Consider the following 113118-nt stretch of genomic DNA (forward strand, 5'->3'; position numbering starts at 1 on the left):
GCGATCGCCGTCCCCCGGCGGCAGTGGCTGCGGCCCGGTCTGCTCGCCCTGCTCTTCCTCGTGTCCGGGCTGACCTTCGTGCTCACCACGACGGAGCTGAGCGTCGTGGCGATGCTCAAGGCCGGCGGCGCGACCGCCTGGACGGGGCTGGTCATCGCGCTGTGGTGCGGCTTCTCGCTCGTGGGCGGGTTCGTGTACGGCGCGCTGCCCCGGGGGCTGTCGCCCGCGCTGCTCGCGGGCGGCCTGTGCGCGCTGACCGCGCCGGTGGGCCTGGTCGGCGGAGGCTGGGGCTGGCTGTGCCTGGCGCTGGTGCCGGGCGGGTTGCTGTGCGCGCCGGCGCTGTCGTCCACCGTGGACGCCGTCAACCGGCGCGTCCCGGCGGCGGCGCGGGGGGAGGCGATGGGCCTGCACGGCACCTCGCTGACGATCGGAGGCGCCCTGGCCGGGCCCCTCGCCGGCGGGCTCCTGGACTCCCACGGCCCCGCCTGGGCCTTCGCCGTGGCCGGGGCCGTCGGCCTCGCGCTGGCCCTGCTCGCCGGGCTCGTATGGCGCAAGGCTCCCGCCGCCGCCGGGACGGCGGCGGCCGCCCCCGTGCCCGCGACCCCTGCCGTGCCCGCGACCTCTGCTGTGCCCACACCCGCGGGGGAGTAGAACCGGCTCTCTGCCGCCGGGTCTCCCCAAGGGCGCCGTACGCACCGGGATGGGGCGCGCCCCGAACCGGGAATAGAACCGGCTCCCGCGCGGATGTACAGGGGGTGCGCGCCGCCGCGCCACCCCGCGATGTCCTGCCTGCGGCATGTGTAGCCCTGAGCGGCCTTGTGCGGCGCTGTGAGGTCCTGCGCGGAAGGGCCCGGCCGGAGCCGTCTTATGTCCAGTTGACCAGCGGGTACGGCGGCCGTGCGGAGATTATGAAACGAACCCGTTGCGTATCGGAATACCCGGCGCTACGCTTGCGTTGCGAAACTCGATCGTATCGAAATCATGGGGGATCCGTGGAAGCGAATACCGGTCACCCACGCCGATGGCACATCCTCGGCGTGATGGTGTTCAGCCTGCTGGCAGTCGTCCTCGACAACACCATCCTCAACGTGGCGATCAAGACGATCGCCGATCCCATCCACGGCTTGGGCGCGACGCAGAGCGAGCTCGAATGGGCGATGAACTCCTACACCCTGGTGTTCGCCGGCCTGCTGTTCACCTTCGGGGTGCTGGGCGACCGCTACGGGCGTAAGCGGATGCTCATGACCGGCATGGTCCTGTTCGGGCTGGCCTCCCTCGCCAGCGCCTACGCCCAGGACCCGATGCAGCTCATCGCGGCGAGGGCGCTGATGGGCCTCGGGGGCGCCGCCATCATGCCGGCGACGCTGGCGGTCATCTCGAACGTCTTCCCGATCCACGAGCGGGGCAAGGCCATCGGCATCTGGGCCGGCGGTGTCGGCATCGCCGTGGCGATCGGCCCGATCACGGGGGGTGTGCTGCTCGAGCACTTCTGGTGGGGCTCGGTCTTCCTTGTCAACGTGCCCATCGTGCTCGTCGGCCTCGTGCTGATCGCCACGATCGTGCCCGACTCCAAGGACCCGAACAAGACCGGTCTAGACCCGGTCGGCGTGTTGCTGTCCATCCTCGGCCTGATCAGCCTCGTCTACGGCATCGTCCGGATCAGCGACCTCGGCACCGTCGCCGACGTCTCGGTCATCGTGCCGTCGCTGCTGGGCCTGGCGATCCTCGCCGCGTTCGTCTGGTACGAGAGCCGGATCGACCACCCCGCCTTCGACGTGCGCAACTTCCGCAACGCCGGCTTCTCCACCGCGATCGCCGCCGTCGGCCTCGTGTTCTTCGCGGCCATGGGTGTGATGTTCTTCATGGCCTTCTACTGGCAGATCGTCCGGGGCTACTCGCCGCTGCAGTCGGGTGCGCTCGTGCTGCCGTTCGCGGCCGCTCAGCTGATCTTCGCGCCGCAGAGCGCGCGCATGGTGCAGAAGTACGGCGCGCGGGCCGTCGGCACGGTCGCGATGGTCGTCATCACGCTGGCCCTCGCGGCGTACGCCCTGGTGGAGGTGGACACGCCGATCTGGATCCTGCTGGCCCTCGCCTTCGTCCAGGGCGCGGCGATGGCCAACATCATGCCCCCGGCGACCACGGCCATCATGAACGCGCTGCCGCGTGAGAAGGCCGGTGTGGGCTCCTCGATGAGCAACGTCGTCCGGCAGGTCGGCGGCACGCTGGGCATCGCCATCCTCGGCGCGGTCCTGTCCGCCAGCTACCGCAGCGACATGGAGGGCAAGGTCACCGCCCTGCCGGAGGAGCTCCGCCACGTCGTGACCGAGTCCATCTCCGGCGCGGCCGGCGTCGCCGGCAACCTGGGCGCGCGGGGCGCGAGCCTGCTCGACGCCGCGAACGCCGCGTTCGTCACCGGCGTCCACTGGGCGGCCCTCGGATCGGCCTTCGTCGCCCTCGTCGGCACTCTCGTGGTGGCCCGCTGGATGCCGGGCAAGGCTTCGGTCGACGCCGCGGTCCCCACGGCTGAGACCGAAAAAGAAGCGGCGGTAGTGTGAACTCGCCATGAAGACGCAGCAGACGGCTGAGGGGGTGGCCCGCCCGGCGGGCCGCCCGCGCAGCGAGAAGGCGGATCGGTCGATCATCGAGGCGACTCTCGAACTGCTCGGTGAGGGCATCGGGGTTTCGGAGCTGTCCATCGAGTCGATCGCCGGCCGCGCCGGTGTCGGGAAGACCACGATCTACCGCCGGTGGTCCAACAAGGAGGACCTGGTGGTGGACGCCCTGGCGACGCTCAAGCCGCCGATCCCGCTGCCGCAGGGCGGAACCGTGCGAGACGACCTGGTGACCTACCTCCGGGTGATCCAGGAGGAGTCCCGCCACCACCGCACCCGCTGCATCATGAACATCGCCATGAGCGACTCCGAGCGGCATCCCCGGCTGGCGGAGCGGTTCCGCGAGCTGACCATGGAGCCGCGCAGGGCGGTCGTGGCGGCCGTCCTGCGCCGTGGCATGGAGACCGGGGAACTGCGCGCGGACCTCGACGTCGACATGGCGCTGGCGCTGCTCAGCGGGGCCATGATCTGGTACACGAAGTGGTCCCACTCCGGCGACCCCCAGGCCGACATCCCCGAGCGGATCGTCGACGAGGCGCTCAAGGGCTTCCGCCCCCGCACCTCCACCCCCGAGCCGTAACCGCGTCCCTCACCCTTCGGCGGGCATCCGCCGACGACGCCTGGACATCGGGTTGTGACCGGTACCGGACGCCTGCCCGGCACCGGTCACAGCGTTCTCCGGTCCGGGCCCGGCGTCGCGGACACCCGCACTAGAGCCGCTCGCGCCAGCGGGTCGTGATGGGCAGGCGGCGGTCGCGGCCGAAGTTCTTCGGCGTGATCTTGGGGCCCGGCGGGTACTGGCGGCGCTTGTACTCGGCGAGGTCCACCAGGCGGATGATCTTGGTGACCAGCTCGGGGTCGTGGCCGGCGGCGACCAGCTCGTCCCGGCCCATGTCCCGCTCGACGTAGTCGCGCAGCAGCCGGTCGAGCACGTCGTACGGCGGGAGGGAGTCGGTGTCGCGCTGGTCGGGCCGCAGCTCCGCGCTCGGCTCCTTGGTGATGGAGTTCTCCGGGATCGGGGGCTGCCCGGGCTGGGCGTTGCGCCACTCCGCGAGCTTCCAGACCACGCTCTTGAGCACGTCCTTGATGGGGGCGAACCCGCCCGCCGAGTCGCCGTACAACGTGGAGTAGCCGGTCGCCAGCTCGCTCTTGTTGCCGGTGGTCAGCACCAGGTGGCCGTGCTCGTTCGACAGGCTCATCAGCAGCATGCCGCGCACGCGGGCCTGCAGGTTCTCGGCCGCCAGGCCGTGCAGCTCGATCTCCTTCTCGAACGCCGAGACGATGTCGGCGATCGGGACGACCTGCGAGTCGACCCTCTGGCGGCGCACCAGCTCCTCCGCGTCGGTGATGGAGTGGTCCGAGGAGTAGCGCGAGGGCATGAGCACCACATGGACCCGCTCGGGCCCGACGGCGTCGGCGGCGATCGTGGCGACGAGGGCGGAGTCGATGCCGCCGGACAGGCCGAGGATGACCGACCGGAAGCCGTTCTTACGCACGTAGTCGCGCACGCCGAGCACGAGAGCGCGGTAGATCTCCGCCAGGTCGTCCAGCCGCTCGGCGACGACCGGCGCCTCAGGCTCGTACGGCTCGACGGGCGCGGCCGACAGCAGCACCCGCTCGACCGTGATGACCGTGCCGTCGTGCGCGTCGTGGCGGGACTCGCCGAGCTCGCCCGTGCCCTCCGGGAGCTCCAGGTCGGTGACGAACAGGTCCTCCTCGAACTGCGGCGCGCGGGCGACCAGTTCCCCGGAGGCGTCCACGACGAGAGAGTCGCCGTCGAAGACCAGCTCGTCCTGGCCGCCGACCATGTTCACGTACGCGAGCGCGCAGCCCGCCTCGCGGGCCCGCCGCGCGCACAGCTCCAGCCGCACGTCGTCCTTGTTCGTCTCGTACGGCGAGCCGTTGGGGACGACGAGCAGGCCGGCGCCGGCCTCGGCGACCACGGAGACGGGACCGCCGTCCTGCCACAGGTCCTCGCACACGGCCACGGCCACGTCCACGCCGTGCAGGCGGAAGATCGGCAGGCGGTCGCCGCGCACGAAGTAGCGGTACTCGTCGAACACCCCGTAGTTCGGCAGGTGGTGCTTGGCCGACTTCGTCACCACCCGGCCCTCGTGAAGCAGGGCGACCGCGTCGAGCGGGGCGCCCTTGGGCTGGCCGACGCGTGGGGCGAGGTCGGCGCGGTCGAGGTAGCCCACCACGACGGGGATGTCCCCGAGACCCTCGCCGGCCAGGCGCGCGGCCGCCTTCGACAGCGCCGTGATCGACGCCTCCACGAACGAGGACCGGAGCACCAGGTCCTCGGCCGGGTAGCCGGTCAGGAACATCTCGGGGAAGACCACGAGGTGCGCGCCGCGGCCGGCGGCCCTGCGGGTCCACTCGACGAGCATGTCGGCGTTGCCGGAGATGTCACCGACGACCGGATTGGTCTGGGCGAGAGCGATACGCAGTTGAGCCACGGTCCCACCCTAAGGTCTCCGATTGCTTGTCGTCAAAGCGACGATAAGGCTCAGGCGCCCGGTGACCCCGGGCTGACCAGCCCTCTTTCGTAGGCCAGGACCACGAGCTGGGCGCGGTCGACCAGGCCCAGGCCGCGCAGCAGCGCCGTGACCTCGTCGGCGACCTCCTGTTCCGGCACGGCCAGCGTCATCGCGATCTGCCGGTTGGTGAAGCCCCGGGCGACGAGCTTGATCAGGTCGATGTCGGAGTCCGACAGGCCCTCAGGCGCCGCCGGGTCGCGCCGCCCGGCGAAGGCCGCGATGAGGTGCGTGGTGACCGCCGGGTCGAGCAGCGCGTCGCCCTCGACGGCGGCCCGGATCGCCGCGATGAGCTGCTCGGGGGCGGAGGTCTTCAGCACGAAGCCGCTCACGCCGGCCCGCAGCGCCGCGTAGAGGTTCTCGTCGGTGCCGAACGTGGTCATCATGATCACCTTCGGCGGGGCCTCCGCCGCGAGGATCCGCCGGGCCGCCGCCAGCCCGTCCAGGCGCGGCATCTGGATGTCCATGAGCACCACGTCGGGCCGTGCCGACTGGACGAGCGAGATCGCCTGCTCGCCGTTCTCCGCCTCTCCGACGAGGTCGAGCCCCGACTCGCTGTCGAGGATGACCTTGAGACCGGTGCGCACCAGCGCCTGGTCGTCGGCGATCAGCACGCGCAGGGCCGCCGGGCCGGACGGCGCGGGCGCGGAGACCTCCACGACCTGCCCGCCGACGGCCGGGGCCGGCGCGTCCAGATGCTCGGCCTGGACGAGGATGTCCTGCTCCAGCCGCTGCAGGGTGGGGCCGAGGTCGAGCCCGAGTTCGTCGCGCAGCGCCTCCCTGGCCCGCCGCAGCGCGCCGAGCGCGTCGCCCTGCCGCCCCGCGCGGTAGAGAGCGAGCGCGAGAAGCCGCCAGGCCTCCTCCCGCAACGGGTACGCCGAGGCGTGCGCCTCCAGGTCGGGGATCATCGGGCCGGTGCGGCCCAGCCGCAGCGCCGCGTCCGCGCGGCGCTCCACGGCGAGCAGGCGAAGCTCGTCCAGCCGCGTGGCCTCGGTCTGCGCCCAGGTGAGCTCCTGGAACCCGGCCAGCGCCGGCCCGCGCCACAGGGAGAGGGCCGTCTCCATCCGCTCCAGCGTCGCGGCCGGGCCGTCGTGGTCGCTCTTGACCAGGTGCTCGAAGCGCCAGGAGTCCACGTCCTCGACCTTCGCCCGCAGCGCGTAACCGGGCGGAGCCGACACCAGGACGCCGGCCTCCTCGCGCGGCGCGCGGTGGGGTTCGAGGGCCCGCCGCAGGCGGGAGACGTACCCCTGGATCGTGGACAGCGCCTGGGCGGGCGGCCCGCCCGGCCACAGCTCGTCGATCAGCACGCTCACCGGCACGGCGCGCCCTCCGGCCACGAGCAACCGGGCGAGCACGGCCTGTTGCCGCTGCCCGCCGAGGTCGAGCGTCTCGCCATCGGCAATCGCCTCGAACGGCCCAAGAGCACGAAAAGTCACCATCGCACGGTAAGCGTAAGGGCACTGACCGCCTCGGGCGTGCCGCCCGCCTCTCGGTTGGGTCACGAGGCGGGACGGCCGGGTCATGACCGCCCGTCGCGGAGCCGGCGCCGGTCGCGGCTCGCGGCGCCCGCGGGCCGGTCGTGACGCGGCCCGCGGCCTCGCCGGGGACGGTCCGCCGCGTGCTCCTGTGGACGATGCTCCGATGGATGTCAGGCGACGAGGGGGAACCGGGCCTCGACGACGGTGCCGCCGGTCTCCGGCGCGGTGACCACGCAGCTTCCGCCCAGTTCGGCCGCGCGCTCGCGCATCGAGGACATGCCCACCCCCGCGCGCAGCCGGGCGGGCGGGCCGATGCCGTCGTCGGCGACCCTCACCCGCAGCTCGCCGCCGCCGTCCCCGGCAGGGGTGCGGGTGACGCCCACTCTGACCCGGGAGGCCCGGGCATGGCGGCGCACGTTGTTCAGCGCCTCCTGCACGATGCGGTACGCCGCGACCTCCACGGCGGCCGGCAGCCCGCTGAGGTCGCCCTCCACCCGCACCGAGACGTCCTCGACGCCGTCCGTCCCCTCGGGCAGGGTCTCCTCCGCCAGCGCCCGTACGGCTCCCGCCAGCCCCAGGTCGTCGAGGGCCGGGGGCCGCAGGCCGTACACGAGCTCGCGGATGTCGCCGGCCACCGCGTCCATGCCGGTCCGCAGGTCCCGCAGCAGGTCGTCGGCCGTGGCCGGGGACTTGGCCAGGCTGATCCTGGCCAAGTTGATCGTCATCGCCATCGCCCCGAGCGTCTGGCCGAGCCCGTCGTGCAGGTCGCGGCGCAGCCGCCGGCGCTCCTCCTCGCGGGCGGCGAGGATGCGCTCGCGCGAGCGCTGGAGGTCGGCGGCCATCCGTACGGCGTGGGCGACGTCGGCCACGTAGGGCAGCAGCGTGCCGAGCACCCGCTCGTCGTGGGCGGCGGCGAACCGCCGGGCCCCCGGCGGGCCGAGGAGCAGCCGGCCCACCGGCTCGCCGTGCCAGACCAGCGGCGCCTCGCGCGGCGACGGCCCCACGTGGCCGCTCTCCACGTAGCGGGGCCTGCCGTCGGCGATCTCGACGGCGACCCCGTCGACGGCCAGGCCCTCGCGCACGACCGTCACCACCGACGCCAGCGCGTCGGCGGGGTCGGCCCGCCGCACCTCCTGCGTCAGCCGCTCGGCGAGCAACGCGGGGTCGCCCACCCTGCCGTACAGCGCGCGGTCGGCCACGCGCAGCAGGGCGCGGCGCAGCGGCTGGAAGAACCCGCCCGCGAACAGCGCCGCCGCGAGCCCGGCCACCTGGTGGTACCCGGAGACGACCAGGCTGGAGACCGCCCCCGCGCCGAAGTAGACGGCGCTGATCACGCCCAGGAGCCCGGCGGTGACGAACGTCCGGCTGATCACCGTGTCGATGCCGTACAGCCGGTAGCGCAGCGCCGCGAACAGGATCGAGAACGGGATGAGCGCCGTCCACAGCGTCGCGGGCACCCACCACGACTCGCCCATCAGGTACATCGCGACGTACCCGGCGAAGGCGGTGAGGGGCCAGGCGATCTGCCGCCGCGTCACGGGGTCGGCGCGCCGCAGCCGCAGCACGAGCGAGGCGAACGCGGCGACCACGCAGATCTGGACCGTGTGGCCGAGGACCGTCCACGCCGCCGTGTAGTAGGGGACGAGGGCCTTGACCTCCAGCGGGTTGTGGATCACCGCGGGCCAGGCGTACGCCGCGCGGGAGGGGTCGGGCCGCAGCAGGGCCAGGACGATCTCGGTGACCGTGGCGGCGGTGCCCAGCACGACCACCCAGAGCCAGCGGCGGGAGGGGAGCCGGCCCGTGGGCGAGCAGAGCGGGAGCAGGATCGCCAGCATGAGCCCCGCCGCCGCCCAGCACACGACGGCGATCACGCGGCCCGCGTTGGCCGCCCCCATCTCGCCCTGCCAGGCCCAGTGGAAGGAGAGCGCGGTGAAGGCGACGTTTCCCGAGCCGAGCAGTCCGCCCGCGCAGATCAGCCACGCGAGGCTGAGCCGGGGCCGCTGGGACACCAGGAACGCCCCCGTGACGGGGAACGTGAGCGCGACGCCGAAGTCCGGCGTGAGCGGGGGCTTCGGCTGCCACTGCGCGGGGAGCCCGACCTGGACCAGCACTCCCAGGAGGGTCAGGAGCAGTGCCGTGGCCGCCATCGCCCAGGCCACCGCCCGCGCGGGAAAGGCTGGGGGGTTCTCGTCCATCCTGAAAGGGATTATGTCTCGTCCCCTTCTCCCCCCGCCAGGGAACGGACCTACGCCGCCGGTGCGGAGCGGCGGCGGACGGCGCGGCCGATGAGGAGCTGGCCCGCGGCCGCGAGCAGGCCGAGGCCGCCGAGCAGGGGCCACACCAGCCCGGGGGCGGCGGCCAGCAGCCGGGTGCCCACCAGGGGCGCGAGCAGGGCTCCGGCCGACCAGGACAGGCCGTACAGGCCCGAGTAGCGTCCCCGCAGGTGGGGTGGTGCGAGCGTCGCGACGATCGCCCCCGGGATCCCGGCCGTGAGCACCTCGCCGAGCGTCCAGACGGCCACGGTCGCCGCGTGCCCGGCCGCCGACGACACCAGGGAGGTCAGCGCGAACCCCAGCCCGACGAGCGCGAACCCGGCCGCGAGCACCCTGGACGGGTCGAACCGGGCCAGCCACGCGTTCGTGAGCGGCTGGACGACCACGATCAGCAGGCCGTTGACCGCCATCGCCATGCCGTACGCGCTCGTGGGCAGCCCCTGCCCGGTCATGGCGAGCGGCAGCGTGCTGTACGCCTGCAGGTAGACCAGCGCGTACGCCAGGTTGCCCAGCACGAAGACCAGCATGAGCCGGTCGCGCAGCACGTCGGCGAACCGGCCGGGCCGCGCGTCCTCGCGGACCGGGCGGGTCTCCGGGATCGCCCGCCACACGAGGAGGCCGAAGACCAGGCAGGTGACGGCGTCCACCCAGAACAGCACCGTGAAGCCCGAGCGGGCGAGCCAGCCGCCCGCCACCATGGCGACGGAGAAGCCGAGGTTGATGGCCCAGAACAGCAGCCCGAACGCCCGGGGCCGGTCCTCAGGAGGCACCAGGTCGGCGACGATCGCCTGCGAGGCCGGGCGGTAGGCGTCCACCACGATGCCCAGCACGAGCATGCCCACGACGAGCCCGGGCACGCTGGTGGTGTAGCCGAGCGCGATCATGGTGACGGCCGTGGCGACCATGCCGCCCGTCAGCGTGGCCCGGCGCCCGAGGCGGTCGGCCAGCCACCCGGCGACCGGCTGCGAGAGCAGGGACCCCACGCCGAACATGGTCATGACCAGGCCCGCGTTGGCGAGGGAGACGCCGCGCGCCTGGGTGAGGTAGATGCCGATGAACGGCTCCACCATCGTGCCGAGCCGGTTGACGAACGATCCGCCGAACAGCACCCAGAACGGCCGGGGCAGGCCGCCGACCTTCGACTGGATGAAGCCGGTCCTGCTGATCACAGTGGTCACGGGCGTCCACCCTTGGACACCAGGGCCGGGCCGTGCCAATCTTTTAGCCCTGGCTGAAACATAGGGGGAGCGGCCGTGCCGGTGGAGTGGCGTTTCACGCCGGACGACGTGGCGCGGCTGCGCTTCGCGTTCTCCCCGATGTGGGAGCTGGTGGCCAGCCTCCGGGTGCTGCGCGCGCCCGGCCGCCACTCGCTGCACCTGCCGTGGCTGCGGGCCGTACGGCCGCGCCTGCGCGAGGTGGATCTGACCGACCTGTTCGCGCTGGTCCCGGTGAGCGGCTACATGCCCGACTTCCTCACCCCGCCGCCCGACACGCCGTTGCCGGACTTCGCCGCCGAACTGGAGCGGGTGCGCGGCACGCCGCCCGGCACGGCGTACGAGGAGGCGGCCTGGGTGCAGACGCCCGACCCCGCGGCGCTGCGGCGGTTCACCGACGACCCGGCGGAGGGCGTGCGGCGGGCGGCCGACCGGTTGCGGGAGTACTGGACGGTCGCGTTCGAGGAGTTCTGGCCCAGGATCCGCGCGCTGCTCGAGGCCGACGTCATGTGGCGGGCCCGCACACTGGCGGCCGGGGGAGTGCGGGAGCTGTTCGCCGACCTGCACCCGGCCGTCGCCTGGCACGGCGACCGGCTCGTCACGGCCAAGAGCTGCGCCTACGACGGCGACCTCGGCGGGCACGGTCTCGTCCTCGTGCCGAGCGCCTTCGCCTGGCCGGACGTCTCGGTGATGTACGAGCCGTACCGGCCGATGCTGTGCTACCCGGCGCGCGGTGTCGGGACGCTGTGGTCGGACGGCACGCCCTGCACCCCCGAGGCGCTGGCCGCGCTCATCGGCCGCACCCGGGCGCAGGTGCTCACCGCGCTGGCCGAGCCCGGCTCGACCACCGGGCTCGCCCGGCGGCTCGGCCTCACGCCGGGCGCGGTCAGCCAGCACCTCACCGTGCTGTCCGACGCGGGCCTGGTGGTGCGGCGGCGGCTCGGCCGCGAGGTGCTCTACCGGCGGACCCCGGCCGGCGAGTCGCTCGCCGCGGTCTGCTGATCACCGCAGGTCCGGCAGGGCCGGTACGGCGGGCAGCCGGGCCGTGACCGTCGTCCCGAGGCCGGGTGCCGAGGTGACGGCGCAGGTGCCGCCCAGCTCGGCCGCCCGCTCGGTCATCGAGCTCATCCCCACGCCCGACCTGCGGCCCGGCGGGAGCCCCACGCCGTCGTCGGCCACGGTCACCCGCAGCTCGCCGTTCCTGTGCAGGACCACCCGCACGCGCCGGGCCCGCGCGTGCTTGCGCACGTTCGTCAGCGCCTCCTGCACGATCCGGTAGGCCGCCACCTCCACGGCGGCGGGCAGTCCCGACATGTCCCCGGTCACCTCGACCTCGGCCACCGACTCCTCGCCGGCCGCGAGCCCGGGACGCGCCTCCTCCGCCAGGGCCCGTACGGCTCCCGCCAGCCCGAGGTCGTCGAGGGCGGGGGGACGCAGGCCGTACACGAGCTGGCGGACGTCGGCCGTGACGCCGTTCATGCCTTCCCGCAGGTCCCGCAGCAGGGCGTCGGCCGTATCCGGGGACCGTTCCAGGGTGTGGCGCGCCATGTTGATCGCCATCGCCATCGAGGCCAGCGTCTGCCCGAGCCCGTCGTGCAGGTCGCGGCGCAGCCGCCGCCGCTCCTCCTCCCGCGCCGTCAGGATGCGCTCGCGGGAGCGCTGCAGCGCGGTGGTGAGCGACATCGTGTGGGCGGCGTCGGCGACGTACGGCGCGAGCACCGCGATCACGCGCTCGTCGTGGGCGGCGGGGAAGCGGCGCCCGCCCGGCGGGCCGATCAGCAGGCGGCCGACCGGCTCGCCGTGCCAGACCAGGGGCATCTCCCGTGCCACCGGCCCGGGCCGGCCGCTCGTCGTGACGCTCCCGTCGATCTCCACCGCGATGCCCGTGACCGACAGGCCTTCGCGCAGCACCTCCAGGGCGGCCAGCAGGGCGTGCGCGGGGTCGGCGTGCTGCAGCCGCCGCCGCAGCCCGGCGGCGAGCGCGAGCGGGTCGCCGCCCGTGCCGTACAGCGCGCGGTCGACGAGGCGCTGCAGCACGTTGCGGATGGGGTGGAAGAACGCCCCCGCGAACAGGGCCGCGGCCAGGCCGGCGAACCGGTCGACGCCGGACAGGATCAGGCTGGAGCCCGCCCCGACGAGCACGTAGACGGCGGCCACGACGCCGACCAGGCCCGCGCCGACCAGGGTCCTGCTGATCAGCGTGTCGATGCCGTACAGCCGGTAGCGCAGCACGGCGACCGCGATCGCGGCCGGCACCAGGGGGAGGGTGAGCGAGGCCGTCCACCAGACCGGATAGCCGATCACCCAGGGGACCACCACTCCGGCGATGGCCACGAGCGGCCACAGGATCTGGCGGCGCTCGATCCCGTCCGCCCGGTTGAAGCGGACGACGAGCGAGGAGAACGCCAGCGCCATGCCCACCGCGACGACCGTGTGCAGCACCTGCCGGGTGCCCTGGTAGTACGGCGCGAAGGCCGCCACCTCCAGCGCGTTGTACCCGGTGCGCACGCTCGACGGGGCGAACAGCGAGCACAGCCAGTCGAGGGCGAGGGCGGTGGCGGTCAGGCCCCCCGGCACGCACCACCGCTTGGACAGGATGCGCCCGGTGGGATACAGCAGCGGCAGCAGCACCCCGAGCGCGTACGTCGTGAGGTTCCACACGCCGTCGGCGAAGACCCAGAGCGGGTGGACCAGCGGATGGCCGCCGTGGTGGACGAGCAGGGTCGCCAGGTTGGCGGCGAGGATGTTGGCGGCCGCGCCCAGGCCGCCCAGGCACAGCAGCCAGCCCAGCAGCAGCCGGGGCCGCGAGATCACCAGCAGTGCCCCGAAGATCGGGAACGTGGTGCCCGCCACGTCCTCGGGCGCGAACGGCAGCGGGGTGTAGGGAGAGTCCGGCAACTGGGCGGTCACCCAGATGTCGGCCAGTTCCAGGCAGATCGCCACGCCGGCGATCGCCGACGCGACGGTGGGCCCGAGCGTCCGCACCCGGCCCGGCCAGTCGAGCGCGCGCAGCCGCCGCAGCCGCTCGACGGCGTGCGGGTGCGGGGCGCCGCCCTCGGCACCCGCCTCCGGCGCCCGGCCGGGCGCGGCACCGCCCCGGGGGCCGGTCACGGTGCCGGGGGATGCGGGCGCCGCCTCGTCCGAGGGGCCCCGCCGGTGTTCCGCGGTGTCGAGCAGCGGTCGTGCCACGGACGGGGGCTCCTTCGGGTTCTGCACCGGCATGCCGGGACGGTAAGGCGCGCGGGTCGACGCCCGATCAACGCCGGATCAACAGCAACGACGACCCGGCCGCGGGTTTGGTTCGGTGTGATCTTCATCACGTCTCTCCCGCGCCCGTCCTCGGCGTCGCCGCGGCGCCGCACGGCCCCCCGCCGTGGTGATCGGCAGGACGGCCGGCTCACACCTCCTCGTAACCCCTGTGAAACACTCACAAGGCAGACTGGTAGGCGACCAGACCTGTAACTCCGTGAGGTACGCCTTGGACCGCCAGCAGGAATTCGTCCTCCGCACGCTCGAAGAGCGAGACATCCGGTTCATCCGGCTGTGGTTCACCGACGTGCTCGGCTTCCTGAAGTCGGTGGCCATAGCGCCGGCCGAACTGGAGGGCGCCTTCGCCGAGGGCATCGGCTTCGACGGCTCGGCGATCGAGGGCTTCTCGCGGGTCTACGAGTCGGACATGCTGGCCAAGCCCGACCCGTCGACGTTCCAGATACTGCCGTGGCGCAGCGAGTCGCCGGGCGCCGCCCGCATGTTCTGCGACATCCTGATGCCGGACGGCTCGCCGTCGCACGCCGACCCGCGCTTCGTGCTCAAGCGGACGCTCGCGAAGGCGGCCGACATGGGCTTCACGTTCTACACCCACCCCGAGGTGGAGTTCTTCCTGCTGCGCAACCGGCCGGAGAAGGGCGAGCGGCCCGAGCCCATAGACGAGGGCGGCTACTTCGACCACACGCCGCACAGCGCGGGCCACGACTTCCGCCGCAACGCGATCATGATGCTGGAGTCGATGGGCATCTCGGTGGAGTACAGCCACCACGAGGGCGCGCCGGGCCAGCAGGAGATCGACCTGCGCTACGCCGACGCGCTGACCACGGCCGACAACATCATGACGTTCCGGCTGGTGATGAAGGAGGTGGCGCTGGAGCAGGGCGTGTGGGCCTCGTTCATGCCCAAGCCGTTCACCGACTTCCCCGGGTCCGGCATGCACACCCACATGTCGCTGTTCGAGGGCGACCGCAACGCCTTCTACGAGCCCGGCGCCGACTACCAGCTCTCCAAGATCGGCCGGTCGTTCATCGGCGGCCTGCTCAGGCACGCCGCGGAGATCACCGCGGTCTGCAACCAGTGGGTCAACTCCTACAAGCGGCTGTGGGGCGGCGCGGAGGCCATCGCCGGCGCCGGCGGCGAGGCCCCCTCGTACATCTGCTGGGGGCACAACAACCGCTCCGCGCTCGTGCGCGTGCCCATGTACAAGCCGCACAAGGGCGGTTCCACCCGCATCGAGTTCCGGTCGGTCGACTCCTCCTGCAACCCGTACCTCGCCTTCGCCGTCATCCTGGCCGCCGGGCTCAAGGGCATCGAGGAGGGGTACGAGATGCCGCCGGGCGCCGAGGACGACGTGTGGGCGCTGACCAGCGCCGAGCGGCGGGCGCTCGGCATCCAGCCGCTGCCCCAGTCGCTGGACGAGGCGATCTCGGCCATGGAGCGCAGCGAGCTGGTCGCCGAGACGCTGGGCGAGCACGTCTTCGACTACTTCCTGCGCAACAAGCGCGCGGAGTGGCAGGACTACCGCCGCCAGGTGACCGAGTACGAGCTCGGCCGCTACCTGCCCGTGCTGTGACGGAGGTCATCCGTCACCGCGGCGTTACAGGCCGCAAATCTTCCTGACACTCGCGCCTGTTTAGCTGGTCCCTCTACCGGAACAGTAAAATCGGCTCACTTGTTGCGACTGTTACGGTGAGCCGTACCAAGCGTGACTCAGGGAGGGCGTGGCCATATGACGGCGGCTGCGGGGCTGCAGACCGGTCTGACCGTACCGAAGCGTTTCCGGGGACCCGAGGGCACCGCCAACGGCGGATGGATCGCGGGCACCCTCGCCGGCACGCTGACCGGGGGCGGTCACGACTGTCCGGTGGAGGTCACCCTCCGCAGACCGGTCCCGCTGGAGACCGCCCTGCCGGTCGAACACGTCGGCAACGCCGTCGTCCTCAGCGAGGACGGCGGCCATCTCGTCGAGGCGATCCCCGTCGCCGAGACGCTGGCGCCGCCGCCGTTCGTGCGGTTCACCGACGCGGCCCGCGCGGAGGCGGGTTTCCCGGGCAGGAACGGCCACGCCATCGCGGGCTGCTTCGCCTGCGGGCTGCGCGAGCCGGGCGACGGGCTGCGGATCTTCCCCGGCCCGGTGCAGGACCCGGTCGAGGGCGTGGTTGAGGGCGCGGTGGAGGACCCGGCGGAGGGCGCCGAGCTCGTGGCCGCCGGCTGGCGGGTGCCGTTCAACGTGACCGACGAGCAGGGCGTGGTGCCCGACTCGATCGTCTGGGCGGCGCTCGACTGCGCCACCGGCTGGGCCCACTACCGCAGCTTCCCGGACCGGACGCCGATCCAGCCCCCGCTGCTCGGGCGGCTGACCGGGCAGGTCTTCCGCCGGGTGTACCCGATGGGCAGGTATTCGGTCGTGGCCCGGGCCGAGGGCCGCGACGGCCGCAAGCTGTTCGGCACAAGCGCGGTCTACGAGGTGGACGGCACGCTCGTCGCCGCGGCCAGGGCCATCTGGATCCTGCCCCGCCAGTGATCCCGCTCAGTGAGCCCGCGGACAGGGCGGTCGCGGGTGACCCGCGGCCGCCCGGCCGGCGGAGGCCTCATCCGGTGAGGCGGGCGGCCACGACCGCGGCGCAGCGGGGGTCGAACAGGATCGTGTAGTGGTTGCAGTCCGGCACGACCTCGTCGCGCAGACCGGGCAGTTCCGCCGCCCACCGCGCGGTCAGGTCGTCCGGGAGCATGCCGACGTCCTGATTCAGCAGCCCCCTCGGCGCGCGGAGCAGGAGCGGCGCCGGCTCGACGGCCTTCAGGGCCGTCACGATCGCCTCGTGCTCGGTGAGCAGCCAGCGGCCGTCCTGTCGTACGGCGTCCTCGCGGGCGCGTGAGCGGACGGCGCCGTCCGGCCCGGTGGCGTCGTAGCGGACGTACTCCTCGACGAGCGGGGACCAGTCCCGGGCGAGCGCGGGATGGGCGCGGAAGAAGTCGAGGTAGGCCTCCACGCTCGGATAGGTCTGCGAGAGCCGGGCGATGGCCGGGCCGAGCGTGGCCTGCAGCACCTCGTCGGGGTCGGCGCCGTCCGGCAGCGGCAGCGGCAGGCCGCCGTCCACGAGCACCACCCGGGCGTAGCGCCGCCGCGCGCCGTGCAGGGCCGCGACGTAGGCGCCCATCGAGTGGCCGGTGAGGACGCTCGTGCCGTCCGCGCCGACGTGTTCCGCCACCCGCTCCAGGTCCTCGGCGTGCCGGTCCAGGCCGTACGGGCCGGGCAGGCCGGCGCTGTGGCCGCGCCCGCGCAGGTCCACGGCGACCAGCGACCAGCCGGGCGGCAGCGCCTCGGCCACACCCCGCCACGACATGAGGGAGGCGGTGATGCCGTGCGCCGCGATGATCAGGCGGGGACCGCCGCCGAACCGGGCGATCCGCAGCCGTCCGCCGGGGACGGCGACCTCGTCGATGTTCATGGTGGGGACTGTACGGTACGACCCCCTCAGGTATCGCCTGTCCCGATATGTGTCTTTAAGCTCTGCCCCATGGGTGAACGTCTGATCGTCATCGAGCACGAGGCCGACGCCGGTCTGGGCTTTTTCGCCGGATGGCTGGAGGCCGCGGGGGTCGAGGCCGAGGTCGTCCGGCCCTACAAGGGAGAGCCGGTGCCCGGCCGTGCCCCCGCCGGGCTGCTGGTTCTCGGCGGCGCCGCGGCGGCCTGGGACGACGAGGGGTACGGCTGGCTGCCGGCCACCAGGGACCTGCTCGCGCGCGCCGTCGACGAGGAGGTGCCGACGCTCGGCGTCTGCCTCGGCGCCCAGCTCATGACGATGGCCTGCGGCGGCACGGTCGAGCGCGGCGCCGCGGGCGTGGAGATCGGGCTGGGGGAGATCGAGCCGCTGCCCGGGGCCGCCGCCGACCCGCTGCTGTCCGCGCTGCCCGCGCCTCCGGACGGCCGGGTCAGGGCCGTCCAGTACCACTACGACGCCATGACCGCCCTGCCCGAGGGCGCCGTACGGCTGGCCACCGGCACGATGTACGCCAACCAGGCGTACCGGCTCGGCGACCGCGCCTGGGCCGTGCAGTTCCATCCCGAGGCCACGCCCGAGATCTTCGCCTCCTGGACCGTCGGCGGCGACCTGCCGCCGGAGCGGGCCGTAGAGCTGAACGCGCAGGTCGAGGCGGCCGAGGAAGAGCTGAGGCGCACCTGGAGGCCGCTCGCCGAGGCGTTCGCGGCCCTGCTCGCCCGGTCCTGACCCTCCCTGCCGTCGCCGCACGGGTGCGCGGCCAAAACGCGTGATGGGCCGATTACGCAGAGAAACCGCTAAGGACGCGCACAACCCTGAGGGTTAGCGTGTGCGCTGAGCCCGGCAGGCGCCGGGCCACGACAGCCAAGGTCGGCTCCCCGGAGGGACCGATCTCTGCGAGGAGGCTTCCATCCCATGTGTACCGTTACTGGGAAGGTTTGTCTCGGGGGGCCGACGTGATCGACGTCGGGGTGGAGGAAGGAACGGTGAACGCCGCGCCTCGGATACAGACGACGGCAGGGCGCCTGGCCGCGCTCGGATTCGCCGACGGCGCGCGGGCCGAGAGGCTGCTCGACGAGCTCGGCCCCGAGGCGGTCGGCGACTTCGCGCTGCTCGACGACCTCGTCCGGGCCGCCGACCCGGATCTGGCGCTCACCACGCTGAGCCGCCTGGTCGAGCGGGACCCGAGCGTGCTCGGGGCGTTCCGCGCGGACCCGGACCTGCGCCGCAGGCTGCTCGGCGTGTTCGGGCTCAGCGCGGCGCTCGGCGAGCACGTCGTACGGCACCCGGAGTGCCTGCCCGCGACGCGGTGGACCCAGTGGCCCGCGACCGGCGAGCTGCGTGAGGAGATGCTGCTCGCGGTCGGCGCGGACCCGGACGACGCCGAGCCGGTGGCCGCGGGCGTGACCGGGGGGACCACGGCCACCGAGCCGGGCCCGGCGATGGACGCGCTGCGCGTCGCCTACCGCGGCCGCCTGCTGCACCTGGCCACGCGGGACGTGACCGGCGAGTGCACGCTCGCCGAGGTCGCCGCCGCGCTGGCCGACCTGGCCTCGGCCGCGCTGGAGGCCGCGCTCGCCGTCGCCAGGGCCGAGGTGGCCGACGCGGGCGACGTACGCCTGGCCGTCATCGGCATGGGCAAGTGCGGCGCCCGCGAGCTGAACTACATCTCCGACGTCGACGTCGTCTTCGTGGCCGAGCCCAAGGAGGGCGTGGACGAGACCAAGGCGCTGCAGACCGCCACGCGCCTGGCGCAGGGCATGATGCGGGCCTGCTCGGCGAGCACCCCCGAGGGCGCGCTGTGGGAGGTGGACGCCAACCTGCGCCCCGAGGGCAAGATGGGCCCGCTCGTACGCAGCATGGAGAGCCACCTGACCTACTACCGGCGGTGGGCCAAGACGTGGGAGTTCCAGGCGCTGCTCAAGGCGCGCCCCGTCGCCGGCGACCTGGAGCTCGGCCAGCAGTACGTCGCCGCGGTCAACGAGCTGGTGTGGCAGGCCGCGGCCCGGCCCAAGTTCGTCGAGGACGTGCAGTCCATGCGCCGCCGCGTGGAGGCGCACGTGCCCGCGGGCGAGGCCGACCGGCAGATCAAGCTCGGGCCGGGCGGGCTGCGGGACATCGAGTTCGCCGTCCAGCTCCTCCAGCTCGTGCACGGCCGGTCCGACCCGCTGCTGCGCCGCCGGGCCACGCTGTCGGCCCTCGCCGCGCTCTCCAGAGGCGGCTACGTCGGCCGCGACGACGCCAAGTCGCTCGCCGAGGCCTACACCTTCCTGCGCCAGGTCGAGCACATGCTCCAGCTCCACCGGCTGCGCCGCACCCACGTGGTGCCGTCGGACACCGCCGACCTGCGGCGGCTCGGCCGGGGGCTGGGCATGACGACCGACCCGGTGGGGGAGTTCACCACCACCTGGCGGCGGCACGCGCTGGAGGTGCGGCGGCTCCACGAGAAGCTGTTCTACCGGCCGCTGCTGCAGGCCGTCGCCCGGCTGCCGGAGACCGAGGCCCGCCTGTCCACGGCCGCGGCCACCGCGCGGCTGGAGGCGCTCGGATACGCCGACCCCGAGGGCGCGCTGCGCCACATCGCCGCGCTCACCAGCGGCGTCTCCCGCCGGGCGGCCATCCAGCGGACGCTGCTGCCGGTCATGCTCGGCTGGTTCGCCGACGCCCCCGACCCCGACGCCGGCCTGCTGGGCTTCCGTCAGGTGAGCGAGAAACTCGGCACCACGCCGTGGTACCTGCGCCTGCTGCGCGACGAGACCGCCGTGGCCGAGCGGCTCGCCCACCTGCTCGGCACCAGCCGCTACGTCACCGGGCTGCTGCTGCACGCGCCCGAGGCCGTCGCGATGCTGGGCTCGCCCGCCGAGCTGGCCGTACGGCCTGCCGCGACGCTCGCCGCGGAGGCCGCCGCCGCGGTGGGCCGCCACGCGGGGAGCGCCGAGAACGCCGTCGCCGCCGTCCGGGCCCTGCGCCGCAGGGAACTGCTCCGCACGGCCTGCGCCGACCTGTCCGGGCTCATCGACATCGAGGAGGTCGGCCAGGCGCTCTCGTCGCTCAACGACGTCACGATCCAGGCGGCGCTGGACACGGCGATCAACAAGGTCACGCTGGAGCGGCGGGCCGCGTTCCCGACCCGGATCGCGGTGATCGCCATGGGCCGCCTGGGCGGCCTGGAGAGCTCCTACGCCAGCGACGCCGACGTCATGTTCGTGCACGCGCCGCTGCCGGGGGTGGCCGAGCGGGACGCGACCGACGCCGCGCACGCGGTCGCCGAGGAGACGCGCAGACTGCTCGCGCTGCCCGCCCCCGACCCGCCGCTGCAGATCGACGCGAGCCTGCGGCCGGAGGGACGGCAGGGGCCGCTCGTGCGGACGATCGCCTCCTACCGGGCCTACTACGACCGCTGGGCCTCGCACTGGGAGGCCCAGGCGCTGCTGCGGGCCCGGTTCTGCGCGGGCGACGCCGAGCTCGGCCACGAGTTCGTCGTGCTCGTCGATCCGCTGCGCTACCCGGCCGAGGGCATCTCCGCCGACGCCGTACGCGAGATCCGCAAGCTCAAGGCGCGGATGGAGGCCGAGCGGCTGCCGCGCGGGGCCGATCCGGCCCTGCACACCAAGCTCGGCAGGGGCGGGCTGAGCGACGTGGAGTGGGTGGCCCAGCTGATCCAGCTGCGGCACGCGGGAGCCGTACCGGCGCTGCGCACCACCCGCACCCTGGACGCGCTGCGCGCGGCGGCGGGCGAGGGCCTGCTCGACCCGGCTGACGAGGCGGTGCTGGCGGAGGCCTGGCTGTTCGCCTCGCGCATCCGCGACGCCCTCATGCTGGTGCGCGGCCGGGCGGCCGACAGCATCCCCACCCCGGTCAAGGAGCGCGTGCTGCTCGCGCGGGCCCTCGGCTATCCCCCGGAGGGCACCGAGGACTTCATCGAGGACTACCGGCGCGCCACCCGGCGGGCCAGGACCGTGGTCGAGCGCGTCTTCTACGAGGACTGAGCGGGGCCCTGGGCCGGGTCAGAGCTTCCGGCCCACGGCCCCGTACCCGCCGTGTACGCGGTCGGCAAGCAAGGGGACCTCGTCCGGCTCCGCGGGAGTGGGCGTCTCGTCGGCCATTGCCGTACTCCAGAGGGACGTGGTTGTACCTGATCTTATCCATCTGCGTGATCACGCCTGGGCCGTTCGATCGAGACCGAGGGTCGCGGAAAGCATTGCCCGTGCAGAGGGCGACGCTGTATCAACGGTACGGGTGATCTCTTTGATCTCGTATTACGCCGATTTGGCCATCGGACTGGTCCTGGCCTTCCTGTTGCTGTCGCTTCTCGTCAGCGGCATCAACGAGGGCATCGTCAGGCTGCTCGGAATCCGCAGCAAGTTCCTGTGGGCGTACCTGCGCGACACCCTCGACGGCGCGGAGACGGCGGACGGGACCTCCCGGCTCGACCGCGTCCTCGACGTCCTGAAGAGGTTCGGGCGCAGGGCGAGGCCGCCGCTGACGCAGGCGGCCTCGCCGGAGGAGGGCCGCTCGCGCCTGCCCGCCAGTGTGATGGGGGTGTTCGCGCGGCTGCCGTTCGGCCGGGACCCGCGGCCCGCCTTCAGCCGCCAGCCGCCGCCCGTGGAGAGCCCGCCGCTGGCCGCCGCCGCCGGCTCCGTGGCCGCCGAGCAGATGGCGGCGGCCGGGACGGCGGCGGACCCGGCTCCGGCGGACGCGCGGGTGGACCCCGCGCACCCGGCGGAACAGGCCGACCCGGTGGAGACCGCCGTCCTCGCCGCGGACGCCTCGGCCGTGCTGCCGCCCGCTCAGGGCAAGTCGATGGCCGAGTTGCTCCACGAGCGCCTGCAGGAGATCGACCACGCCAAGCGCGGCCGGACGAGCATCGCCGACATCCCGCCCGCGCGCTTCGCCGTCGCCGTCCTGGAGATCGCCACCGAACACGGCGGCGTGGAGACCCTCATGCGGGACCTCGACGCGCTCAAGAGCCCCTTCTCCCGGCCGCTCAAGGCCGTGTGGGACAGGGCGAGCCACGACCTGGAGGCGTTCCGGCGGGGCGTGGAGGACTGGTTCGACGGCGAGATGGAGCGGCTCAGCCTGCTCTACCGGCGCTACGTCCGCTGGGTCCTCGTCGCGCTCGGCCTCGTCGTGACGCTGGTGTTCAGCATGGACTCGCTGGAGTACGGCAAGAGCCTGCTGCGCGACAACGCCTACCGCAGCGCGGTGACCGCGTTCGGCCAGTCCGGCCCCCAGGCGCTGGAACCCCTGCGCGAGCAGTGCGAGCCGGGCCGGGACCCCTACGCGTGCGTCACCGACGTGCTGAGCACCCCGGCGTTCGTGAAGATCTTCACGCACGCCCCGGTGAGCGTCACCATGGACGCCTCCGGCGGCCCGGCCTGGGCCTGGCGCGGCGGGGACTGGTGGGGGCGTCTGACGTCGCCGGGCCACTGGCCGGGATTCCTCGTCACCCTGCTGGCCCTGCTGTTCGGCGCGCCGTTCTGGTGGGACATCCTGCGCCGCGTGAGCGGCCTTCGCGCCAGGACCTCCGGCTCGACCCCCTCCTGACGCGCGGCGGCACGGCACCTGGTCCGTCTCGGGCCGCCGTCATGTATACGCCGTAGATCTAATGCGTATACAGTGTTAACCATGATCGAGGGGGACACGGCCGCACGCATCGCGGCGACCGCGCGGGAGATCCTCGTCGCGGAGGGAGCCGAGGCGGTCACCATGCGGCGGGTGGCGGAGGCGGTCGGCGTGACGCCGATGGCCATCTACCGGCACTTTCCCGGCAGGGACGCCCTGCTGGGGGCCGTCGCGGAGGCCTCGTTCCGCGAAATGGCGGGGTACTGGGGCAGGCGCGGCGCCGACGGGGGCTGGGAGGCCCGGATGAACGGCCTGCTCGACGACTTCCTCGACTTCGCGCTGAGCAGGCCCCATCTGTACACGTTCCTGATAACCGACCGGAGGGAGGAGGCGCGCCGATTCCCCGAGGACTTCCGCGGCGGCGGCGCGGTGCCGTTCAGCCACGTGGTCGAGGGGATCGAGCAGGGCATGCGGGAGGGACGCCTGCGGCCCGACGACCCCCTCGAGGTCGCCATGGGCGTGATCGCGCTGGTCCAGGGCCTCGTCCAGCTCTACCTGGGCAACCGGATCGGCATGCCGGAGCAGGAGTTCCGTTCGCTGTGCGAGCGGTCCGCGTGGAGGATGATCAATGGGCTTACCCGCTGAACCACGTACGGCGGCCTCGCGGGCCGCAGGGGGCACGGATCGCGCGCGGCGCGCGGTGGCCGTGGCCGCCGTCCTCGTGTGCTCGGCCTCGTCGTTCTCGATCGGCACGGGGCTGTCCCCGGTGCCCGCCGTGGCCTGGCTCGCCCCGTTGGCGGTTCTCCTGCTGGCCCCGCGGGTCACCGCCGGGTGGAGCGCCGCCGTCGCCTTCGCGGCGTACCTCGCCGGGACGGCCGGCAGCTGGGACTACCTCCTGCGGCCCCGCCCGTCCCTCGCGATCCCGCTGCCGGCCGCGCTGTCGATCATCGTCGGCGGGTCGGCGCTCTTCGCCCTGACCACGCTCCTGTTCCGCGCGCTCGTCGTCCGCGGCCTCGTGACGCTCGCCGCGTTCGCCGCCCCCGCGGCCTGGGTGAGCGGCCTCTACCTGGCCTCGCTCGCCAGTCCCTCCGGTGTCCTGGGGCCGCTCGCGACCTCCCAGGCCGACGTCACCACGGTGGTCCAGATCGCCTCCGTCACGGGTGCCTGGGGGGTGGAGTACCTCGTCCTGTTCGCGTCCTCGGCGCTCGCGGCGCTGTTCGCGCCCGGCTGGACGCCCTCCGCCGTGGCGCTGTACGCGCCTCGTGTCCCGTGGGCCGTACGGCTGCGCGCCGGGGCCGCCGCGGCCGGGGTGCTCGCGCTCGCCCTCGGGTACGGCGTGCTCCGGCTGCAGGGCGCGCCCGGCACGGGAAGCCCGCAGGACGTCGCCGTGGTCGCCAGGGCCGGGGGCCACTGGGGCGTCGACGTCTCGACCCGCGAGGGTGAGTCGCTGCTCAGGGCATACGCGGACCGGATCGCCGCGCTGCCTGCCGGGGTGCGGCTCGTGGTGCTGCCCGAGGCCGCGTTCGCCGCGGACGACGCCTCCCTGGCGTCGCTCGTGGGCCCGATGGCGCGCGTCGCCCGTTCGAAAGGCACGGCCATCGTGGCCGGGCTGCTCCACACCACGGCCGAGGGGAGGTACAACTCGGCCCTGGCGATCCCGGCGGACGGCGGCGCGCCGGTGGAGTACCACAAGTGGAACGCCGGGCCGGGCGAGGCCCTGCGGCCCGGCCACGACCTGGTCTTCCTCCCCGGCGGCTCCCGCGTCGCCCTGGAGGTCTGCGCGGACGTGAACGTCCCCGCGCCCACCCGTGACTACGCGGCGGCGGGGGCCGCCCTGCTGGCGGTGCCGGCGTCGGACGAGGACGTCGACGGGTGGCAGCACAGCCGCACCGCCTTGCTGCGCGGGGTGGAGCACGGGCTGGCCACGGCGTGGTCGGGGCAGCGCGGCACGCTGATGATCGCCGACGGCCGTGGGCGGGTGCTGGCCGAGGACGTGACCGCCCGCCGTCGCGACTTCGCCGTCGCGTCCGCCCGGGTGGCGCCGGGGCCGGGCGCCACGCTCTACACCCGGCTCGGGGACGCGTTCGCCTGGCTCTGCCTCGTCATCGTGCTGACCGGCCTGGTCCTTGTCCGCCGTACCCGGGCGCCGCGGCCCGGCCGTGCGGCGGCGGCGGTCGGGATGCCCGGGCGCCGGGAGGCGGCCCGGCCCGCGCCGAACAGCGCGATGGAGTAGCCGCCGGACCGGGAGGAGACGGCCCGCTCGGTGGGCAGACTCCGGCTCCGGTGACGCCGCGGTCGGCACGAACCGAGGCGTCACCGGCGGCACCGCCCGCGTCAGGGCTCGAGGTCGGTCACTCCCCGGCCGCTCGCCATGTCGAGCGGCACGGAAACCTGGTCGTGCGCGATCAACCAGTCGCCGCCGGTCTTCCGGAAGCAGAAAGTGCCCCGGACCCACATGCCGCTCGTCGCCGTCCCGTTCCTCATCGTGCCGCTGAGCCGGCCGAAGCAGTGACCGAACGCCACGTCATCGCCCACGGTGAGGGTCAGGTCGCGAACCTCGTAATCCACCTCCCGGAAGAACGCGAACACGTTCGCCCAGTTCTTCAGCTTCGCGTCTATCCCCACGTGCTGCAGTGGCGGCTCGACGTCGAAGGACACGACGTCCGTCGCGTAGAGCCGCCTCAGGCCTTCGAGGTCCCCGGCCCGGATTCCTTCGACGATCCTGCCGATCTGCCGCCTGATCGTGGCTTCGTCTTCCTCGCGTCGCGTGGGCATCGCCACCCGTCCCTTCGATTCGGTGTGCGATCTCGGCTTCTCACAGGTACGACCGGACAGCACCGCGAAATGTCAGGTCCCGGCGACGGTGACCGGGGAAGCGGCGCGCGGCGGCGCGAGGGCGCACGACGCCGATGTGGACGTACGACGGGATCTCCGGGGCCGACGTGAGCGTGGGCGGCCGGCCGCGCCGGCCGGGCCGCCCACGCCGACGCGGTCAGCCGGTGCCGGAGACCACGTCACGCCACCTTGGAGGACGGGGCGGCCCACGTGTTGCAGGAGCCGGGGTCGCCGGACTTGAACCCGGCGTTGGCCCAGTAGGTGATCGACTTCCTGCTGCCGCCGTCCTTGCCCGCCCAGCCGCGCACGTAGTAGAGCAGGTCGTCCCAGTCCTCGGGGTCGCGGTGGAGGGACTTCCAGACGCTGCGGATGAAGGCTCCGCCGAAGCAGTGGCCCTGCAGGTTGTAGCGCCGGTTCTGCTCGGCGAGCTCGGCCTTGTTCCGGGAGTCGAGGTTTATCCAGGCCCGGTAGATGCCGGCGGCGTTCTGCACGTGCTCGCCGTAGAACGTCGCCACCAGGTTGAACAGATAGAGATCTCCCGGATCCTCCAGGAGGTCCTTCGAGAGCACGATCAGAAGCGTACGGCTCTCGTCACAGTAGTAGGCGTCCCAATCGTCCTTGCGCCACTTCACGCCGCAGAACTTCGCCGGCACTTTGTCGGCGTAGGTGAGCTTCATCCGGGACTGCTTCAGGCCCGCCTTGCGCAATTGGGCGGTCCACGAGCGGTCGACACATCTGAGCACACCGGCCAGATAGCTCTTGGCCGACGCCGCGTTGTTCTTCTTCACCGGTCTTTCCCGGCAGGAGGTGGTCGGCAAAGGTCCCGCGCTGTACAGGCGGTTGCCGGTGAGGGTCGTGTTCTTGATCGGGTGGGCGGCGGCCGGGGAGGAGACGGCCGGGACGAGCCCCAGCGTCACCGAACCGGCGAGCGCGATCATGGCGAGTTTCACGAACGACGAGGTTAGGCCAGAACAAAGCACGCGCAAAGCCGATTACGAATAATGATTCGCCTTTACGTACGAACCTGCCCATTATGGAGCCGCCGCTCGTCCCCGCGAGAGGATAACCGGGCGCCGGAATCGGCGGCCGAAAGCGGATACGGAGTGTGCATGGTCATCAGACGCGCCGAACCGGCGGACGCCGGGGCGATCGCCGCCGTCCACGTCCGGTCGTGGCAGGCCGCCTACCCGGGGCTCATGCCCCAGGCCCATCTCGACGGTCTCACCCCGGCCATGCGTCTGCCCGTGTGGGAGCGGCTGCTGGGGGAGTCCCCGCGGCGTACGGAGGTCCTCGTGGCGGAGGTGGACGGCTCCGTCGCCGGATTCGCCGCGTTCGGCCCCGGCCGGGACGACGACGTCGATCCCGCCTCGGTGGCGGAGGTCTCGGCGATCTACCTGATGCCCGAGGTATGGGGCGCCGGGGTCGGCGGGCGGCTCATGTCCGCCGCACTGGACAACCTCGCCGCCGCGGGGTACGAGCAGGCCACCCTCTGGGTCGTCGAGGGGAACGCCCGAGCCCGGCGGTTCTACGAGCGCGGCGGCTGGCGCCCCGACGGGGCCGTGCAGCGGGACGAGTCGGACGGCTTCCCGCTGACCGAGGTCCGCTACCGCCGGTCCCCGCACCGTTGACGCATCGGCCGGCGTGGTGATAGATCCTCTGCCAGCGTCGCGGTGCACCCGGCAAGGAGACCGCCGAGGGCATGGAGGCGCCGGTACAAGGGACGACCTTGACGACATCGCATGGACGCCTGAGGGCGTTCGGCAACCAGCTGATCGACGTGCACATCTGGCTCCGCGAGGAGCTCGCGGCGCTGCGCGAGGACATCGACGCCCACCTCGCCGGAGGCGCCCGCCCCCGCGAACTGCGGGCCCACTGCCTCGCCTTCTGCTCCGCGCTGAACCGCCACCACACGGGTGAGGACGACGGGGCGTTCCCGGAACTCGCCCGGCGGTTCCCCGAGCTGCGCCCGGTGCTGGAGGAACTACGCCGCGACCACCGCCTGGTGGAGGATTGTCTGCGGCGGCTCCAGGACCTCGCCGGCCGTCTGGACCAGGCGGCGGACCCGGTGGAGGTCCGCCGCGAGCTGGACAGCCTGGCCGCGCTCATGGAGACGCACTTCGTCTACGAGGAGAAGCGGATCGTCTCGGCGCTCAACGCGCTGGACGTGCCGGGCTGGGACCGCTCCCGGCCGGAGTTCCTGCGCACGGGCGAGGAGCACTAGGGCTTCGTCCAGGTGAGGGAGTACCGGCGGAGCACGTGCCGGCGGTAGCGCACGCCGGGCAGGGATCGGCGTGCCGCCGCCCGCACCTGCCCATAGCTCATCCGCGGGCCGGTCACCGGCATCCCCTCGGGCTCCCGCGCGCGGCGCAGCACTTTGACGATCCGTACGACCGGGGCGGCCGCGATCGTGGCCGCCCAATCGGCCGCAGACGCCTCGCGGGCCAGACCGACCACCACTAGCGTGCCGCCGGGCCGCAGCAGTTCGCGCATCCGGGTGAGGGCGGGGTCGAAGTCCATGTGATGGATCGCGGACACCGAGCAGACGAAGTCGTACCCCTCGACGGGCAGGGCGGCGGTGAGGAAGTCGCCCTCGACGAAGGTGAGCTCCGGCCGTCCGGCGGACAGCTCGCGGGCGCGCGCGATCATCGCCGGTGACCTGTCGAGGCCGGTGACGCGCTTCGCCCGGCCGGTCAGCTTCCGCGCGAGCAGGCCGTCGCCGCAGCCGACGTCCAGCGCGTCGCCGCACCACTCGGGCACCGCGCGGAGGATGCCCGCGTGCCGGGCGACGTTGGTGTTCCAGTACGGCTTCGGGCCGGTCCGGCGCATCAGGTCATCGTAGTTTCACGCATCGGGCGTCACGACGAAGTCCCGGAATCGGACGGCAGGGGCGGCCAGGGCGTGGTCCGTACGCCACGTGAGGCCGATGGTGCGGCGGGCGGCCTCCGCCGCGATGCGGACGCCGACGGTGCCGGACTGGCCGGCGAAGGGTTCCGGGACGACGGCCACGCCGAGCCCGGCCGCGACCAGGCCCTCGATGGTCGCGAGGTCCTGGCTCTCGAAGGAGACCGCGGGGGACACCCCGGCGTCGCGCAGCAGCGCGTCGACCAGGGCCCGGTAGCCGAAGCCGACCGGCGTGGTGACGAGCTCCTCGTCCGCCAGCTCCCGCAGCTCCACCTCCTTGCGGTCGCGTAGCCGGTGGCTCGGCGGCACGACGAGCACGAGCCGCTCCTCCTGCAGGGGGTGCCAGCCGAAGTCTCCGGACGGGCGTGGGGACACGATCGCGAGATCGGCCGCCCCCGTGCGCAGGTCCCGCACGATCTCGTGCGCCGGCTCCTGGCGCAACAGGATCCGCATCCGGGGCGCGTACTCGTGGAAGGAGCGCAGCAACCGGGGGACGAGGGAGGTGGCGATGGAGTCGAGGAAGGCCAGGCGCACCACGCCGGTGTCCGGGTCGAGCAGGCTCCGGAGGTCGGCGAGGAGCTGTTCGTAGCGCGCGGTGAGGTCGCGCGCGGCCGCCACCACGACTGTCCCGTTGGGCGTCAGGTGCACGCCGTCCGGCGCGCGTTCGAACACCCGGGTGCCGAGCTCGGCCTCCACCCGGGCGAGGGCGCGGGAGAGCGTCGGCTGGCTGGTGCGGAGGACGGCGGCGGTGTCGGTCACGTGCTGGTGGTCGGCGAGGGCGACCAGCCAGGACAGGTCCCGGAGCAGCATGCCCGCCATCATACGCATGACGCATCGAAACTGGCTCTTCATCGCATTGGACGCATATGCCCAGGAAGTGCACAGTCGTGGGGGTGACCGCTGTTCTTGAGACCTCCGCCGTGGAAGGACACCTGCCGGGAACCACCGGCTACCGGCGCGTCGTCGTCGCGCTGTTCGCCGCCGGGGTGGCGACCTTCGCGCTGCTGTACAGCACGCAGGCGATCCTGCCCGAGCTCGCCGCGCGGTTCGGGGTGTCCACCGCGGAGAGCACGCTGAGCGTGTCGCTCACCACGCTCGGGCTCGGCGTCGCGCTGCTGGTGGCCGGCCCCCTGTCCGACGTCGTCGGACGCACCCGGCTGATCCACCTGTCGCTGACGGCGTCCGCCGTCGTCGCGGCGGCGTGCGCGCTTGCGCCCGGCTGGCCGGCGCTCATGGTCCTGCGGCTGCTCCAGGGCGTCGCGCTGGCCGGGCTCCCCGCCGTCGCCACCGCCTACCTGCGCGAGGAGCTGCACCCGTCCACGCACGCCCGCGCCGCCGGTCTGTACGTCGGCGGCACGGCGCTCGGCGGGATGGCCGGCCGCCTCCTGACCGGCGGGGTCGCCCAGGCCGTCGGCTGGCGCTGGGCCCTGGCCGCGGCCGCCGCCCTCGGCCTCCTGTGCGCCCTGACCGTACGTGTGCTGCTTCCGGCCTCCCGGCGCTTCGTCGCGGCCCCGGCGGGCGTCCGCGCACTCCTGCGGGGGAGCCTGCGCGCGCTGTCGGACCGCGGACTGCTGGCGTTGTACGGCATCGGCGGCTGCTCGATGGGGGCCCTGGTCGCGGTGTTCAACACCCTGGGCTTCCGGCTCGCGGACGCGCCGTTCCACCTCGGTCTCGGCGCCGCCGGCCTGATGTTCCTCGTCTATCCCGTCGGCTCCGTCAGCTCCGCGGTCTTCGGCCGGCTGGCCGACGCCCGCGGACGCCGGACCGTGACGCCGCTGGGCTGCCTTCTGGCCGTCGCCGGCGCCCTGGTCACGCTGTCGTCCTCGCTGCCGGTGGTGGTCGTCGGCCTCGCGCTCCTGACCGCGGGCTTCTTCGCCGTCCATGGAGTGGCCAGCGGATGGGTCCCGGCCCGGGCGTACGCGGGCGGGGTGTCCACGGGACAGGCCGCGTCGCTCTACCTGTTCACCTACTACCTGGGGTCCTCCGTCTTCGGCAGCCTCGCGGGCCGCGCCTGGACGGACGCCGGGTGGCCGGGCGTCGTCGCCCTCGCCGTGCTCCTGCTCACCGCCACCGGCGCTCTCACGCTCCTGCTGCGCAGGACCCCCGCCCTCCCGCCGTATGGCACAGCACGGTGAACGTACGCGTACGGCTGCGGTAGACATCCCAGGCACGACGGCGTGAATTCAGCCGCCGATCGTCTCTGTGAGAGATTTCCGCTCATGAGCATGAGGGTGCGGCCGCATGTCGCCCGGGTCCTGGCACGGACCCACACCGTTCTGATCCCGCTCGACGGGACGCTTTGTGATTTCTTCCGCGGTGTGGACACGGCGGCGATCGCGAACGGGATCTACGAGATGCTCTTCTCGGCAGGGCACAGGATGTCGGTCCTGACTGCCATCGAGCCCGACCCTCTCGCCAAGATGGGCTATGCCTACAGCGTCGGCCCTAACTACGGCGCGCAGGCTGAGGAGATGGTGAGGGAGGCCGAGCTGGCGGCGGCCACGACGGCCGTGCCCGCATCGGGAGCGCAGGAGGTGTTGCAGGCCTGCCGGGCCAGTGGCAGGCGCGTCGTCGTGGTCGGCGACACCTGCTCCGCCGCTATAGAGGCATACCTCGACCTGCACGGCCTACGCCACCTGGCGGAGGCGGTCGTCGGGCGTGAACAACGGCCGGCGTTGTCGGAATGGCCGGGGGTCGACCTCGTGCGGCAGGCGGTGAAGGCGCTGGGAGCGGAACCGTCCGGCTGCACCCTGGTCAGCATGTCCGTCCTGGGAATGTGGGTGGCGGCAGAAGTCGGCATCCGGGCGATCGGTGTGGTGAGCAGGAACGGCAGCCGCAAACATCTCGCCGGCATCGGCGGTTCGGTCGTCGTCTCCACGCTTCCCGAACTCGCTGGTGCTCTCACCACCGTCCCGGTGATGGGCTCCCACGCGTCCCGCAGTGGGTGAACAGGGCCGCGGTGACCGCGGTCAGACGCAGGCCCTCCAGGGCGGACAGATCATCACCTCACCGCCCAGGGCCGAGGCTCGCACTTCAACCGGGTCACCACTCCACGATCGATCTTGTCGGTGGCGGTGTCTACGCTCTGCGCCCATGAGTGACGATCAGCAGCGGACCGTACGCCTGCAGGTGGAAGTGGAGGACTGCGGTGTCGCCTACCTGGCGGACGATGAATTCAGCGAAGATGTGGAAACGCCGGCCCAGTCCGCTCGGATCATCGAGGTCGAGAAGGGCTTTGCCACCCTGCACATCACCCACCAGTGGGGACCGGCCAATTTCACGGTGACGGTCGCCGACCGGGATCCGGGGGCAGACCGGGAGGGTTATGAGGACATCGTGGAAGTCAGCTACGTGTCCGGGTCGGGCCGATTGGAGATGACGGGGTTCAGCTTCGGCGAGAGTGTCATGTGCCCCCTGCCCGCTCTCCCGGCAGGGCCGGGGGCCTATCGCATCCGGTACCACGTCAAGGGCATGGACACCGAGGGCACAGAGGACGCCGTCGACGACCACTACCTCCAGATCTGGCCCGCGCCCATCGGGGATCCCGTCGTCGTCAAGGCCACGACCCAAGCATTTGAGTACTTTCTCGATCCGGAGAAGTACGAGCGGAGCCACGGGGAAAACGCCCGCTGAATCATCGACCCGCAGATGGGCGGTCGGAGGAAATCCGGGCTCTGCGAGAAACGACTCGTGCTCGCCTCCGCAAATGCTACGCTGCCGCACCATTGAAGATCGTTATATCCGATTTCCGGCTCTTATCGAAGGCATGTATTGATGCGCCGATTACCAGTTCTCTTATCCGCCGTACTTGTCGGTCCGGCGGTGACGCTCTCCGTCCCGGCCGTGGCCGAAGCCGCCGTTCCCGATGTGGTCCGAGCCGTGCAGAACCAGCTCGCCAAGGGCGCGAGCGTCAGGTTCACCCAGTACGGAGGCGCTTTTCTCGGGGCCAGGAGCAAATATGACGGTCACCAGTCCAATCCGTACCGCTTCAATGTGCTGCAGAACGGAACGCTGCTTCTCGGCAGGCGTGGCGTCGCCGCGGCGGGCATCACGCGCCAGGTGCAGTTCGGCCGCTATGATCTCCCGCTGGCCAAGGAACGTGCCGCCGAAGGCGATCTGGTCTCGCAGAGCCTGATCGCGCAGACTCAGTCGCATCGCTGGGTCAATACGGATGGCCGGTTCTACAGCACCGGGCGCCTGTGGACCGCGGGCCTGCCCAAGGGAAAGACCTGGGCGGCGCGCGGCAAGCGCAGCGCCGGAGCCACGGCCTTCGGCGACCAGGTCGTCAACATCTTCGAGATCGCGACGCTCAAGGCACTGATCGCCCACGCGGACAGGCGCAAGTTCAACCTGCCGAATCCCGCCGGCAAAACCCCGGACCTCAAGGTGACCGGCTTCTACGACGGCACCATCACGTTCGCCGAGCTCTACCGGCTCTCACCCACGTTCCGCGAGGTGGCGGGGAAAGGACCCGACCCTGCTTACGCGAATCTGGTCCTGAGGTGGAGCGTCGCCTTCGACAGGCGGGGTCTCCCCTTCATGGTCACCTCAAGCTGGACCACCCAGGGACAGAGAAAGCCCTTCAGCAGGAGCGGCGTCAGAACCGATATCCAGTCCTGGGGCGCGGCCGCGACCATAACGGCACCCAGACCGTCTCAAGCCGGTGTCGTCCGCGCTCCCGCCGGCGGCCTTCCCGAATTCGACGACATGGTGGAAATCATCAGAGAGGACGCTCGGCCGACCTTCAAACAGTGAGACAGGGGAGCAGACCAGGCCGTCCTGAAGCGCTCGCGAACGGCGACGGCGGCACGCCGGCCGGTCCCGCGGCCACCGTCCGGCTCGAACCGGCGCCGTGGGCGCCCGCGCCGAGCATGCCGGCTACCGCTTCTGAACACGGTACCGCCGCAGCAGTGCCGTGATCTTCTCGCCGTTCGTATGACGTCGGGGGAGGAACGCATGCGAAAGGCCATCGACCGTGCCTTCGGTGCGGCGCCGGTCGATGGCCATCCTGCGGACGTGAGTGCCCTGGATGTGCCCTGAGCGGGGTCCGTACGGTCTCCCGCCCAGGTCAACAGGTCAGCGGATCACACGTCGTAGTAGAGCTCGAACTCGTGCGGGTGCGGGCGGAGACGGATCGGGTCGACCTCGTTCTCGCGCTTGTAGGCGATCCAGGTCTCGATGAGGTCCGGCGTGAACACGCCGCCCTCGAGCAGGTAGTCGTGGTCGGCCTCGAGGGCGTCGAGCACCTTCTCCAGCGAGCCCGGCACCTGCGGGATGTTGCGGGCCTCCTCCGGCGGCAGCTCGTACAGGTCCTTGTCGACCGGCTCCGGCGGCTCGATCTTGTTGCGGATGCCGTCGATGCCGGCCATGAGCATGGCGGCGAAGGCGAAGTACGGGTTGCAGGACGGGTCCGGCACGCGGAACTCGATGCGCTTGGCCTTCGGGTTCGAGCCCGTGATCGGGATGCGGACGCAGGCCGAGCGGTTGCGCTGGGAGTAGACCAGGTTGACCGGGGCCTCGTAGCCGGGCACCAGGCGGTGGTAGGAGTTCACCGTCGGGTTGGTGAAGGCCAGCAGCGACGGGGCGTGCTTGAGCAGGCCGCCGATGTAGTAGCGGGCGATGTCCGACAGACCGGCGTAGCCGACCTCGTCGTAGAACAGCGGCTCGCCGTCCTTCCAGAGCGACTGGTGGCAGTGCATGCCGGAGCCGTTGTCACCGAAGATCGGCTTGGGCATGAACGTGACCGTACGGCCCGCCTGGATGGCCGTGCTCTTGATGATGTACTTGTACAGCATCAGCTTGTCGGCCGTCTGGAGCAGCGTGCCGAACCGGAAGTCGATCTCGGCCTGGCCGGCGGTGCCCACCTCGTGGTGCTGCATCTCGGTCTCGATGCCGGCCTCGATGAGGTTGCGGACCATCTGCGAGCGCAGGTCGGTGAAGTGGTCCATCGGCGGGACCGGGAAGTAGCCGCCCTTGTAACGGGGCTTGTATCCCAGGTTGCCGCCCTCGGAGGCCTTGCCGGTGTTCCAGGCGCCCTCGATGGAGTCGATGTAGTAGTAGCCGGCGTTGGCGCGCGTCTCGAAGCGGACGTCGTCGAAGATGTAGAACTCGGCCTCGGGGCCGAAGAACACGGTGTCCGCGATGCCGGTGCCCTTGAGGTACTCCTCGGCCTTGCGGGCGACGTTGCGCGGGTCGCGGCTGTAGGCTTCGCCGGTCAGCGGGTCGTGCACGAAGAAGTTGATGTTCAGCGTCTTGTGCTGGCGGAACGGGTCGAGCACGGCCGTCGTCGGGTCGGGCAGCAGGAGCATGTCCGACTCGTGGATGGCCTGGAACCCGCGGATCGACGAGCCGTCGAACATGAGGCCGTCGGTGAAGACGTTCGGGCCGAAGTTCTCGGACGGGAAGGTGAAGTGGTGCGTCGTCCCCGGCAGGTCCGTGAACCTGACGTCGACGAACTGCACACCCTCGTCCCGGATGAACTTGAGGACGTCATCGGCGGAGTTGAACACTCTCGAACCTCCCAGGGGCATGGGCTAGCAACCCGAAAGTAGGCCGGTGCCGTTTCCGCCCCGTGTCTCGACTGTTTCGCGCGTGTTAAGGGAAAGCGCTACCCGGGCGGTCGCGGCGATAACGTCGGCCCGCCGTTCCCCGGTCTCCATCGTACGGCTTTCTCGCAGGTCAGGTGCCCAACGCGGCCGGACAGCGCGGCCCCCCGGAAACGCCGGAGACGCCGGAGGCCCGGTCGTAGGGATCGACGGGCTCGCCGGACGGCCGCGCTTTCTGGGGATCCCCGGGAAATCGCGGATGAACGAAACCGTCGTCCGCGTCGCAATTGGCGCCGAAGAGGGCCGAATCGTCCTTGGCCAGCCAGACGACCAGCCTGCCGTCCTCCCGGTACGCGGAGAACTCGCTCCTGTGGTGCTCGACGACCCTCGCCACGACCAGGGGCGTGCCGGGCCGGCTGACCGGGTGGACGAACAGGTAGTCCGCCGTGATCGTGACGCCTCCGCCGGCCCTCTTGGCGATCGTCGTCTCGCCGGAGACCTTCACGACGTCTCCCACCGGCTCGGCCGTGCCCGGGGCGAGGCTGAACAGCCAGGACCGGGTGCCGGTGGGGCCGCCGTCGTCGAGGCGGCGCAGGAACGCCTCGCGCTGCCGGTGATGCAGCAGGCCGGCGAACGCCACCGGGAGCTCGCCCCGCACCGTGGCCGGGTCGAGGTGCGCGGCCGACAGCAGCCGCCGTACGCGCAGCAGGGCCTGGCCGACCTCCTCCTCGGTGAGCCCGCCGAGCGCCCGCGCGGCGGGCATGACCAGTCCCTGCTCGCCGTCGGCGTACCCGGTGGCGGGGGTGCCGGCGAAGGGACCGGCGGACGGCGCCGGGACGGGCCCGTGGTCGAACAGGCCCTCCTCGCCGTCCGGGATGGGCGTGAGCACGGGCCCGGGCCGGGCGACCACCGGGCCGGAGACGACCACGTCCTCGCCGCCGGCGGCGGACGGGCGGACGACGCCGAACTTCTCCAGGACGTCGGGCCGCAGGACGACGACGAGTCCCAGAAGCACGACCAGGCCCGCGATCGCCGCCAGTGCGGCCGGGCGACGCCGCCGTGCCGGCGAGAACGAGGCCGTCCCGGCCGCGGCGGTCATCCGCCGGATCTCGTCCTGGTCGAACTGCGAGACCAGCGCCTCGAAGCGCGCGTCGATGTCATCGGGGTCCGCCGGCCGCACGGTTCCCTCCAAAACGCTCAGGTCGGAAGCGACTCACCATACCGGGATTTCATGCGATGGCCTGCCCATGATCTCCGGCTTCGTGGCCGGACGCCAGACCGGTGACCCTCCCCGATACGCTGGGAAACCATGAGTGACCGGCAGCCGCGTTGGACGCAGACCTGGATCGGGGGCCCGCGGGCCGCCGGGGCGGACCTGGGCTACCCGGGGGAGCGCCTCGGCCTGCCGGAGCAGGGTCCCGGGGCGGTCGCCGGGTGGGGACGCAGGATCGGCGCGGTCCTCGTCGACTGGCTGGTGTGCACCTGGGCCATCGCCGGTGGCCTGCTGCGCGTCCAGGGCAACGACATCGGCGCGGTCGGCCTCGGGGTCTTCGCCGCGGAGTACGTCCTTCTCGTCGGCACGGTCGGCATGACGCTGGGGATGCGCCTGTTCGGCATCCGCGTGGCCGGGCTCGACGGCGGGCGGCCGCGCTTCCTCGGCGTGCTGGTCCGCACGCTGCTGCTGTGCCTCGCCGTGCCCGCCCTCATCTGGGACCGTGACCGGCGCGGCCTGCACGACCGCGCGGCCGGAACGGTCGTGGTCAACCTCTGACGTCGTGGTCAACCTCTGACACCGCGGGGAACCTCGGTCAGGGTTCGACGAGGCCGGCGCGGATGGCGTAACGGGTCAGTTCGAGCCGGTCGCGCATGCCGAGCTTCTGCAGGATGTTCGCGCGGTGCCTGTCCACGGTCTTCACGCTGATGAAGAGCGTCTCCGCGATCTCCTTGGCCGAGTTGCCCTCGGCGATGAGCTTGACGATCTCCTCCTCCCGGGGCGTCAGGATGCTGTCCGGCATGCGGTCGCCCTGCCGGGCGCGCTGGAGGTAGTCGCGGATGAGGGCGGTGACCGCACCCGGGTAGAGGAAGGGCTCCCCGCGCATCGCCGCCCGGCAGGCCTCCAGGAGGTCCTGGTCGGCGACCGACTTGAGCACGTAGCCCGAGGCGCCGGCCTTGAGCGCCTCGAAGAAGTACTGCTCGTTGTCGTACATCGACAGGATCAGTATCCGGATGTGGGGCGCGAGTCGTGAGATCTCGCGCGCCGCCTGGATTCCGGTCATCCGGGGCATCGCGATGTCGAGGATGGCGAGGTCGATCTCCTCCGATCGGGCGGCCTCGACCGCCTCGGCGCCGTCGGCGGCCTCGGCGACCACCGTGAGATCGGGCTCCGCGTCGAGGATCAGCCGCAGTCCACGCCGGACCAGCGCGTGGTCGTCGGCCAGCAGGATGCGGGTTCTGGGGCTTCCCACGGATCAGCTCTCCTTCACCGCGTGTGGGGGTACGACCAGACGCACGTCCGTGCCGCCGCCGGGCGGGGAGTCGACGGTCAGCCGGGCGCCGATGAGAAGGGCGCGCTCGCGCATGCCGCGGATCCCGGCGCCCTCCTTGTGGACGCCCCCGCGCCCGTCGTCGGCGATGCGCAGCGTGAGCTGTCCATTCTCCTGCGTGAGCGACAGCTCCACATGGCGGGCCTTCGAGTGCCTGGCCACGTTCGTCAACCCCTCCTGCGCGATCCGGTAGAGGACGAGTTCGACCTCTTCGCTGAGAGCCGGCAGGGCGGGGTCGACCTCACGCGTGACCGCGATCCCGCTCGCCTGCGAGAAATCGCTGCTCAGCGCGCTCAGCGCGCTGTGCAGGCCGAGGTCCTCCAGGACTCCGGGCCGCAGCCGTCTGGCGACCTGCCGCACCTCGTCCAGGCTGGCGCGGACCGTCTCCTGGGCCGAGCACAGCTCCTCCCGGAGCTCCTCGGGCGCCCGGTCGACGACGCGCTTGAGCGACAGCAGGGCCACCGTGAGGCTCTGGCCGATCTCGTCGTGCAGCTCGCGCGCGATCCTCCGCCGTTCCCCCTCCTGCGCGGCCAGCGCGTACGCGCTGCTGGCGCTGCGCTCGGCTTCGAGACGTTCGAGCATCTCGTTGAACGTGCCGATCAGCTGGGCGAGATCGCCGTTGCCGCTGTCGGTGAGCCGGTCGCCCGCCCTCAGCAGGTCGACCCGCCGCATGAGCGTGGTGAGCGCGTCCAGCGGGGCCAGGCTCTTGCGGATCAGCAGCGCGTTGGCGGCGATGATCAGGGCCAGTCCCACGGTCAGGACCGGCACCTCGGCGAGCAGGACCGGTGAGGACACCGTGGCGGGGGAGAGCGCGAGCACGAACGTCCCGACGGTGAAGACCAGCCCGTTGATCGCGAACAGCCGCCAGAACAGGGCGCGGGCCGGGTGCCGCGTCCGTGCCGCGGCTCGGCCGCTCTGCGGGTCGGTGCGCTCGTTCACGGTTCACAGCCTGCTCGTCCTCGTACGCCGGTGTCCATGCGGGCTGCCCCCCATCGTGCGGCCTCCCTACATGTCATACCTCTCCCGATATGGGTGCCGCACCCGATGGTGGTGGCCCGCGCCGTCTCGAAGACTGGAACCCAGGAGACGACGGACGGAAAAGGGGGGACGCGATGACGCCGGCAGGACTCGCTTCCCAGACGCCGCTCGCCGCGTGGGCGGTCGCGGCCGGAGTGCTGCTGGTCGTGTCGGCCGTCGCCGTGCTCCGCGTCGTCAAGGAGGGAGAACGACTGGTGGTGTTCCGATTCGGCCGCCTCGCCGCGGTCAAGGAGCCCGGCCTCGCCGCCGTGCTGCCGGGTGCCGACCGCGCCGTCCGCGTCCCGCTGGGCCCGGCCTTTCTCGACCTGCTGTGGCTCGACGCCGTGACCGCGGACGGCGTCGCGGTGACCGTGAACGGCACCGGGCTGGCGTCCGTGCGGGATCCGGCCGCGTACGCCCTGGACCCCGGCCGGTCGGAGTCGGCCACCCTCGCGGCCACGGAGGCGGAGATCCGCGCCCACGTCGCGGAACGCGGCCTGGTGGAGCTGGCCCGGCCGACCGGGGAGAGCCTGCGCGACCTGTCGGCGAGGATCAGCCGCCGCACCCGCGAGTGGGGCGTCGAGGTGACCGTCATCGACCTGCACCGCGTCGAGGTGCGGCTCAAGGCCGACCTCGTCCGCTGGGCCGAGGGCTACGCGGCCCGTGCGGAAGAGGCGCGGAACGGGTCCTGATCCCGGCCCTGTCACCGATCGGAGGGAGCTGAGATGGACGTGACCCGCGCCACCCTGCCCGGCGTCGCGACCGTGGTGCACCAGTGCGTCACCCGCGACGGACAGCGCTTCGGCGTGCTCGTGGAGAAGTCCGGCCGTCGCCGGCTTGTCGTCTACGACTCCGCGGAGCCCGACACGCCGCTGCAGGCGATCAACCTGGACCAGCGCGAGGCCGACCAGCTCGCCGACATCCTGCACAGCAGGCCCGTCCTCGACCGGCTCGCCCATCTGGAACGCCGCTTCGCCGAGTTCGTGGAGGCGGCCCGATGACCATACCCGGAACCGTCCGCCTTCCCGATCGATGTGATGACCTGATGCAAGCGCGCGATGTCGTTGTGAACCTGCCGACGGTGACCGTCCACGACTCCGTCGCCCGGGCCGTACGGATCATGGTGCTGAACCGGATGCCCGGATTGATCGTGGTGGACGACAGGGGACGGCCGGGATGGGTGCTTCCCGGCACGCAGGTGCTGCGTCTCGCGGTTCCCGGCGCCTACCAGGAGGACCCGGCGCTCGCCCGGGCGATCGACGAGGCCCACGCCGACAGCTTCTGGCGGGAACTGGCCGGCATAACGGTGGGAGACTGCCTGCCGGCCCAGCCGCCCAGACCGGTGACGGTGCCCCTCGACGCGACCCTGCTCGAAGTGGCCGCCCTCATGACGCGGCTCCGCAGCCCCATCGCCGCGGTCGTCGGCCCCGACGGCACCCTGGCCGGGGCGATCACACTGGAGCGGCTGCTCACCAGCCTGGCTCTCGTCCCACCTGGTGAGTGACCGCCACAGGTGAGTCGCGGGGCCGCCCCGCACCCTCTTCGGCCGCAGACCCCGTCGCGTCCGTTCGCGTCGCGTCGCGTCATGCGGCATTTCCATGATCTGGAGGTTCGATCATTCACCGCTTCACCATGCCGTCGTCGCGGCGCCGCCCCATCCGGACGCCGTGCCTGAACTCCGCCAGCCGTACGCTCATCGCCGGACCCCCGGGGCGCCGCACGTGAGCGCGGTCGTCTCCTTCTCGATCTTCCTGGTGGCCTTCGTCTTCATCGCGTCGGAGAAGGTCCACAAGGTCAAGGTGGTTCTCATCGCCGCCGGCGCGATGGCCGTTCTGGGGCTGATCCCCGGCGACGAGGTGTTCTTCTCCGAGACCGCAGGCATCGACTGGAACGTCATCTTCCTGCTGCTCGGCATGATGATCATCGTTGGGGTCGTCAAGCAGACAGGGGTCTTCGACTACGTCGCCATCTGGGCGGCGAAGAAATCCAAGGGCCGGCCGTACCGGCTGATGGTCATGCTGATGGTGATCACCGCGGTCGCCTCGCCGTTCCTCGACAACGTCACCACGATCATGCTCGTCGCGCCGGTCACCGTGGTGGTCTGCGACCGGCTCCGCGTCCCGGCCCAGCCGTACCTGATCGCCGAGGTCCTCGCGTCCAACATCGGCGGGGCGGCGACACTCATCGGCGACCCGCCCAACATCATCATCGGCAGCCGTGCCGGGTTGACGTTCAACGACTTCCTGGCCCACATGGCGCCGATCGTGGTCGTCATCTTCGTGGTGTTCGTGCTGCTCACCCGGGTGCTGTTCCGCAAGTCGTTCCGCTACGAACCCGAGCGGGTCGCGGCGGTGATGGCGCTGCAGGAACGGCGGGCCATCACCGACCCACGCCTGCTCGTGCGGTGCATGATCGTGCTCGGCGGGGTCGTCGCCGGGTTCTGCCTGCACGCCGTCGTGCACGTGGAGCCGTCGATCGTCGCCCTGGTGGGCGCCGGGGTGATGCTCCTGGTGTCCCGCGCCGACATGTCCGATGTCCTGCGCGAGGTCGAGTGGAGCACCCTGGTCTTCTTCATGGGCCTGTTCGTGATGGTCGCCGGGCTGGTGAACACCGGTGTCATCGCGACGATCGGCGGCTGGGCCGTCGGCGCGCTCGGTGACGACTACTTCCTCGCGGCCACGGCGCTGCTGTTCGGCTCCGGCGTGCTCGGCGCGTTCTTCGACAACATCCCCTACGTCGCCACGATGGTGCCCGTCGTCGAGGAGATGGTCGCCCAGGCCCCCGACGCGCAGACCGGGCAGGCGCTGTGGTGGTCCTTCGCCCTGGGGGCCGACTTCAGCGGCAACGGCACCGCGGTGGCGGCCAGCGCCAACGTCGTCGCCCTCGGCATCGCCGCCCGCACCGGCCACCGCATCGGCTTCTGGCAGTTCACCAGGTACGGCATCCTCGTCACCGCGCTGAGCATCACGATGGCCTGGGGGTACGTCTGGCTGCGTTACTTCGCCTGATCTACGACGCGGCCCTGACGCACTGGAAGATCGCTGTGCCGGGCAGCAGGCGCCCGCGCAGCGGACTCCAGCCGCCCCACGTGCGGTCGTGGCCCGGCGGCCACTCCGGCTCGGTCAGCCCGGTCAGCACGAGGCCGGAGGCGGCGATCAGGCCCACCCAGTCGCCCATCGTCCGGTGGTGCTCCACGTACGACGGCTCGCCGTCCTCGCCGAACTCGACGTACGGCGAGCGGTCGAAGTAGGGGCGGTCGGCGGTCAGGCCGCGCGGGCCCGGATCGTCGGGGAAGGCCCACCGGACGGGGTGGCTGACGGAGAACACGAACCGGCCGCCCGGCCGCAGCACACGCCGCACCTCGGCCAGCACCGCCCCTGCGTCGGCCACGAACGGCAGCGCGCCGTAGGCCGAGCACGCGAGGTCGAACGACCGGTCCGCGAACGGCAGCGTCTCGGCGTCGGCCTGGACGACGGGCAGGGTCACCCCGGCGGACATGTCGATCCGCCGGGAGTGCTGCAGCTGGCGGTGGGAGAGGTCGACGCCGGTGACCGTGGCGCCGCGCCCCAGCAGCCACCGGCCGCACTGCCCGGCGCCGCAGCCGATCTCCAGGACCCGGCGCCCCGTCACGTCGCCCAGCAGCCGGGCGTCGGCCTCGTCCAGCCCCTCGGGGCACCACACGAAGCCGTCGTCGCGCAGGAAACCGCCGTGCTCGGCCTGGTACTCGTCGGCCGCGCCGTCCCACCAGCCCCGGTTGGCCCGGGAGGTCTGCGACCGGGAGACCGGCCGCCTCCCCACGAGGTCCAACGTCGTCAGCGCATCTTCGGGCCGCGCGGCATCCGGGCGCCCTTGGGAATGGGGCCCTTCGGCAGCGGCATGGCCGGGGTGAGCGCGCGCATCCGGTTGTTGACCTCGGACACCGCGCCCTTCTTCAGGTTGCGGGGCAGCTTCATCACGTGCCGCTGCAGCTTGGCCAGGGGGACCTGACCCTCCGCGTCACCGCACTGGATGTCGTACACGGGCACGTCGACCGCGACCCGCTGCACGCGCTTCTTCTCCGCGAGGAGCATGCGCTGCACCCGGTTGGCCGGGCCCTCGGAGACGAGGATGACCCCCGGATATCCGACGACCCGGAAGACGAGGTCCTGGTCGCGGTTGACCGCGACCGGCTTCTCCTCGACATACCAGGTGCCGCGCAGGCTCTGCAGGATCGCGTACGTCGCCCCCGGCTGGCCGTGGAGCAACGAGTACTGCGACCTCTGCGCGAAGCGGCTGAAGACGATCATCCCGACCAGTACGGCGGCGAAGACGCCGAACACGATCCACGTCCAGCCGAAGATCACGCCAAGGACGACGAACAGGACGAGCGTGCCCAGAGCCGACGCGTAGACGATCGGCATACCCTTGGGGTTCGCCTGCTGAATGATCTGTGCGACCATCCGGAGCTGCTTGAGGCGCCCCGGAGACGCTGCGTCTTTCGCCATGGTCTGAAGGATACAAACGTCGAGCTGACTTAATGAAAACGAGACTCGCCAACGCGGGCGGCGACGGCCTGCTGATAGAGGCGGCCAGCCCGGTAGGACGAGCGCACCAGCGGGCCGGACATGACGCCGGCGAAGCCGATCTCCTCGGCCTCCTGCTGGAGCTCCACGAACTCCTCGGGCTTGACCCAGCGGTCCACGGGGTGGTGACGCTGGGTCGGACGCAGGTACTGCGTGATCGTCACCAGGTCGCAGCCGGCCTCGTGGAGGTCGCGCAGCGCCTGGGTGATCTCCTCGCGCTCCTCGCCCATGCCGAGGATGAGGTTCGACTTGGTGACGAGCCCCGCCTCGCGGGCCATGCCGATGACCGCCAGCGAGCGCTCGTAGCGGAACGCCGGCCGGATCCGCTTGAAGATCCGGGGCACGGTCTCGATGTTGTGCGCGAAGACCTCGGGCCTGCTGGAGAAGACCTCCTCGAGCTGACCGCGGTCGCCGTTGAAGTCCGGCACCAGCAGCTCGACGCCGCACCCGGGGACCGCCTCGTGGATCCGCCGGGCGGTCTCCGCGTACAGCCAGGAGCCGCCGTCGGGCAGGTCGTCACGGGCGACGCCGGTCACCGTCGCGTAGCGCAGGCCCATCTGGCGCACCGACTCGGCGACGCGGCGCGGCTCGTCCCTGTCGTACTCGGCGGGCTTGCCGGTGTCGATCTGGCAGAAGTCGCAGCGCCGCGTGCACTGGTCGCCGCCGATGAGGAAGGTCGCCTCACGGTCCTCCCAGCACTCGGAGATGTTGGGACAGCCGGCCTCCTGGCACACGGTGTGCAGCCCCGCGCCCTTCACCAACGACTTGATCTCGTTGAAGTTGGGGCCGTTGCGCAGCCGTGTCTTGATCCACGGCGGCTTCTTCTCGATGGGGGTCTGGCTGTTGCGCACCTCCAGGCGGAGGAGCTTTCGGCCTTCAGGAGCGACGGTCATGCGACTTCCTTCGCAGCACTCCGCGGCAGCGGTCCGCGGGCCCGGGGTCCGAGCGGAGGCACGGGGCCCGGCGCCGTACGCGGGCCTGCGTGCCTGTCGGAACGCTCGTTCACGAACCCAGCTTATTACCTGCCCTCAGGTGATCCGGGACAGCTCCCGGACCGTGCGGGCGAGGTGACGGGACAGCTCGGCGTCGATCCGGTCCGACTCGCCCGGGCCGAGGCCCACCGTGCCGTCGTCGACGCCGGCCGATTCGAGGAGGACGGCCCGCAGCGCCGTGGGCGGCTCCGCCTGCCAGCCGTCCTGTTCCGCGAGAGAGTCCTGCCTGCGCGCGACCACGAGATCGGGGGTGGCGTCCCTGGAGAGCACGGCCCGGCGGATCTCCTCGGCGGTCTCCCCGCGCCTGGCCGCCGCCATGACGGGGGTGAGACGGCTTTCCGCCGTGGTGAGGGCGTCGACGTACTCGGCGACGGCCCGCGACGAGACGGCGCGGGCCGCGACCTGGTCGGCGTAGTAGACGGCGTGCTGCGACTGGGCGGAGACGAGCCGGCGCAGCGCGAGCTCGGCGAGGAACAGCGGCCACGCCAGCACCCAGCCGGTGACCTTGCCGATCGCCTGTGACGCCATCCTGCCCCCCTGGACGGCGCTGTTCGCATCGAGCAGGGGGTCGCCGAAGTCGCGGTAGCGGTCCACCCGCACGCCCGTCAGCGCGTGCCGCCATTCCCCCGTGGTGGCGAGCGCCGACGGGACGAGCAGGCCGCGGCCGGGGTCGCCGCTGACGTCGCGCGCGAGCTCCGCGCCGAGCATGCCGGCCCGCTCCCGCGGGGTCAGGGTGAGCAGCAGCGGGAGGCCGACGAGCAACACGGGCCGCCGTCGCAGCCCGGGCCGCAGGTGGGCGCATCGGAAGAGGCGGTCGTGCACGTAGATCGCGGCGGGCGGCGCCGCCCCGACCGCGCCGGCGATCCGGCCGGCCGCCTCGAACAGGGCGGGCGCCTCGGCCCTGGTGACCTCTTCGGCGCCGTCCGGGAGCCGGACCGTCCGGGGCCTGGTCCAGATCGCGATGGCGATGGGCACGCTGCCGCACAGCCAGCCGATCACGTTGCCCTTCCAGCCGGCGACGATGAGGACGCCCCCGGCCAGGATGGCGGCCGTCACCGCGTGGACGACGGCCGACACGGCGGTGGTGAGCAGCCGGGCGGCCGGGCCGGGCCGGTCCAGCCGCCGGCCCCGGAGCCGGAGGAACCGTCTCCTGGCGTCACGGGGAAGCGGGTCGGTGCGGATCTCGCCGGGGGGTGCGGACGGGTTCATCCCGCGAGTATCTCCGAGGCCGCCGCCTTCGGCGAGAGCCTTGAAAGTGCAATCCATTGCAATTTTGCAGTAGGGTTCAGAAATGGCCGAGGGGCTACGGGAGCGCAAGAAGCGGCGGACGCGGCAGCACATCGCCGAGGTGGCGGTCGGGCTGTTCGTGGAGCGCGGATTCGGCAACGTCACGATGGCCGAGGTCGCGCAGGCCGCCGAGGTGTCGGTGAACACCGTCTACAACTACTTCCAGGCCAAGGAGGACCTCGTGCTCCCGCCCGAGGAGGCGTCGCCCCGGAGGCTGGCCGACATCGTGCGGGAGCGGCCGCCGGGCCAGTCGGCGGCCGTCGCGGTGCTGGAGCGCCTGCGCCGGGAGATACACGGGCGCGAACGCACGGTCGGGCTGAGTCCGGGATTCGGACGTGTGCTGGAGATGATGCGGGCCGCCCCCACGCTGACCGCCCGGCTGGAGGACCTCGGCCGCCGGATGACCGACGCGCTGGCGGCCGAACTGGCCGAGGAGACCGGTGCGGACGCCGGCGATCCGCTGCCGCGTGTGGTCGCCTGGCACATCGGCTGCCTCCACTCGCTGGTGTACGCCGAGATCGGGCGGCGTACGACGGCGGGGGAGAGCCCGGACGTCATCGCGGCCGCCGTGCTGGATCTGCTCGACGTCGCCGAGAGCCTCCTGGGCGAGCGGGTCCGCGACTACGCCGTACGAGAGGGACGACCGTGTTCAGAGTGACGATCAGAGGAAAGTTCAAGGGCCTCGACGACGCCGGCCGGGCCGCCGTGACGGCGGCCGGCGGCGCGGCCTATACCGAGGGCGGCGCGTTCACCCACGACGCGAGCGTCTCCACCTTCACCTTCCGCTGCCAGGTGCCCGCGGGGCCGGACGACGGCGAGGACGAGGCCGCGCTGGGAGCGATGGCCGCGCTGGACGCGCACGGGCACCCGTACGAGATCCTGCAGGTCGCGGTGACCGACATGCGCCAGATCAAGATCCGCCGGAAGAGCCGCGGCGCGTAGCCGTCAGGCGATGTCCTCCTCGTACAGGTCGTACGGCTCCTGGCCGAGGGCCTCGGCGAGACGCTTGCCGGCGAACGGGATGACCTCGTCGACCGTGATCCGCCGGCCGGTCTCGGCCGACAGCGACGTGACCCCGGCGTCGTCGCCCGTGATGCGGGTGTACCAGCTCAGGTCGTTGACGCAGTTGAGCGCGAAGCCGTGCATGGTGACCCCGCCGGAGACCCGGATGCCGATCGTGCCGAGCCTGCGGTCGGGCAGCCCGTGCGCGGGGTCGCCGGGCACCCACACCCCGCCGGCGCCCTCCACCCGGCGCGCCGTCAGCCCGAAGTCGGCGCAGACCTGGATCAGGACCTCCTCCAGCGACCGGACGTAGGAGACCACGTCGCCGATGCGGATGATGGGGTAGCAGACGAGCTGCCCGGGACCATGCCAGGTGATCTTCCCGCCCCGGTCCACGTCGATGACCGGCGTGCCGTCGACCGGCCGCTCGTGCGGCAGCGTCCGCTTGCCCGCCGTGTAGACGGGGGCGTGCTCCAGCATGAGGCACAGGTCGGAGATCTCGTCGGCCGCCCGCCGGGCGTGCAGCCGCCGCTGCAGGGTCCATGCCTGCTCGTACGGTACGTCGACACCCAGGCGGACGATGGCCACGCCCTTCACGTTCCCATCGCCCTTCACGTTCACAGCGTAGAGGTGAGCAGCCGGGGCTCGATACGCAGCTCCTTGACGGCGGGACCGTCCCGCTCGACCCGGTAGGCGTACCCCTCGGGGTCGATGGTCACGGCCTGGATGAACTCCGTGCCCACGTAGTGCAGCGCCACGCCCTCGTCGGCGGCGTACCCCTCGGGCAGCTCGCCCGACGCGACCGACTCGTGCAGCAGCGTCCGACGCTGGGGGTCGGAGTTGTAGTGGACGCCGCACGAGTAGGGGAGCAGGCCGAGGCCTTCGGCCCAGGGCCGCAGCGCCGGCCCGAACGAGTCGGTGTTGCCCCCGACGTGCCAGCACAGCGCGCCGGCGCTCTGCCCGGACAGCACGATCCCGGCCCGCCACGCCTCGGCGAACGCCTCGTCCAGGCCGTGCAGCCGCCACAGCGCGGCGAGGTTGGCGACGCTGCCGCCGCTCACGTAGATCGCGTCCTGCTCCAGGATCCACTCGCGCGGATCCTCGACGTTCGGCATCGGAAAGACCGTCAGGTGGCTCACCTCGACGTCCCAGCGGGCGAACGCGCCGTACATCTTGAGCAGCCAGTCGGCGTCGTCGCCGGTGGCGGTGGCGAGCAGGCCGAGCTTGGGCCGGTCCTGCCCGGTCAGGTCGAGGACGTAGCGCAGCAGCGCGGTCGGCTCGATGAAGCCGTACCGCTCGGTCTGCCGGAACGACCCGCCCCCGATGGCGACGATGTGCGACTGCCCGATGCGGCTCATGCCCACCACTCCCGTTCCCGGATCGAATGACTCTTTAGAGTACGGCGGCCAGCGCCTCGCCGACGGTGGGATGGGCGAACCGGTGGCCGGCGTCGAGCAGTCGCCGGGGGAGCACCCGCTGCCCGGCGAGCAGGGCCTCCTCCGCGAACTCCCCGAGCGCCAGGCGCAGCGCGAACCGCGGGGCGGGGAGCGGCATCGTCGGGCGCCGCAGCGCCTTCGCCAGAGCGGCCGTGTATTCGGCGTTGGTCACCGGCTCGGGAGCCGTGAGGTTCACCGGCCCGGCCAGTTCGTGCGCCAGCAGGAAGCGGACCGCGTCCACCCAGTCGGGCAGCGAGATCCACGAGACGTACTGCCTGCCGTTGCCGAGCACGGCGCCCGCGCCCATCTTGAAGATCGGCAGCATCCGGGCGAGCGCGCCGCCCCGGCCGCTGAGCACCACGCCGCTGCGCAGCAGCGTCACCCGCGCGCCCGCCTCCCCGGCGGGCTCGGTGGCCGCCTCCCAGCCGCGCACCAGATCGACGAGGAAGCCCCGGCCCGGCGGCGCGGACTCGTCCACGGCCCGGTCGCCGGTGTCGCCGTAGAAGCCGATCGCGGAGGAGGACAGCAGCACCCGAGGTCCGCCCTCGGCGCGGGCCAGCGCCTCGGCGAGGGTCCGCGTGCCGTTGACCCGGCTGTCCATCAGCTCCCGCTTGTACGCCTCCGACCACCGGCGGTCGCCGATCCCGGCGCCGGCCAGGTGGACGACGGCGTCCGCGCCCTCCAGCGCCCCCGGGTCGAGCACCCCGTTCGCCGGGTCCCAGAAGCGCTCGCCGGGCCCCGCGGGAGTGCGCCGCACCAGGCGGCGCACCTCGTGCCCGTCGGCGCGCAGCGCGTCGACCAGGGCCGTTCCGAGCAGTCCCGAGGAGCCCGTCACCACTGTCGTCATCGTGTCCACGCACGCATCACTACCCCGTCAGGAGCGGTTCCGCCAGGACTCACGCGAGAGGAGCCCGTTTCCACCGGGCGGTGCGCCCGCTGTCACGGCGCCTCGACACGGCCGGAGACGGCGAGGGCCGCCCCGCGAAGCGCGGGACGGCCCCGATGCGTCCGGGCCTACGGCTCGCGCCGGCCCGGGTACGGCTACGCCAGGCCGAGCTGGGCCTCGAAACGGCCCTCCTCGAGACGGTGCTTGATCGTCGTGAGGAAGCGGGCCGCGTCGGCGCCGTCGACCAGGCGGTGGTCGTAGCTGAGCGCGAGGTACACCATCGAGCGGACCGCGATGACCTCGCCCTCCGGGGTGTCCACGACGACCGGGCGCTTGACGACCGCGCCGGTGCCCAGCATGCCGACCTGCGGCTGGTTGAGGATCGGCGTGTCGAACAGCGCGCCCCGGCTGCCGGTGTTGGTCAGCGTGAACGTGCCGCCGGTGATCTCGTCCGGGCTCACCTTGTTGGTGCGGGTGCGCTCGGCCAGGTCGGCGATCTTACGGGCGAGCCCGGCGATGTTGAGGTCGCCCGCGTTCTTGATCACCGGGACGAGCAGGCCGCGCTCGGTGTCGGTCGCGAAGCCCAGGTGCTCGACGTCGAAGTAGGTGACCTCGTTGGTCTCGCTGTTGATCGTGGCGTTCAGCTTCGGGTGCTGCTTGAGCGCCTCGACCGCCGCCTGGGCGAAGAACGGCATGAACGACAGCTTCACGCCCTCGCGCCGCAGGAACTCGCCCTTGGCCCGGTCGCGCAGGCGGGCGATCCGGGTGACGTCGACCTCGACCACGGTGGTGAGCTGGGCCGAGACCTGCAGCGACTCCACCATGCGCTTGGCGATGGTCTGCCGCAGGCGCGACATCTTCTCCGTACGGCCGCGCAGCGTGGTGTCGGCCTTCACCTCGGGAGCCGGGGCGGAGGCGACGGCCGGGGCGGCGGGAGCCTGGGCCGGGGCCGCCTGCGGAGCCGCCGGAGCGGCGGCGGCCTGCTCGCGCTGCACGCGGGCGGCCTCGATGACGTCCTGCTTGCGGATCCGGCCGCCGACGCCGGTGCCGGTCAGCGCGTCGAGGTCGACGCCGTGCTCGGCGGCGAGCTTGCGGACCAGCGGCGTGACGTACGGGCTCTCACCGGACGACGGCAGCGGGGTCGGCTCGCTCGGCTGCGCGGCCGGGGCCGGAGCCTGCGGAGCCGGGGCGGGCGCGGGCGCCGGGGGCACCGGCTGCGGCGTCACCACGGCGGGCGCGGGCTGCGGAATCGACGAGATCGGCGCCGCCGCGGGCTGGGCGGGAGCGGGCTCGGGCGCCGCCGCCTGCGCGGGGGCCGGAGCGGGCTCCGGCTCGGGCTCGGGCTGCGGAGCGGGGGCCGGAGCCGCCGGCTCGGCGGCGGCCGGAGCGGCGCCCGCCTCGGAGTCGATCAGGGCCAGCTCGGCGCCGACCTCGACCGTCTCGTCCTCGGCCACGATGATTTTGGTCAGGTAGCCCGCGGACGGCGAAGGGATCTCGGTGTCGACCTTGTCGGTCGACACCTCGAGGAGCGGCTCGTCGGCCTCGACGCGGTCGCCTTCCTTCTTCAGCCAGCGGGTGACGGTGCCCTCGGTAACGCTCTCGCCGAGCTGGGGCATGGTTACGGAGACCGGCATGGTGTCTTCTCTCGCGTTCGCTAGGAGGGCTTCAGTTGTGGACGTGCAGCGGCTTGCCGGCCAGGGCCAGCATCGCCTCGCCGAGGGCCTCGGACTGGGTCGGGTGCGGGTGGATCAGCTGGGCGACGTCGGTGGCCGTGGCCTCCCAGTTGAAGATCAGCTGGGCCTCGGCGATCAGCTCGCCCACCCGGCTGCCCACCATGTGGACGCCGAGCACCCGGCCGTCGCGCTCGGCGACGACCTTGACCTCGCCCTGGGTCTGCAGGATCTTGCTCCTGCCGTTGCCCGCGAGGTTGTAGCTCAGCTCGACGACGTCGTGACCGCGCTCGCGGGCGACCGACGTGGCGATGCCCACCGACGCGACCTCGGGCTCGGAGTAGGTGATGCGCGGCACGCCGTCGTAGTCGATCGGCACCGGGTTGAGCCCGGCGATGTGCTCGGCGACCAGGATGCCCTCGGCGAAGCCGACGTGGGCGAGCTGCAGCGTGGGGATGAGGTCGCCCACGGCGTAGACGCCCGGCACGCTGGTCTGGCAGAACTCGTCGACGAGCACGTAGCCGCGCTCCATCGTGACGCCGTTCTCCTCGAAGCCGAGGCCGGCCGAGACCGGGCCGCGGCCGACGGCGACGAGCATGATCTCGGCGTCGAGGGTCTTGCCGTTCTCCAGGGAGACGACGACCCCGGTGTCGGTGGTCTTGACGCTCTCGAACCTGGCGCCCAGCTCGTACTTGATCCCACGGCGGCGGAAGGCGCGCTCCAGCAGCTTGGAGCTGGACTCGTCCTCCAGTGGCAGCAGGTGCGGCAGCGCCTCGACGATCGTGACCTCGGCGCCGAACGAGCGCCACACGCTGGCGAACTCGACGCCGATGACGCCGCCGCCCAGGATGACGACCGAGGACGGGATCCGGTCGAGGACCAGCGCGTGGTCGCTGCTGATCACCTTCTCGCCGTCGATGTCCAGGCCGGGCAGCGACTTCGGCACCGAGCCGGTCGCCAGCACGACGTTGCGGCCCTCGTACACCTGGTCGCCGACCACGACGCGGTTGGGGCCGGCCAGGCGGCCCTCGCCCTCGACCACAGTGATCTTCTTGCTCTTGATGAGCCCGGCCAGGCCCTTGTAGAGGCCGCCGATCACCTTGTCCTTGTACGCGTGGACGCCGGGGACGTCGATGCCCTCCAGACGGGTGCGGACGCCGAACGACTCGCCCTCGCGGGCCTGGTCCGCCAGCTCGGCCGCGTGCAGCAGCGCCTTGGTGGGGATGCAGCCGCGGTGCAGGCAGGTGCCCCCGACCTTGTCCTTCTCGATGAGGACGACGTTCATGCCGAGCTCGGCCGCCCGCAGGGCACAGGCGTATCCACCGCTACCGCCACCTAGGACGACGATGTCGTAGGGGCCGCTGCCATCAGCCACTGGAATGCTCCTTGGTCGTATTCACACCGCCGGAAGGACCCGGCAGCATCTTTTCACTTGTCCCGGAAGATCGTGGCCCCGGCCCGGGCCCGCGCGGGCGCGCCGCGACCTGGCTCGTTACGAGGGCCGTCTTCCTGTTAAACAGCCTGCGCGGACGTGCCGTTCCCCGCGTAGCGCTCGGCGACCGCGACGAGCGTGCGGGTCATCGCGCCGGTGCCGCCCTTGGGGGTGTAACCGTGCGGCTCGCCCTTGTTGAACGCCGGGCCCGCCATGTCGATGTGCGCCCACTGGACGCCCTCGGGCACGAACTCGCGCAGGAAGATGCCCGCGGCGAGCATGCTGCCCCACCGCTCGGGCTGGAGGTTGGCGATGTCGGCGACCGCGGAGTCGAGTCCCCTGCGCAGCTCGGCGGGCAGCGGCATGCCCCAGGCGCCCTCACCCTGCTCGCCGGCGATGCGGACGACCTCCTCGCGGAGGGCGTCGTCGTTGGCCATCACGCCGGCCGTACGCCAGCCGAGCGCGACGATCTGGGCGCCGGTCAGGGTGGCGACGTCGATGATCACGTCGGGTTCGTCCTGGGCGGCGCGGGCGATGCCGTCGATCAGCACCAGACGGCCCTCGGCGTCGGTGTCGAGCACCTCGACCGTCTTGCCGCTGTAGGTGTGCAGGACGTCGGAGGGGCGCTGGGCGCTTCCCGAGGGCATGTTCTCCGCCAGGCAGAGATAGCCGACCGCGTTGACGCGCAGGCCCAGCCGGGCGATCGCGACGAGCGCGCCGAACACGGCTCCCGCGCCGCCCATGTCGGACTTCATCCAGTCCATGGAGGCGGAGGGCTTGAGCGACAGGCCGCCGGAGTCGAACGTGATGCCCTTGCCGACGAAGGCGACCTTCCGGGTGGCCTCGGGGTGGCTGTAGGCGACCCGGACCAGGCGCGGCGGATTGACCGAGCCCTGGCCGACGCCGACGATGCCGCCGTAGCCGTCCTCCTTGAGCCTGACCTCGTCGAGCACCTCCACCGAGAGGCCGGTCTCGCCGCCGGTCTCCCGGGCGATCTCGGCGAAGCGCGCGGGCCACAGGTCGGACGGGGGCGTGTTCACCAGGTCGCGGACGAGGGCGACGGCGTCGGCGAGCGTCGCCGCGTGCGCGACGGCCTCCTCGGCCCCGGCCGCGCCGGACAGGACGGCCAGCTCGCCGACCGGAGCCTTACGGTCGCCGCCGGTGCGGTACCGCGTGAAGTCGTAGGCGCCGAGCAGTCCGCCCAGCGCGACGGCCTCCGCCTCGTCGGCCGTACGGGCGGGCAGGGCGAGCGCCGCGGACGCCGTCCCGGCGAGGGAGCGGACGGCCGCTCCCGCCGCGCGGCGCAGGGTTTCCAGGTCGTAGCCGTCCTCGGGCGCGTCGCCGAGGCCCACGACGACGGCGATGGGCGCCGGCAGCGCCCCGAGGGTCGGGATCTTGACGACTTCCTCGGCCTTGCCGGTGAACCCCATCGTGCTGAGGATCTCGGCCAGTCGTCCGTCCAGGGCCTGGTCGAGGCCTTCGCCGCCCGGGGCGGGGCGTGGACCTTCCGGGGTCGTGTGGACGCCGATTATGAGAGCTGCGGTCTCGATGGAGACCGCGTCAGATGCGTTTATGCGCACTGTGGTCACGTGAGCCGATGCTAGCTGGGCTTACTCGGCTACGCATAAACGAGGGTTCATCCTACCTATCAGTAGCCGGGATGGTGCCAATCGAACTAGCACCATCGCGGCACTTCGGGTAGATGGTGCTAATGTGAATAGCACCATGTTGCTCACGCTCGATCTCAACGATCCGCGGCCCCTGCATGAACAGGTGGCCGACGCCGTCAGGCGCGCGATCGGGGCCGGGGACATCGCCCCGGGCGACCGGCTGCCGCCGGCCCGCGACCTGGCCCACGCGCTGGGCGTCAACGCGAACACGGTGCTGCGCTCGCTGCGCGACCTGCGCGACGAGGGCCTGCTGGAGTTCCGCCGCGGGCGCGGCGTGTCCGTGCTGCGCAGGCCGGACGGCCGTGAGGCGCTCAGGGCGCGGGTGCGAGACCTGCTCGACGAGGCCGCCGGATATGGCCTCACCGCGGACGACGTCGTCGCCCTCGTCAAGGACCTCGGCAAAGACTTCGGCAAGGACCCCAGCAAGGAGACGGCATGACCGAACCGCACGACAGCTCCGTGACCGGCGTCCGCGCGCGACTGATGGCGGCCCTCGCGGCCTGGGCCGTGCTGGTCGCCGCCGTGCTGGTGGCGGTGCCGCTGGCGTTCGCGGACCGCCTCCCCGACCCGCTGGCCACCCACTGGGGGCCCTCCGGGCGGCCCGACGGCTCCATGCCCTTCGCCGTCTTCGTGCTCCTCGCCGTGGTGTGGGCCGTCATCGCGGCGATCGGCCTCGGCGTCGCCGCGCGCCGCCGTAACCTGGTCCGCCGGGTGACGCGCGCCTGGTTCTGCGCCGGGCTGGCCTGGGCGGGCGGGTTCATGGTCACCACGCAGGCCGTCACGATCGCCGCCAACCTCGACCGCGGTCACTGGACCCGTGCGGCGGGCGTGAGCTGGCAGGTCGCGGTGGTCGTCGCCGCGCCGATCGCGCTCGGGGCGCTGGGCTGGCTCGCCGGCCGGCGCGGCCCTGACGTTCCCGCGGCGCCGTCGGGGACCGGACCGCTGATCGACCTCGACCCGGGGAAGCGGCCGGTGTGGGTCTCCACCGTCACCGCGCGCTGGGCGGCCTTGCTCGCGCTCGTGTCCCTCGCCGCCGCGGTGGTCGTCGCGGGCGTGGCCCTGTCCGGCCGGGTCCCCGGCGGCTGGAGCGTGGTGGTGCCGCTCGCTCTGGTGGGCGTGATCGGCACGGTGCTGTCGTCGGTCTCGGTGCGGGTCGTCCCCGAAGCGCTGACCGTGTCGGTCGGTCCGCTGCGGTGGCCCTCGCGCACGGTGCGGCTCGAGCGCGTGGAGCGGGCGTGGGTGGAGGAGCGGTACCCGGCCCAGGTGGGCGGATGGGGCTACCGTGGGCTCCCGGGGCGGGCCACGATCATGATCCGCGGCGGCGAGTGCCTGGTCGTCAGGTACACCTCCGGCGGCGAACTGGGGATCACGGTGGACGACGCCGCCACGGGCGCCGCTCTCGTCAACGCCCTCGTCGCCCGACGGCACTCCTCTGCCGAAAGGTGATGACTGTGATGCGGCGTCACGCCGATGTCTGGCTGTTCCTCCTCGTCGCGTTCGCGGCCTCGTGGCTGATCGCGCTGCCCGTGTGGCTGGGGGCCGCCCCGCTCGGCGCGGCCGCCTTCCAGATCCTCGGCATCCTGATCATGTTCACGCCCTCCCTCGGCGTACTGGCCGTGTGGCTCACCCGGCGGCGCGGCACGACGGCGCGGCGGTGGGCGCGGGCGACGGGGCTCACGTTCGGCCCGCGGCGGGGGAGGACCGTCGCGCTCCTGGCGGCGGCCCTGCTCGGCGTGCCGCTTCTCGTGGCCGTCGCCCTGCTGGTCAGCGCCGCCGTGGGGGTGGTGCGCCTCGACGTCGCCGGGCTGAGCCTCTACCGCGCGCAACTGGCCGCGGTCCTCGACCAGGTGCCGCTGGACCCGAAGGTCCTGTACGTCGTCCAGGTCGTGCAGGCCGTGCTGCTCGCCCCGATCCTCAACGCGATCCCCGCGCTCGGGGAGGAGTGGGGCTGGCGGGGCTGGCTGCTGCCGCGCCTGCTGGGCGACCCGGCGGTCTCGCCCCCGGCGGCGGGGGAGCCCGGCACTGTAGAGCCCGGCGCTGTGGAACCCGGCGCTGTGGAACCCGGCGCTGTGGAACCCGGCACCGGGGAGTGGCGGCCCGCCCGGGTGTGGCCCGCGCTGGTGCTGTCCGGCGTGATCTGGGGCCTGTGGCACGCCCCGCTCACGCTCAAGGGGTACAACTACCCGGCGCTCGGCGCCTGGGCGGCGGTGCTGTTCGTCGGCTTCTGCGTCATATTCGGGGCGCTGCTCGGCTGGGTGCGGCTGCGCTCGCGCAGCGTGTGGCCCGCGGTCGCCGCGCACGCCTCGGTGAACGCCACGACCGGCCTGGCGCTGCTCCTCGGCGACGCGGCGGACCCGCCGAACCCGGCGCTCGCCGGGATCAGCGGGATCGTCGGCTGGGTGCTGCTCGCGGCCGTCGTCCTCGTCGTCTACCGGCTGCGCCCCGTCGCCGTGCCGCGCTGACGCGCACATCCCCGGGCGGCCCCCGGCGTCACAGCAGCAGGCGTCACAGCAGCAGGACGGCGGCCAGCAGCGTCACCGTGGTGGCCGTCTCCACGAGGGCGCCGAGCACGTCGCCCGTGACGCCGCCCAGCCGCCGTACGGCCCGGCGGCGCAGCAGCGCGGCGGCCCCCAGCCCGGCGGCCATCGCCAGCAGCAGTCCGGCGGGCGCGAGCAGGTACGGGTCGACGGTCACGTGGGACAGCAGACCGGTGGGCCGGGGACCCGCGGCGAGGGTCCCCCCGTTGACCGATGTGGGGTAGCCGTAGTCGTTGCCGAGGCGGTCGAAGCCGGCGGGGAACAGCGCGCCGAGGTCCAGGACGACCCGGGTCCCGTCGGCGGCCGGCACGCAGAAGGCCGGTGCGCCGATCGCCGCCACCAGGGCGAGCACCGCCACGACGGCGGCAGACGCGAAGGTGGCCCCGATCGCGGCGCCCCGCCGTACGGTGCCGGCGACGAGCGCGCCGAGGCCGGTGGGCCGGGCCGGGGGCACGCCCTCGCGGCAGGCCCACGTGACGGCCAGCCGACCGGTCACCGCGGCCGCCACCAGCGCGACCCAGGCGACGGCGTCGCCCCGCGACAGCGCGGCCACCTGGACGAGCAGGGCGATCACGGCGGCGACGACCCCGAACGGGCCGATGTCGGAGCGCTTCATCACCTCCAGCGCCCCGTCGGACGGCTTGCCGCTGCCGAGCCCGTCGGCCAGGTCCGCGAGTCCGTCGAGATGCAGGGCCCGCGTCAGCCACGCGAGCGCGCCCACCGCGAGGACGGCGCCGAGCAGCGGCGAGCCCGACATCGCACCGGTGGCGACGAGCACCACGGCCCCGGCCAGGCCGAGGAGCACACCGACGAAAGGCGCCAGCGCCATGGCGCGTCCCACTACGACGCGACCGGCCTCCACTGGCCGTACGGGGAGGATCGTGAGCGTCCCGACCGCGAACCGCCAGGCCGCGCCAATCCCGTTCATGCCACCCCCTCGCCTGGCGGCTCGGGGTTCGGTCGTGCCGGAGGCGCGCAATCCAGCACCTCGCGAATCGCGCTGTGCTTACTGATTCGCTCGCTCCGCTCGCTCATGCGAGGTTCGTCGGACACGAGGGCAAAGCGTAGTTCTCACGGGGGCAACGGGACGACCCGGCCGGCGATCACCAGGGCGACGTCCTCGGACTCGCGGGCGAGGGCCTGGTTGAGGCGGCCGAGCGCGTCGCGGAACAGCCGTCCGGCGGGGGTGGCCGGGATCACCCCGAGGCCCACCTCGTCGCTGACCGCCACCACGCGGGCGCGGGTGCCGCGCCAGGCGGCAACCAGCGCGTCGCACCGCCGCGCCACCCGGCCGAGCGCCGGGCGGTGGTCGTCCGCGGCCGTGCCGTCCGGCCAGGCGGCGCACTCGTCGAACACGGCCGCCAGCCAGGTGCCGATCCCATCGACGAGGAACGTCCCCGAGGCGGCGGACAGGACGGCCACGAGGTCGGTGGTCTCCACGGTGTGCCAGTGCGCCGGGCGCCGCTCCCGGTGGGCCCGTACGCGGGCGAGCCAGGCCGGGTCGTCGCCGCCGGAGGGCCCGGTGGCGACGTAGGTCACCTCGGGTTCGGCGGCCAGGCGGAGTTCGGCCTCCTCGGACTTGCCGGACCGCGACCCCCCGAGCAGCAGTGTGCGGCGTGGCGGCGCGCCGCCACGCCGCACGCTGAGCGCCGCCTCCGCGCTCGCCGTGCCGGCCGTGTCCACGACGGTCCCGTCGGGGACGACCGTCGCGCCCCAGAAGCCGAGTCGGCGGGCCAGTTCGTCCTCGCTCGTGACACGGTGGTCGAGACGCACCGCGATGATCCGCGTCGCGGGCGTGACCCGTCCGCGACGGCGCAGGTCGCCCAGCCGCTCCGGCCGGTCGGGCAGGTCCATGAGCACCACGTCGAAGGGCGCGTCCTCATCCCGCGCTCCGGCGGACGGTCCCACGGAGCAGAGCAGGCGGCCGCCGTCCGGTCCGGTGAGCTCGCAGCCGTCGGCGGTGTGGCGGATCCGGTAGCCGCCGGGCGGGCGGGCGTCCGTGAGCCGTACGCGGCCGTCGACCACGACGGACAGGGGGCGGCGATGGCCGGGGGCGAGCCGGCCGCAGGACGCGCAGGGACAGCCGGGGGCGGGCCAGCCGTCCGGGCCTCCGGTCCCCTCCAGACGGACCTCCATGCCGTTCCTCTCCAGCGTCTCGGGTGCTCGGGCGGCCCCGACCCTAGCCGCGCCGCGGGGGGAGGTGGAGGCCGGGGCGGAGAGGATAGGGTCCGGCTGCACGGCCTTTGTGCCGTACCGGTCCCGGCGCGGGGACGGCGAGGAGTCGAAGGAGCGGGTGCGGATGATTTGGCGGTGGCGTTACGAGGACGCGAACGGCGGCGAGGTCACGGACCGGCCGCTGCCGAGGGAGATCTTCTCCAGCCAGTCCGACGCGGAGTCGTGGCTGGGGGAGAGCTGGCGTGAGCTGCTCGAGGCCGGTGTCGAGCAGGTCACGCTCATGGAGGACGAGCGGGTCGAATACTCGGGGATGTCCCTGCGCGCCGAGTGAGCCGGGCGGGGGCCGGGACCCGCGACGGGCGCGGTCCCGGCACCCGCTACGACGCCGCCCCGGTGGGACGGGAGCCGGGGATCAGGGGCGCGCGGACGGGCTGACGGTCTTGCCCGGGTCGCGCTCGACGACCGGCCCGAGGACGTCGTCGATCTTCTTGAGCACCTCGGCGTCGAGCTTCACGCCCGAGGCCTTCACGTTGTCGCGCACCTGCTCGGGCCTGGTGGCGCCGACGATGGCCGACGACACGTTGGGGTTCTGCAGCACCCACGCCACGGCCAGCTGGGCCATCGTCAGCCCGAGGTCGGCCGCGATCGGCTTGAGGTCCTGCACCCGGCGCAGCACGTCGTCGTCCATCAGCCGGCTGATGAAGCCGGAGCCCGCGGGGTCGGTGGCGCGGGACCCGGCCGGCGGCGGCTGCCCGGGCAGGTACTTGCCGGTCAGCACGCCCTGCGCGATCGGCGACCAGACGATCTGGCCCAGGCCCTCCTTCTCGCACAGCGGCACGACCTCGGCCTCGATGACCCGCCAGAGCATCGAGTACTGCGGCTGGTTGGACACCAGCCGGTCGAAGCCCATCTCATCGGCGATCTTCAAGGCCCGGGCGATCTGGTCGGCCGACCACTCGCTCACACCGACGTACAGCACCTTGCCCTGGCGCACGAGGTCGTCGAAGGCCCGCAGGGTCTCTTCGAGCGGCGTCTCGACGTCGAAGCGGTGCGCCTGGTAGAGGTCGACGTAGTCGGTCTGGAGCCGGCGGAGCGACCCGTTGATCGACTCCATGATGTGCTTGCGGGACAGTCCCCGGTCGTTCCTGCCCTCGCCGGTGGGCCAGTAGACCTTCGTGAAGATCTCCAGCGACTCGCGGCGCACGCCCTTGAGCGCGCGGCCGAGGACATCCTCCGCCCTGGTCCCGGCGTAGACGTCGGCGGTGTCGAAGGTGGTGACACCCTCGTCGAGAGCCGCGCGGACGCACTCGACGGCGGCGTCCTCCTCCACCTGCGACCCATGGGTGATCCAGTTGCCGTAGCTGATCTCGCTGACCATGAGGCCACTGCGGCCAAGATGACGGTATTCCATGGTTCTGACCCTAGGTCATCCCGCCGGGACAGCCCATCGATGTGGTTCGCGGTAGGGTGCCCGGCGTGCGCCGGTTGATCGTTTCCCGCCCTGTACGACTGGCTCTGGCCGTCGCGCTGGTCGCCGGTGTCGCCGCCGGGCTGGTCGTCGCCGCGCGCCGCCGCCGTGCCGCCGCGCCGGTGCCGCCCGGTCCGCGTCCGGCCCCGCGGCGGGACGCGGCAGACCCCGCCGGGAGCGGCCCCGAGCCGGTGCTCGGGTGGCCCACGTCGGATGACCTCGAGAGATACGACCGGCCGGAGGGCGGCGCGCCGATCGCCCGTCTCCTCGCCGGGCTTCCCCGGATCGGGCGGCCGCGCGGGACGAAGGCGCGCCGGTGGACGGCCGCGCTCGTCGCGCTCGGCCTGCTGGCCCTCGGTGCGCAGATGCTGGACAACGCGGTGTTCGGCCCGGAGCCCGGGCCGTCGTTCGGCTGGACGGCGTACGCGGGAGACGACGTCGAGCCATGTCTCGCGGACGGTTGCCCGGTGGCGGGGAACCAGCTGCCACCGGGCTACCGCCCCTGTCCCGCGTCCGGTTGCGGCGTGGTGCGGGACCCGGTGCCGTCCGCCGGCCCCGTCGCCGAGGTGCCCGCGGTGGGGCCGCCGCCGTCCCGCGACCCCGCGTGCGCGCTCGGGCGGACGGGCTCCACGACCCCGGTCGTACGGCCGATCTCCCGCCGGGTGACGGCCGCGGTGAACCGCCAGTGGCGGCGGATAGAGAAGTGGCTGAAGGCGCACGCGCCGAAGACGTACGCCTCGCTGAACAAGCCGGCCGGCCCCCGGCTGGTGGCCAAGGCCGAGGCGCGAATCGGGAGGCCCATCCCCGACTCGCTGCGGGCCTCGCTGCTGCGCCACGACGGCGCACGCGGGATGGCGGCGTTCCGGTTTCCGACGAGCCACGCGATCATGGGCGCGCGCGGACTTGTCGCGTCCTGGCCGGAGGCCTGCGAGATGGGCGAAGGCATCCCCCTCGCCTACGACCCCGACTTCGGCGACTATCTCGTGACGAACTCCGCCACCGGCGGCGTGGGCTTCGCCGACCCGGAGTCGCCGTACTTCGAGGACGAGTGGTCGTCGTACTACGCGCTGCTCAAGACCACGGCGGACGCCCTCGCCGGCGGCCACCCCGTAGACGGGTCGGTGCCGGTGGTGCGCGAGGGCGCCCTGCAGTGGGAGTGAGGCTCCCGGGTCGGACGGGCGCTCAGACGGCCGCCGGGGTCACTTCTTCGCGCCCGCCGTGTCCTTGACGGCGACCGGGATGCCGCCGGGCAGGACCGTGGGCTTGGGGAAGCGCAGGCGGCGCATCTGGGACGAGCGCATCGCCGCGTAGAAGCCCACGCCCTTGAGGTCCTCGCCCGGGAACTTCGCCGCCGCCTCCTTCTTCACCTTCGAGGCCACGTAGAACGAGCTCGCCAGCACGAGCACCATCACGACCGGCAGGGACAGCGAGTAGACCGTGATGACCGCGGCGCGGACCGGGATCGGGAACGGCACCATCGACAGCAGCATGATGACGAACACGACGGGCAGGAAGTACTGCCCGGGCAGCCGCCGCGAGTCCACCCAGTCGCGGGCGAACTTGCGCACCGGGCCGCGGTCGCGCGCCGGAAGCGCTCGTTCGTCGCCGCGCAGCAGGGCCTCGCGCTGCTTGCTGCGGAGCGCCTTGTCGCGCTCGCGCGCCAGGCGGTAGGCCTCCTTGCGGTTGGCCGGAGCGGTCACCGGGGAGCGGCGGCGGCCCTGCGCCTCGCTCCGCTTCGGGGTGGGACGGCCCTTCCCCGGGGTGCCGTGGGGCTTAGGATCCTCTACAGGGACGGGGGAGTCCTCCGCGGAGGTCTGAGTGCGACGTCGGAACACGTGGCTCAGCCTACCTGGAGTGCAACTTAGTGACGCCCTCGCGCGTTATGCGTAGGGTGAACCCAGGCGGCTACGCCGCCTGACAAGGGGCTTGAGACGGCTGGGATCACCCACGCACAACCTTGGAGAAGGGGACGGCCGACGCGCATGAGCGTGATGAAGAGACTTTCCATGATCTTCAAGTCCAAGGCCAACAAGGCCCTGGACAAAATGGAGGATCCGCGGGAGACGCTGGACTATTCCTATCAGCGCCAGCTCGAGTTGCTGCAGAAGGTCCGCCGAGGCGTGGCAGACGTGGCCACCAGCCGCAAGCGGGTGGAGCTGCAGATCAACCAGCTCGAAGGGCAGGCCGCCAAGCTGGAGAACCAGAGCAGGCAGGCCCTGTCGGCCGGGCGCGAGGACTTGGCCCGTGAGGCGCTGACCCGCCGCAACGGCCTCAACGCCCAGATCGCCGACCTGCGAATCCAATACAGCAACCTTCAGGGCGAGGAGGAGAAGCTCACCCTCGCCAGCCAGCGGCTGCAGGCCAAGGTCGACTCCTTCCGTACGAAGAAGGAGACCATCAAGGCCACCTACACGGCGGCCGAGGCCCAGACGCGGATCAACGAGGCGTTCTCCGGAATCTCCGAGGAGATGGGCGACGTCGGCCTGGCGATCCAGCGCGCGGAGGACAAGACGGCGCAGATGCAGGCGCGCGCGGGCGCGATCGACGAGCTGCTGGCCAGCGGCGCGCTGGACGACTTCACCGGGCAGCGTGACGACATCCAGGCCGAGCTCGACCGCATGGGCGCCGGCTCGGACGTGGAGCTGGAGCTCGCCAAGATGAAGGCCGAGCTCGGCCAGGGCCCGGCGCCCAGGAGCGCCATCGAGCCCGGCCAGCAGGGTCAGGCGGCCCCGTCCGGTCAGCAGCACACGCAGCAGCTGCGTCAGCCGGGGGAGGGACTGTGATCGTCAGAATCATGGGTGAGGGACAGGTCGAGATCGGCGCCGCCGACATCGACGTCCTGAACGAGCTCGACAGCGAGCTGGAAGCCGCGATCGAGTCGGACGACGAGGACGATTTCCGCACGAAGCTCCACGCCCTCCTCGACAAGGTGCGTCACGTGGGCAAGGCCCTGCCGGACGACTCGCTGGAGCCGTCCGAGCTGATCCTGCCGCCGGCCGACGCCTCGATCGAGGAAGTGCGGGAGATGCTCGGGGACACCGGGCTCATTCCCGGCTGATGTCCTCCACACGGTTCGCCCCTGATCGCGGCCTCACCGTCCGGATGACCGTGACGATGTTCCTGCTCGGGCTGCTCTACGTCGCGTTCGTGGCCGTCCTGGTCGCGGTTGGCGTACGCGCGGTCACCGTGCTCGTGATCGCCGGTGGTCTCCTGCTGGCGCAGTACTTCCTGTCCGACAAGATCGCGCTGTTCGCGATGCACGGGCGGGAGGTCTCGCCGCAGGAGGCCCCCGAGTTGCACGGGATCATCGACCGGCTGAGCGCGATGGCGGGAATGCCGAAGCCGCGGGTGGCGATCGCCGACTCGGACATCCCGAACGCGTTCGCCACGGGGCGCGACCGGAAGAACTCGGTGGTCTGCGTGACCACCGGCATCCTGCGCAGGCTCGACGCGCGGGAGCTCGAAGGGGTGCTGGCCCACGAGATGTCCCACGTGGCCCACCGGGACGTGGCGGTGATGACGATCGCCTCGTTCCTGGGGGTCGTGGCCGGCCTGATGACCCGCTTCGCGCTCTACACCGGTCTGGGCGGCCGGAGGAACGACAACGGCCCCCCGATCGGACTGATCATCTTCGCGGTCTCCGGCCTGGTCTACGCCGTCAGCTTCCTGCTCACGCGGGCGCTGTCGCGCTACCGCGAACTGGCCGCGGACCGCGCGGGCGCGCTGCTGACGCAGCAGCCGAGCGCCCTGGCCAGCGCCCTGGTCAAGATCAGCGGCGACATCGGCAGGATCCCGACACGGGATCTGCGTGAGGCGCAGCCGTTCAACGCCTTCTTCTTCGCACCGGCCATCTCGGGCCGGAGCGTCGCCTCGCTGCTGTCGACCCACCCGCCGCTGGAGCGCCGGCTGGAGCAGTTGTCCAGGATCTCCGCGGCGCTGGGTCGCGGATGAGGGGGCGCTGATGGGCTGGTTCGACGCGCTGCTCGGCCGTTCCAAGCCCGCCAGGCCCGACCTCGACGCGCTGTTCGCGCTGCCGTCCGCCGCCGTCACGCTGCAGGCCGCCACCGGCTTCGCCCCGGCGGGCGCCGGGTCGGTGTGCTTCCGCGCCGCCGAAGGCGGCGCCTTCGCCCGGCTCGAACAGGACGTCCAGGCCCTGATGGGCAAGGTGGAGGTCTCCCGGGACTCCTACGGCTACACCTGGCTGCAGGTGCGCAACCCCGACGTGGCCGGGCTCGTGACCGACCTGCACGCCGCCAACTCGTCCCTGGAGTCGGCCGGGTTCGGCCCTTCGCTGCTGTGCTCGCTCGTCGCGTTCGCCGATCCCTCCGGACGGCGGCTCGCGATCGTCTACCTCTACAAGCGCGGCACGTTCTACCCCTTCGCCCCCCTGGGCGAACCACGCCGCGACAACGCGCTGGAACTGCAGGTGCGCGGTGTCCTGGAGCGCGAGCTGAAGATCGAACCCGATCTGGCGAGCTGGTTCCCCGTCTGGGGCGCCCCCGGCCTCTGACCGTTCCAGGAGCCTTCATGACCGAGTGGACCCACCTGCGGTACACCGAGGCGGCGGCCGCGGAGATCGGCCGCATGGCCGCGACCGTACGGGGCCGGGACGGATCCACCCCCGTTCCGACCTGTCCCGGCTGGGATCTGCGCGCCCTGACCGAGCACACGGGGGCCGTCCACCGATGGGCGGCCGCCATGGTGCGCGACGCCGCGCCGCGCCGATACGACCGCGAGGCCATGGACCACGGCTTCCCCGAGGACTTCGCCGAGGCCGCCGGCTGGCTGGAGGCGGGAGGCGTCCTGCTCACGGACGCGTTGAAGGGCCGCGACCCGGACACGGAGATGTGGGGATGGGCGGGCGATCGGCACGCGCGGTTCTGGTCCCGCCGCCAGCTCCACGAGACCGTCGTCCACCGCGCGGACGCCGAGATCGCCCTCGGCATCGCCCCCCGCGTCGACGAGGATGTCGCGGCCGACGGCGTGGAGGAGTTCTTCGCCGTCCTCTCGTACGCCCGGTGGCGGCCGCTCGTCGCCGAGCTCAGGAGCGACGGAGAGGCGATCGCCTGGCGGACCGACACGGGCCTGGCCTGGCTCGTCCGGCTGACCCACACAGGATTCGGCTACGAGAGGTCCGAAGGCCCCGCCGACGTCACCGTACGCGCGCCGACGGCCGGGGACCTGATGCTGACGCTGTGGAACCGGCGTGAGCCCGACATGGTCCACGGCGACGACGAGCTGCTGCGGTTCTGGCGCGAGCGCGCGAAGATCTGAGGCCGGGAACCGAAGCCGGGAAACAAAGACGAGGGCGCCCCCGGGAGATCCGTGGGCGCCCGCGTCGTAGGGCCGCCGCTACGGCAGGGCGAGCATGCGGTCGAGGGCGACCTTGGCCCAGTGGGTGGTGTCCGCGTCGACCGTGATCCGGTTGACGACCTCGCCGTCGGCCAGCGACTCCAGCGCCCAGACCAGGTGCGGCAGGTCGATGCGGTTCATGGTGGAGCAGTAGCACACGGTCCGGTCGAGGAACGTGATCGTCTTGTCCGGGAACCGGTTCGCCAGGCGGCGCACCAGGTTGAGCTCGGTGCCGACGGCCCAGGAGGACCCGGCCGGGGCCTCCTCCAGCTTCCGGATGATGTACTCGGTCGACCCGACGAAGTCGGCCTTGGTCACGACCTCGTGGCGGCACTCGGGGTGGACGAGCACGTTCACCCCCGGGATGCGGGCCCGCACCTCGTCCACGCACGCGGCGGAGAAGCGCCCGTGGACCGAGCAGTGGCCCTTCCACAGGATCATCTTCGCGTTCTCCAGCTGCTCCCGGGTGAGGCCGCCGTTCGGGCGGTGCGGGTTGTAGACCACGCAGTCGTCCAGCGACAGCCCCATCTCCAGCACCGCGGTGTTGCGGCCCAGGTGCTGGTCGGGCAGGAACAGCACCTTCTCGCCCTGCTCGAAGGCCCAGTCGAGGGCGCGCTTCGCGTTCGAGGAGGTGCACACGGCGCCGCCGTGCCGTCCGCAGAACGCCTTGATGTCCGCGCTGGAGTTCATGTACGTGATCGGCACCACCCGGTCGGCGATGCCGGCGTCCTCCAGGGCGTCCCAGCAGTCCTCGACCTGGGTGAAGGTCGCCATGTCGGCCATCGAGCAGCCGGCGGCCAGGTCGGGGAGCACCACCTTCTGCGTGTCACCGGTCAGGATGTCGGCCGACTCGGCCATGAAGTGGACACCGCAGAACACGATGTACTCCGCCTCGGGCCGGGCGGCGGCCTCGCGGGCGAGCTTGAACGAGTCACCGGTCACGTCGGCGAACTGGATGACCTCGTCACGCTGGTAGTGGTGACCGAGCACGAACAGCCGGTCGCCCAGCCGCTCCTTGGCCACGCGTGCGCGCTCCACGAGCGTCGGATCGGACGCGGGAGGCAGCTCGCCCGGGCAGTCGACGCCGCGTTCGCTGTGCGGGTCGGTGCCCTGGCCGAGGATGAAGAGCGGAAGGCCGGTCTCGGTGATCGTCACGACCACACCCCCTCGGGGACTTATCGTCTAACTGACGACTAATCATTACATATCGCATCGGCTGGTTCGTCGCGTGGTTGCCGGTAGGGCACTGGAATGTGTAGGGCTTCACCGGTGTTGGTAGCGTCTAGGTAGGACGTCAGAACCAATCGACCGCCCCGATGGGCGGTTGGCGCAGACGCGGGAGTCAGCACATGACGGTTGAGAGCAGCGAGACCACTCAGCAGGGCCTGATCCTGACTGACGCGGCCGCCGCCAAGGTCAAGAGCCTGCTCGAGCAGCAGGGCGAGGAAGGGCTGCAGCTTCGGGTGGCCGTCCAGCCGGGTGGCTGTTCCGGCCTGCGTTACCAGCTCTTCTTCGACGACCGGTCGATGGACGGCGACGTGGTCTCCACCTTCGGCGGCGTGAACGTCGTCACCGACCGGATGAGCGCGCCGTACCTCATCGGGGCCACGGTCGACTTCGTGGACACCATCGAGAAGCAGGGCTTCACCATCGACAACCCCAACGCGACGGGGTCGTGCGCCTGCGGCGACTCGTTCAACTGACGGCGCACGCGCGCCCGGCCGCGGGCGACGGGTGACGTGTCGAGCGCCCCGCACGGATTACTTCGCGCGGGGCGTCGTCATGTCCCGAGACGGTACGCTCAGTAGGTTCGGCGGGATCTCATCCCGGCCCCCGTCTCCCTGATGCTGACAACGAGGAGAATGACCCCGTGCGCATCGCCGTCACCGGCTCCATCGCCACCGACCACCTGATGACGTTCCCCGGCCGCTTCGGCGACCAGCTCATCGCCGAGCAGCTCGACCGGGTGTCGTTGTCGTTCCTCGTCGACGATCTGCAGGTCCGCCGCGGCGGATGCGCGGCCAACATCGCCTTCGGCATGGGCTGCCTCGGGCTCACCCCGATCCTGGTCGGCGCCGTGGGCACCGACTTCGCCGACTACCGCTCCTGGCTCGAGCGCCACGGCGTCGACTGCGAGTCGGTCCACGTGTCCGAGCTGCACCACACCGCGCGCTTCCTGTGCACCACGGACGAGGACCACAACCAGATCGCCTCGTTCTACACCGGCGCGATGGCGGAGGCGAGGGAGATCGAGCTGGGCCCGATCGCCGAGCGTCTCGGCGGGCTCGACCTGGTCCTGATCAGCCCCAACGACCCGGCGGCGATGGTGCGGCACACCGACGAGGCGCGTCAGCGGGGCATCCCATTCGCGGCCGACCCGTCGCAGCAGCTCGCCCGCATGCCCGGCGAGGAGATTCGCCAGCTCGTCGAGGGCGCGGCGTACCTGTTCAGCAACGACTACGAGCTGGGCCTGATCGCGCAGAAGACCGGCTGGTCGGACGAGGAGATCCTGGACCGGGTCGGCGTACGGGTGACGACCCTCGGGCCCAAGGGCGCCAGGATCGACCGGAAGGGCGAGCCGTCGCTGCACATCCCGCCGGCGCCCGAGCTGGGCAAGGCCGACCCGACCGGCGTCGGGGACGCCTTCCGCGCCGGGTTCCTCGCCGGGCTCGCCTGGGGTCTGCCCCTGGAGCGCTGCGGACAGCTCGGCAACCTCACCGCCACCCACGTGCTGGAGCGGATCGGCTGCCAGGAGTACGAGCTGAGCCAGCGGGTCTTCCTCGAGCGGTTCGCCGCCGCCTACGGGTCCGACGCGGCGGCCGAGGTGGCCGGGCACGCCCGCTGCCACCACGCCTGAGGCCGGGCCCTCAGTAGTTGCGGCGCACGTGGATGGACCAGCCGCCCTGGGGCAGCTCGTAGCTCCCCACGTGCTCGTGTGACTTCAACCGGCACCAGGCCGGGACGTCGGTGAACGCGGCGGGGTCGTCGGCCAGTACGGCGACCACGCCGCCCGTCGCCACCTGGTTGATCCGCTCGGCCAGCATGATGATCGGGATCGGGCACTTGCGGCCCAGCGCGTCGATCGTCAGCGCGGGCGGCTCCGCCGGCCGGACCGGCGCGGCGGGCTCGGCCCGCTCCGCCGCCTGGGCCGCCTCGGGAGACCGCCGGGCGCCGCCGCCCGTCCGTCTGCGCCACATCAGTGCACCCCCAAGCTCGACCGGATCCGCCGCACGATGTCCGGGAGCACCGCGAGGAAGCGATCGATGTCGTCCTCGGACACGCCACGGGGCAGCGATACCCGCACATTCCCATGCGTAAGCACGCCCATTGCCTCCAGGACGTGCGATGGACGAAGCGTACTCGCCGTGCAGGAGCTTCCGGACGAGACGGCGAAACCGGCCTTGTCGAGCTCGGTCAGCAGCGCCTCGCCCTCGACGTACATACAGGAGAACGTCACGATGTGCGGCAGCCGCAGGACCGGGGCGCCGACGACCTCCACGTCGGGCACCAGCAGAGGCACCTCGGCGCGGATCCGGTCGACCAGGGCCGACAGCCGCCTGCTCTCGGTCTCCGCCTCCTCGGCCCGGGCGCGCAGTGCCGCGACGGCGGCCACGATCGCCGGCACGTTCTCGAACCCCGGCACGCGCCGCCGCTCCCGCTCGTCCTCCGGCAGCGGCGAGCGCCAGCGCACGCCCTTGCGCACCGCCAGCACGCCCACCCCGGCCGGGCCGCCCCACTTGTGCGCGCTCGCGGTGAGGACCGACCAGCCCTCGGGGAGCGGCATGCGGCCCGCCGACTGGGCGGCGTCGACCAGCAGCGGCACGCCCGCCTCCCGGCAGGCCCGCGCCGCCTCCTCGACCGGCTGGAGCGTCCCCACCTCGTGGTTGGCCGTCTGCAGGCATGCCAGTGCCGTGCCCGGCCGCGCGACGGCCTCGGCGAACGCGCCGGCGTCCACCCGGCCCGTACGGCTCACGCCCACGAGTTCCACCTCGCCGCCCGCGCGCTCGTGTACCTCGCCCGCGTGCAGGACGCTGGAGTGCTCGACGGCGCCCGCCACCAGGCGCGTCCCGGCCCGGCGGCGGCCGGCCAGCGTGCCGAGCACCCCGAGGTGGACGGCCTGCGTCCCCGACGAGGTGAACGACACCTCGTCGGGCCGGGCGCCGATCAGTTCGGCTACCTCCGCCCTCGCGCGCTCCAGTAACATCTGGGCGCGGCGCGCCGTGCCGTACAGGCGGGCGGGATCGGCCCAACCGGCGTCGATCGCCGCCAGCAGGGCGTCACGGGCCGCGGGATGGAGAGGTTCGGTCGAAGCCGCGTCCAGGTAGGCCACAGTTGAGACATTAACGGGGGCTGGTCAGGGGGGCGGCGCCGGTCCGCGCTAATGTGTCCCCCAGCGTGAACTCAACCAAGTAAAGGGCAGACCGGCCGCAAGGTTGGTGCCGGTCTCACCTGAGAGTCAATTGGAAAAACCGCCCAGGAGAGGAACTCTTGGGCTTCATCTGTGGGGTAGGCGATCCGTGAGTCCGACCCGCCGTACGACACGGCGACCGTGGGCACGCCGCCGGTTGCCCGGAGCCGCCGCCGTGGCGCTGCTGGTGGCGTCCGGCACGGCGTGTAGCAACCAGGCGATCGATCAATGGTCCCGTGGGGGCATGCCGGAAGGTGTTACCAAGCAGGCCGGCATCGTCCAGACCCTCTGGAACGGGAGCTGGGTCGCGGCTCTCGCCACCGGCGTGGTCGTCTGGGGACTGATCCTGTGGGCGTGCATCTTCCACCGCAAGAAGAAGAACAGTCCCGACCAGCTGCCTCCGCAGGTGCGCTACAACCTGCCGATCGAGATCCTCTACACGGTGGTCCCGGTCATCATGGTGGCGGTCTTCTTCTACTTCACGGCCCGTGACGAGACCGAGATCACGCGGATCACGAAGGACGCCCCGGTCAAGGTGGCCGTCGAGGGCTACCAGTGGAGCTGGCGCTTCACCACCGAGTACCAGGGCCAGAAGGCCGTGGTCGCGGGTGTGCCGGTGGACCTCAGCAAGCAGAGCGAGCAGAACCCCCAGGGTCCGCAGCTCGTGCTGCCGGTCAACACCCGGGTGCAGTTCGACCTGCACTCGCCCGACGTCATCCACTCGTTCTGGGTGCCGGCGTTCCTGTTCAAGCAGGACGTCTTCCCGGGCAACGTGCACAACCACTTCCAGATCACGACGCTCGACAAGACGGGTGTCTTCATCGGCCGATGCGCCGAGCTCTGCGGCAGCGACCACAGCAAGATGCTGTTCTCCGTGAAGCTCGTCCCGCAGGCCGAGTTCGACCAGTACATCAAGAGCCAGGCGGGGAGTGCGCAGTGACCGCCATCCAGGAACCGGCCGGCATCGTCGCGCGGCCGTACACCAAGGGCACGGTCATCGCCAAGTGGCTGTCCTCGACCGACCACAAGGTGATCGGGCACCTCTACCTGATCACGTCTTTCGTGTTCTTCCTCATCGGCGGCGTCATGGCGCTGGTGATGCGGGCCGAGCTCGCGCAGCCGGGGCTGCAGGTCGTCAGCAACGAGCAGTTCAACCAGCTGTTCACGATGCACGGCACGATCATGCTGCTCATGTTCGCGACGCCGCTGTTCGCCGGCTTCGCCAACGAGCTGATGCCGCTGCAGATCGGCGCCCCCGACGTGGCGTTCCCCCGGCTGAACATGGTGAGCTACTGGCTCTACCTGTTCGGCAGCACCATCGCGGTCTCCGGCTTCCTCACGCCGGGGGGCGCCGCTTCGTTCGGCTGGACGGCGTACGCGCCGCTGTCCGACGAGGTCACCTCACCGGGCCTCGGCGGTGACCTGTGGCTGATGGGCCTGACGCTGTCCGGTCTCGGCACCATCCTCGGCGCGGTGAACTTCATCACCACGATCCTCACCATGCGCGCCCCCGGCATGACGATGTTCCGGATGCCGATCTTCACCTGGAACATCCTGCTGACGAGCATCCTGGTGCTGCTGGCCTTCCCGGTGCTCGCGGCCGCGCTGCTCGCCCTGGAGGCCGACCGCAAGCTCGGCACGCACATCTTCGACGCGTCGACCGGCGGTCCGATGCTGTTCCAGCATCTGTTCTGGTTCTTCGGCCATCCCGAGGTCTACATCATCGCGCTGCCGTTCTTCGGCATCATCACCGAGGTCCTGCCGGTCTTCAGCCGTAAGCCGATCTTCGGCTACGTCGGCCTGGTGGGCGCGACCATCGCCATCGCGGGTCTGTCGGTCACCGTGTGGGCCCACCACATGTTCGTGACCGGCCAGGTGCTGCTGCCGTTCTTCTCGTTCATGACGTTCCTCATCGCGGTGCCGACCGGCGTGAAGTTCTTCAACTGGATCGGCACGATGTGGCGCGGACACCTGTCGTTCGAGACGCCGATGCTGTTCGCGGTCGGCTTCCTGGTGACCTTCCTGTTCGGCGGCCTCACCGGCGTCATCCTGGCCTCGCCTCCGCTGGACTTCCACATCAGCGACACCTACTTCGTCGTGGCCCACTTCCACTACGTGGTCTTCGGCACCGTGGTCTTCGCGATGTTCGCGGGCTTCTACTTCTGGTGGCCCAAGTTCACCGGCAAGATGCTCAACGAGAGGATCGGCAAGCTCCACTTCTGGCTGCTGTTCTTCGGTTTCCACCTGACCTTCCTGGTGCAGCACTGGCTGGGCGTCATCGGCTTCCCCCGGCGGTACGCCGACTACGCGGCGAGCGACGGCTTCACGGACCTGAACATGGTCTCCTCCGTCGGCGCGCTCCTGCTGGGCCTGTCCACCCTGCCGTTCTTCTACAACGTCTGGGTGACGTGGCGTAAGGCGCCCAAGGTCACGGTGGACGACCCGTGGGGCTTCGGCGGCTCGCTCGAGTGGGCGACCTCCTGCCCGCCGCCGCGGCACAACTTCGTGTCGCTGCCGCGGATCCGGTCCGAGCGCCCGGCGTTCGACCTCAAGTACCCGCACATCACCGCCAAGCCTGAGCTGGTGGAGGAGTCCCGATGAAGATCCAGGGATGGATGTTCCTGCTCTGCGGCGTCTTCTTCGCCGCCGCGGACGTGGTCTACTGGTTCTGGTCGAAGGAGCCGACCGGCACCACCGCCATGGCGATCTCCGTCGGCCTGGCCCTCATGATCGGCTACTACCTGCTGTTCACGGCGCGCCGCATCGGCGACCAGCCGGAGGACAACAAGGAGGCCGAGATCAGCGACGGCGCGGGCGAGATCGGCTTCTACAGCCCGCACAGCTGGTGGCCGCTGTTCGTCTGCCTGTCGGCCGCGCTGACGTTCTTCGGCTTCGCGATCGGCTGGTGGCTGTTCTTCATCGGCCTGTTCTGCACGGTCATGGCGATGATCGGGTTCGTGTTCCAGTACTACCGGGGCAACTTCTCGCACTGATCGCGTGAACCCCGCTGTGCGGCCGGTCGGCGATCTCGCCGGCCGGCCGTCCGCGTTCTTTGCCCGTACGCGGTGTCCAGAGAGCCCGAACGGTACGCCACTGGGGAATAACCCCCGGAAAGCGACGCTAGGGGGACGGACGTGCGTGCTGGTGCGGGGGTGCTGGCCCTTCTCGTGGTGATTTCCGGGTGTTCCACGTCGGGTGGGCAGGACGAGGATCGAGGCGCCGGGACGGCGATCAGCATCAGCCCGCTCGACGGCGCCGCCGACCTGCCGCCCGAGCTGCCGATCCTGATCGGCGCGGCGGGCGGCAAGCTCACTCATGTGGCCGTACAGGCCGCTGGGCGGCCCGTAGCGGGCGTGTTCAGCCCCGACCGCACCCAGTGGCGCAGCGAGCGTCCCATGGCCCCCGGCACGGCCTACAGCGTCGAGACCACGGCCGCGGGTCCCGGTGGCTCGACGACCAGGACCGTGCGCTTCACCACGAAACAGGCCGCCAAGACCTTCGGCATCTCCACCCTGCTGCCCAGCAAGCAGGACACCGGCCTGAAGGTCGGCATCGGCATGCCGATCATCATCACCTTCGACAAGCCGATCAGCGACCGCGTGTCCGTCGAGCGCAACCTGATCGTGCAGGCGTCCAAGCCCATCGACGGCGCCTGGCACTGGCTCGACGACAAGAACGTGGTCTTCCGCCCGGAGAAGTACTGGCCGACGTACACGAAGGTCCGCGTCACCGCACGTCTGGCCGGCGTCAGGGGCGGCGAGGGCATGTACGGCAAGCAGGACTACGTCCGGGACTTCGAGATCGGCCGTTCGCAGATCAGCGTGGCCGACACCCAGACCCACCACATGAAGATCGAGCGGGACGGCAAGCAGATCAAGGACATGCCGATCAGCGCGGGCATGGGCGGCGTGATGCGCCACCACACCACCAGCGGCATCCATGTGGCGATGTCCAGGGAGGACGTCACGGTCATGACGTCTCCGGACGCGGGACCCGGGCAGGCCGGCTACTACCAGACCACCGTCTACAACACCGTGCGCATCTCCAACAGCGGTGAGTACGTCCACTCGGCGCCCTGGTCGGTGGGGGACCAGGGCAACTCCAACGTGAGCCACGGCTGCGTGAACGTCAGCCCGGAGAACGGCAAGTGGTTCAAGGAGAACACGCTGATCGGCGACCCGATCATCGTGACCGGAACGCCGCGCAGGCTGGAGGCCACCAACGGCTGGAGCTACTGGCAGGATTCCTGGCCTGAGTGGCTCAAGCGGAGCCGTCTGCGGGCCGCTCCCGCCGACATCCTCTGAGCTGAGCGGCTACCGCCCGGGCCGGCGTGTCTCGTGACGGCGGAAGACCGCCCAGCACACCGCCAGGGCCGCCGCGAACAGCGGCAGCCACGCCAGGCGGGCGGCCACCCAGCCGGGATCGCCGGGCACGGTGTGCAAACCGGGCAGCGCCCGTCCCGCGAGCGGCAGGGCCGCCACCGTGACCGCGATCATGGCGGTCTGGTGCCAGAGGAAGATCGTCATGGCGGAGAGGTTGGCCGCCGCCACGGTCGCCCATAGGGCGGGGCGCCGCAGCACCCGCCGCAGGGGGCCGGAGAGCACCAGGGCCGCGCCGCACTGGGACAGCCCGAACGTCACGGCCGCCAGAGTGGGCGGGGACTGGTTGGAGACAGGGGCGCCGGGCACGCCGACCATGGACGCCGGGTAGCCGGCCCACAGGACGAGACCGGCGGTGGCCGCGGCTCCGCCGAGGAACAGCGCCCACCTGGTCACCCGGCCGTCCAGCCGTCCGCGCGCCCACAGCACGCCGAGACAGTACGGCACGAGCCAGCCGGTTCCCACGTTGATCCAGCCGATCCAGGACGGCCCGTCCAGTCCGAACCTGACGAGATCGACCACCGCCACGGCGGCCAGCGGCCACGCCGGATGCAACCGGACGGCGATCGGGGTCGCCGCCGTCAGCGCCGCGAAGACCAGCAGGAACCACATCGGCGACCACACCAGCTTCACCAGCGCGTACACGGTCCCCGGGTCGGCGCCCGAGGCGAGCATCGCCGTCGCGGCCGCGCTCCACACCCCCAGCAGGGGCACGACCGGGCGGAACAGACGGGCCGTCCGCGCGGCGGCCCACCGCCCGTGACCGTCGCCCCGGTTCCGGGCGCGGCGGTGGCTCTCCACGGCCACCCGCCCGCCCACGAAGAAGAACACCGCCATGGTCTGGAGGAGCCAGGAGACGGGCGCGAGCTGCGGCATGTACTTCAGGGGGCTGGTGACACGCAGGGCGCCGCTGTCGGCGACCGAGGCGGTCACCAGCCAGTGGCCGAGCACCACGCCGGAGATGGCGAGGGCGCGCAGCCCGTCGACGGCGCGGTCGCGCCGGGCGGGTGTCGCCGCCTCGACGTGCCGGACGAGGTCATGAATCATCGCTCACCTCGGCGGGAGCATGCCCGGAGAGGATCCGCGCGATGTTCGCCAGCGCGGGCGATCCGTCCTTCAGATAGTCGCTGTGGCCGGCGTCGCCCGCGGCGAAGATCCGTGCGCCGAACCGGGGGGACAAGGGATCCTCCCCGAGCCCGATCGTGCCGGAGGGCAGGCGCACCGTCGCGTGCGGCAGGTGGGCCACCCAGTCCCGGGCGCCGCGGGTGGCCCACACCGCCGCCCGGGTGCGCATCGCCGCAGCGTCGTCCACGCCGGCGCCGGGGCTGCCGTACAGGACGATGTCCGCGACGTCCAGGCCGGGCGCGGCCCGGCCGCACACCACGCCGCCGTACGAGTGGCACAACAGGCCGACGCGGGCGGCGGGCCTGAGCCGGGCCAGGTCGCGTACGAAGGCACGCAGGGCGGGGACGGCCTCGTCCGCGCGGCCGGGGGTCATCGCCTGGAGGCTCACGGTGCTCGGGGTCCGGTATCCGAGCCAGGCGACCACGGCTCCCCGTCCGCCGATCGCCCGCTGCAGCCGCATCGCGCCCCCGCGCAGGAGCCCGTACGTGTCGAGGCCGGTGCCCGAGCCGGGGACGAGAACCGCGATCCGGTCGGCGGTGGCGAGGTCGCCGAACACCTCGGTGGCCCGGCCGCCGTCGCGCCCGTCGAAGGACAGGAAGTGCCGCGCGGGGTCGGCCATCGCCCGCAGCATCGCGGCCCGCCACCGGTGGCCCGCCGCGGCGGCGGTCCGCGAGGCCGTCCCGATGGCGTCGCGGGTGGCGGCGTACCGCCCGGCCAGGACCGCGGCGGTCGCCGCGCGCAGCGGGGACAGGGGAGGCGGGACGGGCGCGGGGACCGCCTCTGGACGTGCCGCGACGGTCATGGGGACAGCGAGCGAGACGCTGACGAGCGCGGCCGGAAGCCTTCGGCGCAGGCGGCCCCGGGCCGGACCCGGGCGGAGGAAGGCGGGCGGGACGCGGCGTGCGCCCGTGCGGCCGGGGGAGAGGGGCAGCGGCGCAGGCGGCCGGTCGCGGGCCGCCTGTGGCTGTGCGGTGTCGATCACCCGGTTCACGGTGCCGTGGGGCGCCGCCCACCGCATCGGACCGGCACGGACATTCGCCGCGGCACGGGACGACCGCGGATGTAGCCCCCTGGTCGGATGCCCACCGGAAGGACACGTGGTTACGCTCTGATCATGCAGGTCGCATCCCCTCCGCTGCTGAGACGGTTGCCGCCCGGGGCGTGGGTGGTCCTCGCCTGGTGCGGGGGCACGGCGTTCACGTTCCTGATGCGGATGCGGCTGCCCGGCGAGTGGTATCCCGCCGCGCGTCCGGCGGCGCAGTTCTTCCGCTGGGACGGCCTGGCGCACTTCGGCGTGGCAACCGCCCTGGCGCTCGCGGGCGGCGCCCTGCTGGGCCGCCGTCCCCTGCCGGCCCTGACCCTGCTGCTCGCCGCGTCCGTTCTCGGCACGATGCCCCTGGGGGTGGCGGAGATCCCGCTGCCGCAGTTCCTCGCGGCCGAGGTCGCGGTGTTCTTCATCGCCACCGGGCGGCCCCGCGCGAGCGGCGTCGCCGCCGTCCTCGCGGCTCTCGCCGTGCTGGGCGGCTATCTGGCGGTCCGGGTGCTGTACGGGTGGCCGATCGCGGCGTCGTCCGAGACGGCCGTGGCCCTGACGACCGTCATCGCCTGGCTGCTCGGCAACTCCGTGCGCCAGTCCCGTGAGCACGCCGAGGAACTGCGCGCCCGCGCGGCGACCCAGGCCGTCAGCGACGAGCGGCTCAGGATCGCCCGTGAGCTGCACGACATGGTCGCGCACAGCATCGGCGTCATCGCGCTCCAGGCCGGCGCCGCGCGGCGGGTCATCGACACGCAACCGGAGCGGGCGCGGGACGCCCTCGGGGAGATCGAGACGGCCGGTCGCCAGACGCTGTCCGGACTGCGCCGCATGCTCGGCGCGTTGCGAAGCCGCGATCCGGAGCGGCCCGCGTCAGCGGTACCCCCGCGTCCGGAGCCGCTGGAACCGGTGCATCCGGAATCGGGGCGTCCGGGACCGGTGCTCGGCCTTGCCGACGTCGACCGGCTGGCCGCCACGACCACACAGGCGGGCGTACGGGTCGACGTACGCCGGCTGGGGGAGCGGCGTCCGCTGCCGCCCGAGATCGACGTGGCGGCCTACCGCGTCGTCCAGGAGGCCGTCACCAACGTGCTGCGTCACGCCGGTACGGCGTCCTGCCGGGTGTCGATCGACTACCGGGACGACGAGGTGCGCGTCGAGGTGCTCGACGACGGGCGCGGCGGCGACGCCGGGGACGGCTACGGCCTGCTCGGCATGCGTGAGCGGGTAGGCGTCCTGCACGGGACCTTCGCGGCCGGGCCGCGTCCCGGGGGAGGCTTCCGGGTCGCGGCCCGGTTGCCCGTGCCCACGGAAGTCCGATGACCGTCCGCGTGCTGCTCGCCGACGACCAGCCACTGGTCCGCGCCGCTCTTCAGATGGTCATCACCGACGCGCCGGACCTCGACCTTGCGGGGGAGGCGGGCACCGGCGAGGAGGCGGTGCGGATGGCGCGGGACGCCGGCCCCGACGTGGTGGTCATGGACATCCGCATGCCGGGCATGGACGGCATCGAGGCCACCCGGCTGATCACCGCGGGCCGCGGCGCCCGGGTCCTCGTCCTGACGACCTTCGACGACGACGAGTACGTCTACGGCGCGTTGCGCGCGGGGGCGTCCGGGTTCCTCGTCAAGGACATGGCCCTGGACGACATCCTCGCGGCGATCCGGGTGGTGGCCGCAGGTGACGCCCTGATCGATCCGCGCGTCACCCGCAGGCTGATCGGGGAGTTCGCCGCCCGCCCCGCGCCCGGTCCGCGCGCCCGGCGGGTCGCCGGGCTCACCGAGCGGGAGACCGAGGTGCTCACCCTCGTCGGGCGCGGCCTGTCCAACGCGGAGATCGCCGCCGAGCTGTTCATCAGCGCCGCCACCGTCAAGACGTACGTGACGAGGCTGCTCGCGAAGCTCGACGCCCGCGACCGCGTGCGGCTGGTGATCACGGCCTACGAGACGGGCCTCGTGCCGCCCACCGGCTGAGGGAAACGCAACGGCCCGGCGGGGAGTGTTCCCCGCCGGGCCGCGTCGTGCCGGTCGTTCAGGCGTCGGTCAGTGGAGCTCCTTGCGGTCGCCGCCGCCGACGCCCGCGTGCTCCTCCTCGTGGGCCTCCTCGTGGTGGCCGTCGGTGAGCGGGACCCGGTCGGTGCCGTACGCCTCGCTCATCTTGGCGCGGAGTCGGCCGAGGGCGCTGCGGGCGCCCTTGGGCGGGATGCCCTCGCCGTCCTCGGCGCTCGTGAGGACCGGGATCTCCTTCTTGCCGCGAATGTGCTCGGCGATGTCCTCCGCCGGCGGCGTGTGGACCTCGATGTACTGGCCGTTCGGCATCCGCTTGATGACGCCGGACTCCACCCCGTGGGACAGCACCTCGGCGTCCTTGCGCTGGAGGCCGATGCACATCCGGTAGGTGATCCAGTACGCGATGGCCGGGCCGACGAAGACGGCGATCCGCCCGAACCAGGTCGTCGTGTACAGGTCGATGTGGAAGTTCGCCGAGATCTCGTCGTTGGCGCCCAGCAGCCACAGGATGCCGTAGAACGTGATGCCCGCGATGCCGATCGAGGTGCGGTGCGGGTTGTTGCGCGGCCGGTCGCACACGTGGTGCTCGCGGCGGTCGCCCGTGACCCACTGTTCCAGGAACGGATACAGCGCCAGGCCCGTCATGACGATGCCCAGTGGCACGAGCGCCGGGATCAGCACGCTCAGCGTCACCGTGTGGCCGAGGAAGTTGATCTCCCATGCCGGCATGAGGCGGAGCGCACCCTCCAGGAATCCCATGTACCAGTCCGGCTGCGATCCCGCCGAGATGTCCGCCGGCGTGTACGGCCCGAACAGCCAGATCGGGTTGATCTGGGCGAACGCGCCGAGCAGTGCGATGACCCCGAACGTGAACAGGAAGAACGCGCCCGACTTGATCATGAACGCCGGGTAGAACGGAGCGCCGACCACGTTCTTCTCGGTCCTGTTCTTGCCCGGCATCTGCGTGTGCTTCTGCACCCACATCAGGATCATGTGGGCCGAGATGAGCGCGAGCAGGATGCCCGGGATCAGCAGGATGTGGAGCGTGTAGAACCGCGGGATGATGTCGTGGCCCGGATACTCGCCCCCGAACAGGAAGAACGAGACGTACGTGCCCACGATCGGGATCGACTGGGCCACGCCCTGGGTGATCCGCAGACCCGCGCCTGAGAGCAGGTCGTCGGGGAGGGAGTAACCGGTGAGACCCTCGATGAGCGCGAGCGACAGCAGCAGGATGCCGATGATCCAGTTGAGCTCACGCGGCTTGCGGTACGCACCGGTGAAGAAGATGCGGAGCATGTGCACCGTCATGCCGGCCACGAACAGCAGCGCCGCCCAGTGGTGGATCTGCCGCATGAGCAGACCGCCACGGACGTCGAAGCTGATGTGCAGCGCCGAGGCGTAGGCCTCCGACATGTGCACGCCGTACAGCGGGGCGTAGCTGCCCGTGTACGGGACCTCGCTCATGCTCGGCTTGAACCAGAACGTCAGGAACGTACCGGTCAGCAGCAGGATGACGAACGAGTAGAGCGCGATCTCCCCCAGGAGGAACGACCAGTGGTCGGGGAAGATCTTCCTCAGGTTGCGCTTGAGGAAGTTCCCCGCACCGATGCGGTCGTCGACGAAGGTCGAGACGCCTGCGATGGCCTTCGGGGGAGCGTTCATGATGCGTTCTCCCTAACTTCGGCTTCCGCGTCGCCACGCTCCCAGAAGCTGGGACCGACGGGGACCTTGAAGTCGGACTTCGCGACGAGGTAGCCCTCCTCGTCGATACCGATGGGGAGCTGCGGCAGCGGACGGGCGGCGGGGCCGAAGATGACCTTCGCTCCGTCCGCGGCGTCGAAGGTCGACTGGTGGCACGGGCAGAGGATGTGATGCGTCGTCTGCTCGTACAGCGCCGCCGGGCAGCCCACGTGGGTGCAGATCTTGGAGTAGGCGACGATGCCGTCGTGGGTCCAGTTCAGGTTCGTGCCGGACTTGAGCTCCTCCGGACGGAACTTGAGCAGGATCAGCGTCGCCTTGGCCAGCGCGTTCAGGTCCTCCTCGTAGCCCTCGGGGACCACGGAGAGGATGCCGCCCGGCGAGTTGAAGTCGGCCGCCCGGATCGGCTGGCCGGTGCCCTCGACGACGAGGCGGCGCGGCTTGCCGTCCTTGGTGGGCTCGCCCCAGGCGGTGCGCCTGAGCACGGTCCCGGGGAGCGGGCCGAGGTCCTTCAGCAGCACCAGCGGGGCCAGGCCCAGCGGAGCGGCGGCCAGCAGCAGCGTGCGGCGCAGCAGCCGGTGCTTGACGAACCCGCTCTCCTCGGCACCCTGGAGGAAGGTCTCCTTGACGTACCCGCGTGCCTCGTCGTCGGAGCGCATCTCGTGGCGCTCCTGGATGAGGTTGTACTTCGGCATGATCTGCCGCACCCACACCGTGAGGCCCGCGCCCAGCGAGAGCAGGGCCAGGGCCAGGGTGCCGCCGAGCGCGAGGTTCGACGTGGCCGTCTTGTCGATCGTGCCGACCTGGAAGATCACGTACGACGCGACGAACCCGGCGCCGGCCAGGAAGGCGACCAGGAACAGCAGCGCGACGAGGCGCTCGGCCTTGCGGGCCTTGACGGGGTCCTGCGGGATCACGCCGGGAACGCCCTCGGGCGCGCGGATCGGGTCGGTGTCGGCGATCGGCGCGTCGGCGGGCGGCGTGCCGATGACGCGACTCGGCACCCGTCCGCTCTCGGGGTACTCGTTCTGCTCTGTCATGCCGCCCGTCGCTTCTTCGCTGTGATCCAGATAGAGGCCAGGACCAGGAGGCTGATACCCGCGATCCACGCTACAAGGCCCTCGGTGACGGGTCCGATACGGCCCAGCCCCGAGCCGCCGGGGTCGACCTGCGACCGCACGTGGGTGATGTACGCGATCATGTCGCGCTTCTGCTCCGGCGTGATCGTGGAGTCGTTGAACACCGGCATCGCCTGCGGGCCGGTGACCATCGCCTCGTAGATCTCCGTCGGCGTCGCAGGGTTCAGCGACGGCGCGTACTTGCCGTAGGTCAGCGCGCCGCCGGCGCCCACGAAGTTGTGGCACTGGATGCAGTTGGCGCGGAAGAGCTCGCCGCCCTTGGCGGGGTCGCCCTTGGCCGGGTCGACCTGCTCGGCGCTGGGCACCGTCGGGCCGCCGCCCAGCGACTGGACGTACGCCGCGAGCTGGTTGATGACCACGTCGGTCGCCCACTCCGGGCGCGGCTTGCGCGGAGCCTGGGGACCCGCGTCGGCGGCCGGCATGCGGCCGCTGCTCACCTGGAAGTCCACGGCGGCGGCTCCGACGCCGATGAGCGTCGGAGCCTTCTTGGTGCCCTCGGCGTTCATGCCGTGGCAGCTCGCGCAGTGCGCCACGAACAGGCTCTTGCCCTGCGCCACGTCGTCGGCCTTGCCGGACGCGATCGCGGCGTCCGCGGTGCTGCCGTTCGGCGCCGCGAGCGCGTAGCCGCCGCCGAGCAGGCCCAGCGCGAGTGCCAAGACGGCGACACGCGCGAGGGGATGGCGCCGTCGGGCGGTGATGGAGTTCACCGAAATCCCCGTTCCGATCATTTGATGATGTAGATGGTCGCGAAAAGGCCGATCCAGACCACGTCGACGAAGTGCCAGTAGTAGGACACGACGATCGCGCTGGTCTGCTGCTCATACGTCAAGCGCTTCGCGGCGTACGTGCGTCCCAGGATGAACAGGAACGCGATCAGACCACCCGTCACGTGCAAGCCATGGAAGCCCGTGGTCAGGTAGAACACCGAGTCGTACGGGGAGTGCGAGAGGACGTGGCCCTCGCGCGCCAGGTTCCCGTACTCGTAAAGCTGTCCGCCCACGAAGAAGGCGCCCATCAGGAAGCTTACGACATACCAGAATCGCAGCTTCTTGACCTGGCCTCGCTCCACGGCCCACACGCCCAGCTGGCACGTGACACTCGACAGGACCAGAACGGTCGTGTTGAAGGTCGCGAACGGGACTTCGAGGTGCGCCTCGGGCCAGTGCGTGCCCTGCCCGAGGCTGACCGACCGGATGGTGAAGTACATCGCGAACAGCGCCGCGAAGAACATGAGCTCAGAGGACAACCACACGATGGTGCCGACCTGAACCAGGTTCGGCCGGCTGGACCCGTGCGGTCTCGTCGTCGTAGTAATTGCGGATGCTGTCGCCACGCCCAGCATTATTGCGGCTCCCCAGGTCGGGTCGGCCCACGACCCCCCGCTAGGGTCCACACGCGCCCACGAAACGGGCATGTCACAGCAATCGCCCCGGGGCTGCGAGCCCTGCAGCCGCGCCGGTAGCATCACGATGACCATACCCCGCGATTCGACAGTGAGCGTGAAATGAGGGTTCTCGTCTACAGCGACGACGCAGGCACCCGGGAGAAGGTCCGGCTGGCCATCGGGCGGCGCCCTGCCGCGGACGTGCCCCTCGTCGAGATCGTCGAGTGCGCGACCCAGCCGGCCGTGATCAAGCATCTCGACTCCGGCGACATCGACGTCGCCGTCCTCGACGGCGAGGCGCAGCCGGCCGGCGGAATGGGGGTCAGCCGCCAGGCCAAGGACGAGGTGCACAACTGCCCCCCGATCCTGCTGCTCATCGCCCGCAGGGACGACCGATGGCTGGCCAACTGGTCCCGCGCCGACGCCGTCGTCGCGCAGCCCATCGACCCCGTCGTCCTCGCCGAGGCCGTGGCCGACCTCATGCGGCGCCGCCTCAGCCTCACCCAGGCGCACTGAGACCGGGCGCACTGGGACCCGGCGTACTGGGACCCGGCGTACTGGCACCGGGCGCACTGGCACCGGGCGCACCGGCACCGGCCGCTCGCCGGGTGCCGGGCGGCACGGCACCGGGCGACGGCACCCGGCGCTGGGCGCGTGCCGGGTTCCGGCGCATCCGGCGCCCACGCCGGGTCCTGGTTCACCGCGCCCTGGCCCGTACGTCACCGGGCTGACCACCGAACGGGGCGCCCGAACCGCCCGGGCGCACAGCCGCACCACCCGCCGACCCGACCGCACATCAACCCCGCGGAGCCCACCATGGACACGCGCACCACCTGGCCCTCGACGCTGAACGCCCTGCTCGCGGGGGAGAACCTGACGGCCGACGAGACGGCCTGGGTAATGGGGGAGATCATGTCGGGGGCGGCGACCCCGGCGCAGATCGCCGCCTTCGCCGTCGCCCTGCGGGCCAAGGGCGAGACCGTCGCCGAGGTGACGGGCCTCGTCCGCACCATGTTCGAGCGCGCCACCCCGCTCACGGTCGAGGGGCCGGTGCTCGACATCGTCGGCACCGGCGGCGACCGGGCGCACACCGTCAACGTCTCGACGATGGCCGCGATCGTCGCGGCGGCGGCCGGAGCCCGGGTCGTCAAGCACGGCAACCGGGCCGCCTCCTCGCTGTGCGGCGCGGCCGACGTGCTGGAGCACCTCGGCGTCGCCCTCGACCTCGCACCGGAGGCCACGGCCAGGGTCGCGGTGGAGGCGGGCATCGCCTTCTGCTTCGCGCCCGTCTACCACCCCGCGCTGCGGTTCACCGGCCCGCCGCGCAAGGAGATCGGCGTGCCGACGGTGTTCAACTTCGTCGGGCCGCTGGCCAACCCCGCGCGCCCCGCCGCCCAGGCCATCGGCGTGTTCGACGCGCGCATGCTGCCGGTCATGGCCGGCGTCTTCGCGGAGCGCGGCGTGTCGGCGCTCGTCTTCCGAGGCGACGACGGCCTGGACGAGCTGTCCACCGCTGCTCCGTCGGTGGTCTTCGTCGTCCGGGACGGCACCGCCACCCAGACGACGCTCGACCCGGCCGACCTCGGCATCCCCCGCTCCCAGCCCAGAGACCTGCGCGGCGGCGACGTCGAGTTCAACGCGGCGGCGGTCCGCGACCTGCTGGGCGGCAAGACCGGGCCGGTGCGCGACGCGGTGCTGCTGAACGCGGCGGCCGGGCTGGTCGCCTACGACGGCCCGGGCGACGACCTGGTCGGCGACCTGCGCGCGGCGTACGCCCGCGCGGCCGAGGCGGTCGACTCGGGCAGGGCGGCGCAGACCCTGGAGCGCTGGGTCGAGATCAGCCGCGCGCTCGGCGGCAAGGCCTGATCGTCTTCCCGATCCGGTTCGCCTCCACCGCTGGAGGGATCAGGCGTCCACCTTGATGGGGACGTGCCGGGTTCGGCCCGAGCCGTACCGTTCCCGCCATGATGCGCCTGTCCGCCCTCCGCGTCATCCACCGCTGGGCCGCGTTCGCCCGTGCCGGGATGGCCCTGTTCGCCGCCGGTTCCCGCGGCGCGCCCCACACCGGTTCCCGCCCTGGCGCGGTCTTTCCGGGACCGGACCGTGGCAGGGGTGGCCGGCCGTTCCCGGCGGCGGGCGGGGCGGGCATGCGCCCCGGGCGTGCCGGTAGCGGCGACGAGGAGGACGACGTCGTCGTCCGGGAGCGCCTGCGGATCGCCTCCGAGTTGCACGACCTGGTGGCGCACGACCTGAGCGTGATGACGCTCGGCGTGGGAGCGGGCCGCGTGATCATGGACAAGGACCCGGAACGCGCGCGGCAGACCTTCCGCGAGGCCGAGGAGTCGGGCCGGCGGGTCCTGTCCGATCTGCGCCGGATGATGGGCCTGCTGCGCATGGACGGGCAGCGGCGCGGCCCCCAGCCGGGCCTGGGGGACCTGGCGGGTCTGCTCGACGACTTCCGCGCGAGCGGGCTCGCCGTCTCACTCAAGGAGGCCGGCATCCGGGGGAGCGGCCCCACTCTGGAGCTGTCGGCCTACCGCATCGTGGAGGAGGCACTGGGCAACGCCCTGTGGTACGGCACGGCCCGTACGGCGACCGTCACGCTGCGGTGGCTGCCCGCCGTCCTGGAGGTCGTCGTCCACGACGACGGGATGCCCCGCGACCGGCTCATCAGCACCTGGGAGCGGGCGGCGTTGTTCGGCGGCTCGGTCGCCGCGCACCCGTTCCCCGGCGGGTTCGAGGTCCGCGTCCGGCTGCTGCGCCCGGCCTGATCGCCGCGCCCGCCCGGCCGGCGCCGCCCCGCGCGGTCTTCCCGCGCCGGGCCGGATCAGTCCGCGTCGGCGAGGCCGATGGAGAAGGCCGCCTCCAGGTCGTGGCGGGAGTAGGTGCGGAAGGCGATGTGCGTCTCGGTGTGGCGCACGCCGGCCACCTTGTTGACGCGGCCGGGCACGACCTCGGCCACCTCCTCGTACCGGCCGACCCTGACCATGGCCAGCAGGTCGAACTCTCCGGTGATCGAGTACACCTCGCTGACGCCGGCGATCTCGGCGATGGCCTCGGCGACCTCGGGGATCCGGTCGACATCCGCCTTGATGTGGACGATCGCGGTGACCATGCGCGTCTCTCCTGCTGTTCCCGGCTTCGGCTTGTCGCCCCAGAGACTAGCGTCACCGCAGCGGCCGTCCCTCACGGCGGTCGCTCCGCTGGTGCCGGTAGGCGCGCTCGATGCGCTCGATCAGCCGCCCCGCGCCGTACGCGGGAAGGCTCCAGGCGCCGTCGACCTGGACGAGGCGCACGCCGGGGGAGTCGAGCCAGCGCAGCACGCACTCGGTCTCCTCGGCGCTCGCGGCCGGCGTCGGGCCGGGACCGGGGACGACCGTTTCCGCGGTGGAGACCAGCGCGTCCACGTAGGGCGTGGGATGAGCCCCCCTGGGCATCACCCCGGCCGCGGTCAGCCTGCCGTACCGGATGACGTGGATGTCCCAGCCGCCGTCGAAGGCGGGGCTGGCCGCGACCATCTGCGGGATGCCCGTGAGGGAGCGCAGGCGCTGCATGCGCGCGGCGGTCCTGACGTAGGCCGCGAGCCGGTCGCGGTCGACGGCCGCCTCCTCGTATCGCTGCTCGGCCGAAAGGCGCCGCATGCGCGCCTCCATGGCGGAGAAGACCGCCTCGGCGCCCTGCTCCATGGCGTGCCGGGCGCGGCGCACGTGCCGGGCGTAGCCCTCCTCGCTCTCGCGGCCCTCGCAGGGCGCGCCGCAGCGGCCGATCTCGGCGAGCGCGCAGGCGGGCCGCCGCACGCGGGCCGAGATCCGTTCGGTGCACTGCCGCAGCGGCAGCGCCTCGTGCATGGCCGTCCGCGCGTCGTCGGCCGTGCGGCTGCTGCCGAACGGGCCGAGGTAGGCCGCCCCGTCGTCGCGCACCTCCCGCACCACGCTGAGCCGCGGGAACGGTTCGTCGGTCAGCTTGAGCCAGACCGCCCGCTCCGGGAAGCGGGACCGCCGGTTGTAGCGGGGCTTGGTCGCTCCGATCATCCGCAGCTCGCGGATCTCCGCCTCCAGCGCGGTGGCGCAGACGATCGTCCTGACCCGCTCGGCGATGCCGACCATCTCGCGGATGCGCGAGCGGGTCTCGCTCGCGGTGAAGTAGCTGCGCACGCGGTTGCGCAGGTTGGAGCTCTTCCCGATGTAGAGCGCCTCGCCCCTGGCGTCCTCGAACACGTAGACGCCCGGCGCGCCGGGCACCCCGTCGGCGAGGTGGCGCTTGCGCTGCTGCTCCGGGGTGGGGGCGCGCACGAAACCGCGCAGGTCCTCCAGCGTGTGCACGCCGAGCGAGCCGACCCGCGCGATGAGGCCGTGCAGCACGTCGACCGTGGCCCTCGCGTCGGCCAGCGCCCGGTGGCAGGGCTCGGTGGAGCTGCGGAAGAGCCGGGCGAGGGTGGCGAGCTTGCAGTTGGGGGTCTCGTCGCGGGTCAGCACCCGGCGCGCGAGGTCGGCCGTGTCCACCACCGGATTGGCCGGGGGCGGATAGCCGTTGGCCTGGCACGCCGCCTTCAGGAACGACATGTCGAACGGCGCGTTGTGCGCCACCAGGGCCGTCCCGGCGACGAACTCCAGGAAGCTCGGCAGCACCTCGGAGAACTTCGGCGCGGCCACGACCATGGCGTCGGTGATGCCGGTCAGCACGGAGATGAACGGCGGGATCGGGCCGCCGGGGTCGACCAGCGTGGCGAACTCGCCGATCACCTCGCCGCCGCGCACCTTCACCGCGCCGATCTCGGTGATGGCGTGTTCCGCGGACGAGCCGCCGGTGGTCTCCAGGTCGAAGACGACGAACGTCACCTCCCGCAGGGGAGTGCCGAGCTCGTCCAGCGTGCCCTGTACCGCATCCACGCCCAAGACCATAGAGACGCCGACCGACAATTGCCGTACCGGCCCCATGCGACGGTAAAGGAAGGGCCAGGTGAGGAGCTACGCGGAGGCCGCCGCGGCGTGCCATTCGCGGGCCAGCATCGCGTAGATCAGCTCGTCGCTCCACGCGCCGGCGAAGAACTCGTTCTCCACCAGGTGGGCCTCCTTGCGCATGCCGAGCCGCTCCATTAGGCGGGCGGAGGCGGTGTTGCGCGCGTCGCAGTTGCCGTGGACGCGGTGCAGCCCGAAACCCTCGAACCCGATGCGCAGGATCTCGCGGGCCGCCTCGGTGGCCAGCCCGCGGCCCTGGTACGCCGGATTGAAGACGAAGCCGATCTCGCCCTGGCGGTGCTCCCGGCTGCGCAGGAACAGCGTGAGATCGCCGATCACCGGCCCTCCGCCGACCAGCGCCGCGGCCACGCTGAGCACGTCGCCGTCCTCCCTGAGCGACACGCAGCCGATCTTCCGGCCGAGGGCGGCCTTCGTCTCCTCCCGCGTACGGGCGTCCCAGTACAGGTATCTGGTCACCTCCGGCAGGGAGTGGAAGGCGTGCAGGTCGTCGAGGTCGGCCTCGGTGAAGGGGCGCAGGACCAGCCGGGGGGTCGTGATCGGGTATGGCGGGGTGAACACGCCGCCAAGCGTACGGACGTGCGCCGGGCGCCCGCCAACGGGTTGTCCCGCACCCGCCGCAGGCCCGGTGACAGATCATGAACGCGGCATGGACACGGTGCGACGGCCGTACCCTTGGAAGAGACAAGAACAAGGGAGTGTCTCGCAGATCTTGCCGTGTGAGGGCGGCCCGGTGGGCGCGCCGCGAGGCTCACGTCTCGCGGCACGGGCATCGGGGACGTTCTCGCATTCGGGGGCGACAGCACCGCGAGGCGCCGCGGGGCGACCGCAGTGGGCAGAAGATCTGTAGGACACGGCCGAGGAGCGACGAGATGAGTTCAGCCGGAGAAGGCCTGTCTCGTCCGTTGCCCGAGCAGGTCCGTTTACACGTGGTGGAGGTCGCGGCGCAGGTGCTGGGCTCGATGCCCGCCGCCGCCGTGCCGCCGCCGTTGCGCAACATCGCCAAGTTCGACCCCCGCAAGCGCGCCCGTCTGGGCAGCGCGCCGATCGCGGCCCAGCTGGAGAACGACAAGGAGTTCCGCGAGCGGGTGGCCGAGACGCTGGAGGCGGCCTGGCCCGAGCTGGTGGCGAGCCTGGCCGAGGGCACGGTGCCCCCCGCGGCCGAGCCGGTACTGGTCGCGGCGGCGGCCTACCTGACCCGTCCGCCCGGCTGGCCGGACCTGGTCGAGCAGGCGCGGGCCGACCTGGAGCAGGCCGCCGCGGCGGGCAGCCAGCGGGAGCAGGCGGAGACGCGGCTGCGCGAGCAGCTCGCGGCGCAGCGTGCCTCCGCCAAGGAGGAGATCGACCGGGTCCGCGAGCAGCTCAAGGCGGCCCGCGCGGAGAACTCCGACCTGCGGCGCAAGCTGCACGAGGCCCGTGAGCGGGTCAGGGCCGCCGAGGCCAGGACGGCCGAGCTGGAGGCGGAGACGGCCGAGGCGCGGGCCAGGACCGCGAGCGCCAACGGCGCGGCCGAGACCGAGCTGCGCCGGCTCAGGGAGCGTCTGGCGGACGCCGAGCGCCAGCTGGAGGCCAGCCGCAGGGCCGCCCGCGAGGGCCGCAGCATCGAGGACGCCAGGGTGCGGGTGCTGCTGGACGCGCTGCAGGACGCCGCCGCGGGGCTGCGCAAGGAGCTCGGCCTGCCCACGACGATCAGCAGGCCGGCCGACTACGTGACCGCCGTCGTGCCGGGCGAACCGGGCGTGACGGCCGTGCCCGCGCGGGCGCTGGCCAACGACGACCCCCAGCTGCTCGACCAGCTCCTGGCCATCCCCCACCTGCATCTGATCGTCGACGGCTACAACGTGACCAAGACCGGCTATCCCTCGCTGACCCTCGCCGACCAGCGGGCCCGGCTGCTCACCGGGCTCGGCGGGCTCGCCGTCCAGACGCGGGCGGAGGTGACGTGCGTCTTCGACGGCGCCGAGCTGAACGGGCCCGTCCAGGTGTCCGCGCCCCGCGGGGTCCGGGTGATGTTCAGCGCGCCCGGGGAGATCGCCGACGACCTCATCCGCACGCTGGTGCGGGCGGAGCCGCCGGGGCGGGCGATCGCGGTCGTCTCCTCCGACCGGGAGGTGGCCGAGTCGGTGCGCCGCATGGGCGCGCGCCCGGTGCCCTCGCTCCTGTTGCTACGGCGGCTCGGCCGGGGCTGAGCCGCCGTACGCACGCTCCGGACCCGCGTCGTCGCCCTGGGTCATGACCACCGCGAATACCTGCGACTAGGTTGAAGCTTCAAGATCGCCTAGATAGAGTCGCGCGCAGGTTTCGTAGATCTAAAAAGGGGGCCTCAGTGCGAGGGCGTGTGCCGGTGGCCGCCGGTCTGGCCGCCGTGGTCCTGCTGACGCCGGTGACGGGCGCGCAGGCGGATCCGAAGCCCACAGTCGCGCAGGCCAAGGCGAAGCTGAACAAGCTGAACGAGCAGGCCGACAAGCTCGTGGACCGCTATAACGCGGCCAACGAGAAGTGGAAGAAGGCGAGGCAGAAGTACCTCGCCATCAACGAGGACTACAAGAAGCAGAACGTCCGGGTGGAGGAGCTCCGCGCCGGGCTGGTCACGATGGCCGTCAACAGCTACCAGGTCGGCGACATGGGGTCGTGGGGCGGCGTCTTCTACAGCTCGAACCCCGACTCCATGCTCAGCGGCCTGGCCACGCTCAACCACATCTCGGCCGAGCGTGCGGGGCGGCTTCGCGAGTACGAGGGCGCCATCCAGGGCCTCAAGGACCGCCGTGACCAGAGCAAGACGCTCTACAAGGAGGCCGCCGACGTCAGGAGCGAGCTCGCCGACGAGAAGGAGAAGGTCGACAAGCTCGTCAGGGAGCAGATGAAGCTGCTGCGCTCGCTCGGGACGTACAACCCCGGCAATCCGAACAGCGCAGGCGTCGTCTACACCGGACCGGCGTCGGGCAACGCGCTGTCGGCCCTCCAGTTCGCCTACAAGCAGGTCGGCAAGCCGTACCGCTACGGGGGGACCGGGCCGGACTCCTGGGACTGCTCGGGCCTCGTGCAGGCCGCCTGGTCGGCGGCGGGGGTGACCCTGCCCCGGACGAGCTACGAGCAGTGGGCCTGGGGCGCGAGCCGCAGGGTCTCCCTGGACGAGCTCCAGCCGGGCGATCTGCTCTGGCACGCCGGTTACGGGCACGTCGGCATCTACGCCGGCGACGGCAAGGTCGTCCACGCTCCACAGACCGGGGACGTTGTGAAGATTGTCACACTCGCCGAGTATCACGCCATCGGTGCTGTCCGTCCCTGAAGTCTCGCTCGGCTCTGTGATGGTTGTGCCTCATGTGGCCGGATCGGGCCCTGTGACAGGACTGTGAGCAGAGTCACATTTAGTCATCCGTGCTGCGGGTAAGCTGCGGTTTCTTCTTCTCGGCCTTCGTTATCCGATCTTTATCCGGCGCGAGGGCTTTGCCGAACGCGCCGGGTCCTGGGTAGCTTCTGGGCCGCGGCGGGCACGCCTCGCCGCCGCGAACCGGTCCGGCCGGCCGGTAGCGCAACCATCCACCGTCATCGGCGCCTCCAACACCCTCCCCCTCGCGGGATCCCCGGCGCCGATGGCCTGCCGAGTCCGTGCAGTCAGGAGGCACGGAGCCGGGGAACCATCGACCTTCACGCGAAGGTCCGGGGTGAATCGGCGCATCGCGCGCCGTAGGGCGACTTCCCCGCCCGAACCCGTCAGCTAACCCGGTAGGCGTTTGCGGAAGAGCCGAGGAGAGATCCTGTCTACCACCCCCGCTAGCCTGTCCCGTATTGCCCGAATTGCCCTGGGAGGTGCCGCTTTGACGGCATCCGTAGGGGTCGCCGGTGCGCATCCGGCGGCGGCCGACACGGTGACGGTCACGGTCGTCAAGACAGCCCCCGAGACGAAGACGGCCACGAAGACGGCCACGGCGACCGGTGCGAACACCGCCGCCCGCGAGGCCGCGGCGAAGAAGCAGGCGACCAAGAAGAAGTCCGCCGCCAAGCGGAAGGTCAGCAGGACCGCGCTCCAGCGGGCCAAGGCCCGGCGCGCGGTGCAGATGGCCAGGAAGCAGATCGGCGACCCCTACCGCTACGGGGCCACGGGACCGGGCGCGTTCGACTGCTCGGGCCTGGTCCAGTACGCCTGGCGCAAGGCGGGCGTACGGCTGCCGCGCACGACGTGGTCCATCCGGGGCACGGTCAGGAAGAAGGTGTCCTGGGGGCACTTCGAGCCCGGTGACCTGATCTTCACCAGCGGCGGCGGCCACGTCGGCATGTACGTCGGGCACGGCAAGATGGTCCACGCTCCGCACAGCGGCACGCGGGTGCGGATCGACAAGCTGGACGCCTACCGGAGGAGCACCTTCGTGGGTGCCGTCCGTCCGGGCGTCTGAGGGCGCCGGTCACCAGCCCCCTCGACCGGCGCCGTCCTCGCGGCCCCGTCCACCTCGCCGAGGTGGACGGGGCCGTGGCATGTGCTGGTTACCATGCACGGCGTGACTGTCACGAGCGGCGTGCCCGTAGTCGTGCCGGGCGGGCGCGCCGAGGCCGGTCGGCGCCGGCCCGGCGATCCGTCCCACGGGGCCGTCCGTCCCCGCCGTGTCGCGGCCGTGGCCGTCGCGCTGGCCGCGCTGCTGGCCGGACCGGGGGCCGCGGCTGCGCCCGATCCGCTGCTCGCCCTGCGGCTCGATGCCCGCGCCGCCGTGCGGGAGCATCCGGGCATGTGGACCGGCGCCTCCGTCGCCCGCGGCGCGCGCGCGGTCGTCGTCGGGTCGCCCCGGCCGCTGGTCGCCGAGATCGCCGCGCTGGCCGATCGTGCGGGCCGTACGGTGACGAGGATCTGGGGCGGGTACGGCGGCGCGGTGGTCCTCGTGCCCCGCGGCGCGGAACAGACCGCCGTGCTGGCCGCGCCCGCGAAGGTGGACGGCCTGGCGGCCGTCGCCACCGGCGGCCGGGTGATCGTGCAGCCGGCCGCGTTCGCCCGCCTGTCCGCGACGGGCCGCCTGGTCGTCGTGACCCACGAGCTGACGCACGTCGCGACCGCCGGTCCCCGCGCCGTCCCGAAGTGGCTCATGGAGGGCTTCGCCGACTACGTGGGCTACCTGGACAGCGGGCTGCCGGTCCGCACGGTGGCCGCCGAGCTGGCCGCCGACGTGGCCGCCGGCAGACCGGCGCTGCGGGAGCTGCCGGGGCCCGGCGACTTCGCCGCCAGGCCCGCCCAGGCGTACGAGGAGGCGTGGCTGGCCTGCCGCTACATCGCCGCACGGTTCGGCGAGCGGAGGCTGGTCGCCCTCTACCGCGCCGCGCGGCGAGAGGAGATCGGCGCCGCCCTGCGGGAGGTGCTCGGGCTGACCGCCGGCCGCCTGACCCTCGAATGGCGGGCGTACGCGCGCGGGCAGCTCGCCCGGTCCTGATCGGCGTACGGCGGCGGTACGGCGGCGGCTGCGACAATGCCTTCTCGGGCGGCGCGGGCGGACCGCGCGGCCACGCCGGGGGGTGAGATGACGAAGCGGACGCTGATCGTCACGAACGACTTCCCGCCCAGACCGGGCGGCATCCAGGCGTTCGTGCACGGCCTCGCCTCGCGCCGGCCGCCCGGCTCGGTGGTCGTGTACGCCCCGCGCTGGAAGGGATGCGAGGACTTCGACGCCCGCCAGCCGTACGAGGTCGTCCGTCACCCCTCCTCGCTGATGCTGCCGACGCGCTCGGTGGCGAGAAGGGCGGCGGCGCTGGTCGAGGACGGCGCCACCGTCGTGTTCGGCGCGGCGGCGCCGCTGGGGCTGCTCGCCCCCGCTCTGCGCGCCGCGGGCGCGGGCCGGATCGTCATGCTCACCCACGGGCACGAGGCGTCCTGGGCCCGGCTGCCCGGCGCGCGCGCCCTGCTGCGCCGTATCGGTGCGGGGGCCGACGTCGTGACCTACCTCGGCGAGTACACCCGGCGCCGGATCGTCCGGGCCGTCCCCCTCTCCCGGCTCGTACGGCTCGCGCCGGGCGTGGACACCGCGGCCTTCCGTCCCGGGGCGGGCGGCGACCGGATCCGGGCCTCGCTCGGCCTCGGCGACCGGCCGGTGGTCGTGTGCGTCTCGCGGCTGGTGCCGCGCAAGGGCCAGGACGTGCTGCTGCGGGCCTGGCCGCTCGTCCTGCGGCGGGTCCCCGGCGCGGTCCTGCTGCTGGTCGGCGGCGGCCCCTTGCGGCGGTCGCTGGAGCGGAGCGCCGCCCGGGCCGGCCTGCGCGGCTCGGTGGTCGTCACCGGGTCCGTCCCCTGGGCGTCCCTGCCGGCCTACTACGACGCGGGCGACGTGTTCGCCATGCCCTGCCGCAGCAGGTTCGGGGGCCTGGACGTCGAGGGCCTCGGCATCGTCTATCTGGAGGCGTCGGCCACCGGGCTGCCGGTGGTCGCCGGGTCCTCCGGAGGCGCCCCCGACGCCGTACGGCACGGCGAGACGGGCCTGGTGGTCGACGGCGTCTCGCACACGGCGGTGGCCCGCGCGCTGTGCGACCTGCTGGCCGACCCGGCCCGCGCCCGCGCGATGGGCGAGCGGGGCCGGGCCTGGATCGAGGAGGAGTGGCGCTGGGACCTCGTCGCGGCCCGGTTCGCCGCACTGCTGTGACGGGAGGCCGGCTCAGCCGGTGAACACCTCCACGAGCAGGAAGGCGTTCAGCGCGCTGATCACGGCGGCGACGGCGACGCCGGCGACGGTGGTGAGGCGGCGGTTGACGAGGTCGCCCATCAGCTTCCTGCTGCTGGTGAACGCCACGAGCGGGACCAGGGCGAAGGGAATGCCGAAGGACAGCGCGACCTGGCTCAGGACGAGCGCCCGCGTGGGGTCCACCCCGGAGGCCAGGACGGCCATGGCCGGAAGGATCGTGACCAGGCGCCGCGCCAGGAGCGGCACGCGGCGGCGCAGGAACCCCGCCATGATGATCTGCCCGGCGTAGGTGCCCACGCTGGAGGAGGCCAGGCCCGAGGCGAGCAGGGCGAGCGCGAACGCGACGGCGGCCCCGGGCCCGAGCACCTGCCCGAGACCGGCGTGGATGGCCTGCAGGCTCCCTGGATCGCCGCCGCCGAAGGTGGCGGCGGCCACGGTCAGCATCGCCATGTTCACCAGCCCGGCGGCGCCGAGGGCCACGCCGATGTCCATCCGGCTGGCCCGCACCGCCTCCCTGCGCGCGTTCTCCCCGGGCCCGCCCGGCACGCTCTGGTGCTGGGTGAGGGCCGAGTGCAGGTAGACGACGTGGGGCATGACCGTCGCCCCGATGATCCCGGTGGCCGGCAGCAGGCTGTCCGGCCCGGCGAGGCGGGGCACGAAGCCGCCCGCCACACCCGCGAGGGACCCCGACAGCAGCACCTGGTAGGCGAAGCCGGCCAGGACCACGGCGAGCAGCGCCGCGACGGTCGCCTCGAACCGGCGGCGTCCGCGCGGCGCGAGCATGAGCAGGATCGACGAGACGACGGCCGTGATGGCGGCGGCGGGCAGCAGCGGCACGCCGAACAGCAGGTTCAGCGCGATCGCCCCGCCGATGAACTCGGCCAGGTCGGTGGCGGCGGCGACCAGCTCGGCCTGCACCCACAGCGGCAGGCTCACCCGCCGCGGCAGGTGGTCGCGGCACAGTTCGGGGAGGTTGCGGCCGGTGGCGATGCCGAGCTTGGCCGACAGCGCCTGTACGAACATGGCCAGCACGTTCGCGACGGCGATCACCCACAGCAGCATGGTGCCGTACTGCGCGCCGCCCGCCATGTTGGTCGCGAAGTTGCCGGGATCGACGTACGCCACGGAGACGACGAACGCGGGGCCGCACAGGCCGGCCAGCCGCGCGAGGCGGCCCGGTGCCGCCCGCCCGGCGGCGGGAACGGTGGGCGCACGCCCGTCGGAGGGGCGGCGGGAGTCGAGCACGAAAGCCTCACAGGACAGAGGTCTGGACGGGCGGCCGTCCCGGGCCCGGTGCGGCGCGGCTCGTGCCGGGCGGCCTCGTGGCCGGGCGGCAGCGGGCGCCGGGACGCGGTACGGCACCCGCGCGCAGCGGCGCGGGGGCCGAGGAGTGCGTGGGTGGTGAAAGGGGCGGACGCGCCCCGGCGGCCCGCCGTCACGTTCGCGGCGAACGGCGGGCCCGGTCCGCCCGGGGTGCCGCGGGTGCCGGTGGCGCTGCCGGCCGCCGCCTTCGCGCGCGGGCTCGGCGGGGCCCGGTCAGGTGAGTTTGTCCTTGAGCTTGCCGACGGGGCCCACCTCGGTGCCGAGGGCGGGGCCCTTCGGCTCGCCCATGCTGCCGTCGTAGGTGTCGTACAGCTTGGGGTCGGGCGGCGGTGCCATGGCGGGACCCCCGAGCGGCTCCGGATTGAGGAGATAGGCGAACTGGTGGCGGCCGTCCGGCTGCGGCCCGCTCGCCCAGCCGCCCGCCTGGGCCTCGGTGCCGTCGGAGAGGTCCCAGATCGTCTCCGCGTGCTCGGCGTGCTCCTCGTCGAACAGGGCGTCGGGCACGACGACGTCCTCCAGGCCGTCCGCCCTGAGTTCCTCGATCGCCTTGAGCCACAGGTTTGGTCACCGTCATCTCGCCGTAGGCGCCGCCGACGAGCTCCTGGAGCTTGCGCGCGTATACCGGGTCGGGCTTTTCGGGCTTGGCCTCGAACTGGACCCGACGGGTGTGCCGGAACATATGACTCCTCGCGTAGGACAACCACAGGGAGCCGCAGGCCTCACGCGGGCTAAGGGCGCGACCCCACTGGTGCGTGTGGTGGGGGGTCACGCATAAATCCCAACACGTGGCGCAACGGGAACCACAGGAGCGACACCTAACGAAGGACCCAATGGTTGGACAGGCGGGCGCGGTCGAGTCTCACTCCCCGGCACCGCCGGGAGCGGACCCTTCGCCGGGTGTCGCCCCGGTGGCCGGTTCGCGGCCGGCCGGTCAGGATTTGCGGCCGACGCCGCCGGCGACGCAGATGCCGCCGAGGTCGAGGGGATGGCGCACGGGTTCCTCGGGACGCCACTCGGGCACGTGCACGACGCCGGGCTCGATCAGGTCGAGGCCGTCGAAGAACCGCACGATCTCGGGCATGTCCCGGGCCCTGCCGGTGCCGAGCATCTGCAGCAGCACGGCCTCCAGCTCGCGCATCTCCGGCGCGCAGGAGCAGAAGTGGGTGAGCTGCATGTAGCTGCCCGGAGCCAGGCGTGCCTTGTAGGCGTCCACGAGGCCGTTCGGGTCCTCCGCGTCGGCGAGATGGTGCACCACGGCCACCAGCAGCAGGCCGACGGGACGGGAGAGGTCGAGGAAGCCCTCGACGTCGGGGTGGTTGAGGATCACCTCGGGTTCGCGCATGTCCGCGGTGATCACGCGGGTGCGCTCGTCGGTCTGGAGGATCGCCCGCGCGTGGGCCAGCACGATGGGGTCGTTGTCGACGTAGACGACCTTCGCGGCGGGGTCGATCCGCTGCGCGACCGAGTGGGTGTTGTCCATCGTGGGCAGGCCAGAGCCGATGTCGAGGAACTGGTCGATGCCCTGCTCGGCCATGTACTTCACGCCGCGGAACAGCATGGCGCGGTTGTTGCGGCCCCCTCGCCGCGGTCGGGGAAGTGCCGCATGCCCTCCATGGCGACCGCGCGGTCCACCGCGAAGTTGTCCTTGCCGCCCAGGAACGCGTCGTACACCCGCGCGATGCTGGGCTTGGTCGTGTCGACAGCCGGGGGGAGATAGTCGGGATCGCGGTGCGTCCAGTTCCAGCCGCCGACCCTGTCACCCATCGCCCGTCCCTCTCCAGTCGTCGATCATGGATGCGACTGGAGCATAACCAAGCGGACCGCAACATTGCGATGTAGGTGTGATACTTTTCGGCGTCCGGCGCCGTACGTCATGGAGGGCCGGGCGTCACGACCTCCGGAAAATCCTGCATGTCGCGCCTTCCCGGCTGTTCCGAATGTCCGAAAGTTTCGGCACCTCCCGTTGCCGTTTCGGACAACGGGAGGTGCCGTGATCGCCCGTGGACGTGTCGTGCGCGACGCCGGGGCCATCCCCGAGGTCAGCCGCCGTACAGCTCGTCGATCTGCTTGGCGAAGTCGCGCATGACGAGGTTGCGCTTGACCTTCAGCGACGGCGTGAGGTGACCGCTCTCCTCGGTGAGGTCGGTGTCGAGGATCACGAACTTCTTGATCTGCTCGGCCTTGGACACCATGCGGTTGGCGTCGTCAACGGCCTTCTGCACCTCGGCCAGGATCTCCGGGTCGGACGGCGCGACCTCGGTCTTGCCGTTGTCCTGCTTCCACTGGTCCATCGCCTCGGGGTCGAGAGTCACCAGCGCGCCGATGAACGGCCTGTCGTCGCCGACCACCATCACCTGGCTGACCAGGCGGTGCGCGCGGATGGCGTCCTCGAGCGGCGCCGGTGCGACGTTCTTGCCGCCGGCGGTGACGAGGATCTCCTTCTTGCGGCCGGTGATGCGCAGGTAGCCGTCGTCGTCGAGGCTGCCGACGTCCCCGGTGTGGAACCAGCCCTCGGGGTCGACGACCTCCTTGGTCGCGCGCTCGTTGTTCCAGTAGCCGTCGAAGACGTGCCGGCCCTTCACGAGGATCTCGCCGTCGTCGGCGATGCGGATGCTCACGCCGGGGAACGGCTTGCCGACCGTGCCGATCTTGTTGGCGCCCGGGATGTTGACGGTCGAGGGCGCGCTGGTCTCGGTCAGCCCCCAGCCCTCGAACACCTCGATGCCCACGCCCCGGAAGAAGTGGCCGAGCCGCTCGCCGAGTGCCGAGCCGCCGGAGACCGCCGCCGTCAGCGCGCCGCCGGTGGCCGCCCGCAGCTTGCCGTACACGAGCTTGTCGAAGGCCGCGTGCTTGAGACGGGCGCCGAGACCGGCCCCGCCGGAGCTCTCGGCCCTGCTCCACTCGATCGCGGCCCGGACGGCCGCGTGGAAGATCTTGCCCTTGCCCTCCGCGCTGGCCTTCTGCTCGGCGGCGTTGTAGACCTTCTCGAAGACCCGGGGCACGCCCAGCAGGAAGGTGGGCCGGAAGTCCCGCAGGTCGGGCGCCACGTTCTTCATGTTCGGGCTGTGCGCCAGCACCGTCTTCGTCTCGATCAGGACGACCTGGATGAGCCGGGCGAAGCTGTGCGCCAGCGGGAGGAAGAGCAGCGCGGCCCGGCCCTCGACGTCGAACAGCGACTCCAGCGGCCCGACGGAGACGTTGCGCGCGGTGAACAGCAGGTTGTCGTGGGTGAGGCGGCAGCCCTTCGGCATGCCGGTCGTGCCGGAGGTGTAGATGATCGTGGCGAGGTCGCGGCCGCCGCGGCTCGCCCTGCGCTCGGCCAGCGTGTCGTTGCCCACCTCGGCGCCGAGCCGCTCCAGCTCGGCGAACCCGCCGTCGTCGATCCCCCACAGCAGCGGCAGATCGGGCGCGGCCTCGCGCACGGTCTCCTCGTGCGTGGCCGTCTCCACGATCGCGGCCTTGGCGCCGCTGTCGGTCAGGATCCACTTCACCTGGTCGGCGGAGGACGTCTCGTAGATCGGCACCCCGACCGCGCCCGCGGCCCAGATGGCGTAGTCGGCGACCGTCCACTCGTAGCGGGTGCGCGACATCAGCCCGACCCGGTCGCCGGGTTCGATCCCGGCGGCGATCAGCCCCTTGGCGAGGGCCGCCACCTGGTCCCTGAACTGCGCGGCCGTGACCGGTGTCCACGGTGCGCCCGGATCCTCACCCTCCTTGCGGCGGATGACGACGGTGTCCGGCTCGTCCACGCCGCGCTGGAACACCACGTCGGTGCAGTTCGCGGATGGAGGCACGTCCACCAGTACGGGAACGCTGAACTCGCGCACGGGTCACTCCTTCGCGCACGGCCGCGCGGTCTCCGGAGCGCCGTGCCGGGACCGCGTTGCGGGCATCACTCTTCGTGTCTCACTGGACGCTACCGCGCATAGTTACGCACCGGTAGATCCGTCACCCAGGCGTTATCCAGGGACAAATCGACGCTATCAGTGTCCCCCGGGCGGCGGGGGCGACACCTTTCCGTGACCCAAGCGGGTGCTAGGTAAAGCGGCCGTTACGATGTGCGCATGCGCATCCACGTGGTCAGCGACGTCCACGGCCGGGCCGACGCGCTCGCCCGCGCGGGCGACGGGGCCGACGCCCTGATCTGCCTCGGCGACCTGCTTCTCTTCATCGACTACGCCGACCACTCGCAGGGCATCTTCCCCGAACTGTTCGGCGCGGAGAAGGCGAGCGAGTTGGTGGGCCTGCGCGCGGCGGGCCGCTTCGGCGAGGCGAGGGAGCTGTCGGCCGGACTGTGGGCCACTCTCGACGGCGACCCCCGCGACGTCATCGAGGCGGCGGTCCGGCGCCAGTACGAGCAGATCTTCTCCGCGATGCCGACGCCCGCCTACCTCACGTACGGCAACGTGGACATGCCGCGCCTGTGGGCGGACCACCTGCGGCCCGGGCAGCGGGTCCTGGACGGCGAGGTGGTGGAGATCGGCGGGCTCACCTTCGGGTTCGTCGGCGGCGGCCTGCGCACGCGCTACCGCACGCCGTACGAGATCGACGACGAGGAGTACGCGCGCAAGGTCGAGGCGGTCGGCGAGGTGGACGTGTTGTGCTGCCACATCCCGCCCGCCATCCCCGACCTGCTGTACGACGTGGTGGCCCGGCGGTTCGAGCGGGGGAGCGAGGCCACGCTGGAGGCGATCAGGAGGACGCAGCCCCGATTCGCGCTGTTCGGCCACGTTCACCAGCCGCTGGTCAGCCGGACCCGTGTGGGGCGCACGGAGTGCGTCAACGTCGGCCACTTCCGCGGCCGTGGCACGCCTTTCGCCCTGGAATGGTGAAGTACGGTTGGCGCATGGCTGATCGCACTTCGTCGAGCATCACGATCGGCGCCGGCCGGTCGACAATCATGGCCGTCATCGCCGACTTCCCGGCCTATCCGGAGTGGGCCGGCCAGGTGAAGAAGGCCGAGGTCCTGGAGACGGACGCGGACGGCCGCGCCATCCGGGTCCGGTTCGTCCTCGACGCCGGAGTGATCAGCGACGAGTACGTCCTCGGGTACGACTGGGACGACGACGCGGGCGTGAGCTGGCGGATGGTCGACGCCGGGCGGATGCTCTCCGGCCTGACCGGCAGCTACCGCCTGACCGAGGACGGCGGCGGCACGGAGGTCACCTACGACCTCGCCGTGGACCTGAAGGTCCCGATGATCGGCATGATCAAGCGCAAGGCCGAGAAGGTCATCGTCGACACGGCGCTGAAGGGGCTCAAGCGGCGCGTCGAGGGCCGATGAGGGTCCTCCTCTTCACGGGGAAGGGCGGGGTCGGCAAGACCACGGCGGCCGCCGCGACGGCCACGCTCGCCGCCGGGCGCGGCAACAAGACGCTGGTCGTGTCCACCGACACCGCGCACTCGCTCGCCGACGCGCTCGGCGTGCCGCCCTCGGCCGAGCCGGTCGAGGCCGCCCCCGGCCTGCACCTGCAGCAGGTGGACACCCAGAAGTCGCTGGAGCGGCACTGGGGCGAGTTACGCGACTACGCCGGGAACGTGCTGGCGGAGCTCGGCCTCGACGAGGTCACCTCCGAGGAGATCACCGTCCTGCCGGGCGCCGAGGAGATCCTCGCCCTGCTCGAACTGCGCGAGCAGGCCCGCACCGGCCGCTGGGACGTGATCGTCGTCGACTGCGCCCCGACCGCGGAGACCCTGCGCCTGCTCGCCCTGCCGGAGGCGCTCGACTGGCATGTCAACCGTCTGCTCCCCGTGGGCAGGCGGGTGCTGAGGGCGCTGTCGCCGGTCATCCGGCACGTCGCCAAGGTGAGCGTGCCCGAGGGCGAGGTCGTCTCGGCGGGGGAGCGGCTGCACCGGGGGCTGCTGGAGGTGCGCGCGCTGCTCACCGGCGACGACGCGTCCGTGCGGCTCGTGCTGACCCCCGAGGCCGTGGTCGTCGCCGAGGCCCGCCGTACGCTCACCTCGCTCAGCCTGTACGGCTACCGCGTCGACGCGGTGATCGCCAACCGGGTCTTCCCCGCGGAGGGCGCCGACGAGTGGCGGCTGGGCTGGGTGGAGGCCCAGGCCAGGCAGCTCGCCACGGTGCACGAGTCGTTCGCGCCGCTGCCCGTCCTCACCGCCCCCTATCTTCCGGCGGAGCCGGTCGGGACCACCGCCCTCGCGGACCTCGCCGCGCGGATGTACGGAGACCGGGATCCCTTCGCCCGCCCGGACGCGGAACCGCCGCTGAGGTTCACCGCCGACGAGCTGACGCTGTCCCTGCCGCTCGCCGACCGCGACGACCTCGACCTCGCCCGCAAGGGGGACGACATCATCGTCACCGCTGGGCCCTACCGGCGGGTCATCGCCCTGCCCGCCGCCCTCGCCCGGCGCCAGATCTCCTCGGCCGCGCTCCGGGACGGCCGGCTCCGGGTACGGTTCGAGGCAGGAGGGGCGATATGACGGATTCCAACGACACCAACCCCCGCAGCCAGGACCCGCTCGGGTCGGCGGCGGAAGAGGCGATGAAGCTGCTGGACGCCGTCCAGCGGCGGATGGGCCGCGAGTTCGGCAAGGGGCTGGTGAAGGGCGGAGTGAGCGGCTTCGGGGGCGCCTTCGGCGGCGCCGGCACGGGTGGCCGGGGCGACGACGTGTGGAGCGAGGCCGTCTCCGACGACCACGACGAGTACGTCTGCCGGGCCTGCCCGGTGTGCCGGGTCATCGCCGCGCGCCGCGAGGCCGGCGGTGACGTCACCGGCCATCTGGTCGCGGCGGGCGGAGAGCTCTTCGCGGCCTTCCGGCAGGCGGTCGACGCCCTGCAGCGCCCCTCGTCACGCCCGGCGGGGGAGCGGCGGCCCGGCGACTCCACGGTGGAGCACATCGACCTGGGATGACGAGCCGGTTGCGCGCGAGTGTCGGTGGGATTGCCACAACCCGGCTTGATCGGCTTCAATCGGCGCGGCGTTGCTCGTGTGTGAGCGGTTCGGGCGGAAGGAAGACAGCATGGCGCTGACCATCGGCGTGGACGTGGGCGGTACCAAGATCGCGTATGGGGTCGTCGGGGACGACGGCGCCATCATCGAGCGCGGCCTGCGGCACAGCCCGGCGGGCAGCCCCGAGAAGATGGCGCTCACGATCGCCGACGCGGTGACCGAGCTCGCCGCGCGGCACGAGGTCGAGGCGGTCGGCATCGGCGCGGCGGGCTTCGTCGACGAGACCCGATCGGTCATCCGCTTCGCGCCCAACCTCGCCTGGCGCGAGGAGCCGCTGCGCGAGAAGGTGGGCGAGCTGGTCGGTCTGCCGGTCGTCGTCGAGAACGACGCCAACGCCATGGCCTGGGGCGAGTACCGCTTCGGCGCGGGCCGGGGCGAGAGCCACGTGGTGTGCGTCACCGTGGGCACGGGCATCGGCGGCGGCATCGTGCTGGGCGGCGAGCTCTACCGCGGGCGGTGGGGGATGGGCGCCGAGCTCGGCCACATGCAGGCGGTGCCCGGCGGCCGGGCCTGCGGCTGCGGCAACAGCGGCTGCTGGGAGCGGTACGCCAGCGGCAGCTCGCTGCTGATGGAGGCCAAGGACAACGCGCAGGCCGACCCCGAGGGGGCTGAGCACCTGCTGCGGCTCGGCGGCTCGGTCGAGGGCATCCAGGGCGAGCACGTGACCGAGGCGGCGCGCCTGGGCGACCGGGCGGCGCTGGCCGCCTTCGAATCGCTCGCCGGGTGGCTCGCCCAGGGCCTGGCCGACATGGCCGCGGTCCTCGACCCCGGATGCTTCATCATCGGCGGCGGCGTCTCCGGCGCGGCGGACCTGTTCGCCGACCGGGTGCGCGAGGAGTTCGCCGCGCGGCTGACCGGCCGCGGCCACCGCCCGCTCGCCGAGATCAGGGTGGCAGAGATGGGCCCGTCGGCCGGGCTGGTCGGAGCCGGCGACCTCGCCCGGCTCCGCTGACGGCGTGCTGCGGGTCGCGACCTACAACGTCCGGGGGCTCAGGGACGACCGCGGGGCGCTGGTCCGGGTGATCCGCGCTCTGCGGCCCGACGTGCTGTGCCTGCAGGAGGCGCCGCGCCTGCCGGGCTGGCGGCGGCAGCGGCGGGCGCTGGCCCGCGCCGCCGGCCTGTCCGTGGCCGCCGGAGGCCGGGTGGGCGGGACCGCCGTCCTCACCGCCCCGGCCGTACGGCTCCTGCGTGGGCGCGGGCACCGCCTGCGCTGGTTCGCCGGGCTCGAATGGCGCTCCGTCGCGCTCGCCGTGGTGGAGAAGGACCGTGAGAGGTATGCCGTGTGCTCGGCCCACCTCGACCTCGCGGCGGGGGCGCGCCTGAGCCACGCGGCCCAGATCGTGCCGCTCCTGGAGCGCGCCGCCCGGGAGTTCGGGGCCGCGCCGGTGCTCGCCGGCGACCTCAACGAAACTCCCGAGGCCCCCGTCTGGCGCCTTCTCGGCGGCCGCTACACCGACTGCTTCACCGCCGCGCGGGGCCCCGCGCCCCTCAGCGCGGCGGGCGGAGACGACGGCCGGGCCGGTGCCACATTTCCGGCCCGTGATCCCCGCGTGCGGATCGACGCGATCTTCGCGGGCCCGGGCCTGACCGTCGTGTCGTACGGCGGCGCGGACGCCCCGCCCGGCGACCTGGCCGCCGCGAGCGACCACCGGCCGGTCGTCGCCGAGCTCGTGCCCACGCCGCGCGCAGGGGCCTGACGCCGGGGGCGTGTCCCTGCCGGCGGTGATCGGATTCGCCGCCTGTGTGACGGGGAGTGCCCGGTCACCCGTACGATCGTTTCATGACCCGCCGCCTCATACGGCGTGCGGTGCCGTTGTGTGTGCTGTCCGCCGGCCTGGTGGCCGGGCTCCTCCCGCGCGCCACACCGGTCGCGCACGCGTACACAGGGATCGTCCGCGCAGAGGCGGAGCGTGGCCTGTCGGGGGACGAGCTCGCCCGGGACGCCGGCTCCTCCACCGGACGGCTCCAGGCCGACGGTTCCCTCTCCGACGTCGCCGGCCTGTCGGCCAAGGACATCTGGGCCGTGGGCCAGCAGAACGCCTGGGACTTCTGGCGCAACCAGGGCGTCATCACCCACTGGGACGGCTCATCCTGGAGCGAGGTGCCGATCCGGGGCGACGCCACCGGCGCCGGGCACCTGCGATCGGTCGCCGCCGCCTCCGCGACCGAGATCTGGACCGTCGGCGACGGCCACGACGGCCTGCCGTACGTGGCGAAGGGCACACGCGACGGGTTCGACCGCGTCGGCGTGCCGCAACTGCGCACGGGGGACTGGCTCGGCGGGGTCGCCGCCTCCTCCGGCCGGGTGGTCGCGGTCGGCAGCCGGGACGGCAAGGCGCTCCTGCTGAGCAGCGGCGGCGCCGCCAAGGGCGCGACCTGGAAGACCGTCCAGGGCCCCGAGGGCGCGATGTACGGCGTGGCGCTCGCGGGGCGGTCGGACGGCTGGGCGGTGGGCGACTCCGGCTCAGGGCCCCTGGCCATGCACCTGACCGGCGCCGGGTGGAAACAGGCCGGCCTGCCGAAGATCAGGGGCGGCTTCCTGCGGGACGTGTACGCGGACGGCCGCAAGCACGCCGTCGCGGTCGGGGGCGTCTACCAGAGCGACGGCGACATCTCCCCGCTGGTCCTCGTATGGGACGGCAGGCACTGGAAGCGGGTGACGCCGCCGGTGCGGCGCGCCGAGTTGTACGGCGTCACCGGCGACGGCGACGGCGTGTTCTGGATCTCCGGATACGACCCGGGGCATGAGGCGGAGGGCTTCCTGCTGCGGTACGACGGATCGCGCTGGACCACGCTGCGCGGCCAGGAGCCGGCCGAGGACCGCAGGGTGCGGCTGCAGGCGGTCGCGCACGTCGACGACCTCACCATGGCGGTCGGCCACACGCTGGACGGCAAGGGCCGCTACACCGACCTCGTGGAGCGGTTCGGCCCGTCTCCCGCCGAGGACGCCGCGGTGAAGGCGGCTCCGGCGGCCGATTGAGGACGCGCCGGCGTCAGACGACCGCGCCGTCGTCCCACCCGGAGTCGGCGGGCGGGCCGTCGCCCATGCGTACGACGAGGATCACGAACCCCGCGATGAACGCCGACACCGCGGCGAACACGATCCACCCGTCCATGGGCCAGTGCAGCAGCGCGGCCAGGAGCAGGTAGGCGGGGCCGCCGAACAGCGCCAGCCAGGAGAGCCGGCTCAGCGCGTCCCCCGGAGGAAGAGGCGGAGGGGGCGGCGGGACGTAGTGGTCGTCGTCGCCGGCGGGAGCGGGAGCCTGGTCCTCGCCCTCGCCCGGCTCGTCGCCGGCGCCCGTGTCGTCGGGACCTGTGTCGTGGGGACCTGGGCCGCCGGGGAACCTGTCGCCGGGGGTGCCGTCGGCGGTGCCCGCGCCGGTCTCCTCGGTGACGTTCTCTCGGTCAGGCCATGGCTGTTCGGCCGAGGAGTCCTCGGCTGTCTCGTTGAACGAGGCGACGATCTGGCGCCAGACCTCGTCCTCGTCACTTTGCGGCGTCACGTCGATCCCGGGTCACAAGTCCTTGGTCAAGGGTACCGAGGCGTGGGAGCGGATGAACTCCAGACTCCCTTCGAAGATCACAGGCGCGTCGTTGTCGAGGGTGGCGACGTGGTAGCTGTCCGCCAGCTCTCTGACCTCCAGATTGTTTCCCATCCTCGCCTGCAGGAACGCGACGCTCCCCGGCTTTACCACATGGTCGTCCCTGCTGTGGAACACCAGCACCGGCTGGGTCACCTTGGCGATGTCGGACTGGACGAGCCTCCACAGCCGGGGCAGCGAGGCGGCGGCCCGGACGGGCGTGCGCGCGTAGCCGAGCTCGCTCGCGCCCTCCTTCTTGATGTCGCCCGCCACCCCCGGGATCGAGGGTACGACGTGCTTGATCACCGGGGCCAGCCGCAGCAGCGGCACGTCGTTGACCACGGACGGGTTGACCACGACGGCGCCCGTGACGGCGTCCCCGTGGACCTCGGCCAGGCGAAGCGCCATGCAGCCGCCGAGGGACAGGCCCATCACGAACGCCTGCGCGCACCGGCCGCGCAGGTCGGCGAACGCCTTGTCCAGCTCGGCGTACCAGTCCTCCCAGCGGGTGCGGCTCATCTCCTGCCACGTCGTGCCGTGGCCGGGCAGCCGCGGCAGGGACACCGTCAGCCCCGCCCGGGCCAGATGCTCACCCCACGGCCGTAGGGACTGCGGCGAGCCGGTGAACCCGTGGCAGAGCAGGACGCCGATCTCACCGCCCTCGTGGTGGTACGGCTCCGCACCCGGCAGCACTGGCATGGGAGACCTCCGCGAAACGGTGGCGTGTTCCGCCCGATACTCGCACGTTGGTCAGCGTTAGTGCGAGAGGGCTGGGCGTGCGAAGATGACTGCACATCTGAGCCGAGGGGGGTGCCCGAGTGTTCTACTGGGTGGTCAAGGCCATCATCTGGCCGATCCTCCGCTTCGTGTTCCGCCCCTGGGCAGAAGGGGTGGAGAACGTGCCGAAGGAGGGTCCGGTCATTCTGGCCGGCAACCACCTGTCGTTCGCCGACCACTTCTTCGGGGCCGGATTCCTGCCGCGCAAAGTCATTTCTCTGGGCAAAGCCGAATACTTCACCGGCCGCGGTGTCAAAGGGCTGGTGAGCCGCGCCTTCTTCTCCGGCGTCGGCACCGTGCCCATCGACCGCTCCGGCGGGAAGGCGAGCGAGGCGGCGCTCCGGACCGGCCTGCGCATCCTCAAGGAGCACCAGGTGCTCGGCATCTACCCGGAGGGCACCCGCTCGCCCGACGGGCGTCTCTACAAGGGCAAGACCGGTGTGGCACGGCTCGCCCTGGAGTCCCGCGCACCGGTGATCCCGTGGGCGATGGTCAACACGTTCGAGATGATGCCCCCCGGCCGGCCGATTCCCAGGTTCGGCATCCGCCCCGGCGTCCGGTACGGCAAGCCGCTCGACTTCTCCCGCTACTACGGCATGGAAAACGACCGCCTGGTGCTGCGCGCGGTCACCGACGAGATCATGTACGCGCTGATGGAGCTGTCGGGCCAGGAGTACGTCGACAAGTACGCCGCGGCGGCCAAGACGGAAATGACCAGGGCGGCTCGCGAGAATTCCTAATACTTCCGGACCGGGCGGGTAACGTGGCGGTGTCCGCCGCGCACGTAAAGACACGTCGTTCGGATCGGAAGGCGTACAGCATGCCAGCAGCACGCAGGAACCGCACGTGGGCCCCGCCCGGCGCCGCAGCGCGCCCGCCCATTGAAAGACGCCGGATCCCCGCCACCGGCGAGTGCGCCGCATGAGCGAGCGGAGCGAGCGAATCGGTAGGCGCAGTGCGTTTCGGCTGGGTCATCTGCGCGCCTCCGGCACGACGCGACCCGAGCCGTCAGGCGAGGGAGTGGCATGAGCGTGAGAGAGGAGCGGCAGGCCGCTCCGGGATACCTGCCGCATCGCCAGATCCTGGTCGTGCTCTCCGGAGTGGCCGCCGGGATGCTGCTGGCCGCCCTCGACCAGAGCATCGTCGGCACGGCCCTGCCGCGCATCGTCAGCGAACTCGGCGGCCTCGACAAGCTGTCGTGGGTGGTCACCGCCTATCTGCTCACCTCGACCGCGGCGACCCCGCTGTGGGGCAAGATCTCCGACCTGTACGGCCGGCGGATCATCTTCCAGACCGCCATCGGCATCTTCCTGCTCGGCTCGGTGCTGGCCGGGCTGAGCCAGAACATCGGTCAGCTCATCGGGTTCCGCGCGATCCAGGGCCTGGGCGGCGGCGGTCTGATGGCGCTGGCGTTCAGCATCATCGGCGACGTCATCCCGCCGCGCGAGCGCGGCCGCTACCAGGGCTACTTCGGCGCCGTCTGGGGCACCTCCAGCGTCGCCGGGCCGCTGCTCGGCGGTTTCTTCACCGACGGGCCCGGATGGCGGTGGATCTTCTGGATCAACCTGCCGATCGGGCTGATCTCGCTCGTCGTGACCTCCATGGCGCTGCGGATCCCCTTCACCCGCCGCAGCCACCGCATCGACTACCTGGGCGCGGCGCTGATCGTGGCCGGTGTGTCGTGCTTCCTGCTCTACCTCGACTGGGCGGGGGGCGAATTCGGCTGGACCGCGCCCGGCTCGCTGGCCATGCTCAGCGGGTTCGTGGCGTTCGCGGCGCTGTTCGTGTTCGTCGAACTCCGGGCGGCCGAGCCGATCCTGCCGATGCGGCTGTTCCGCAACAAGATCTTCAGCGTCGGCAACAGCTTCGGCTTCCTGTCGGGCCTGGCGATGTTCGGCGGCATGATCTTCCTGCCGGTCTATCTCCAGGCGGTCCAGGGCATGTCGCCGACCGTGTCGGGCCTGGCGCTGCTGCCGGCGGTCTTCGGCATCTTCTCCACGTCGATCTTCTCCGGGCAGATGATGAGCCGCACGGGGCGATACAAGATCTTCCCGATCCTGGGCGGCGCGGTCCTCCTGGTGGCCATGTGGCTGCTGTCCACGATCAAGGTGGACACGCCGTACTGGCAGGTGGCGGTCTACGCCTACCTCTTCGGTGCCGGGCTCGGATTCACCATGCAGACGATCGTCACGGCGATCCAGAACGCCGTGGACCGCAGCGACATGGGCGTGGCGACGAGCTCGGCGACGTTCTTCCGCATGATGGGCGCCGCGATCGGCACGGCGATCATGGGCGCGGTGCTCACCAACCGGCTCGCCCATCACCTGGCCGCGGAGTTCGGCGGCCGGATGCCGCCGGGGCGCGTGGACGCCAACAACGTGCAGGCGATCCAGCGGCTGCCGCAACCGGTCAAGGACCACGTGCTGGTCGCGTTCACCGGCGCGATCGACGACGTGTTCCTCGCCAGCCTGCCCTTCGTCGCCCTCGCGCTGGTCGTGGCACTCTTCCTCAAGGAGATCCCGCTCGCCGCGCGGAGCACCGAGGGCCCGGCCGCCATGGGCTGACCACCGCCCGGCGGCGCGGCTTCCCTGATCCGGGCGGGCTCACGGCAGGTGCGCTCGGGCCTGGTGTTCTTCATGCGAGGTGTGTGCAGGCGGGGTGTTATGCGGGGTGCGCTCAGGAGAGGTGTGCGCGGATCTCGCGGATGTGGGCCGGGGTGGTGCGGCAGCAGCCGCCCACGTAGCGGGCGCCGAGCGAGGCCCACCCGGCCGCCGCCCTGCCGAACTCGACGGGATCGGCGAGACCCAGCCAGTGCCGGTTCGCGGCGTCCCAGGTCTCGCCGGAGTTCGGATAGACGATCGACGCTCCGTGCTTGATCAACTCGGGCATGAACCGCGGCGCGGTGCAGTTCACGCCCACGGCGACCACCTGGGGGAGGTCCGCGAAGACCGCCGCGCACTCCTCGAACGGCGTTCCGTCGCTGACGTGCTCTCCGTCGCGGCAGGAGAATGTGACCCACGCCCGCACGGACGGCGTCTCGCGCAGGAGCCTCGCGAGCGCCCGCGCCTCGGCGCGTGAGGGGATCGTCTCGCACGCCAGCAGGTCGGCCCCGGCCTCGGCGAGGATTTCGAACCGTTCCCGGTGCCAGCCGGCCAGGCCGTCCTCGTCCAGGTCGTAGTCACCGGTGTACTCCGCGCCGTTGGCCAGGTAGGCGCCGTACGGTCCCACGCTCGCGGCGACGAGCCCGTGCCCGGCCTCGTCCCTTGCCTGTACGGCGAGCCGCACCGACAGCCGGATGAGATCGTGGGCCTCCCGCGGCGTGAGGCCATGCCGGACGAACCCGGGAACGCTCGCCTGGTAGCTCGCCGTGGTGGCGACGTCGGCTCCGGCCCGGAAGTAGTCGAGGTGCGCCTGACGGATGACGCCGGGATCGTCGGCGAGCAGCCGTGCCGACCACAGGTCGTCGGTCAGGTCACAGCCGAGTGCCTCCAGATGGGTGGCGAGACCGCCGTCAAGGACGATTGGGTTCATATCGGGCAACACTACGTGCTGGTGCAGGCCACCGCCTGCCCGAGCCAGGCCGACGACGCCGGTTCCTGGTGCTCGCGATCCGCTGCGCCGGCTCTCGACTCCGAACCGCCCCGTCCGCCAGAGGCGGGCGGCACTGTCCGAGGTGGCGGATCGGGGTGCGGAGCGGCGCCCCGTCTTCCGGCGAGCCGCCAGTCGCCGACGGCCCGCCGCCCGCCCGCCGTCTCGCCGCCCCCCGGTCGGCGGCGAGGCCGCGACGGGTGAGGAACCGATCGGCGACCCTCGTGCGTTGGTGGCACATGAGGCTGAAAGGGCTCATTAATCGGTTGCTGCGCCGCCGGTCTCCCGTCCCCGCAGGTGGACGCGACGATCGGCCCGACACGGGAGGGGTGAGGGAGCCGCGGCGTCCCGCGCCCACCCCGCCGTCCGACGTCATTCGCCTACCCGAACCTTCCTGAGGGCTTCGCCCACAGCGGAACCCGAACCGATGCGGCCGGGGCCGGCTTCCCCGCCGGTGTCCCGGCCGCGCTGGTTTCTACCCGCCAGGGTCACTCCGCCCGGCGCCGTCTCACGATCGCTTCCAGAAGGGACGCCTGCCTTCCTTCGCGCCGGAAGCGGAGCCGGGAGGCGCGGAGCCCAGAGGCGTGGAGCCCGGGGATGCGGAGCCCGGAGGCGTGGACCCGGTGCCGGCGGTCAGAGCGGTAAGCAGGTCGGCCGCCCGCCGCCAGAGGTCGCTGAGGGAGACCTCGGCCCACTCGGCCCTTTCCAGATCGTCGGCGAGCGCCGCGAGATCCGCGTGACCGCCCGCCATCTGGACGACGACGCGCAGCCGGCTGGCGAGATCCGCTAGATAGCGCCGCCGTTCCCGCTCGGGCAGCGACTCCGCCTGGCGCAGTTTCGCGAGCTCCTCCGACAGCAGGGGCCGGATCCCCTCGAAGTCCGTGACCGGTGCCGTTCCCTCGCCGGGATGCGGAAGGAACCCGCCGGGGGAGAACCCGCGCGAGCCGCCGACGGAGAACCCGCGCGGCGCCCGTCGCGGCGGTGCGGGTGCGGCGGCGTAAGGCGGGGCGGGAGGCGCGCCGGGCGGCGGGGCCGCTGCGACGGGCTGGTCCGCCGCCGAGCCGGGGGCGGTCTCCGGTCCGGCCGTGAAGGCGGCCATCCTCGCCATCATCGGCGCGCCCGCGACCATCATCGGCATCGCGGTCGGCATCTCCCAGCCGCTCGGCGGTTCGACCGGCTGGATCACGCGATGCTCCGGGCCGCCCTCGCCGGTGACGCGGATGCCGACGGCCACGAAGGCGGTGAAGCGGCACAGCACGCCGAAACGCAGCGAGGTGTCGACGATCCGCTGTTCGAGGGAGTGGTCACCCGTGGCGTACCGGTCTTCCAGGTCTCGCAGATGCGCCCGCGCCCACACGGCCCGGGCAGCAGGGTCGTGGGCGGGGCGGCCCTCGATCCGCTCCTCCCAGGGGCGGCCGTCGGCAGTGCGGCCGTGCACGGTGAGGGCTCCGGTGGGCCGCCGTCCCCGGTAACGCCCGCTCACCACCAGAGGGACGCCCGGGTAGAGGGAACCGGCATGCGTGACGGTGTCCGCCACGAGATCCATGCCTTCCGCCCGCACCGTGACGTCCGTCACCAGCGGCGAGCCGATGCGGCGGTGGATGTGCTCCATCGCCGCGTCGAGCCGGTCCTCCGACTCGACCAGTTCGCACCGGCCAGAACCGAGCAGGGCCAGCCGCCCGAGGAATCCCGCGTTCACCGCCCGGTCGATGCCCACGGTGTGCACCCGGATGCCGTGAAGCCTGGCGCCGACGCGTTCGAGGATCTCGTCCTCGTTGCCCACCTGGCCGTCGGTCACCAGGACGAGCACCCGATCGTGTGCCTGCCCGCCGGCCCGACCGGCTTCGCCGGGCCGCTCGTCCTCGTGGAACCGGCCGTGGTCGCCCGAGTCCGTGCCGGTGGCGTGCCCGGGAGCGGGCGCGTCGCGCCCGTCGAGCAGCCGCAGCGCCTCCTCCAGGGGCGCGAGCATCTCCGTGCCCCCACGGGCGTCGAGCCTGGACAGGTGCTCGACGGCGCGGTACCGGTTGCGGTCGCTCGCGTCCACCAGGCCGCCGGAGAAGGCGCGCTCCACCACGGAGTCGAACGAGAGCACGGCGAACCGGTCGTGCCGGGTCAGCGTGTCGACGATCCGGGCCGCGGCGCGCCGCGCGGCCACCATCTTCCAGCCCGTCATGCTGCCGGAGCGGTCGAGCAGCAGGACGACGTCCCGGGGCGCGCTCCGGGTGGCGTCCTGCGGCGGCAGCAGGGTCAGCACGAAGGTTCCCTCGGCGTCCACCGCGCCCGTCGCGGGTCCCCGTCCGCCGCCGGTCGTGCCGTCGCCGGCTGGACCGGCGTCCGTGGCGTTGCCCATGGCATCGTCCGTGGTGTTGCCCGAGGCGTTGTCCGGGACGAGCGCGAGCGACGAGGAGGCGTCGAACGCCAGGCGCAGGATGAAGTCGCGGTCGAGCCGCTCGCCGGGCCGCAGCCTGATCGTGTCGCCCTCCCGGTCGACCTCGTGGAGGCTGGAGCGGACCTCCCGCAGGCCGAGACCGGCGGGGTCGATCGTCGTCGTGAGCGAGAGCCGTACCGGATGGGGGAAGCCGGGAAGCAGGACGGGCGGCGTGATCCTGGAGGCGTCGGGCACGGCGCCGGTGTCGGGAGACACGCCGTCGCCGGCCGCGGACCCGGGCAGTGGAGCTCCGGGAATGTAGCGGGGCGCCACGACCAGCGGGAAGCGGAACTCGGCGGCGCCGTCCTCGAACGGGAGGGGCTGGCTCAACGTCAGACGGACGACCACCCGCTCCCCGGGAACGATGTTGCCGACCCTGATCGTGAACACGTCGGGCCGGTCCTCCTCGGCGATCGCCGCACGCCTGCCCTCGGTGAGCGCGCGGTCGTAATCGGCCCGTGCCTGCCCGCGCTCCTTGAGCACGCCGTCGATCACCCGGTCGTCCGCCTCCATCCGGAAGGCGGTGACCGCGGCCCGCGGCGGCAGCGGAAAGACGTACGTCGCCTCCAGCGACACGTCGAAGGGGTTGCGGAAGGTCTGGACGACCTCGACGCCCGCCACCAGCCCGGTGACGTGGGCGGCGACGTCCACGCTCTCCAGCGGAAGGTTGCCCTTCTCGGTCTCCAGCGCGCCGAACCCGGCGTCCGGCACGGGCCGGCATTCCTCCGGCAGCAGAGGTGTGATGGGAACGGTCATGACGTCATCCCTCCAGCGTGTCGGAAGCGTGTGGATCGAAGGCCGTGGTGTCGTCGGGGCCCTGGAACGGCCCGGCCAGGCCGAGCGTGGCGAGCGCCGTGAGCAGCGGCGCGGCGGCCCGGCGCAGCGCGGCC

The 113118-nt window shown here is 72.2% G+C and carries 107 protein-coding genes, 2 pseudogenes and 1 riboswitch (2 of these 110 running past the window's edge); of the genes and pseudogenes, 59 read left to right on the plus strand and 50 right to left on the minus strand.

Annotation, left to right across the window (positions count from 1 at the left end):
• From HHX41_RS01980 to HHX41_RS01990, 3 genes are all read left to right on the plus strand, one after another.
• A protein-coding gene (locus HHX41_RS01980; protein WP_182904564.1) for an MFS transporter crosses the window boundary here: on the plus strand, positions 1–651 show its 3' portion. It extends 600 nt beyond the left edge of the window; 651 of the gene's 1251 nt are visible here — the last part of the coding sequence; its start codon lies off the left edge, out of view; the stop codon is at positions 649–651.
• 389 nt (positions 652–1040) lie between these two features.
• Positions 1041–2555 (plus strand): MFS transporter, encoded by a 1515-nt coding sequence (locus HHX41_RS01985; RefSeq protein WP_182904565.1) that lies wholly within the window; start codon positions 1041–1043, stop codon positions 2553–2555.
• 7 nt (positions 2556–2562) lie between these two features.
• The gene (locus tag HHX41_RS01990) at positions 2563–3192 is read left to right on the plus strand and encodes a TetR/AcrR family transcriptional regulator (protein WP_182904566.1); all 630 of its coding nucleotides are present in this window, start codon (positions 2563–2565) and stop codon (positions 3190–3192) included.
• A 130-nt stretch (positions 3193–3322) separates the two neighbouring features.
• Here the strand turns inward: HHX41_RS01990 and HHX41_RS01995 are convergent, their stop codons facing one another.
• The 4 genes from HHX41_RS01995 to HHX41_RS02010 form a co-directional block, all read right to left on the minus strand.
• Entirely contained in the window at positions 3323–5071 is a 1749-nt protein-coding gene (locus HHX41_RS01995) for an NAD+ synthase (protein ID WP_182904567.1), read from the minus strand.
• 50 nt (positions 5072–5121) lie between these two features.
• Positions 5122–6588, minus strand: a complete 1467-nt coding sequence (locus HHX41_RS41565) for a BTAD domain-containing putative transcriptional regulator (RefSeq protein WP_182904568.1) — start codon at positions 6586–6588, stop codon at positions 5122–5124.
• 209 nt (positions 6589–6797) lie between these two features.
• On the minus strand, positions 6798–8822 hold the full coding sequence (locus HHX41_RS02005) for a sensor histidine kinase (protein WP_182904569.1): 2025 nt from the start codon (positions 8820–8822) through the stop codon (positions 6798–6800).
• A gap of 50 nt (positions 8823–8872) precedes the next feature.
• Positions 8873–10078, minus strand: coding sequence for an MFS transporter (locus HHX41_RS02010; RefSeq protein WP_310741724.1), 1206 nt, complete (start codon positions 10076–10078; stop codon positions 8873–8875).
• Positions 10079–10153: 75 nt separating this feature from the next.
• Between HHX41_RS02010 and HHX41_RS02015 the strand changes: the two genes are divergently transcribed.
• A complete protein-coding gene (locus HHX41_RS02015) occupies positions 10154–11116 on the plus strand; it encodes a DUF5937 family protein (protein ID WP_310741725.1) in 963 nt (320 codons plus the stop codon).
• On the opposite strand, the gene HHX41_RS02020 is transcribed toward HHX41_RS02015, so the two are convergent.
• Positions 11117–13336, minus strand: a complete 2220-nt coding sequence (locus HHX41_RS02020; protein ID WP_182904570.1) for a sensor histidine kinase — start codon at positions 13334–13336, stop codon at positions 11117–11119. It abuts the gene before it with no gap.
• Between the two features lie 256 nt (positions 13337–13592).
• Here HHX41_RS02020 and glnA (HHX41_RS02025) point away from each other — a divergent pair, with 256 nt between their 5' ends.
• The gene (gene glnA, locus HHX41_RS02025; RefSeq protein WP_182904571.1) at positions 13593–14954 is read left to right on the plus strand and encodes a type I glutamate--ammonia ligase; all 1362 of its coding nucleotides are present in this window, start codon (positions 13593–13595) and stop codon (positions 14952–14954) included.
• 156 nt (positions 14955–15110) lie between these two features.
• Positions 15111–15905, plus strand: a complete 795-nt coding sequence (locus tag HHX41_RS02030) for a hypothetical protein (protein ID WP_182904572.1) — start codon at positions 15111–15113, stop codon at positions 15903–15905.
• Positions 15906–15972: 67 nt separating this feature from the next.
• Here the strand turns inward: HHX41_RS02030 and HHX41_RS02035 are convergent, their stop codons facing one another.
• Positions 15973–16830 (minus strand): alpha/beta hydrolase, encoded by an 858-nt coding sequence (locus HHX41_RS02035; RefSeq protein ID WP_182904573.1) that lies wholly within the window; start codon positions 16828–16830, stop codon positions 15973–15975.
• 69 nt (positions 16831–16899) lie between these two features.
• On the opposite strand from HHX41_RS02035, the gene HHX41_RS02040 reads away from it, so the two are divergent.
• The 5 genes from HHX41_RS02040 (at position 16900) to HHX41_RS02060 (ending at position 24679) form a co-directional block, all read left to right on the plus strand.
• Positions 16900–17610, plus strand: coding sequence for a type 1 glutamine amidotransferase (locus tag HHX41_RS02040; RefSeq protein ID WP_182904574.1), 711 nt, complete (start codon positions 16900–16902; stop codon positions 17608–17610).
• 257 nt (positions 17611–17867) lie between these two features.
• Positions 17868–20870, plus strand: coding sequence for a bifunctional [glutamine synthetase] adenylyltransferase/[glutamine synthetase]-adenylyl-L-tyrosine phosphorylase (locus HHX41_RS02045; RefSeq protein ID WP_182904575.1), 3003 nt, complete (start codon positions 17868–17870; stop codon positions 20868–20870).
• Between the two features lie 250 nt (positions 20871–21120).
• Positions 21121–22428, plus strand: coding sequence for a hypothetical protein (locus tag HHX41_RS02050; RefSeq protein ID WP_310741726.1), 1308 nt, complete (start codon positions 21121–21123; stop codon positions 22426–22428).
• Positions 22429–22509: 81 nt separating this feature from the next.
• Positions 22510–23091, plus strand: a complete 582-nt coding sequence (locus HHX41_RS02055) for a TetR/AcrR family transcriptional regulator (RefSeq protein ID WP_169978820.1) — start codon at positions 22510–22512, stop codon at positions 23089–23091.
• Positions 23075–24679 (plus strand): nitrilase-related carbon-nitrogen hydrolase, encoded by a 1605-nt coding sequence (locus HHX41_RS02060; protein ID WP_182904576.1) that lies wholly within the window; start codon positions 23075–23077, stop codon positions 24677–24679. Before HHX41_RS02055 ends, HHX41_RS02060 begins: the two co-directional genes overlap by 17 nt.
• Positions 24680–24780: 101 nt before the next feature.
• Here the strand turns inward: HHX41_RS02060 and HHX41_RS02065 are convergent, their stop codons facing one another.
• On the minus strand, positions 24781–25221 hold the full coding sequence (locus HHX41_RS02065) for a nuclear transport factor 2 family protein (RefSeq protein ID WP_182904577.1): 441 nt from the start codon (positions 25219–25221) through the stop codon (positions 24781–24783).
• Between the two features lie 239 nt (positions 25222–25460).
• Positions 25461–26231 (minus strand): neutral zinc metallopeptidase, encoded by a 771-nt coding sequence (locus HHX41_RS02070; RefSeq protein ID WP_182904578.1) that lies wholly within the window; start codon positions 26229–26231, stop codon positions 25461–25463.
• Positions 26232–26390: 159 nt separating this feature from the next.
• Here HHX41_RS02070 and HHX41_RS02075 point away from each other — a divergent pair, with 159 nt between their 5' ends.
• A complete protein-coding gene (locus HHX41_RS02075) occupies positions 26391–26909 on the plus strand; it encodes a GNAT family N-acetyltransferase (protein WP_182904579.1) in 519 nt (172 codons plus the stop codon).
• A 98-nt stretch (positions 26910–27007) separates the two neighbouring features.
• Positions 27008–27502 carry a hemerythrin domain-containing protein gene (locus HHX41_RS02080; protein WP_220503632.1) on the plus strand — a complete coding sequence of 165 codons (495 nt, stop codon included), beginning with the start codon at positions 27008–27010 and terminating at the stop codon, positions 27500–27502.
• Here HHX41_RS02080 and HHX41_RS02085 read toward each other — a convergent pair.
• Together HHX41_RS02085 and HHX41_RS02090 are read right to left on the minus strand one after the other, a co-directional pair.
• Positions 27499–28107: a bifunctional 2-polyprenyl-6-hydroxyphenol methylase/3-demethylubiquinol 3-O-methyltransferase UbiG gene (locus tag HHX41_RS02085; RefSeq protein WP_182904581.1), complete on the minus strand. Its 609-nt coding sequence runs from the start codon at positions 28105–28107 to the stop codon at positions 27499–27501. The genes HHX41_RS02080 and HHX41_RS02085 overlap by 4 nt on opposite strands.
• Positions 28108–28122: 15 nt before the next feature.
• Positions 28123–28992 carry a LysR family transcriptional regulator gene (locus HHX41_RS02090; RefSeq protein WP_182904582.1) on the minus strand — a complete coding sequence of 290 codons (870 nt, stop codon included), beginning with the start codon at positions 28990–28992 and terminating at the stop codon, positions 28123–28125.
• 83 nt (positions 28993–29075) lie between these two features.
• Here HHX41_RS02090 and HHX41_RS02095 point away from each other — a divergent pair, with 83 nt between their 5' ends.
• The 4 genes from HHX41_RS02095 to HHX41_RS02110 all read left to right on the plus strand — a co-directional run bounded on the left by HHX41_RS02095 (position 29076) and on the right by HHX41_RS02110 (position 32937).
• Entirely contained in the window at positions 29076–30317 is a 1242-nt protein-coding gene (locus HHX41_RS02095) for an MFS transporter (protein WP_220503633.1), read from the plus strand.
• A gap of 84 nt (positions 30318–30401) precedes the next feature.
• Complete coding sequence (locus HHX41_RS02100) at positions 30402–31130, plus strand: HAD family hydrolase (RefSeq protein WP_182904584.1); 729 nt, start codon at positions 30402–30404, stop codon at positions 31128–31130.
• Positions 31131–31275: 145 nt separating this feature from the next.
• The gene (locus HHX41_RS02105; RefSeq protein ID WP_182904585.1) at positions 31276–31815 is read left to right on the plus strand and encodes a hypothetical protein; all 540 of its coding nucleotides are present in this window, start codon (positions 31276–31278) and stop codon (positions 31813–31815) included.
• Positions 31816–32004: 189 nt separating this feature from the next.
• Positions 32005–32937 (plus strand): hypothetical protein, encoded by a 933-nt coding sequence (locus tag HHX41_RS02110; RefSeq protein WP_182904586.1) that lies wholly within the window; start codon positions 32005–32007, stop codon positions 32935–32937.
• Between the two features lie 329 nt (positions 32938–33266).
• Here HHX41_RS02110 and glnA (HHX41_RS02115) read toward each other — a convergent pair whose 3' ends face one another.
• Positions 33267–34691, minus strand: coding sequence for a type I glutamate--ammonia ligase (gene glnA / locus HHX41_RS02115; RefSeq protein ID WP_169978793.1), 1425 nt, complete (start codon positions 34689–34691; stop codon positions 33267–33269).
• Positions 34692–34860: 169 nt separating this feature from the next.
• Positions 34861–35907, minus strand: a complete 1047-nt coding sequence (locus HHX41_RS02120) for a hypothetical protein (protein WP_182904587.1) — start codon at positions 35905–35907, stop codon at positions 34861–34863.
• A 129-nt stretch (positions 35908–36036) separates the two neighbouring features.
• Here HHX41_RS02120 and HHX41_RS02125 point away from each other — a divergent pair, with 129 nt between their 5' ends.
• Entirely contained in the window at positions 36037–36498 is a 462-nt protein-coding gene (locus HHX41_RS02125) for an RDD family protein (protein ID WP_169978789.1), read from the plus strand.
• 37 nt (positions 36499–36535) lie between these two features.
• Here the strand turns inward: HHX41_RS02125 and HHX41_RS02130 are convergent, their stop codons facing one another.
• Both HHX41_RS02130 and HHX41_RS02135 read right to left on the minus strand, forming a co-directional pair.
• The gene (locus HHX41_RS02130; protein ID WP_169978787.1) at positions 36536–37192 is read right to left on the minus strand and encodes a response regulator transcription factor; all 657 of its coding nucleotides are present in this window, start codon (positions 37190–37192) and stop codon (positions 36536–36538) included.
• Positions 37193–37195: 3 nt separating this feature from the next.
• Entirely contained in the window at positions 37196–38209 is a 1014-nt protein-coding gene (locus tag HHX41_RS02135; RefSeq protein ID WP_169978785.1) for a sensor histidine kinase, read from the minus strand.
• A gap of 173 nt (positions 38210–38382) precedes the next feature.
• On the opposite strand from HHX41_RS02135, the gene HHX41_RS02140 reads away from it, so the two are divergent.
• The 4 genes from HHX41_RS02140 (at position 38383) to HHX41_RS02155 (ending at position 41295) form a co-directional block, all read left to right on the plus strand.
• A complete protein-coding gene (locus tag HHX41_RS02140) occupies positions 38383–38979 on the plus strand; it encodes an SPFH domain-containing protein (RefSeq protein ID WP_169978783.1) in 597 nt (198 codons plus the stop codon).
• A gap of 33 nt (positions 38980–39012) precedes the next feature.
• On the plus strand, positions 39013–39288 hold the full coding sequence (locus tag HHX41_RS02145; RefSeq protein ID WP_169978781.1) for a hypothetical protein: 276 nt from the start codon (positions 39013–39015) through the stop codon (positions 39286–39288).
• Between the two features lie 44 nt (positions 39289–39332).
• Positions 39333–39791 carry a CBS domain-containing protein gene (locus HHX41_RS02150; RefSeq protein WP_182904588.1) on the plus strand — a complete coding sequence of 153 codons (459 nt, stop codon included), beginning with the start codon at positions 39333–39335 and terminating at the stop codon, positions 39789–39791.
• Between the two features lie 217 nt (positions 39792–40008).
• Positions 40009–41295: an ArsB/NhaD family transporter gene (locus tag HHX41_RS02155; protein ID WP_310741727.1), complete on the plus strand. Its 1287-nt coding sequence runs from the start codon at positions 40009–40011 to the stop codon at positions 41293–41295.
• A 1-nt stretch (position 41296) separates the two neighbouring features.
• Here HHX41_RS02155 and HHX41_RS02160 read toward each other — a convergent pair whose 3' ends face one another.
• The 4 genes from HHX41_RS02160 to HHX41_RS02175 form a co-directional block, all read right to left on the minus strand.
• The gene (locus HHX41_RS02160; protein ID WP_169978775.1) at positions 41297–42094 is read right to left on the minus strand and encodes a class I SAM-dependent methyltransferase; all 798 of its coding nucleotides are present in this window, start codon (positions 42092–42094) and stop codon (positions 41297–41299) included.
• A gap of 5 nt (positions 42095–42099) precedes the next feature.
• On the minus strand, positions 42100–42771 hold the full coding sequence (locus HHX41_RS02165; protein ID WP_169978773.1) for a DUF4191 domain-containing protein: 672 nt from the start codon (positions 42769–42771) through the stop codon (positions 42100–42102).
• A 29-nt stretch (positions 42772–42800) separates the two neighbouring features.
• On the minus strand, positions 42801–43742 hold the full coding sequence (lipA, locus tag HHX41_RS02170) for a lipoyl synthase (protein WP_182904590.1): 942 nt from the start codon (positions 43740–43742) through the stop codon (positions 42801–42803).
• A gap of 135 nt (positions 43743–43877) precedes the next feature.
• Entirely contained in the window at positions 43878–45050 is a 1173-nt protein-coding gene (locus HHX41_RS02175; protein WP_182904591.1) for a hypothetical protein, read from the minus strand.
• A gap of 82 nt (positions 45051–45132) precedes the next feature.
• Here HHX41_RS02175 and HHX41_RS02180 point away from each other — a divergent pair, with 82 nt between their 5' ends.
• Positions 45133–45786, plus strand: a complete 654-nt coding sequence (locus HHX41_RS02180) for a TetR/AcrR family transcriptional regulator (protein ID WP_182904592.1) — start codon at positions 45133–45135, stop codon at positions 45784–45786.
• Positions 45783–46070, plus strand: coding sequence for a DUF6204 family protein (locus HHX41_RS02185; protein WP_211591431.1), 288 nt, complete (start codon positions 45783–45785; stop codon positions 46068–46070). Before HHX41_RS02180 ends, HHX41_RS02185 begins: the two co-directional genes overlap by 4 nt.
• Positions 46071–46073: 3 nt before the next feature.
• Here HHX41_RS02185 and lipB read toward each other — a convergent pair whose 3' ends face one another.
• From lipB to HHX41_RS02215, 6 genes are all read right to left on the minus strand, one after another.
• Entirely contained in the window at positions 46074–46745 is a 672-nt protein-coding gene (gene lipB, locus HHX41_RS02190; RefSeq protein WP_310741728.1) for a lipoyl(octanoyl) transferase LipB, read from the minus strand.
• A gap of 2 nt (positions 46746–46747) precedes the next feature.
• Positions 46748–47488 carry a peptidase E gene (locus tag HHX41_RS02195; RefSeq protein WP_169978764.1) on the minus strand — a complete coding sequence of 247 codons (741 nt, stop codon included), beginning with the start codon at positions 47486–47488 and terminating at the stop codon, positions 46748–46750.
• A 34-nt stretch (positions 47489–47522) separates the two neighbouring features.
• On the minus strand, positions 47523–48413 hold the full coding sequence (locus HHX41_RS02200) for a TIGR01777 family oxidoreductase (protein WP_169979739.1): 891 nt from the start codon (positions 48411–48413) through the stop codon (positions 47523–47525).
• A 194-nt stretch (positions 48414–48607) separates the two neighbouring features.
• Positions 48608–50086: a 2-oxoglutarate dehydrogenase, E2 component, dihydrolipoamide succinyltransferase gene (gene sucB, locus HHX41_RS02205; protein WP_182904593.1), complete on the minus strand. Its 1479-nt coding sequence runs from the start codon at positions 50084–50086 to the stop codon at positions 48608–48610.
• Between the two features lie 31 nt (positions 50087–50117).
• Positions 50118–51497 carry a dihydrolipoyl dehydrogenase gene (gene lpdA, locus HHX41_RS02210; RefSeq protein ID WP_182904594.1) on the minus strand — a complete coding sequence of 460 codons (1380 nt, stop codon included), beginning with the start codon at positions 51495–51497 and terminating at the stop codon, positions 50118–50120.
• Between the two features lie 137 nt (positions 51498–51634).
• Complete coding sequence (locus HHX41_RS02215; protein ID WP_169978759.1) at positions 51635–53143, minus strand: leucyl aminopeptidase; 1509 nt, start codon at positions 53141–53143, stop codon at positions 51635–51637.
• Positions 53144–53267: 124 nt separating this feature from the next.
• Between HHX41_RS02215 and HHX41_RS02220 the strand changes: the two genes are divergently transcribed.
• From HHX41_RS02220 to HHX41_RS02230, 3 genes are read left to right on the plus strand one after another with little or no spacing between them, the layout of a single operon-like run.
• Positions 53268–53663 carry a GntR family transcriptional regulator gene (locus tag HHX41_RS02220; protein ID WP_310741729.1) on the plus strand — a complete coding sequence of 132 codons (396 nt, stop codon included), beginning with the start codon at positions 53268–53270 and terminating at the stop codon, positions 53661–53663.
• Positions 53660–54670 carry a DUF1648 domain-containing protein gene (locus tag HHX41_RS02225; protein ID WP_169978755.1) on the plus strand — a complete coding sequence of 337 codons (1011 nt, stop codon included), beginning with the start codon at positions 53660–53662 and terminating at the stop codon, positions 54668–54670. The genes HHX41_RS02220 and HHX41_RS02225 overlap by 4 nt, the downstream gene beginning before the upstream one ends.
• An 8-nt stretch (positions 54671–54678) precedes the next feature.
• Positions 54679–55686, plus strand: a complete 1008-nt coding sequence (locus HHX41_RS02230) for a CPBP family intramembrane glutamic endopeptidase (RefSeq protein ID WP_182904805.1) — start codon at positions 54679–54681, stop codon at positions 55684–55686.
• A 43-nt stretch (positions 55687–55729) separates the two neighbouring features.
• Here the strand turns inward: HHX41_RS02230 and HHX41_RS02235 are convergent, their stop codons facing one another.
• Together HHX41_RS02235 and HHX41_RS02240 are read right to left on the minus strand one after the other, a co-directional pair.
• A complete protein-coding gene (locus HHX41_RS02235) occupies positions 55730–56689 on the minus strand; it encodes an adenosylcobinamide-GDP ribazoletransferase (RefSeq protein WP_182904595.1) in 960 nt (319 codons plus the stop codon).
• Positions 56690–56832: 143 nt separating this feature from the next.
• Complete coding sequence (locus tag HHX41_RS02240) at positions 56833–57897, minus strand: bifunctional adenosylcobinamide kinase/adenosylcobinamide-phosphate guanylyltransferase (RefSeq protein ID WP_182904596.1); 1065 nt, start codon at positions 57895–57897, stop codon at positions 56833–56835.
• A gap of 109 nt (positions 57898–58006) precedes the next feature.
• Between HHX41_RS02240 and HHX41_RS02245 the strand changes: the two genes are divergently transcribed.
• The gene (locus HHX41_RS02245) at positions 58007–58267 is read left to right on the plus strand and encodes a hypothetical protein (protein WP_396793888.1); all 261 of its coding nucleotides are present in this window, start codon (positions 58007–58009) and stop codon (positions 58265–58267) included.
• An 81-nt stretch (positions 58268–58348) separates the two neighbouring features.
• On the opposite strand, the gene HHX41_RS02250 is transcribed toward HHX41_RS02245, so the two are convergent.
• Positions 58349–59347, minus strand: coding sequence for an aldo/keto reductase family protein (locus tag HHX41_RS02250; RefSeq protein ID WP_182904597.1), 999 nt, complete (start codon positions 59345–59347; stop codon positions 58349–58351).
• Positions 59348–59412: 65 nt separating this feature from the next.
• Here HHX41_RS02250 and HHX41_RS02255 point away from each other — a divergent pair, with 65 nt between their 5' ends.
• On the plus strand, positions 59413–60564 hold the full coding sequence (locus HHX41_RS02255) for a hypothetical protein (RefSeq protein ID WP_182904598.1): 1152 nt from the start codon (positions 59413–59415) through the stop codon (positions 60562–60564).
• 39 nt (positions 60565–60603) lie between these two features.
• Here the strand turns inward: HHX41_RS02255 and HHX41_RS02260 are convergent, their stop codons facing one another.
• On the minus strand, positions 60604–61239 hold the full coding sequence (locus HHX41_RS02260; protein ID WP_182904599.1) for a DUF3043 domain-containing protein: 636 nt from the start codon (positions 61237–61239) through the stop codon (positions 60604–60606).
• 147 nt (positions 61240–61386) lie between these two features.
• Here HHX41_RS02260 and HHX41_RS02265 point away from each other — a divergent pair, with 147 nt between their 5' ends.
• From HHX41_RS02265 to HHX41_RS02285, 5 genes are read left to right on the plus strand one after another with little or no spacing between them, the layout of a single operon-like run.
• A complete protein-coding gene (locus HHX41_RS02265; protein ID WP_169978747.1) occupies positions 61387–62187 on the plus strand; it encodes a PspA/IM30 family protein in 801 nt (266 codons plus the stop codon).
• Positions 62184–62462, plus strand: coding sequence for a PspA-associated protein PspAA (locus HHX41_RS02270; protein WP_182904600.1), 279 nt, complete (start codon positions 62184–62186; stop codon positions 62460–62462). Before HHX41_RS02265 ends, HHX41_RS02270 begins: the two co-directional genes overlap by 4 nt.
• Complete coding sequence (gene htpX, locus HHX41_RS02275) at positions 62462–63355, plus strand: zinc metalloprotease HtpX (RefSeq protein ID WP_169978745.1); 894 nt, start codon at positions 62462–62464, stop codon at positions 63353–63355. The genes HHX41_RS02270 and htpX overlap by 1 nt, the downstream gene beginning before the upstream one ends.
• Positions 63356–63365: 10 nt before the next feature.
• A complete protein-coding gene (locus HHX41_RS02280; protein WP_169978744.1) occupies positions 63366–63914 on the plus strand; it encodes a PspA-associated protein PspAB in 549 nt (182 codons plus the stop codon).
• Between the two features lie 17 nt (positions 63915–63931).
• A complete protein-coding gene (locus HHX41_RS02285) occupies positions 63932–64678 on the plus strand; it encodes a maleylpyruvate isomerase family mycothiol-dependent enzyme (RefSeq protein WP_182904601.1) in 747 nt (248 codons plus the stop codon).
• A gap of 78 nt (positions 64679–64756) precedes the next feature.
• On the opposite strand, the gene nadA is transcribed toward HHX41_RS02285, so the two are convergent.
• Positions 64757–65911 carry a quinolinate synthase NadA gene (gene nadA / locus HHX41_RS02290; RefSeq protein ID WP_310741730.1) on the minus strand — a complete coding sequence of 385 codons (1155 nt, stop codon included), beginning with the start codon at positions 65909–65911 and terminating at the stop codon, positions 64757–64759.
• Positions 65912–66105: 194 nt separating this feature from the next.
• Here nadA and erpA point away from each other — a divergent pair, with 194 nt between their 5' ends.
• Positions 66106–66459 carry an iron-sulfur cluster insertion protein ErpA gene (gene erpA, locus HHX41_RS02295; RefSeq protein ID WP_079313357.1) on the plus strand — a complete coding sequence of 118 codons (354 nt, stop codon included), beginning with the start codon at positions 66106–66108 and terminating at the stop codon, positions 66457–66459.
• A gap of 167 nt (positions 66460–66626) precedes the next feature.
• Positions 66627–67613 carry a carbohydrate kinase family protein gene (locus HHX41_RS02300; RefSeq protein ID WP_182904603.1) on the plus strand — a complete coding sequence of 329 codons (987 nt, stop codon included), beginning with the start codon at positions 66627–66629 and terminating at the stop codon, positions 67611–67613.
• Between the two features lie 10 nt (positions 67614–67623).
• Here the strand turns inward: HHX41_RS02300 and HHX41_RS02305 are convergent, their stop codons facing one another.
• Positions 67624–67845 (minus strand): sulfurtransferase TusA family protein, encoded by a 222-nt coding sequence (locus HHX41_RS02305; RefSeq protein WP_225898452.1) that lies wholly within the window; start codon positions 67843–67845, stop codon positions 67624–67626.
• Between the two features lie 107 nt (positions 67846–67952).
• Entirely contained in the window at positions 67953–69086 is a 1134-nt protein-coding gene (locus HHX41_RS02310; protein WP_169978735.1) for a cysteine desulfurase family protein, read from the minus strand.
• Positions 69087–69408: 322 nt separating this feature from the next.
• Between HHX41_RS02310 and coxB the strand changes: the two genes are divergently transcribed.
• The 4 genes from coxB to HHX41_RS02330 all read left to right on the plus strand — a co-directional run bounded on the left by coxB (position 69409) and on the right by HHX41_RS02330 (position 73468).
• On the plus strand, positions 69409–70104 hold the full coding sequence (gene coxB / locus HHX41_RS02315; RefSeq protein WP_259400557.1) for a cytochrome c oxidase subunit II: 696 nt from the start codon (positions 69409–69411) through the stop codon (positions 70102–70104).
• Positions 70101–71765 (plus strand): cytochrome c oxidase subunit I, encoded by a 1665-nt coding sequence (gene ctaD / locus HHX41_RS02320; protein WP_310741731.1) that lies wholly within the window; start codon positions 70101–70103, stop codon positions 71763–71765. The genes coxB and ctaD overlap by 4 nt, the downstream gene beginning before the upstream one ends.
• Positions 71762–72157, plus strand: a complete 396-nt coding sequence (locus HHX41_RS02325) for a cytochrome c oxidase subunit 4 (protein WP_169978729.1) — start codon at positions 71762–71764, stop codon at positions 72155–72157. Before ctaD ends, HHX41_RS02325 begins: the two co-directional genes overlap by 4 nt.
• 141 nt (positions 72158–72298) lie before the next feature.
• Positions 72299–73468: an Ig-like domain-containing protein gene (locus HHX41_RS02330; protein ID WP_182904606.1), complete on the plus strand. Its 1170-nt coding sequence runs from the start codon at positions 72299–72301 to the stop codon at positions 73466–73468.
• A gap of 9 nt (positions 73469–73477) precedes the next feature.
• Here the strand turns inward: HHX41_RS02330 and HHX41_RS02335 are convergent, their stop codons facing one another.
• Both HHX41_RS02335 and HHX41_RS02340 read right to left on the minus strand, forming a co-directional pair.
• On the minus strand, positions 73478–74590 hold the full coding sequence (locus tag HHX41_RS02335) for an acyltransferase (protein ID WP_182904607.1): 1113 nt from the start codon (positions 74588–74590) through the stop codon (positions 73478–73480).
• Positions 74580–75650, minus strand: a complete 1071-nt coding sequence (locus HHX41_RS02340; RefSeq protein WP_310741732.1) for an alpha/beta hydrolase — start codon at positions 75648–75650, stop codon at positions 74580–74582. The genes HHX41_RS02335 and HHX41_RS02340 overlap by 11 nt, the downstream gene beginning before the upstream one ends.
• 132 nt (positions 75651–75782) lie before the next feature.
• Between HHX41_RS02340 and HHX41_RS02345 the strand changes: the two genes are divergently transcribed.
• Both HHX41_RS02345 and HHX41_RS02350 read left to right on the plus strand, forming a co-directional pair.
• Positions 75783–77024 carry a sensor histidine kinase gene (locus tag HHX41_RS02345; RefSeq protein ID WP_182904609.1) on the plus strand — a complete coding sequence of 414 codons (1242 nt, stop codon included), beginning with the start codon at positions 75783–75785 and terminating at the stop codon, positions 77022–77024.
• Complete coding sequence (locus HHX41_RS02350) at positions 77021–77674, plus strand: response regulator transcription factor (protein WP_182904610.1); 654 nt, start codon at positions 77021–77023, stop codon at positions 77672–77674. Before HHX41_RS02345 ends, HHX41_RS02350 begins: the two co-directional genes overlap by 4 nt.
• A gap of 69 nt (positions 77675–77743) precedes the next feature.
• Here the strand turns inward: HHX41_RS02350 and HHX41_RS02355 are convergent, their stop codons facing one another.
• Genes HHX41_RS02355 through HHX41_RS02370 form a run of 4 tightly spaced genes read right to left on the minus strand, consistent with a single transcriptional unit; the run spans position 77744 to position 81892 of the window.
• Positions 77744–79375: a ubiquinol-cytochrome c reductase cytochrome b subunit gene (locus HHX41_RS02355; RefSeq protein ID WP_182904611.1), complete on the minus strand. Its 1632-nt coding sequence runs from the start codon at positions 79373–79375 to the stop codon at positions 77744–77746.
• Entirely contained in the window at positions 79372–80451 is a 1080-nt protein-coding gene (locus HHX41_RS02360) for a ubiquinol-cytochrome c reductase iron-sulfur subunit (protein ID WP_182904612.1), read from the minus strand. Before HHX41_RS02360 ends, HHX41_RS02355 begins: the two co-directional genes overlap by 4 nt.
• Positions 80448–81257 carry a c-type cytochrome gene (locus HHX41_RS02365; protein WP_182904613.1) on the minus strand — a complete coding sequence of 270 codons (810 nt, stop codon included), beginning with the start codon at positions 81255–81257 and terminating at the stop codon, positions 80448–80450. The genes HHX41_RS02360 and HHX41_RS02365 overlap by 4 nt, the downstream gene beginning before the upstream one ends.
• 17 nt (positions 81258–81274) lie before the next feature.
• On the minus strand, positions 81275–81892 hold the full coding sequence (locus HHX41_RS02370; protein WP_169978711.1) for a heme-copper oxidase subunit III: 618 nt from the start codon (positions 81890–81892) through the stop codon (positions 81275–81277).
• Between the two features lie 162 nt (positions 81893–82054).
• Between HHX41_RS02370 and HHX41_RS02375 the strand changes: the two genes are divergently transcribed.
• The 3 genes from HHX41_RS02375 (at position 82055) to HHX41_RS02385 (ending at position 84705) form a co-directional block, all read left to right on the plus strand.
• Positions 82055–82450 (plus strand): response regulator transcription factor, encoded by a 396-nt coding sequence (locus HHX41_RS02375; protein WP_169978709.1) that lies wholly within the window; start codon positions 82055–82057, stop codon positions 82448–82450.
• Between the two features lie 300 nt (positions 82451–82750).
• Complete coding sequence (gene trpD, locus HHX41_RS02380; protein WP_182904614.1) at positions 82751–83800, plus strand: anthranilate phosphoribosyltransferase; 1050 nt, start codon at positions 82751–82753, stop codon at positions 83798–83800.
• A gap of 98 nt (positions 83801–83898) precedes the next feature.
• A complete protein-coding gene (locus HHX41_RS02385; protein ID WP_182904615.1) occupies positions 83899–84705 on the plus strand; it encodes a sensor histidine kinase in 807 nt (268 codons plus the stop codon).
• 56 nt (positions 84706–84761) lie between these two features.
• Here HHX41_RS02385 and HHX41_RS02390 read toward each other — a convergent pair whose 3' ends face one another.
• From HHX41_RS02390 to HHX41_RS02400, 3 genes are all read right to left on the minus strand, one after another.
• Positions 84762–85049, minus strand: coding sequence for an Lrp/AsnC family transcriptional regulator (locus HHX41_RS02390; protein WP_169978702.1), 288 nt, complete (start codon positions 85047–85049; stop codon positions 84762–84764).
• A gap of 52 nt (positions 85050–85101) precedes the next feature.
• Positions 85102–86823, minus strand: a complete 1722-nt coding sequence (locus HHX41_RS02395) for a DEDD exonuclease domain-containing protein (RefSeq protein ID WP_310741733.1) — start codon at positions 86821–86823, stop codon at positions 85102–85104.
• A 78-nt stretch (positions 86824–86901) separates the two neighbouring features.
• Complete coding sequence (locus HHX41_RS02400) at positions 86902–87471, minus strand: GNAT family N-acetyltransferase (protein WP_182904617.1); 570 nt, start codon at positions 87469–87471, stop codon at positions 86902–86904.
• Between the two features lie 311 nt (positions 87472–87782).
• On the opposite strand from HHX41_RS02400, the gene HHX41_RS02405 reads away from it, so the two are divergent.
• The 5 genes from HHX41_RS02405 to HHX41_RS02425 all read left to right on the plus strand — a co-directional run bounded on the left by HHX41_RS02405 (position 87783) and on the right by HHX41_RS02425 (position 93521).
• Complete coding sequence (locus tag HHX41_RS02405; RefSeq protein ID WP_182904618.1) at positions 87783–89099, plus strand: NYN domain-containing protein; 1317 nt, start codon at positions 87783–87785, stop codon at positions 89097–89099.
• Between the two features lie 137 nt (positions 89100–89236).
• The gene (locus HHX41_RS02410; RefSeq protein WP_169978695.1) at positions 89237–90199 is read left to right on the plus strand and encodes a C40 family peptidase; all 963 of its coding nucleotides are present in this window, start codon (positions 89237–89239) and stop codon (positions 90197–90199) included.
• Between the two features lie 300 nt (positions 90200–90499).
• Positions 90500–90658, plus strand: a riboswitch (cyclic di-AMP (ydaO/yuaA leader).
• 70 nt (positions 90659–90728) lie between these two features.
• A complete protein-coding gene (locus tag HHX41_RS40120; protein ID WP_259400558.1) occupies positions 90729–91304 on the plus strand; it encodes a C40 family peptidase in 576 nt (191 codons plus the stop codon).
• Positions 91305–91406: 102 nt separating this feature from the next.
• Positions 91407–92324 carry a hypothetical protein gene (locus tag HHX41_RS02420; protein ID WP_182904619.1) on the plus strand — a complete coding sequence of 306 codons (918 nt, stop codon included), beginning with the start codon at positions 91407–91409 and terminating at the stop codon, positions 92322–92324.
• 87 nt (positions 92325–92411) lie between these two features.
• Positions 92412–93521 carry a glycosyltransferase family 4 protein gene (locus tag HHX41_RS02425; RefSeq protein ID WP_182904620.1) on the plus strand — a complete coding sequence of 370 codons (1110 nt, stop codon included), beginning with the start codon at positions 92412–92414 and terminating at the stop codon, positions 93519–93521.
• Between the two features lie 12 nt (positions 93522–93533).
• Here the strand turns inward: HHX41_RS02425 and HHX41_RS02430 are convergent, their stop codons facing one another.
• The 5 genes and pseudogenes from HHX41_RS02430 to HHX41_RS02445 all read right to left on the minus strand — a co-directional run bounded on the left by HHX41_RS02430 (position 93534) and on the right by HHX41_RS02445 (position 98710).
• On the minus strand, positions 93534–94805 hold the full coding sequence (locus HHX41_RS02430; RefSeq protein ID WP_182904621.1) for an Nramp family divalent metal transporter: 1272 nt from the start codon (positions 94803–94805) through the stop codon (positions 93534–93536).
• A gap of 291 nt (positions 94806–95096) precedes the next feature.
• On the minus strand, positions 95097–95387 hold the full coding sequence (locus tag HHX41_RS40125) for a hypothetical protein (RefSeq protein ID WP_259400559.1): 291 nt from the start codon (positions 95385–95387) through the stop codon (positions 95097–95099).
• A 112-nt stretch (positions 95388–95499) separates the two neighbouring features.
• A pseudogene (locus HHX41_RS42170) lies at positions 95500–95562 on the minus strand (hypothetical protein); the annotation flags it as partial.
• 252 nt (positions 95563–95814) lie between these two features.
• Positions 95815–96647, minus strand: a pseudogene (locus tag HHX41_RS02440) (SAM-dependent methyltransferase).
• Positions 96648–96922: 275 nt separating this feature from the next.
• The gene (locus tag HHX41_RS02445; RefSeq protein WP_182904622.1) at positions 96923–98710 is read right to left on the minus strand and encodes a long-chain fatty acid--CoA ligase; all 1788 of its coding nucleotides are present in this window, start codon (positions 98708–98710) and stop codon (positions 96923–96925) included.
• A 237-nt stretch (positions 98711–98947) separates the two neighbouring features.
• Between HHX41_RS02445 and HHX41_RS02450 the strand changes: the two genes are divergently transcribed.
• The 7 genes from HHX41_RS02450 (at position 98948) to HHX41_RS02480 (ending at position 104834) form a co-directional block, all read left to right on the plus strand.
• A complete protein-coding gene (locus HHX41_RS02450) occupies positions 98948–99715 on the plus strand; it encodes a metallophosphoesterase (protein ID WP_169978685.1) in 768 nt (255 codons plus the stop codon).
• Positions 99716–99729: 14 nt separating this feature from the next.
• The gene (locus HHX41_RS02455; protein ID WP_182904623.1) at positions 99730–100167 is read left to right on the plus strand and encodes an SRPBCC family protein; all 438 of its coding nucleotides are present in this window, start codon (positions 99730–99732) and stop codon (positions 100165–100167) included.
• Complete coding sequence (locus HHX41_RS02460) at positions 100164–101324, plus strand: ArsA family ATPase (RefSeq protein WP_182904624.1); 1161 nt, start codon at positions 100164–100166, stop codon at positions 101322–101324. Before HHX41_RS02455 ends, HHX41_RS02460 begins: the two co-directional genes overlap by 4 nt.
• Positions 101321–101755, plus strand: coding sequence for a DUF5304 family protein (locus HHX41_RS02465; protein ID WP_182904625.1), 435 nt, complete (start codon positions 101321–101323; stop codon positions 101753–101755). Before HHX41_RS02460 ends, HHX41_RS02465 begins: the two co-directional genes overlap by 4 nt.
• A 109-nt stretch (positions 101756–101864) precedes the next feature.
• Positions 101865–102806, plus strand: coding sequence for an ROK family glucokinase (locus HHX41_RS02470; protein ID WP_169978677.1), 942 nt, complete (start codon positions 101865–101867; stop codon positions 102804–102806).
• 4 nt (positions 102807–102810) lie between these two features.
• Entirely contained in the window at positions 102811–103551 is a 741-nt protein-coding gene (locus HHX41_RS02475; protein WP_169978675.1) for an endonuclease/exonuclease/phosphatase family protein, read from the plus strand.
• Between the two features lie 83 nt (positions 103552–103634).
• Positions 103635–104834 (plus strand): hypothetical protein, encoded by a 1200-nt coding sequence (locus tag HHX41_RS02480; protein ID WP_182904626.1) that lies wholly within the window; start codon positions 103635–103637, stop codon positions 104832–104834.
• Between the two features lie 13 nt (positions 104835–104847).
• Here the strand turns inward: HHX41_RS02480 and HHX41_RS02485 are convergent, their stop codons facing one another.
• Complete coding sequence (locus tag HHX41_RS02485; protein ID WP_182904627.1) at positions 104848–105357, minus strand: hypothetical protein; 510 nt, start codon at positions 105355–105357, stop codon at positions 104848–104850.
• Between the two features lie 12 nt (positions 105358–105369).
• Entirely contained in the window at positions 105370–106134 is a 765-nt protein-coding gene (locus HHX41_RS02490; protein ID WP_169978669.1) for a carboxylesterase, read from the minus strand.
• A gap of 119 nt (positions 106135–106253) precedes the next feature.
• Between HHX41_RS02490 and HHX41_RS02495 the strand changes: the two genes are divergently transcribed.
• Complete coding sequence (locus HHX41_RS02495) at positions 106254–106952, plus strand: 1-acyl-sn-glycerol-3-phosphate acyltransferase (protein WP_182904628.1); 699 nt, start codon at positions 106254–106256, stop codon at positions 106950–106952.
• Between the two features lie 285 nt (positions 106953–107237).
• Positions 107238–108776 (plus strand): MDR family MFS transporter, encoded by a 1539-nt coding sequence (locus HHX41_RS02500; RefSeq protein ID WP_182904629.1) that lies wholly within the window; start codon positions 107238–107240, stop codon positions 108774–108776.
• 112 nt (positions 108777–108888) lie between these two features.
• Here the strand turns inward: HHX41_RS02500 and mmuM are convergent, their stop codons facing one another.
• From mmuM to HHX41_RS40135, 3 genes are all read right to left on the minus strand, one after another.
• A complete protein-coding gene (gene mmuM, locus HHX41_RS02505; RefSeq protein ID WP_182904630.1) occupies positions 108889–109743 on the minus strand; it encodes a homocysteine S-methyltransferase in 855 nt (284 codons plus the stop codon).
• Positions 109744–110308: 565 nt separating this feature from the next.
• Positions 110309–112984: a VIT domain-containing protein gene (locus HHX41_RS02510; RefSeq protein ID WP_182904631.1), complete on the minus strand. Its 2676-nt coding sequence runs from the start codon at positions 112982–112984 to the stop codon at positions 110309–110311.
• A 4-nt stretch (positions 112985–112988) separates the two neighbouring features.
• On the minus strand, positions 112989–113118 hold the final stretch of the coding sequence (locus tag HHX41_RS40135) for a helix-turn-helix domain-containing protein (RefSeq protein WP_259400562.1). 881 nt of this gene lie beyond the right edge of the window; the window shows 130 of its 1011 coding nt (coding positions 882–1011); its start codon lies beyond the right edge, outside the window — the gene reads right to left on this strand; its stop codon occupies positions 112989–112991.

Source organism: Microbispora sp. H13382, from assembly GCF_014161445.1.
Taxonomy (GTDB): Bacteria; Actinomycetota; Actinomycetes; order Streptosporangiales; family Streptosporangiaceae; genus Microbispora.

Excerpts from the sequence above, each read along its gene's own strand:
- HHX41_RS02090 (WP_182904582.1), bottom strand. The coding sequence starts at position 28,992 with ATGCTGCTCCGGGACCTGTCCTGGCTGGTCGCCCTCGCCGACCACCAG.
- sucB (WP_182904593.1), bottom strand. The coding sequence starts at position 50,086 with ATGCCGGTCTCCGTAACCATGCCCCAGCTCGGCGAGAGCGTTACCGAG.
- HHX41_RS02325 (WP_169978729.1), top strand. The coding sequence starts at position 71,762 with ATGAAGATCCAGGGATGGATGTTCCTGCTCTGCGGCGTCTTCTTCGCC.
- HHX41_RS02035 (WP_182904573.1), bottom strand. The coding sequence starts at position 16,830 with ATGAACATCGACGAGGTCGCCGTCCCCGGCGGACGGCTGCGGATCGCC.
- htpX (WP_169978745.1), top strand. The coding sequence starts at position 62,462 with ATGTCCTCCACACGGTTCGCCCCTGATCGCGGCCTCACCGTCCGGATG.
- HHX41_RS02510 (WP_182904631.1), bottom strand. The coding sequence starts at position 112,984 with ATGACCGTTCCCATCACACCTCTGCTGCCGGAGGAATGCCGGCCCGTG.
- HHX41_RS02335 (WP_182904607.1), bottom strand. The coding sequence starts at position 74,590 with ATGATTCATGACCTCGTCCGGCACGTCGAGGCGGCGACACCCGCCCGG.
- HHX41_RS02355 (WP_182904611.1), bottom strand. The coding sequence starts at position 79,375 with ATGAACGCTCCCCCGAAGGCCATCGCAGGCGTCTCGACCTTCGTCGAC.
- HHX41_RS02250 (WP_182904597.1), bottom strand. The coding sequence starts at position 59,347 with ATGGAATACCGTCATCTTGGCCGCAGTGGCCTCATGGTCAGCGAGATC.
- HHX41_RS02500 (WP_182904629.1), top strand. The coding sequence starts at position 107,238 with ATGAGCGTGAGAGAGGAGCGGCAGGCCGCTCCGGGATACCTGCCGCAT.
- erpA (WP_079313357.1), top strand. The coding sequence starts at position 66,106 with ATGACGGTTGAGAGCAGCGAGACCACTCAGCAGGGCCTGATCCTGACT.
- HHX41_RS02140 (WP_169978783.1), top strand. The coding sequence starts at position 38,383 with ATGACGCCGGCAGGACTCGCTTCCCAGACGCCGCTCGCCGCGTGGGCG.
- HHX41_RS02005 (WP_182904569.1), bottom strand. The coding sequence starts at position 8,822 with ATGGACGAGAACCCCCCAGCCTTTCCCGCGCGGGCGGTGGCCTGGGCG.
- HHX41_RS02460 (WP_182904624.1), top strand. The coding sequence starts at position 100,164 with ATGAGGGTCCTCCTCTTCACGGGGAAGGGCGGGGTCGGCAAGACCACG.
- HHX41_RS02350 (WP_182904610.1), top strand. The coding sequence starts at position 77,021 with ATGACCGTCCGCGTGCTGCTCGCCGACGACCAGCCACTGGTCCGCGCC.
- HHX41_RS02085 (WP_182904581.1), bottom strand. The coding sequence starts at position 28,107 with ATGCGCCGGACCGGCCCGAAGCCGTACTGGAACACCAACGTCGCCCGG.
- HHX41_RS02375 (WP_169978709.1), top strand. The coding sequence starts at position 82,055 with ATGAGGGTTCTCGTCTACAGCGACGACGCAGGCACCCGGGAGAAGGTC.
- HHX41_RS02490 (WP_169978669.1), bottom strand. The coding sequence starts at position 106,134 with ATGCCAGTGCTGCCGGGTGCGGAGCCGTACCACCACGAGGGCGGTGAG.
- HHX41_RS02195 (WP_169978764.1), bottom strand. The coding sequence starts at position 47,488 with ATGAGCCGCATCGGGCAGTCGCACATCGTCGCCATCGGGGGCGGGTCG.
- HHX41_RS02020 (WP_182904570.1), bottom strand. The coding sequence starts at position 13,336 with ATGCCGGTGCAGAACCCGAAGGAGCCCCCGTCCGTGGCACGACCGCTG.
- lipA (WP_182904590.1), bottom strand. The coding sequence starts at position 43,742 with ATGACCGTCGCTCCTGAAGGCCGAAAGCTCCTCCGCCTGGAGGTGCGC.
- HHX41_RS02480 (WP_182904626.1), top strand. The coding sequence starts at position 103,635 with ATGACCCGCCGCCTCATACGGCGTGCGGTGCCGTTGTGTGTGCTGTCC.
- HHX41_RS02145 (WP_169978781.1), top strand. The coding sequence starts at position 39,013 with ATGGACGTGACCCGCGCCACCCTGCCCGGCGTCGCGACCGTGGTGCAC.
- HHX41_RS02455 (WP_182904623.1), top strand. The coding sequence starts at position 99,730 with ATGGCTGATCGCACTTCGTCGAGCATCACGATCGGCGCCGGCCGGTCG.
- HHX41_RS02175 (WP_182904591.1), bottom strand. The coding sequence starts at position 45,050 with ATGAACCCGTCCGCACCCCCCGGCGAGATCCGCACCGACCCGCTTCCC.
- HHX41_RS02100 (WP_182904584.1), top strand. The coding sequence starts at position 30,402 with ATGAGCATGAGGGTGCGGCCGCATGTCGCCCGGGTCCTGGCACGGACC.
- HHX41_RS02370 (WP_169978711.1), bottom strand. The coding sequence starts at position 81,892 with ATGCTGGGCGTGGCGACAGCATCCGCAATTACTACGACGACGAGACCG.
- HHX41_RS02105 (WP_182904585.1), top strand. The coding sequence starts at position 31,276 with ATGAGTGACGATCAGCAGCGGACCGTACGCCTGCAGGTGGAAGTGGAG.
- HHX41_RS02225 (WP_169978755.1), top strand. The coding sequence starts at position 53,660 with ATGACCGAACCGCACGACAGCTCCGTGACCGGCGTCCGCGCGCGACTG.
- HHX41_RS02065 (WP_182904577.1), bottom strand. The coding sequence starts at position 25,221 with ATGCCCACGCGACGCGAGGAAGACGAAGCCACGATCAGGCGGCAGATC.
- HHX41_RS02345 (WP_182904609.1), top strand. The coding sequence starts at position 75,783 with ATGCAGGTCGCATCCCCTCCGCTGCTGAGACGGTTGCCGCCCGGGGCG.
- HHX41_RS02390 (WP_169978702.1), bottom strand. The coding sequence starts at position 85,049 with ATGGTCACCGCGATCGTCCACATCAAGGCGGATGTCGACCGGATCCCC.
- mmuM (WP_182904630.1), bottom strand. The coding sequence starts at position 109,743 with ATGAACCCAATCGTCCTTGACGGCGGTCTCGCCACCCATCTGGAGGCA.
- HHX41_RS02030 (WP_182904572.1), top strand. The coding sequence starts at position 15,111 with ATGACGGCGGCTGCGGGGCTGCAGACCGGTCTGACCGTACCGAAGCGT.
- HHX41_RS02165 (WP_169978773.1), bottom strand. The coding sequence starts at position 42,771 with ATGGCGAAAGACGCAGCGTCTCCGGGGCGCCTCAAGCAGCTCCGGATG.
- HHX41_RS02180 (WP_182904592.1), top strand. The coding sequence starts at position 45,133 with ATGGCCGAGGGGCTACGGGAGCGCAAGAAGCGGCGGACGCGGCAGCAC.
- HHX41_RS02075 (WP_182904579.1), top strand. The coding sequence starts at position 26,391 with ATGGTCATCAGACGCGCCGAACCGGCGGACGCCGGGGCGATCGCCGCC.
- HHX41_RS02230 (WP_182904805.1), top strand. The coding sequence starts at position 54,679 with ATGCGGCGTCACGCCGATGTCTGGCTGTTCCTCCTCGTCGCGTTCGCG.
- HHX41_RS02060 (WP_182904576.1), top strand. The coding sequence starts at position 23,075 with ATGGGCTTACCCGCTGAACCACGTACGGCGGCCTCGCGGGCCGCAGGG.
- HHX41_RS01985 (WP_182904565.1), top strand. The coding sequence starts at position 1,041 with ATGGTGTTCAGCCTGCTGGCAGTCGTCCTCGACAACACCATCCTCAAC.
- HHX41_RS02360 (WP_182904612.1), bottom strand. The coding sequence starts at position 80,451 with ATGACAGAGCAGAACGAGTACCCCGAGAGCGGACGGGTGCCGAGTCGC.
- HHX41_RS01990 (WP_182904566.1), top strand. The coding sequence starts at position 2,563 with ATGAAGACGCAGCAGACGGCTGAGGGGGTGGCCCGCCCGGCGGGCCGC.
- HHX41_RS02265 (WP_169978747.1), top strand. The coding sequence starts at position 61,387 with ATGAGCGTGATGAAGAGACTTTCCATGATCTTCAAGTCCAAGGCCAAC.
- HHX41_RS02425 (WP_182904620.1), top strand. The coding sequence starts at position 92,412 with ATGACGAAGCGGACGCTGATCGTCACGAACGACTTCCCGCCCAGACCG.
- HHX41_RS41565 (WP_182904568.1), bottom strand. The coding sequence starts at position 6,588 with ATGGTGACTTTTCGTGCTCTTGGGCCGTTCGAGGCGATTGCCGATGGC.
- HHX41_RS02285 (WP_182904601.1), top strand. The coding sequence starts at position 63,932 with ATGACCGAGTGGACCCACCTGCGGTACACCGAGGCGGCGGCCGCGGAG.
- HHX41_RS02055 (WP_169978820.1), top strand. The coding sequence starts at position 22,510 with ATGATCGAGGGGGACACGGCCGCACGCATCGCGGCGACCGCGCGGGAG.
- HHX41_RS02470 (WP_169978677.1), top strand. The coding sequence starts at position 101,865 with ATGGCGCTGACCATCGGCGTGGACGTGGGCGGTACCAAGATCGCGTAT.
- HHX41_RS02385 (WP_182904615.1), top strand. The coding sequence starts at position 83,899 with ATGATGCGCCTGTCCGCCCTCCGCGTCATCCACCGCTGGGCCGCGTTC.
- HHX41_RS02235 (WP_182904595.1), bottom strand. The coding sequence starts at position 56,689 with ATGAACGGGATTGGCGCGGCCTGGCGGTTCGCGGTCGGGACGCTCACG.
- HHX41_RS02150 (WP_182904588.1), top strand. The coding sequence starts at position 39,333 with ATGCAAGCGCGCGATGTCGTTGTGAACCTGCCGACGGTGACCGTCCAC.
- coxB (WP_259400557.1), top strand. The coding sequence starts at position 69,409 with ATGCCGGAAGGTGTTACCAAGCAGGCCGGCATCGTCCAGACCCTCTGG.
- HHX41_RS02465 (WP_182904625.1), top strand. The coding sequence starts at position 101,321 with ATGACGGATTCCAACGACACCAACCCCCGCAGCCAGGACCCGCTCGGG.
- HHX41_RS02200 (WP_169979739.1), bottom strand. The coding sequence starts at position 48,413 with ATGACGACAGTGGTGACGGGCTCCTCGGGACTGCTCGGAACGGCCCTG.
- HHX41_RS02125 (WP_169978789.1), top strand. The coding sequence starts at position 36,037 with ATGAGTGACCGGCAGCCGCGTTGGACGCAGACCTGGATCGGGGGCCCG.
- HHX41_RS02040 (WP_182904574.1), top strand. The coding sequence starts at position 16,900 with ATGGGTGAACGTCTGATCGTCATCGAGCACGAGGCCGACGCCGGTCTG.
- HHX41_RS02240 (WP_182904596.1), bottom strand. The coding sequence starts at position 57,897 with ATGGAGGTCCGTCTGGAGGGGACCGGAGGCCCGGACGGCTGGCCCGCC.
- HHX41_RS02405 (WP_182904618.1), top strand. The coding sequence starts at position 87,783 with ATGAGTTCAGCCGGAGAAGGCCTGTCTCGTCCGTTGCCCGAGCAGGTC.
- HHX41_RS02280 (WP_169978744.1), top strand. The coding sequence starts at position 63,366 with ATGGGCTGGTTCGACGCGCTGCTCGGCCGTTCCAAGCCCGCCAGGCCC.
- trpD (WP_182904614.1), top strand. The coding sequence starts at position 82,751 with ATGGACACGCGCACCACCTGGCCCTCGACGCTGAACGCCCTGCTCGCG.
- HHX41_RS02450 (WP_169978685.1), top strand. The coding sequence starts at position 98,948 with ATGCGCATCCACGTGGTCAGCGACGTCCACGGCCGGGCCGACGCGCTC.